The 93,667-nt window shown below is 65.4% G+C and carries 84 protein-coding genes and 2 pseudogenes (1 of these 86 running past the window's edge); 33 read left to right on the top strand and 53 right to left on the bottom strand.

The window, feature by feature from the left end:
• Positions 1-22 precede the first annotated feature (22 nt).
• From AC2YHJ_RS11680 to AC2YHJ_RS11665, 4 genes are all read right to left on the bottom strand, one after another.
• Positions 23-994 (bottom strand): NAD-dependent epimerase/dehydratase family protein, encoded by a 972-nt coding sequence (locus AC2YHJ_RS11680; protein ID WP_487396181.1) that lies wholly within the window; start codon positions 992-994, stop codon positions 23-25.
• Positions 991-1,575 carry a D-sedoheptulose-7-phosphate isomerase gene (locus AC2YHJ_RS11675; RefSeq protein ID WP_487396180.1) on the bottom strand — a complete coding sequence of 195 codons (585 nt, stop codon included), beginning with the start codon at positions 1,573-1,575 and terminating at the stop codon, positions 991-993. Before AC2YHJ_RS11675 ends, AC2YHJ_RS11680 begins: the two co-directional genes overlap by 4 nt.
• Before the next feature lies 1 nt (position 1,576).
• Entirely contained in the window at positions 1,577-2,545 is a 969-nt protein-coding gene (locus AC2YHJ_RS11670) for a tripartite tricarboxylate transporter substrate binding protein (RefSeq protein ID WP_487396178.1), read from the bottom strand.
• Positions 2,546-2,616: 71 nt separating this feature from the next.
• On the bottom strand, positions 2,617-3,501 hold the full coding sequence (locus tag AC2YHJ_RS11665) for a LysR family transcriptional regulator (RefSeq protein WP_487396177.1): 885 nt from the start codon (positions 3,499-3,501) through the stop codon (positions 2,617-2,619).
• 118 nt (positions 3,502-3,619) lie between these two features.
• Between AC2YHJ_RS11665 and AC2YHJ_RS11660 the strand changes: the two genes are divergently transcribed.
• On the top strand, positions 3,620-3,841 hold the full coding sequence (locus tag AC2YHJ_RS11660) for a YjiS-like domain-containing protein (protein ID WP_487396175.1): 222 nt from the start codon (positions 3,620-3,622) through the stop codon (positions 3,839-3,841).
• 7 nt (positions 3,842-3,848) lie between these two features.
• On the opposite strand, the gene cysE is transcribed toward AC2YHJ_RS11660, so the two are convergent.
• A complete protein-coding gene (gene cysE, locus AC2YHJ_RS11655) occupies positions 3,849-4,502 on the bottom strand; it encodes a serine O-acetyltransferase (RefSeq protein WP_487396174.1) in 654 nt (217 codons plus the stop codon).
• Between the two features lie 89 nt (positions 4,503-4,591).
• The gene (locus tag AC2YHJ_RS11650) at positions 4,592-5,614 is read right to left on the bottom strand and encodes a cysteine synthase A (protein ID WP_487396172.1); all 1,023 of its coding nucleotides are present in this window, start codon (positions 5,612-5,614) and stop codon (positions 4,592-4,594) included.
• A gap of 208 nt (positions 5,615-5,822) precedes the next feature.
• Here AC2YHJ_RS11650 and AC2YHJ_RS11645 point away from each other — a divergent pair, with 208 nt between their 5' ends.
• From AC2YHJ_RS11645 to AC2YHJ_RS11630, 4 genes are all read left to right on the top strand, one after another.
• Positions 5,823-6,566: an ImuA family protein gene (locus AC2YHJ_RS11645; protein ID WP_487396171.1), complete on the top strand. Its 744-nt coding sequence runs from the start codon at positions 5,823-5,825 to the stop codon at positions 6,564-6,566.
• 47 nt (positions 6,567-6,613) lie between these two features.
• The gene (locus AC2YHJ_RS11640) at positions 6,614-8,173 is read left to right on the top strand and encodes a Y-family DNA polymerase (protein ID WP_487396169.1); all 1,560 of its coding nucleotides are present in this window, start codon (positions 6,614-6,616) and stop codon (positions 8,171-8,173) included.
• Entirely contained in the window at positions 8,170-11,394 is a 3,225-nt protein-coding gene (locus tag AC2YHJ_RS11635) for an error-prone DNA polymerase (protein WP_487396168.1), read from the top strand. The genes AC2YHJ_RS11640 and AC2YHJ_RS11635 overlap by 4 nt, the downstream gene beginning before the upstream one ends.
• 66 nt (positions 11,395-11,460) lie before the next feature.
• On the top strand, positions 11,461-11,925 hold the full coding sequence (locus tag AC2YHJ_RS11630; RefSeq protein WP_487396167.1) for a hypothetical protein: 465 nt from the start codon (positions 11,461-11,463) through the stop codon (positions 11,923-11,925).
• On the opposite strand, the gene AC2YHJ_RS11625 is transcribed toward AC2YHJ_RS11630, so the two are convergent.
• The 11 genes from AC2YHJ_RS11625 to AC2YHJ_RS11575 all read right to left on the bottom strand — a co-directional run bounded on the left by AC2YHJ_RS11625 (position 11,885) and on the right by AC2YHJ_RS11575 (position 22,862).
• Positions 11,885-12,088 (bottom strand): acyl-CoA carboxylase biotin carboxyl carrier protein subunit, encoded by a 204-nt coding sequence (locus AC2YHJ_RS11625; protein ID WP_487396166.1) that lies wholly within the window; start codon positions 12,086-12,088, stop codon positions 11,885-11,887. The genes AC2YHJ_RS11630 and AC2YHJ_RS11625 overlap by 41 nt on opposite strands.
• Positions 12,089-12,199: 111 nt before the next feature.
• Complete coding sequence (locus AC2YHJ_RS11620) at positions 12,200-12,337, bottom strand: hypothetical protein (RefSeq protein ID WP_487396164.1); 138 nt, start codon at positions 12,335-12,337, stop codon at positions 12,200-12,202.
• On the bottom strand, positions 12,334-13,506 hold the full coding sequence (locus tag AC2YHJ_RS11615) for an isovaleryl-CoA dehydrogenase (protein ID WP_487396163.1): 1,173 nt from the start codon (positions 13,504-13,506) through the stop codon (positions 12,334-12,336). Before AC2YHJ_RS11615 ends, AC2YHJ_RS11620 begins: the two co-directional genes overlap by 4 nt.
• Positions 13,507-13,521: 15 nt before the next feature.
• Positions 13,522-15,174: an acyl-CoA synthetase gene (locus AC2YHJ_RS11610; RefSeq protein ID WP_487396161.1), complete on the bottom strand. Its 1,653-nt coding sequence runs from the start codon at positions 15,172-15,174 to the stop codon at positions 13,522-13,524.
• A complete protein-coding gene (locus AC2YHJ_RS11605) occupies positions 15,171-16,010 on the bottom strand; it encodes an ABC transporter ATP-binding protein (protein WP_487396160.1) in 840 nt (279 codons plus the stop codon). The genes AC2YHJ_RS11610 and AC2YHJ_RS11605 overlap by 4 nt, the downstream gene beginning before the upstream one ends.
• Positions 16,010-17,296: an ABC transporter substrate-binding protein gene (locus AC2YHJ_RS11600; protein ID WP_487396158.1), complete on the bottom strand. Its 1,287-nt coding sequence runs from the start codon at positions 17,294-17,296 to the stop codon at positions 16,010-16,012. The genes AC2YHJ_RS11605 and AC2YHJ_RS11600 overlap by 1 nt, the downstream gene beginning before the upstream one ends.
• Positions 17,297-17,337: 41 nt before the next feature.
• Positions 17,338-18,402 (bottom strand): branched-chain amino acid ABC transporter permease, encoded by a 1,065-nt coding sequence (locus AC2YHJ_RS11595; RefSeq protein WP_487396157.1) that lies wholly within the window; start codon positions 18,400-18,402, stop codon positions 17,338-17,340.
• 7 nt (positions 18,403-18,409) lie between these two features.
• The gene (locus AC2YHJ_RS11590; protein ID WP_487396155.1) at positions 18,410-19,303 is read right to left on the bottom strand and encodes a branched-chain amino acid ABC transporter permease; all 894 of its coding nucleotides are present in this window, start codon (positions 19,301-19,303) and stop codon (positions 18,410-18,412) included.
• Positions 19,304-21,220 (bottom strand): AMP-binding protein, encoded by a 1,917-nt coding sequence (locus tag AC2YHJ_RS11585; RefSeq protein ID WP_487396153.1) that lies wholly within the window; start codon positions 21,218-21,220, stop codon positions 19,304-19,306.
• A complete protein-coding gene (locus AC2YHJ_RS11580) occupies positions 21,217-22,032 on the bottom strand; it encodes an ABC transporter ATP-binding protein (protein WP_487396151.1) in 816 nt (271 codons plus the stop codon). The genes AC2YHJ_RS11585 and AC2YHJ_RS11580 overlap by 4 nt, the downstream gene beginning before the upstream one ends.
• 89 nt (positions 22,033-22,121) lie before the next feature.
• The gene (locus tag AC2YHJ_RS11575; protein ID WP_487396149.1) at positions 22,122-22,862 is read right to left on the bottom strand and encodes a glycerophosphodiester phosphodiesterase family protein; all 741 of its coding nucleotides are present in this window, start codon (positions 22,860-22,862) and stop codon (positions 22,122-22,124) included.
• Between the two features lie 170 nt (positions 22,863-23,032).
• Here AC2YHJ_RS11575 and AC2YHJ_RS11570 point away from each other — a divergent pair, with 170 nt between their 5' ends.
• From AC2YHJ_RS11570 to AC2YHJ_RS11555, 4 genes are all read left to right on the top strand, one after another.
• Complete coding sequence (locus AC2YHJ_RS11570; protein ID WP_487396148.1) at positions 23,033-24,073, top strand: TRAP transporter substrate-binding protein; 1,041 nt, start codon at positions 23,033-23,035, stop codon at positions 24,071-24,073.
• 2 nt (positions 24,074-24,075) lie between these two features.
• The gene (locus tag AC2YHJ_RS11565; RefSeq protein WP_487396146.1) at positions 24,076-26,982 is read left to right on the top strand and encodes an ATP-binding protein; all 2,907 of its coding nucleotides are present in this window, start codon (positions 24,076-24,078) and stop codon (positions 26,980-26,982) included.
• 68 nt (positions 26,983-27,050) lie between these two features.
• On the top strand, positions 27,051-27,929 hold the full coding sequence (locus AC2YHJ_RS11560; protein WP_487396145.1) for an alpha/beta fold hydrolase: 879 nt from the start codon (positions 27,051-27,053) through the stop codon (positions 27,927-27,929).
• Entirely contained in the window at positions 27,926-28,129 is a 204-nt protein-coding gene (locus AC2YHJ_RS11555) for a hypothetical protein (protein WP_487396144.1), read from the top strand. The genes AC2YHJ_RS11560 and AC2YHJ_RS11555 overlap by 4 nt, the downstream gene beginning before the upstream one ends.
• A gap of 280 nt (positions 28,130-28,409) precedes the next feature.
• On the opposite strand, the gene AC2YHJ_RS11550 is transcribed toward AC2YHJ_RS11555, so the two are convergent.
• Positions 28,410-28,985 carry a hypothetical protein gene (locus AC2YHJ_RS11550; protein ID WP_487396141.1) on the bottom strand — a complete coding sequence of 192 codons (576 nt, stop codon included), beginning with the start codon at positions 28,983-28,985 and terminating at the stop codon, positions 28,410-28,412.
• 256 nt (positions 28,986-29,241) lie between these two features.
• Here AC2YHJ_RS11550 and AC2YHJ_RS11545 point away from each other — a divergent pair, with 256 nt between their 5' ends.
• Positions 29,242-29,646: a hypothetical protein gene (locus tag AC2YHJ_RS11545; protein WP_487396140.1), complete on the top strand. Its 405-nt coding sequence runs from the start codon at positions 29,242-29,244 to the stop codon at positions 29,644-29,646.
• A gap of 731 nt (positions 29,647-30,377) precedes the next feature.
• The gene (locus AC2YHJ_RS11540; RefSeq protein ID WP_487396139.1) at positions 30,378-31,169 is read left to right on the top strand and encodes a hypothetical protein; all 792 of its coding nucleotides are present in this window, start codon (positions 30,378-30,380) and stop codon (positions 31,167-31,169) included.
• A 6-nt stretch (positions 31,170-31,175) separates the two neighbouring features.
• Here the strand turns inward: AC2YHJ_RS11540 and maoP are convergent, their stop codons facing one another.
• Both maoP and AC2YHJ_RS11530 read right to left on the bottom strand, forming a co-directional pair.
• Complete coding sequence (gene maoP, locus AC2YHJ_RS11535; protein ID WP_487396138.1) at positions 31,176-31,538, bottom strand: DUF413 domain-containing protein; 363 nt, start codon at positions 31,536-31,538, stop codon at positions 31,176-31,178.
• A 320-nt stretch (positions 31,539-31,858) separates the two neighbouring features.
• Positions 31,859-33,037, bottom strand: a complete 1,179-nt coding sequence (locus tag AC2YHJ_RS11530) for a hypothetical protein (protein ID WP_487396137.1) — start codon at positions 33,035-33,037, stop codon at positions 31,859-31,861.
• A gap of 136 nt (positions 33,038-33,173) precedes the next feature.
• Between AC2YHJ_RS11530 and AC2YHJ_RS11525 the strand changes: the two are divergent.
• The 6 genes and pseudogenes from AC2YHJ_RS11525 to AC2YHJ_RS11500 form a co-directional block, all read left to right on the top strand.
• Positions 33,174-33,386, top strand: a pseudogene (locus tag AC2YHJ_RS11525) (IS5/IS1182 family transposase); the annotation flags it as partial.
• A gap of 879 nt (positions 33,387-34,265) precedes the next feature.
• The gene (locus AC2YHJ_RS11520; protein WP_487396189.1) at positions 34,266-34,835 is read left to right on the top strand and encodes a recombinase family protein; all 570 of its coding nucleotides are present in this window, start codon (positions 34,266-34,268) and stop codon (positions 34,833-34,835) included.
• A gap of 960 nt (positions 34,836-35,795) precedes the next feature.
• On the top strand, positions 35,796-37,175 hold the full coding sequence (locus tag AC2YHJ_RS11515) for a S1 family peptidase (protein ID WP_487396136.1): 1,380 nt from the start codon (positions 35,796-35,798) through the stop codon (positions 37,173-37,175).
• A gap of 15 nt (positions 37,176-37,190) precedes the next feature.
• Positions 37,191-37,319, top strand: a complete 129-nt coding sequence (locus AC2YHJ_RS11510) for a recombinase family protein (RefSeq protein ID WP_487396135.1) — start codon at positions 37,191-37,193, stop codon at positions 37,317-37,319.
• An 11-nt stretch (positions 37,320-37,330) separates the two neighbouring features.
• The gene (locus tag AC2YHJ_RS11505; RefSeq protein WP_487396134.1) at positions 37,331-37,567 is read left to right on the top strand and encodes a helix-turn-helix domain-containing protein; all 237 of its coding nucleotides are present in this window, start codon (positions 37,331-37,333) and stop codon (positions 37,565-37,567) included.
• 147 nt (positions 37,568-37,714) lie between these two features.
• Positions 37,715-38,215, top strand: coding sequence for a helix-turn-helix domain-containing protein (locus AC2YHJ_RS11500; protein WP_487396133.1), 501 nt, complete (start codon positions 37,715-37,717; stop codon positions 38,213-38,215).
• A gap of 231 nt (positions 38,216-38,446) precedes the next feature.
• On the opposite strand, the gene AC2YHJ_RS11495 is transcribed toward AC2YHJ_RS11500, so the two are convergent.
• The 3 genes from AC2YHJ_RS11495 to AC2YHJ_RS11485 are packed head-to-tail and all read right to left on the bottom strand — an operon-like array spanning position 38,447 to position 41,492.
• Positions 38,447-38,962, bottom strand: a complete 516-nt coding sequence (locus tag AC2YHJ_RS11495; RefSeq protein ID WP_487396131.1) for a hypothetical protein — start codon at positions 38,960-38,962, stop codon at positions 38,447-38,449.
• 4 nt (positions 38,963-38,966) lie between these two features.
• On the bottom strand, positions 38,967-39,290 hold the full coding sequence (locus AC2YHJ_RS11490; RefSeq protein WP_487396130.1) for a hypothetical protein: 324 nt from the start codon (positions 39,288-39,290) through the stop codon (positions 38,967-38,969).
• Between the two features lie 3 nt (positions 39,291-39,293).
• Positions 39,294-41,492: a helix-turn-helix domain-containing protein gene (locus tag AC2YHJ_RS11485; protein ID WP_487396129.1), complete on the bottom strand. Its 2,199-nt coding sequence runs from the start codon at positions 41,490-41,492 to the stop codon at positions 39,294-39,296.
• Between the two features lie 999 nt (positions 41,493-42,491).
• Here AC2YHJ_RS11485 and AC2YHJ_RS11480 point away from each other — a divergent pair.
• Positions 42,492-42,656: a hypothetical protein gene (locus AC2YHJ_RS11480; RefSeq protein WP_487396128.1), complete on the top strand. Its 165-nt coding sequence runs from the start codon at positions 42,492-42,494 to the stop codon at positions 42,654-42,656.
• A gap of 628 nt (positions 42,657-43,284) precedes the next feature.
• On the opposite strand, the gene AC2YHJ_RS11475 is transcribed toward AC2YHJ_RS11480, so the two are convergent.
• The 7 genes from AC2YHJ_RS11475 to AC2YHJ_RS11445 all read right to left on the bottom strand — a co-directional run bounded on the left by AC2YHJ_RS11475 (position 43,285) and on the right by AC2YHJ_RS11445 (position 52,801).
• Complete coding sequence (locus AC2YHJ_RS11475) at positions 43,285-45,153, bottom strand: DUF262 domain-containing protein (RefSeq protein ID WP_487396127.1); 1,869 nt, start codon at positions 45,151-45,153, stop codon at positions 43,285-43,287.
• Positions 45,154-45,192: 39 nt separating this feature from the next.
• On the bottom strand, positions 45,193-45,312 hold the full coding sequence (locus tag AC2YHJ_RS11470; RefSeq protein ID WP_487396187.1) for a type I restriction enzyme endonuclease domain-containing protein: 120 nt from the start codon (positions 45,310-45,312) through the stop codon (positions 45,193-45,195).
• A gap of 1,023 nt (positions 45,313-46,335) precedes the next feature.
• Positions 46,336-47,607: an EVE domain-containing protein gene (locus tag AC2YHJ_RS11465; RefSeq protein ID WP_487396126.1), complete on the bottom strand. Its 1,272-nt coding sequence runs from the start codon at positions 47,605-47,607 to the stop codon at positions 46,336-46,338.
• Positions 47,608-47,881: 274 nt separating this feature from the next.
• Complete coding sequence (locus AC2YHJ_RS11460; RefSeq protein WP_487396124.1) at positions 47,882-48,253, bottom strand: hypothetical protein; 372 nt, start codon at positions 48,251-48,253, stop codon at positions 47,882-47,884.
• A 108-nt stretch (positions 48,254-48,361) separates the two neighbouring features.
• Positions 48,362-50,953, bottom strand: a complete 2,592-nt coding sequence (locus tag AC2YHJ_RS11455) for a UvrD-helicase domain-containing protein (protein ID WP_487396123.1) — start codon at positions 50,951-50,953, stop codon at positions 48,362-48,364.
• Positions 50,954-50,978: 25 nt separating this feature from the next.
• Positions 50,979-51,986, bottom strand: a complete 1,008-nt coding sequence (locus AC2YHJ_RS11450) for a type I restriction-modification system subunit M (protein ID WP_487396122.1) — start codon at positions 51,984-51,986, stop codon at positions 50,979-50,981.
• A gap of 173 nt (positions 51,987-52,159) precedes the next feature.
• Positions 52,160-52,801, bottom strand: coding sequence for a recombinase family protein (locus tag AC2YHJ_RS11445; RefSeq protein ID WP_487396185.1), 642 nt, complete (start codon positions 52,799-52,801; stop codon positions 52,160-52,162).
• A gap of 242 nt (positions 52,802-53,043) precedes the next feature.
• Here AC2YHJ_RS11445 and AC2YHJ_RS11440 point away from each other — a divergent pair, with 242 nt between their 5' ends.
• Positions 53,044-54,078 carry a hypothetical protein gene (locus AC2YHJ_RS11440; RefSeq protein WP_487396120.1) on the top strand — a complete coding sequence of 345 codons (1,035 nt, stop codon included), beginning with the start codon at positions 53,044-53,046 and terminating at the stop codon, positions 54,076-54,078.
• A 66-nt stretch (positions 54,079-54,144) separates the two neighbouring features.
• On the opposite strand, the gene AC2YHJ_RS11435 is transcribed toward AC2YHJ_RS11440, so the two are convergent.
• Positions 54,145-54,357, bottom strand: a complete 213-nt coding sequence (locus AC2YHJ_RS11435) for a hypothetical protein (protein ID WP_487396118.1) — start codon at positions 54,355-54,357, stop codon at positions 54,145-54,147.
• Between the two features lie 492 nt (positions 54,358-54,849).
• Between AC2YHJ_RS11435 and AC2YHJ_RS11430 the strand changes: the two genes are divergently transcribed.
• Together AC2YHJ_RS11430 and AC2YHJ_RS11425 are read left to right on the top strand one after the other, a co-directional pair.
• Complete coding sequence (locus AC2YHJ_RS11430) at positions 54,850-56,232, top strand: hypothetical protein (protein ID WP_487396117.1); 1,383 nt, start codon at positions 54,850-54,852, stop codon at positions 56,230-56,232.
• 6 nt (positions 56,233-56,238) lie between these two features.
• Entirely contained in the window at positions 56,239-56,802 is a 564-nt protein-coding gene (locus AC2YHJ_RS11425; protein WP_487396116.1) for a hypothetical protein, read from the top strand.
• A 1,011-nt stretch (positions 56,803-57,813) separates the two neighbouring features.
• Here AC2YHJ_RS11425 and AC2YHJ_RS11420 read toward each other — a convergent pair.
• Positions 57,814-58,194: a hypothetical protein gene (locus AC2YHJ_RS11420; protein WP_487396115.1), complete on the bottom strand. Its 381-nt coding sequence runs from the start codon at positions 58,192-58,194 to the stop codon at positions 57,814-57,816.
• A gap of 1,023 nt (positions 58,195-59,217) precedes the next feature.
• Here AC2YHJ_RS11420 and AC2YHJ_RS11415 point away from each other — a divergent pair.
• Positions 59,218-60,060, top strand: a complete 843-nt coding sequence (locus AC2YHJ_RS11415; RefSeq protein WP_487396114.1) for a hypothetical protein — start codon at positions 59,218-59,220, stop codon at positions 60,058-60,060.
• 14 nt (positions 60,061-60,074) lie between these two features.
• Complete coding sequence (locus AC2YHJ_RS11410) at positions 60,075-60,542, top strand: hypothetical protein (RefSeq protein ID WP_487396113.1); 468 nt, start codon at positions 60,075-60,077, stop codon at positions 60,540-60,542.
• Between the two features lie 3 nt (positions 60,543-60,545).
• Here AC2YHJ_RS11410 and AC2YHJ_RS11405 read toward each other — a convergent pair whose 3' ends face one another.
• Entirely contained in the window at positions 60,546-60,842 is a 297-nt protein-coding gene (locus tag AC2YHJ_RS11405) for a hypothetical protein (RefSeq protein ID WP_487396112.1), read from the bottom strand.
• 176 nt (positions 60,843-61,018) lie between these two features.
• Between AC2YHJ_RS11405 and AC2YHJ_RS11400 the strand changes: the two genes are divergently transcribed.
• Positions 61,019-61,498 (top strand): type VI secretion system-associated protein TagO, encoded by a 480-nt coding sequence (locus tag AC2YHJ_RS11400; protein WP_487396111.1) that lies wholly within the window; start codon positions 61,019-61,021, stop codon positions 61,496-61,498.
• 225 nt (positions 61,499-61,723) lie between these two features.
• Here the strand turns inward: AC2YHJ_RS11400 and AC2YHJ_RS11395 are convergent, their stop codons facing one another.
• Together AC2YHJ_RS11395 and AC2YHJ_RS11390 are read right to left on the bottom strand one after the other, a co-directional pair.
• On the bottom strand, positions 61,724-62,587 hold the full coding sequence (locus AC2YHJ_RS11395) for a DNA-methyltransferase (RefSeq protein WP_487396110.1): 864 nt from the start codon (positions 62,585-62,587) through the stop codon (positions 61,724-61,726).
• A gap of 108 nt (positions 62,588-62,695) precedes the next feature.
• On the bottom strand, positions 62,696-63,061 hold the full coding sequence (locus tag AC2YHJ_RS11390) for an H-NS histone family protein (protein ID WP_487396109.1): 366 nt from the start codon (positions 63,059-63,061) through the stop codon (positions 62,696-62,698).
• 161 nt (positions 63,062-63,222) lie between these two features.
• Between AC2YHJ_RS11390 and AC2YHJ_RS11385 the strand changes: the two genes are divergently transcribed.
• On the top strand, positions 63,223-63,405 hold the full coding sequence (locus AC2YHJ_RS11385) for a hypothetical protein (RefSeq protein WP_487396108.1): 183 nt from the start codon (positions 63,223-63,225) through the stop codon (positions 63,403-63,405).
• Here AC2YHJ_RS11385 and AC2YHJ_RS11380 read toward each other — a convergent pair.
• Positions 63,389-65,158: a recombinase family protein gene (locus AC2YHJ_RS11380; RefSeq protein WP_487396106.1), complete on the bottom strand. Its 1,770-nt coding sequence runs from the start codon at positions 65,156-65,158 to the stop codon at positions 63,389-63,391. The genes AC2YHJ_RS11385 and AC2YHJ_RS11380 overlap by 17 nt on opposite strands.
• 76 nt (positions 65,159-65,234) lie before the next feature.
• Between AC2YHJ_RS11380 and AC2YHJ_RS11375 the strand changes: the two are divergent.
• From AC2YHJ_RS11375 to AC2YHJ_RS11350, 6 genes and pseudogenes are all read left to right on the top strand, one after another.
• Positions 65,235-65,522: pseudogene (locus tag AC2YHJ_RS11375) on the top strand (EamA family transporter); the annotation flags it as partial.
• Positions 65,520-65,981, top strand: a complete 462-nt coding sequence (locus AC2YHJ_RS11370; RefSeq protein WP_487396184.1) for an EamA family transporter — start codon at positions 65,520-65,522, stop codon at positions 65,979-65,981. The pseudogene AC2YHJ_RS11375 and the gene AC2YHJ_RS11370, both read left to right, overlap by 3 nt.
• A gap of 75 nt (positions 65,982-66,056) precedes the next feature.
• The gene (locus AC2YHJ_RS11365; protein ID WP_487396105.1) at positions 66,057-67,061 is read left to right on the top strand and encodes a Bug family tripartite tricarboxylate transporter substrate binding protein; all 1,005 of its coding nucleotides are present in this window, start codon (positions 66,057-66,059) and stop codon (positions 67,059-67,061) included.
• 24 nt (positions 67,062-67,085) lie between these two features.
• Positions 67,086-67,970 (top strand): MBL fold metallo-hydrolase, encoded by an 885-nt coding sequence (locus tag AC2YHJ_RS11360; protein WP_487396104.1) that lies wholly within the window; start codon positions 67,086-67,088, stop codon positions 67,968-67,970.
• A gap of 68 nt (positions 67,971-68,038) precedes the next feature.
• The gene (locus AC2YHJ_RS11355) at positions 68,039-69,214 is read left to right on the top strand and encodes an acyl-CoA dehydrogenase family protein (RefSeq protein WP_487396103.1); all 1,176 of its coding nucleotides are present in this window, start codon (positions 68,039-68,041) and stop codon (positions 69,212-69,214) included.
• A gap of 11 nt (positions 69,215-69,225) precedes the next feature.
• Positions 69,226-70,440: a CaiB/BaiF CoA transferase family protein gene (locus AC2YHJ_RS11350; RefSeq protein WP_487396101.1), complete on the top strand. Its 1,215-nt coding sequence runs from the start codon at positions 69,226-69,228 to the stop codon at positions 70,438-70,440.
• Positions 70,441-70,443: 3 nt separating this feature from the next.
• Here AC2YHJ_RS11350 and AC2YHJ_RS11345 read toward each other — a convergent pair whose 3' ends face one another.
• The 10 genes from AC2YHJ_RS11345 to AC2YHJ_RS11300 form a co-directional block, all read right to left on the bottom strand.
• Entirely contained in the window at positions 70,444-71,289 is an 846-nt protein-coding gene (locus AC2YHJ_RS11345) for an SDR family oxidoreductase (protein ID WP_487396099.1), read from the bottom strand.
• Between the two features lies 1 nt (position 71,290).
• The gene (locus tag AC2YHJ_RS11340) at positions 71,291-72,091 is read right to left on the bottom strand and encodes a crotonase/enoyl-CoA hydratase family protein (protein WP_487396097.1); all 801 of its coding nucleotides are present in this window, start codon (positions 72,089-72,091) and stop codon (positions 71,291-71,293) included.
• 64 nt (positions 72,092-72,155) lie between these two features.
• A complete protein-coding gene (locus AC2YHJ_RS11335) occupies positions 72,156-73,139 on the bottom strand; it encodes a Bug family tripartite tricarboxylate transporter substrate binding protein (RefSeq protein WP_487396096.1) in 984 nt (327 codons plus the stop codon).
• 4 nt (positions 73,140-73,143) lie between these two features.
• A complete protein-coding gene (locus tag AC2YHJ_RS11330; RefSeq protein ID WP_487396095.1) occupies positions 73,144-73,650 on the bottom strand; it encodes a GAF domain-containing protein in 507 nt (168 codons plus the stop codon).
• A gap of 25 nt (positions 73,651-73,675) precedes the next feature.
• Positions 73,676-75,265 carry a DHA2 family efflux MFS transporter permease subunit gene (locus AC2YHJ_RS11325; protein ID WP_487396094.1) on the bottom strand — a complete coding sequence of 530 codons (1,590 nt, stop codon included), beginning with the start codon at positions 75,263-75,265 and terminating at the stop codon, positions 73,676-73,678.
• On the bottom strand, positions 75,258-76,406 hold the full coding sequence (locus AC2YHJ_RS11320; RefSeq protein WP_487396093.1) for an HlyD family secretion protein: 1,149 nt from the start codon (positions 76,404-76,406) through the stop codon (positions 75,258-75,260). Before AC2YHJ_RS11320 ends, AC2YHJ_RS11325 begins: the two co-directional genes overlap by 8 nt.
• Positions 76,387-76,869, bottom strand: a complete 483-nt coding sequence (locus AC2YHJ_RS11315; protein WP_487396092.1) for a MarR family transcriptional regulator — start codon at positions 76,867-76,869, stop codon at positions 76,387-76,389. Before AC2YHJ_RS11315 ends, AC2YHJ_RS11320 begins: the two co-directional genes overlap by 20 nt.
• Positions 76,870-77,044: 175 nt before the next feature.
• Entirely contained in the window at positions 77,045-77,257 is a 213-nt protein-coding gene (locus AC2YHJ_RS11310) for a dodecin (protein ID WP_487396091.1), read from the bottom strand.
• 141 nt (positions 77,258-77,398) lie between these two features.
• Entirely contained in the window at positions 77,399-79,342 is a 1,944-nt protein-coding gene (locus AC2YHJ_RS11305) for an oxidoreductase (protein WP_487396090.1), read from the bottom strand.
• Positions 79,343-80,320 carry a Bug family tripartite tricarboxylate transporter substrate binding protein gene (locus AC2YHJ_RS11300; protein WP_487396089.1) on the bottom strand — a complete coding sequence of 326 codons (978 nt, stop codon included), beginning with the start codon at positions 80,318-80,320 and terminating at the stop codon, positions 79,343-79,345.
• 226 nt (positions 80,321-80,546) lie between these two features.
• On the opposite strand from AC2YHJ_RS11300, the gene AC2YHJ_RS11295 reads away from it, so the two are divergent.
• The gene (locus AC2YHJ_RS11295; RefSeq protein ID WP_487396088.1) at positions 80,547-82,232 is read left to right on the top strand and encodes a dienelactone hydrolase family protein; all 1,686 of its coding nucleotides are present in this window, start codon (positions 80,547-80,549) and stop codon (positions 82,230-82,232) included.
• Here the strand turns inward: AC2YHJ_RS11295 and AC2YHJ_RS11290 are convergent.
• From AC2YHJ_RS11290 to AC2YHJ_RS11260, 7 genes are all read right to left on the bottom strand, one after another.
• Entirely contained in the window at positions 82,222-83,010 is a 789-nt protein-coding gene (locus tag AC2YHJ_RS11290) for a C1 family peptidase (protein ID WP_487396087.1), read from the bottom strand. The two genes, AC2YHJ_RS11295 and AC2YHJ_RS11290, sit on opposite strands and share 11 nt — an antisense overlap.
• The gene (locus AC2YHJ_RS11285) at positions 83,007-86,579 is read right to left on the bottom strand and encodes a caspase family protein (protein WP_487396086.1); all 3,573 of its coding nucleotides are present in this window, start codon (positions 86,577-86,579) and stop codon (positions 83,007-83,009) included. Before AC2YHJ_RS11285 ends, AC2YHJ_RS11290 begins: the two co-directional genes overlap by 4 nt.
• A 270-nt stretch (positions 86,580-86,849) precedes the next feature.
• Positions 86,850-87,620: an SDR family NAD(P)-dependent oxidoreductase gene (locus tag AC2YHJ_RS11280; RefSeq protein ID WP_487396084.1), complete on the bottom strand. Its 771-nt coding sequence runs from the start codon at positions 87,618-87,620 to the stop codon at positions 86,850-86,852.
• Entirely contained in the window at positions 87,617-88,738 is a 1,122-nt protein-coding gene (locus tag AC2YHJ_RS11275; RefSeq protein WP_487396082.1) for an ABC transporter ATP-binding protein, read from the bottom strand. Before AC2YHJ_RS11275 ends, AC2YHJ_RS11280 begins: the two co-directional genes overlap by 4 nt.
• A gap of 9 nt (positions 88,739-88,747) precedes the next feature.
• Positions 88,748-89,614 (bottom strand): carbohydrate ABC transporter permease, encoded by an 867-nt coding sequence (locus AC2YHJ_RS11270; RefSeq protein WP_487396080.1) that lies wholly within the window; start codon positions 89,612-89,614, stop codon positions 88,748-88,750.
• Positions 89,607-90,575 (bottom strand): carbohydrate ABC transporter permease, encoded by a 969-nt coding sequence (locus AC2YHJ_RS11265; protein ID WP_487396078.1) that lies wholly within the window; start codon positions 90,573-90,575, stop codon positions 89,607-89,609. The genes AC2YHJ_RS11270 and AC2YHJ_RS11265 overlap by 8 nt, the downstream gene beginning before the upstream one ends.
• A gap of 16 nt (positions 90,576-90,591) precedes the next feature.
• Positions 90,592-91,878, bottom strand: coding sequence for an ABC transporter substrate-binding protein (locus AC2YHJ_RS11260; protein ID WP_487396076.1), 1,287 nt, complete (start codon positions 91,876-91,878; stop codon positions 90,592-90,594).
• Between the two features lie 257 nt (positions 91,879-92,135).
• On the opposite strand from AC2YHJ_RS11260, the gene AC2YHJ_RS11255 reads away from it, so the two are divergent.
• Positions 92,136-93,667: the 5' portion of an NADH-ubiquinone oxidoreductase-F iron-sulfur binding region domain-containing protein gene (locus AC2YHJ_RS11255; RefSeq protein ID WP_487396073.1), read on the top strand. Its footprint extends 172 nt past the window's final position; the window shows 1,532 of its 1,704 coding nt (coding positions 1-1,532); the start codon lies at positions 92,136-92,138; its stop codon lies beyond the right edge, outside the window.

The following is a 93,667-nucleotide window of genomic DNA, read 5'->3' as shown; positions in this document are numbered from 1 at the left end:
CTATGCCCCTCAGCGGAACCGGTCAACCCCCCCTCCGCCACGAAAGATACCATTCTGCGAATTTCGGCACGCCGCGCTCGATCGACGTGCGTGGCTCATAGCCGCAGACCGCCCGGATGGCCTCGATATCGGCGAAGGTTTCCTCGACATCCGTCGGCGGCCGCGGCGTATCCACCACCACCGCGCGGCGGCCGAGCGCTTCCTCGAGCACCGCCACGAACCGCCGGACCTCCACACTGCGGTGGTTGCCGATGTTCAGAAGCCGCGGCGTCGCCCCCGGTGCCGGGCGATCCAGGCAGCCCACCACGCCGGCCACGATGTCCTCGACGAAGGTGAAGTCGCGTTTCAGCCGCCCGCCGTCGTACAGCGTGATCGGCCGCCCCCCGAGAATCGCCTCGGCGAACATCCATGGCGCCATGTCCGGCCGCCCCCAGGGCCCGTAGACCGTGAAAAACCGCAAGCCGGTCTGCGGCAGGCCGAACAGGTGGGCGTAGGATTCGCTGATGAGCTCCCCGGACCGCTTGGTCGCGGCATAGAGCGACACCGGATGGTCCACCCGATCCGTCTCGGCGAAGGGAAGGCTCCGATTCCCCCCATAGACCGAGGAGGACGAGGCATAGACCAGATGCTCAAGCCGCTTCAGGCGCCGGGCCAGTTCCAGCACCACCAGATGCCCCATCACATTGGCCTGGACGTAGGCATAGGGGTCCACCAGGGAATGCCGCACCCCCGGCTGAGCCGCGAGATGAACGATTCGCGTCACCTCGGCATGGCTCTCGGCGAGGCCCAGCATCGCCTCGCGATCCGACACATCGGCCTCGAGGAACCGGAAACCCGCCCGAGATTCGAGCCGCCCCAGCCGCGCCCTCTTCAGACCGACATCGTAATAGGCGTTGAGGCTGTCGACGCCGACCACCTGGTCTCCGCGGGCCAGTAACGCCTCGGCCACATGCATGCCGATGAAGCCGGCCGCGCCGGTCAGCAGGACGGTCATGCGCGCACCAGCCGGTCCTCGAGCAGGGTCATCACCGCATGTCCCAACGCGATATGCGCCTCCTGGATGCGGGCCGTCACGTCGCTTGGAACCACCAGGGCATGGTCGCATACGGCCCGCGCCGGCCCGCCATCGCCGCCGAGCAGCCCGACCGTGACGATGCCCATGTCGCGCGCCGTCTCCAGCGCGCGCAACACATTGGGCGACTTTCCGCTGGTGGTGATGCCGAACAGCACGTCCCCGGCGCGCCCGAGGCCGGAGAGCGGACGTGCAAAGACCTCCTCGAAGCCGTAGTCGTTGCCGCCCGCCGTCAGCGCCGTCGGATCGAGCGTCAGGGCGATGGCCGGCCAGGATGGCCGCTCGACGGCTGAGCGAAGGCGAATCAGCAATTCCGTCGCCAGATGCTGCGCATCGGCCGCGCTGCCACCATTGCCGCAGAAGAACAGCCGCCCCCCCCCGCGGATCGCCGTTTCGCAGGCATCCACCACGGCGATCACCTCGCCTGCGCTCTCGGCGGCGAGCCGGCGCCGCAGCACGGCGCCCTCCTCCATCATCGCCGCGAAATGCGCGGCCTCCTCCATCTCAGCTATCCGCCGTGATGCCGTTGGCACGGATCACACGCCCCCATTTCTCGATCTCCGTTGCGAGGAAGCGGCCGCAGACCTCGGGGGAGGAGGCCTGCACGTCGCATCCCTGCTCCTCGATCTTCGCTTTCACATCCGGATCGGTGATCGCGCGGGTCAGCGCTTCATGCATGCGGCGGATGATCGGCTCGGGCGTGCCGGCGCGGCCGAGGAAGGCCCACCAGGTCGGCGCCTCGAAATCCCCATAGCCCTGCTGCGCGAAAGATCGCACCCCGGGCACGTGCCGCGTCTCCCCGCGTGTCGTCACGGCAAGCGGCCGCAGCGCGCCGCTGCGGATGTGCTGGCTGATGATGACGACGTTCGACATGAAGAGCGGAACATTCCCGGCAAGCGCATCCTGCACGGCGGGCCCACCGCCGCGATAGGGCACATGGGTCAGTTCGATCCCGGCCTGGCTGGCCAGCAAGGTGGTCGAGACATGCGCGAGGCCGCCGGCGCCCGAGGTCGCATACCCGATCGAATCGGGCGCCCGCTTCGCGGCATCCACCACATCCTGGAAGGTCCGGTAGGGCGTGTCCTTGTGCGTCACCAGGGCGAGCGGCCCTGTCGCAACCAGGCTGACGGGCGCGAAGGCCTCCGTGGCGCGATAGGGCAGGCGCATCACGGTCTGGTTGGTCGCCTCATTGTCGTAGGCGAGCATCCAGGTGTAGCCGTCGGGCTGCGCGCGGGACATTTCGGTGCCGCCAATCGACCCTGACGCCCCGCCGCGATTGTCGATCACGACGGGCTTGCCGAGCCCCTCGGCCAGCTTGGCCTGGAACAGCCGGGCGATGGTGTCCACCGACCCACCAGGCGGAAAGGGCACGATCACGCGAACCGGCCGCTCCGGCCATGCGCCCTGGGCACCCGCGACTCGCGGCGCAGCAAGGCCTGCCGCTGCCAGGGTCAACACCGCGCGACGATCCATCAGACAGCCTCCCAGCCTTTTTCGCCCCACTCAGGGCGTCACCGGGCAGATGGCATGACAGCCTGATCCGCTCAAGCCTGGGTTACCGCCGCTTCGGCGAAGCCGGCGCGGATCGCCTCTGCGAGGGTCTCGACCACGGGGCCGCCTGCATCGCCCGTCACCAATATGATGGAGAAATCGGGCAGCGGCGGCATGGCGTCCTCCGGCCCCAGGAACCGCAACCCGGGTGGCAGTGGACCCGGCAACCCGACGGTGACCGCGAGGCCCGCCAGCGTCGGCGCGAGCGTCCCGGCCTGCGAGGTACTCTTATAGGCAACGCGCCAGGGCATGCCGGCCGCATCAAGGGCGCGCACCGCGGCGCGGTGCCAGACGCAGTTCGGCTGCGCGGTGGCGAGCGGCAGAGGCGAGCGCCGATGGGTGGCGTGGCCGGTTGAACCGATCCAGCGCAGCCCGGCCTGCCAGAGCGGCTGCCCGACCATGCCGGGGCGTTCATTGCCGCCCGACAGCAGGGTCAGGTCGATCTCGTCACGCAGGAGCCGGTCCACCAATTCGTTCGACGGCGCGCAGGTGACCTCCACCTCCACGGCGGGATGCACCTCGGCAAACCGCGCGAGAATCCCCGGCAGCCAGCGCAACGCATAGTCATCCGGCGTGCCGAGCCGCACCGTCCCCGAGACCGGCGGGGCGCGGAAGGTCGCGATGATCTCGTCATGCATAGCGAGCAGCCGCCGCGCGCGTTCCAGCAGCCAGGCGCCATGCGGCGTGGTCTCGACGCCACGTGGTCCGCGCAGCAGCAGCGATTGCCCGAGCGTCTCCTCGAGCCGGCGGATCTGCATAGACACCGCCGATTGGGTGCGGCCTACGGCATTGGCCGCACGGGTGAAGGACCCGCCCTCGGCGATCAGCACGAAGGCGCGGAGCAGGTCGGGATCGATGCCCGGGGGAATGGCCAGCATGACGGTGCCCTCCGGCCGCATGGATCAACGATATTGATGTTAAACGTCAAGCGATTTCGTTTTCCTGATGCCCCCTCCACCCCCATCTTCCGGGCAGGCGCTTTCAGGAGGACGCCACATGGCGATCAGCACCCTTCCCGTTTCCCACACCCTCCGGGCCGGAGCCGCGCGCGGCACCACCTGGCTCGGCTGGCTGAACCGCATCCTCCAGGCCGTCGAAAGCCGTCGTCACCTGGCAGAGATGGACCGCCGCATGCTGGCCGATATCGGGCTCAGCCGGGCCGAGGCACTGGAAGAAGCTGCCCGGGCGCCGTGGGATCTGACGCCCAGGCGGCGCTGATACCGGGTCAGCGGGTCGTTTCGGGCTGGCGCTCCAGCTCCGCGACCCGCGCCCGAAGCGCGGCGAGTTCCGCCCGCATCGCCGCGAGTTGTTCCCCCACAGGATCGTCCTCGGGATCGGTCAGCCCGTAGCCGACCATCGGGTCGGCACAGGGCGAACCCGCCGGCGGTCGCGCCGGGATGCCCACCACGGTGCAGCGCGCGGCCACATCCTTCGTCACCACGGCATTGGCCCCAATGCGCGCCCCGTCGCCGATCAGGATCGGCCCGAGCACCTGGGCCCCCGCCCCGATCGCCACGCCGTTGCCGATCGTCGGGTGCCGCTTGCCGGGGCTGCCCGACAGCCCGCCCAGCGTGACACCGTGGTAGATCAGCACGTCATCGCCGATCTCCGCCGTTTCCCCGATCACCACGCCCATGCCGTGGTCGATGAAGAACCGCTTGCCGATCTGCGCACCGGGATGGATCTCGATCCCGGTCAGGAAGCGGCCGATATGGGAGACAACGCGCGCCAGGCCCCGCAGCTTCATGCGCCACAGCCAATGCGCCATGCGGTGCCAGACCACGGCATGCAGCCCGGCATAACAAAGGATCGCCTCCGGCCAGGACGGGCGGGCGGGGTCGCGGCTGCGGATGGCGCGGGCGAGTTCGATCACTTCCATGGATGCCCCCGAAGGCTGCGCGCGCAGGGCAGGTGTGGCGGCTGCGCACGGAACACAAGGCAATGCGGGCGGCGACATGACCGCCCGCGTCAGGCGAGCCAGGGCGGCACGGGCAGGCCCTTGCCGCGCAGGAATTCCGGATTGAACAGCTTGGACTGGTACCGGGCGCCACCATCGCACAACAGCGTGACCACCCGGTGCCCCGGCCCGAGCGCCTTCGCCACCCTGATCGCCGCCGCGACATTGATGCCGGTCGAACCGCCGACCGACAGTCCTTCATGGATCTGCAGGTCGAAGATCTGCTCCAGCGCGTCCTCGTCCGTCACCTGCACGGCGTCGTCGATCAATGCGCGGTCGGGTTCGAGATTGCCGGGCACGCGGGCGGCCTGGCCGATGCCCTCGGTGATCGAATTCCCTTCCGGCTTCAGCGTGCCGGTCTTCACCCAGGAATAAAGCGAGCTGCCCATCGGGTCGGCGAGCACGATGCGCACGCCAGGCTTGCGCGCCTTCAGCGCCCGCGCCACGCCAGCGAGTGACCCGCCGGTGCCACAGGAACAGGTGAAGGCGTCCACGCGGCCATCCGTCTGGGTCCAGATCTCGGGGCCGGTCGTCGCCTCATGCGCCGCGCGGTTCGCCGTGTTGTCGAACTGGTTGGCGTGGACCGCGCCCATCTCCTCCGCCAAGCGGCGGCTGAAATGGACGTAGTTGCCGGGGTCGGCATAGGGCTTGGCCGGCACCAAGCGCAGATCGGCGCCGATCATGCGCAGGAAGTCGATCTTCTCCCGGCTCTGCGTCTCGGGAATGACGATCACGCTGCGATAGCCGCGGGCATTCGCGACCAGGGTGATGCCGATGCCGGTATTGCCCGCCGTGCCTTCCACAATAGTGCCCGGCTTGCCGGGCACGAGCAGGCCGCGCCGTTCCGCATCAAGGATGATGCCGAGTCCCGCGCGGTCCTTCACCGATCCGCCGGGATTCATGAATTCCGCCTTGCCGAGGATCTCGCAGCCCGTCGCCTCGCTGGCGCGGCGCAGGCGGATCAGCGGCGTGTTGCCGACCGCACCCTCGAAGCCGTCCACGATGCCACTGGCGGGGGGCGGGACTGCATCCATGATGAGGCGTTCCTTGCTCGTATGAGGAATGATGGTCGGGTGCCTCGGACAACCCGACAAGGGGCAAGAAACCGTTTCTCCTGAATGACTTGCCGGCAGAAATCCTTGGCCTGTGCGGTGCTTTCTGGGCGAAAGCCTCCACGGTCCTTGACCTCCGGAGCATCGATATTAGAACATAAAGCGAACATCAGCGGCCTTCCCCCTGGCCATGTCCGCCTCCCCGACCCACGCCCCGCTCGATCGTCCCGCCCTGATCTCCGCGTTGCGTGCCCGCATCGCGCGAATGGAGCGTGCCGGCGCGGCCGAGGCCTTGGCGGCGCGGGGGGAGGATGCCGTCTCCCTCGCCCCGGCCATCGACGCCGCGCTGCCCTGGGGTGGCCTGCCGCGCGCCGCGCTGCATGAGATCCTGGCGGCCGAACCCGGTGCGGCCGCCGGTTTTGCGGCCATGCTGCTGGCGCGCGCCGGTGGCACCGTGCTGTGGATCGCGCCCGAACCGGATGCCTGGCCGCCGGGCCTCGCCCGTTTCGGCCTATCCCCTGCCCGGCTCGTGCTGGTGCGTGCCCCGCGCGGGCAGGATGCGCTCTGGGCCATGGAGGAGACGCTGCGCTGCCCGGCCGTTGGCGCTGCGCTGTTGGTGACCGGCGAGCTCGACCTGACCGCCGCTCGGCGATTGCAACTCGCCGCCGAGGCCGGGGGCGTGCTGGGCCTGCTGCTGCGTTCGGGCGAGGACGGCGCCGCCCCAACCGCCGCCCTGACCCGCTGGCGGGTCGGTGCCGCGCCGACCGAAAGCCAGAGCCAGCATGAAATCGGCGACCCGGCCTGGAGCCTGGATCTGCTGCGCTGCCGGGGTGGGCGGGGCGGCGCCTGGCGCGCCATCTGGCATGAGGGAAAAGCCAGCCTGGTCACGGAAGACGGTGCCGCGCGCAGTGCCCCGGCCCGGAGGCGGGCATGAGACGGCGCTGCTGCCGCCCGCCCCGCATGACGATGCCGCCGGGTGACATGCCGACTTCCGATTCACTGATCGCGGGGTCCGGGGAGGCCGTTGCCTCCCCGGCGGGGGTCGAGGGGGCGGCGCCCCCTGGCGTCACTCCCCGCCGCATCCTCGCCCTCCTGCTCCCTCGCCTGCCCGTCGAACGCCTGCGTCTTCACGGCCCCGCCGCTGTCTGGGCACAGCGCGGGTCGCGACGCCTGCTGGTGTCGGTGAATGCCGAAGCCGAGGCCGCTGGTCTGCAAAAGAACCAAGCGGTCGCGGATGCACAGGCGATCCTGCCAGGGACGACCCTGGTGCCGGAGGATCCCGCCGAGGATGCCATGGCACTGGAACGGCTGGCGCTCTGGGCGCTGCGCTTCACGCCACTGGTCGGGCTGGAAGGCGGGAATGCGCTGGTACTCGACATCACGGGCGTGGAGCACCTGTTCGGCGGCGAGGCGGCCCTGCGGCAGGAGGTGTTGGACCGACTGGCACGCATGGGCCTGTGGGCCATTGGCGCGGTGGCGGGCACGGCCGGAACGGCGATGGCGCTGGTCCGCGCCGGTTGGGAAGGCCTGGTGCCGCCGGGCCGGGAGGAAGCCGCTGTTGCGCCGCTGTCTTTGGCGGCCCTCAACCTGGAGACGGCGATGATCAGCGCCCTGCAGAGCATTGGTCTGCGGGATGTCCGCACTGTGGCGGCGCAACCGCGAGCGGGGTTGGCGCGGCGGTTCGGTGCTGGGCTGGCGCGGGCGCTGGACCAGGCGCTGGGGCGTGCCACGCGCCCGATCACACCGATCCGCCCCCCACCGGAGATGGCCGTGGCGCAGGACTTCGCCGATCCGGTGGTGACGCGGGAGGGAATCGAGGCCGCGCTGATCGGCCTGTTGGATGAGTTGTGCCGTACGTTGCGTGAGGCCGGACGCGGCGCGCGACGGATGCTGTTGCGCGCGCACCGCGTGGATGGCGACGTGCAGGAGATCGCAATCGGCACGGGCCTCGCGACGCGCGACCCCAGGCACCTCGCGCGCCTGTTCCACGCGAAACTGGAACGCTTGGCACCGGAGTGTGGCTTCGAGCGGATCGCGCTGGAAGCCCCAGGCACGGACCCGCTGACCGGAATGCAGGAGGGGCTGGGCACGGCGGGACGCGCGGCGCGGCAGGAAGAACTGGCGCAACTGCTCGACCGGCTGTCGCAGCGCCTGCCGGTTTGGCGCTTGGCGCCGCGGGCAAGTCAATGGCCGGAAAGGGCCATGGTGCGAGTGAACGCGTTCGAGGCAGTGGAGGTACCGGAAGGCTGGGCGCCGCGACCATGGCCCGTGCGGCTACTGCGGCGGCCGCCTATCCTGCAGGTGATGGCGCAGGTGCCGGATGGCCCACCTTTCCGCCTTCGATTCGGCCGCATCTGGCATCGCGTGCTGCGCGCCGAGGAGGCCGAGCCGATCGAACCGGAGTGGTGGCGAGACAGGTCGGATCGCCTACCGCGTAACTATTATCCAGTGGAGTTGGACTCAGGTGCGCGGCTCTGGGTCTGCCGCGCCGGGCCGATGGGTCCTGAAGCGCGCTGGGTGCTGCATGGGCATCTGCCATGACCCTCTTCGCCGAACTGGGTGCATTGACGAATTTCACCTTCCTGGAAGGGGCCTCGCATCCGCACGAACTGGTCATGACCGCGAAGACGCTCGGACATGCGGCGATCGGTGTGGCGGACCGCAATTCCTTCGCCGGAGTGGTACGGGCGCATGTCACGGCAAAAGAACACGAGTTGCGCTTTGTGCCTGGTGTGCGGCTCTGCCTGACGGATGGCTGCGAATACCTGGCCTGGCCGACCGACCGCATCGCCTGGGGGCAGTTGACGCGACTGCTTTCGGAAGGGCGGATGGCCGCCCCGAAGGGCGAATGCCGCATCGGCCGGGAGGCGCTGATCGCGCATGCGCAGGGTAGCGTCATGGCAAGAATCGCGCCGGAGGATATCGGCACGGATTTCGCGGCCCGGCTGCGGGCCGATGCGGCGGTATTGCAGCCACATCTCGCCCTGCCGCTATTCTGTGCAGCGCCACGCCATTATCGCGGCGATGATCGCAAGCGTCGGGACAGGCTGGCACCGCTTGGCATTCCGCTGCTGGCAGCCGGCGGCGTGCGCTTCCATGTGTCAGCGCGGCGACGGCTCGCCGACGTTCTGACAGCAATCCGCCTACGGACCACGGTCGATGCGATCGGCTTCGCAGCAGAGGCGAATGCCGAAGCACGCCTGAAGCCTCCGGCGGAAATGCTGCGGCTATTCCAGGGACATGAAGAAGCGGTGACGAACACGCAGCGCGTGATCGAGGCCTGCCACTTCAGCCTCCACCAGTTACGCTACGAGTATCCGAAGGAAGTGCTCGACCCTGGCCGCACGGCGCAGGAAACGCTGGAAGCACGCATCGAGGAAGCACTGGCCAAACGTTGGCCGGAGGGCCCCTCGAAGAAGCTGCGCGGCCTGCTCGATGAGGAACTCGCGCTGATCGCGACACTTGGCTACGCACCCTACTTCCTGACGGTGCACGAGATCATCCGCTTTGCGGAGAGCGAGGAGATTCTTTTCCAGGGCCGCGGATCGGCCGCGAATTCGGCGGTCTGCTACGTGCTGGGCATCACTTCGGCGGACGTGGATGCCCATGACCTGCTCTTCGCCCGCTTCCTCTCGACCGCGCGCAACGAGCCACCCGACATCGACGTGGATTTCGAGCATGAACGCCGCGAGGAGGTGATCCAGCACATCTACGAACGCTATGGTCGCAAGCGTGCCGCGCTCTGCGCGACCCTCGCCTGTTACCGACCACGCAGCGCGATACGGGAAGTCGGCAAGGCGCTCGGCCTGACCGAAGACGTCACCGCCGGACTCGCCAAATCCGTCTGGGCGCCGCACGGGGATCGCGACATGGCGGACGTCGCAACCGAACAGGGACTGGACCCTACGGGTGACCCGCGCCTCGCCATGGCGCTCGAACTCGCGCAGGAGATCCAGGGCTTCCCACGCCACCTTTCCACCCATGTCGGCGGCTTCGTCATCACCGAGGGTCCGCTGGTTGAACTCGCCGTCGTGTCCAATGCAGCGATGGAAGACCGCACCACCCTCGAATGGGACAAGGATGACGTCGAGGCGCTCGGCATCCTGAAGGTGGATGTGCTCGGCCTTGGCATGCTCACCTGCCTGCGGCGCGGCTTCGAGCTGATCGAGAAGCATCACGGCAAGCGCATCGCACTACGCGACCTGAAGCCGACCGATCCGTGCGTCTACGACATGCTGCGCCAGGCCGACGCGATCGGTGTCTTCCAGGTGGAAAGCCGCGCGCAGATGAACATGCTGCCGCGTCTGAAGCCCCGGAAGTTCTACGACTTGGTGGTCGAGGTGGCGATCGTCCGGCCAGGGCCGATCCAGGGTGACATGGTGCATCCCTATCTACGGCGACGGGATGGGCTGGAGAAACCCGATATTCCGGGACCGCAAGGCGGCGATCCGGACGAGTTGAAAGTCATCCTGGAACACACCTACGGCGTGCCGCTGTTCCAGGAACAAGCGATGAAGATCGCCATCACCGCGGCAGGCTTCTCCCCGAGTGAGGCCGATGCGCTGCGTCGCTCCATGGCCAGCTTCCGCAACCAGGGGACCGTCGGCGGTTTCGCGGGGAAATTCATCGAAGGCATGGTCGGCCGCGGCTACCAGCGGGATTTCGCAGAACGCTGCTTCAATCAGATCAAAGGTTTCGGTGATTACGGCTTCCCTGAAAGCCACGCCGTGTCCTTCGCTCTGCTCGTCTATGCCAGCGCCTGGGTGAAATGCCACCACCCCGCAGTCTTCACCTGTGCCCTGCTCAACAGCCAACCCATGGGATTCTACGCCCCGGCGCAACTCGTGCGGGATGCTCGGAACCATGGCGTGCAGGTCAGGCCGGTCGACGCCAACCACAGTGACTGGGACTGCACGCTGGAAGCTGCGCCGGACAGCACGGATGGTCTGGCGCTGCGGCTCGGCCTGCGGATGGTCACGGGGCTGTCGGGGGATGCCGGCGCGCGCATCGCTGAGGAGCGCGCAGCCGCCGGGCCCTTCGCCTCGATCGCCGATCTGGCGCGCCGCGCATCCCTGGACCGCCATGCACTCGAAGCCTTGGCCAAGGCGGATGCCTTCCGCGGCCTTGGTCGCGACCGCCGCGCCGCCTTGTGGGACGCGGCGGCGCTGACTGCCTCCGCCCCGCCCCTCGCCGCGCATGAGGGCGCCGAGGTCGCACCCCGCCTGCCGCGCGCGACGGCCGGCGAACAGACTGTGCTCGATTATGCCGGCACGGGACTGACGCTGCGCGCCCACCCTATGAAGCTGCTGCGGCCGCAGTTGGATGCGCTTGGCCTGGCAGACACGCGCAGACTGGCCGCCGCACAGCAAGGGCGCCGGCTGCGCGTCCCCGGCCTGGTGCTGGTGCGGCAACGCCCCGGCAGTGCCAATGGCGTGGTGTTCTTCACCATCGAGGACGAGCACGGCATCGCCAACCTGATCATGTATCCCGACACAGCGGAACGCTTCCGCGCTGCGGTCGTCGCCGCCAAGCTCGTGATCGCGGAAGGAACGGTGGAGCGGCTCGAAACGGAAAACGTGCCGGTCATCCATCTGCTGATCCGCAGCATCAGCGACCGGACGGACCTGCTGGCGACGCTGCACCACCTGGACGATGCCCGATGGGAGAACGCCATGGCCCGGGCCGATGAGGTCCGGCATCCGGATTACCGCCGTGACACCCCGCCCCGGCTGCGTCTGCCGCCCAGCCGGGATTTCCACTGACGACGAAGTTATTGCGAATCATTCGCAACATCGCTAGCCTTGCGGAACGCAACGAGAGGATTCTGCATGGCGATCAGCGGACTCCCGGACTGGCCCTGGGCCGGGACCATGGCGGACGACCTGCCAGCGCAGGAAAAGCTGTTGCTGGACGCGGTCCGCGCCTGGCATGGCGCTGCCCGTGCCGGCCGGCCGCCGCTTCCCGCCGCCGCGATGATCCTTGCCACCGAGGATGCCGGACCGGCCGCCCCCCCACTCGACGCCCTCCTGCGCGCCGCGCCAATCCAGGCGGGCTGCCCGCTCTGCCAGAGGGTGGCGCCGCAGGAAGCCGCATTGCTACTTGCCTGCGCCCTCGCGCAGCGCGGTGCGCGCAGCGAGGCGCTGGCCGCCCTGCTTCGCCTGCTGCCGCTGCAGGCGGCCTATGCCGCCATGCCGGCGGCGATCCATCTCGGCTGTGCTTTTCGCCGGTCAGGACTGCTGCTGCGCCATCCGATCAGGGAAGCGATGCGTCCCCGTCCAGCGGCGCGAGGGTGACGATCCCCATCCCTTTCTCGACACTGTCGCCCGCCGCGCAGCCGACAGGGGCGACGATGCCATCCGCCGGTGCGGCGATGCGCGACTCCGTCTTCATCGCCTCAGGGATCGCAATGACCTGACCGTGCGAGACGCGGTGGCCGACATCGACCAGCGCCCGCACACGCGCCCCGGGAGCGGTGCCGACAGCCGGCCCTCCGCAGCGGCTTGCTCGCCAAGCGGCGCGTAGAGGTCGACCTGGTCCTCTCCGGCGAAGGTGAGGCTGACGACGCCATCATTCAGCGTGAAAGGCACCAAGCGCAGCATGCCGCGCACCATCCGTCAGCCGGCCGAGCAACCCGCGCATCGTCGCCGCATTCGCCCGGACCGCCTCCGAGCGCGGATCGATGGAGGAAGCGGGAACGCGAGTCACGCCGTCTCCTTGAACAATTCGCGCCCGATCAGCATGCGGCGGATCTCGCTGGTGCCCGCACCGATCTCGTACAGCTTCGCGTCCCGCAGCAACCGCCCCGTCGCATTGTCATTGATGTAGCCATTGCCGCCGAGGATCTGGATGGCATCCAGCGACGCCTTGGTTGCTGCTTCCGCCGCGAACAGGATCGCACCGGCGGCATCCTTGCGCGTGGTGCGCCCTTGGTCGCACGCGCGTGCCACGGCGTAGACATAGGCGCGACACGCGCTGAGCTGCGTGTACATGTCGGCGAGCTTCGCCTGGATCAGTTGGAATTCGCCGATCGCCTGCCCGAACTGCTTGCGTTCGTGGACATAGGGCACCACCAGGTCGAGGCATGCCTGCATGATCCCGAGCGGCCCTGCCGCCAGCACCGCGCGTTCGTAGTCGAGACCCGACATCAGCACCCGCACCCCGCCGCCGACCTCGCCGAGGACATTCTCCGCCGGCACCTCGCAATCCTCGAAGACGAGTTCCGAGGTCGGCGAGCCGCGCATGCCGAGCTTGTCGAGCTTCTGCGCCGGCCGGAATCCCTTGAAGTCGCGCTCGACGATGAAGGCGGTGATGCCCTTGGGTCCCGCCGCCGGATCAGTCTTGGCGTAAACGACCATGGTTTCGGCATAGTGCGCGTTGGTGATCCACATCTTGGTGCCGTTCAGCACGTAGCGGTCGCCGCGCTTGTCGGCGCGCAGCCGCATCGAAACGACATCGCTGCCCGCGCCGGGTTCGCTCATGGCCAGCGCGCCAAGGTGCTCGCCGGAGATCAGCTTCGGCAGATAGCGCCGCTTCTGCTCATCGCTACCATTGCGGCGGATCTGGTTGACGCAGAGGTTCGAATGCGCGCCGTAGGACAGGCCCACGGAGGCCGAAGCGCGGCTCACTTCCTCCATCGCGACGCAATGGGCGACATAGCCCATGTTCGCACCGCCATACTCTTCCTCGACCGTGATGCCATGCAGGCCGAGCGCGCCCATCTCCGGCCAGAGATGGCGCGGAAACTCGTCGGTCCGATCGATCTCGGCGGCGATCGGCGCGATGCGCTCGGCGGCGAAGGAGCGGACGCTGTCGCGCAGCATGTCCACCTCATCGCCGAGGTTGAAATCGAGGGTCGGGATCTGGTTCGCGGGCATTCGGTCACCTCGCCGTCAAGAATTGGGCGTGTTCAGGCCACTGCCAAGCATTTGCCGCAAGGTCACGCGCATCACCTTCCCGGTCGCGGTCAAAGGCAGGCTTTCGGCGAAGATGACCCGCCGGGGGTAGAGATGCGCGGCAAGGCGCGCCCGGACGAAGCTCTGGAGCTCATCCGCCAGCACTGGGTTGGGATCAATGCCAGGTCGCGGCACGACCACCGCTGTCACGGCCTCGGTGCGGATCACGTCAGGCAGCCCGATCACCGCCGCCATCGCCACGGATGGGTGCCGAAGCAGACAATCCTCGATCTCTCCTGGGCCGATCCGATAGCCCGATGAGGTAATGACGTCATCGGCGCGTCCGATGAAGCGGAAACAGCCATCCTCCTCCTGCACGCCGGCATCGCCGGTCAGCAGCCAGTCGCCGTTGAACTTCGCCGCCGTCGCCTCCGGGTTGTTCCAATAGCCGAGAAACATCACCGGATCGGGGCGGCGCACGGCGATCATGCCCGGTTCGCCCGGCTGCCGCGGCAAGCCCTCAGCATCGAGGATCGCTACCTCATGCCCCGGCACAGCGCGGCCCATCAGTCCCGGACGGACCGGCATCAAACCCGCGCAATTGGCGATGACCAGGTTGCATTCCGTCTGGCCGTAGAACTCATTGATCGTGATGCCGAAGGCGTTGCGCCCCCAGTCCAGCATCTCGGCACCCAGCGTCTCCCCACCGCTGCCGATGCTGCGGACGCGATGGCCGAAGCGCGCCGGTTCGCTGACCTGGCGCATCATGCGCAGCGCCGTCGGCGGCAGGAAGGCATTGCGGATCTCGTGTTCCGCCAGCAGTCGAAAGGCATGCTCGGGGTCGAACTTCGCCATCCGATGCGAGACCACGGAAACGCCGTGATAAAGCGAGGGCAGAAGCACATCGAGCAGGCCGCCGATCCAGGCCCAGTCCGCCGGCGTCCAGAACCGGTCTCCGGGACGTGGGAACAATTCCTGCGGCATCTCCACGCCCGGCAGGTGGCCGAGCAATACGCGATGGGCCAGCAATGCCCCCTTTGGTGCACCCGTGGTCCCCGAGGTGTAGATGATCAGCGCCGGATCATCGGCCGAGGTTTGCACGGGTGCGCCATCGCCGTGCGTACGCTGCATCTCCTCCCACAGTGACGATGCCCCGGGCCGCGCGCCGTCCGCGTTCAGGATCACCCGCAACTCGCCAAGATTGTCGCGGATACCGGAGAGCTTCGCGAGGCCGACATCGTCCGTGATCACGGCACGGGCGCCAGAATCCCGCAGCCGGAACTCCAGCGCATCGGGGCCGAAAAGCTGGAACAGCGGCACCGCGATCGCGCCGATCCGGTAGGCCGCGAGATGCGCAATCGCCGCCTCCGCGCCCTGCGGAAGAAGCACCGCGACGCGGTCGCCACGCTCGACGCCTTGTGCCTCCAGGACTGCCCCAAGCCGCGCCGAGGTCTCGCGCAGCGTGTCGAAGGTGATCCGTTCCGGCGCGGCGCCCGGTGTGACATTAGTCAGGGCGAGCCGGCCACTACCATCGGCCCATCGGTCGCAGCAGGCCTGCGCGACGTTGAAGCTCGGCGGGATGTCCCAGTGGAAGCGCGCGACGAGATCGTCGTAGCTCGCCGCATCCGGGAGCAGGGCCGTGTCTCTCACAGCCAGCGCTTCCGCCGCTTGTAGGATTTCAGGTTGCGGAAGGATTTCCGGTCGGCGCCATGGCCACCCAGGTAGAACTCCTTCACGTCCTCATTCTCCGCCAGGGCCGTTGCCTCGCCGTCCAGCACCACCTTGCCCTGCTCCATGATGTAGCCGTAGGAGGCGACGGACAGCGCCATCCGGGCATTCTGTTCCACGAGCAGGATCGTGATGCCGAGGTCGCGGTTGAGCCGCCGGATGATCCCGAAGACTTCCTTCACCAGGAGAGGGGACAGGCCCATCGAAGGCTCATCCATCAGGATCAGCCGCGGGCGCGCCATCAGCGCCCGCCCGATCGCCAGCATCTGCTGCTCCCCACCGGAGAGATAGCCCGCGAGCCCGGTCCGCTCGCGCAGCCGCGGGAAGTAGTCAAACACCATGTCGATGTCGCGCTTCACATCGGGGTCACTGCGAATGAAGGCGCCGAGGCGGAGATTCTCCACGCAGGTCATGTCCGCGATGATCCGGCGCCCCTCCATCACCTGGAAGATGCCGCGGCGCACGATGCGGTCGGGATCAGTGCCGTTGATGCGTTCGCCACCGAACAGGATGTCGCCGCGCGTGACCTCGCCTTCCTCGGTTCGCAGCAGACCCGAGATCGCCTTCAGTGTGGTCGACTTCCCCGCACCATTGGCGCCGAGCAGCGCGACGATCTGCCCCTTCGGGACGGAGAGCGACAGGCCGCGCAGCACGAGGATCACCTCGTTGTAGACCACCTCGATGTTCTTCACCTCGAGGAGAGACGGTGCGGAGGTCGCCCCCCGCACCTCCATCGCCGGCGCGCCCTGTCCGCTCATCACCAGCCGAGCCAGTCAGCGCGGCGCGGCAGGTCGATCGTCGCGACCGCCTGCAGGGCCATGGTGCCGGCCGCCATCAGTTCCTGCACCGACCCCTGCGACGTGTTCCCCGTCACAAGCGCGCGATAAAGCGCGACGCGCATCGTCCCGCGATGATCCGTTGCGGTGAAGTTCGATGGGGCACAGACGCCCTGGAATCCGTTCGGCACCCAGTTCTGCCGGGCGTAGAAGCCATCGCGGATCCGTTCGCCATTCACCTGGCCGCCATTGGCCGCGGCTGTCTCCATCGCCTCGACCATCAGCATGGCAGCGCAGGCGCCCGCCAGGTAGTGCACTGGACGGTAAGCATTGCCTGACGGATCGGAGGTGCGGCTGATGGCGCGGATCGTATCCATGCCCGGCCCGGTGCCGCCCCAGACGGCCTCCGTACGGACAGGGAAGACGACGCCGTTCGCCGCCGTACCGGCGGCCTTCATCGCATTCTCGTCCATGCCCCAGACATTGCCGAGGAACTGCACCTGGACGCCGACCGTCTGGCAGGCCCGCAGCACCGAGATGTTCGATCCCGCGGTATTGCCGAGATAGGCATAGTGCGCCCCCTGGTTCTTCAGCGTCAGGCATTGCGCCGTGTAGTCGCCCGGCGTCAGCGCGAACTGAATTGCCGGCAGCACTTCGAAGCCGAGCTCGCGGGCCAGGGCCTCACCGGCCTCCTTCGGGCTGTTCGGGTAGGGATGGTTGGCGCCCATGTGCACATAGCGCGGCCGGCCCTGCTGGCCCCGAGCACGCCAGTCATCCGCGGCCCATTGCAGCATGCCGCGCAGGGCATCCGAATAGGACGGGCCGTAGAAGAAATTGAACGGCGCGGCCTCCACCCCCTGTCGGCCCGAACGCCCGCCGGCATCGGTCAGCGCGGCTGAATACGACGCGGAGATGAAGGGAATGCGGTCGCGTGTGACGAAGCGGACCAGCGCCTCGGTGTCCGCGGTGCCCCATCCCTGGATCGCCACGACACGCTCGCGTTGCGCCCAGGACTGATACTGGCTGACGGCGCGCGGCGCCTGATAACCATAGTCGAAGCCTGAAACAGCGAGCCGGCGCCCGGCCACGCCGTTGCGGGTCTGGTTCACCCAGTTCAGCGTATCGCCGACGCCCTGCCCGTAGGGCACACCGACATCCGACGTCGCACCGGAATTGTCCATCAGGTGCCCGACCGGGATCGGCGCCTGGGCCAAGGCGGGGCCTGCGGCAATCAGCACGCCGGCAAGCAGGGGAAGCGAGAATCTCATCCGGTGGTTCCTCCTTGGATCATGCGGGCCGTTGGCCGGCCTCAATGCGAGAACGGGTAGAGTTTCCAATACGCCCTGATCATGCGCCAGCGATGCGCGAGCCCGTCCGGCTCAAAAATCAGGAACAGGATGATCGCCGCACCGATCGCCATCTCCCGCAGGAAGGAGATCGATGCGCCGAGGCGCAGGGCACGATCGATCGCGCCGCCGGCAAGCAGGTCCGCGCCGGACTGCACAACTTCCGGCAGCAGCACCATGAAGGCGGCGCCCATCATGCTGCCCATCACCGATCCCAGCCCGCCGATGATGATCATGGCGAGGAACTGGATCGAGTAGAGGATGTTGAAGGCCTCGACACTGACGAAGAGCAGGTAGTGCGCGTAGAGCGCCCCGGCGATGCCGGCATAGAAGGACGCGATGCCGAAGGACAGCGTGCGGTAATAGGCAAGATTGATGCCCATCATCTCGGCGGACAGGTAGTGATCCCGCACAGCGATCAGCGCCCGCCCGTCCCGCGTGCGCATCAGGTTCGCCGCAGCGACGAACATCACGACGACATGGGCTAGGACGATATAGAAGTAGGTCTCCTCCCGGTCGAAGCGCATTCCGAACAAGGCGTAGGGTTCGGTGACGCGCCCGGCCACGCCGCCGGAGAACCAGCGCGCGCGGGCGAAGAAGTCCTCGAGGATGAACTGCGCGGCCAGCGTCGCGATGGCGAGGTAGAGACCCTTCAGCCGCGCCGCGGGCGCGCCGAAGACCAGGCCCACCACGGCGGTCATCAGCCCCGCTCCCCAGATCGCCAGGGGCACCGGCACATGATGTTCCGCCAGCAGTGCCGAGGCGAAGGCGCCAAAGCCGAAGAAGGCGGCATGCCCGATCGAGATCTGGCCGGTGAACCCAACCAGGATATTCAGTCCCAGCGCGGCAATCGCGCTGTAGCCGATGGCGATCAGCAGCCCGAGTTCATACCGTCCGGCGACGAGCGGCGCTGCGCAGAGCACCGCAAGCCCCACCAGTATGGCAAAGCGAGCATTGCGCGCCGGGAAGATCGTGGTATCGGCGCGGTAGCTGCTGCGGAAATCCCCGGCCGGGGTCATGGTGGCCATGGCGCCGTCAGACCCGCTCGATATTGCGGGTGCCGAACAGGCCGTAGGGCTTGACCAGCAGGATCAGGATCAACGCGTAGAAGGGGGCAATTTGGTACATGTTCCCCCAGTTCAGCCATTGCGCATCGACGTATTGCGCGACGTTCTCGAGCACGCCGATGATCAGCCCGCCCAGCACCGCGCCGACGATGGAATCCAGCCCGCCCAGGATCACCGCGGGAAACACCTTGATGCCATAGAAGGACAGCGCCGAGGACACGCCGTTCACCACGCCCACCACCACCCCGGCGACAGCGGACACCACGGCCGAAATCGCCCAGGACATGGCGAAGACACGCGGGACGGAGACACCGAGCGACTGCGCCACCTGCTGGTCGAAAGCGGTCGCGCGCATGGCCAAGCCATGCTTCGAGTAGGTGAAGAACCACCAGAAGCCGAGCATGATCAGCGCCGAGACGCCGAGGCTTGCGAGATAAACCGACTGCACCTCGAGCCCCAGGACACGAACGCGTTCAACGGTGAAGATTGGCGGGAAGGGTTGGGCGAAGACGCCAAAGATCCATTTCATGAGCGCCTGGAAGAAGATCGACAGGCCGACCGTCGCCATGATGACGCTGATCACCGGCTCGCCGATCAGTGGCCGCAGCACGATCACCTGCAGCACGATGCCGAACATCGTCATGAAGGCGAGCGTGACCAGGAAGCCGGCCCATATCGGGAGTTGCCAATAGGTCAGCATCCACCAGCAGACCCAGGCGCCAACCAGCAGGAACTCGCCCTGGGCGAAGTTCACCACCTGCGACGCCTTGTAGATCAGCACGAAGGACATCGCGACGACGCCATACAACGCGCCGACGATCAGCCCGTTCAGCACCAATTGGAACAGCAGCGTCGTATCCATTCAGCCCCCCTCGGCCAAGGCGGACGCCGGCTCGCGCGCCGCCTCCATCCGCATGACCTGCAGCACGGTCCGGATCCGCTGCTTCGTGCCGTCCTGGAAGGCGATCGTCGTATCCACGGGAATCGCATCGGTGCCGTCGTAGATCGCCCCGATGATCTCGCCGTATTTCTGGTTTATGACGCCGCGGCGCACCTTGCGCGTGCGCGTCAACTCCTCGTCATCCGCGTCCAGTTCCTTGTAGAGCAGGATGAAGTTACGGATGCGCTGCGCCGGCGGTAGCGAAGCGTTCACCTTCGCCACCTCCTCGCGGATCTTGCCCAGAACCTCGGGCCGCGCAGACAGGTCGCTATAAGTGGTGAAGGCGATGCGGTTGCGCTCCGCCCATTTGCTGACAATCGGGAAGCGAATGCAGATCATGGCGGCCAGATACGGCCGCTGGTCGCCGAGAATCACCGCCTCCGCCACAAAGGGGCTGAATTTCAGCTTGTTCTCGATGAACTGTGGTGAGAACCGGTCTCCGCCGCTGGTCGTCGCGATATCCTTGATGCGATCAATGACAACAAGCTGCCCTCGCGCGTTGAAGTATCCCGCATCGCCGGTATGCAGCCAGCCGTCGTGCATGTCCGGCACGCCGTCGATACCGAGATAGCCGGAGAACATGTTCGGGTGGCGCGTCACGATCTCGCCCACGCCATTCGCATCCGGCTCGTGGATGCGCAGTTCGACCTCCGGCCCGAAGGCCACGCCGACCGTGTCGAAATCGACCGCCTCAGGCCGGTGCAGCGTATAGGCGCCAAGCAGTTCGGTCTGGCCGTAGAGCTGGCGCAATGGAACGCCCATCGCCTGGAAAAAGCGGAAGGTCTCCGGCCCCAACGCGGCGCCGCCAGTCGCCGCCGAGCGTAGCCGCGTGAAGCCCAACCGGTCACGCAGGGCGCGGAACAGCAGCGCATCGGCCGACATCGACCGGCCACCAGCCTCAAGGGCTGCAAGCCCCATGCGCATACCGGCCTCGAAGGCCCGCTGCTTGAGGCGGGAGGCATCCATGACCCGTGCACGTACCTCGGCGGCCAGGCCCTCCCACACGCGCGGCGCGAACAGCACGAAGGTTGGCGCAATCTCCCGGAAATCGGCCATCATCGTCTCAGGTTCCTCGACGAAATTGACCTTCATGCGGGCGATCAGGCCCCAGCCGAGCACATAGATCTGCTCCATGATCCAGGGCAGCGGCAGTACCGAGACGTATTCATCCTCCGGACCCTTCGGATCAGCGGCGAGATAGGCTTCACAATGGCGGATCAGCGCACGGCCCGTCAGTTGCGCAAGCTTCGGCCGCGCCGTGGTGCCAGAGGTCGTGCAGAGGATCGCGATATCCTCGCCGCGCGTCGCGTCCACCAGGGTATCCCATGCGGCGGGATCGGCCGCGGCCGCCTCCGCCCCGCGCTGTGTCAGCTCGGCCATCGGCAGCAGGCGTGGATCGGCGTGCTTGCGCATGCCGCGCGGATCGCAATAGACGATGCGCCGCAGGCTGGGCACCTGTTCCGAGACATTGAGCAGCTTGTCGACCTGCTCCTCATCTTCAGCGATGACGGCGACCACGCCGCTGAAGGCGAGCAGGTAGGCGACTTCGTCATCCAATGCGTCACGATAGATGCCGAGCGACCGGGCTCCGATCGCATGCGCGGCGATCTCGCCCATGACCCAGTCGGGACGGTTGTCACCGATCAGTGCGACCACCTCGCCCGTGCCCACGCCGATGGCCTGCAGGCCGAGCGCGATATCGCGCGTCCGGGCCGACACCTCGGACCAGCGCAGGGCGCGCCAGATACCGAACTCCTTCTCGCGCATCGCGATGTCGTCGCCATGCTCGCGGGCATTGCGACGAAGCAGGCGCGGTAGCGTGTCCTCGGCGCTGGTCATGCCGTGGCGGGCTCGTCCTCGTCCTGGAGCGCCTCATCGGCTTCGCCGAGATAAGCACGGCGGACATGCGGGTCGGCAAGCACGGCCTCCGGCACGCCTTCGGCGATTCTCCGGCCGAAATCGAGCACCATGACGCGGTGGCTGATATCCATCACCACGCCCATGTCATGTTCGATCATCAGCACGGTCATGCCCCATTCCTCGTTCAGGTCGACGATGAAGCGGGCCATGTCCTCCTTTTCCTCGAGGTTCATGCCCGCCATCGGCTCGTCGAGGAGGATGAGGCGCGGCTTCAGCGCAACGGCGCGTGCCAGCTCGACCCGCTTGCGCAAGCCGTAGGAGAGCGTGCCCGCGGTCGCCTTGCGGACGTGCTGGATCTCGAGGAAGTCGATGATCTCCTCGACCTCCCGCCGGTGCGCGAGTTCCTCCCGCTGGGCACCGCCGATCCAGTAGACCATGCCGCGCAGAAAGCCTGCGCCAAGCAGGGTGTGGCGGCCGACCATGATGTTGTCGAGCACGCTCATATGCCCGAACAGCGCCAGGTTCTGGAACGTCCGGCCGATGCCAAGCGCGGCGCGCCGGTTCGGCCGCAGGGAGGTGACGTCCCGCCCCTCAAACAGGATGCGGCCTTCGGTCGGCCGGTAGCGCCCCGAGATGCAGTTGACCATCGAGGTCTTGCCCGCGCCGTTCGGGCCAATGATGGAGAAGATCTCCCCGCGCTGGACCGCGAAGGAGACATCGGTCAGCGCCTTGACGCCACCAAAGCGCAAGCTGACCGCGTCCGCTTCCAGGATAGCCGGGTTCCCAGCCACCTCGCCGCGCCTCCCCTTGATCCTTCTGGGGACAGGTTAGGTGCGCGAACCACGTGCTGGCAACAAGGACCCGCGACTGGAACGATCCCTTATCCCCGCAGCGCGATGGCGAGCGGCGGATCATCCGTGGCCAGCAGGTCGACGCCGAGGCCCAGCATACGGCGGATGGAGCTTTCGTGGTTCGCGCCCCACACCGATATCCCGATGCCGGCGGCGCGCAGAGTCGCGCAGGCATCCGCGTCGAGCATGGCTTCGTGCACACCGACTTCAGGGAAGCCATAGGCCTTGGCAACGGCAATGGTCCCCGCCAGGCCAAGCGACATCCAGGTCTTCCGCTCGAGCAGCCAGGCGACTCCGGCCAGTCCGCCGGCGGCGGCAACCTCGGCCATGGTTGGCGCATCAAAGCCAATGATCCAGCTGTGCTGCCGCAGCCCCGCCCGATCGAGCTCGCCGAGCACACGTCCAGCCAGGCCGGGATAGGCCCGGCCATCGGCGCCCTCCTTGATCTCGACCCGCGGCGCGATGGGCGAATTGCGGTAGATCTCCAGCATGTCGGCAAGACGCGGCACGGTCTCGCCGGCGCCACCCTTCAGTCGCAACCCGGTGAGTTCATCCGCGCTCCGCGCCACGACGGTGCCCGAGCCATCCGTGGTCCGTTCAAGCGTCGCGTCATGAATCACGATTGCCTCACCGTCGGCCGAGGCGTGAACGTCGCATTCGACCTGGTCCAGGGCCAGAAGCGCCGTGGCGCGGAAGGCCGCCAGCCCGTTCTCCGGCCACAGGAAGGCCCCGCCCCGGTGGCTCGCGATGGCGCTTCGATGTGGTTTCATGGTGACGCTGCCAGGCTGACCCTCGGCCCTGCCGGCCGGCAATGCCCGAGTGTGTGTTTCTTTAATGGAGACTGTGACATTCTTCGCCTAAGAGTGGCAAATCCCCGCGGACCCTGCACGTCCAGGAGGCAGCTTTGTTGCGATCAGCGCTTCGCCGGCGTCTCCCGCTGATGCTCCTGCCCGTCCTTGCGGTGCTGGCTGCGATCGGCGCGGTCGCCCAGCCGGCACGACAGGAGCCCTTGCGCCTGAAGATCGTCGGAGGTCTGGCCGATGTCAGCCAGTACGTCCGCTACGAGGAACCCTTCTGGCGCCAGCGCATCCAGGAAGCTTCAGGTGGGCGCATCCAGGCGGAGATCGCGCCCTTCGACCGCAGCGGCATCAGGGCGCAGGAGATGCTGGCCCTGATGCGCCTGGGCGTCGTGCCCTTCGGCACGGCCCTGCTTGCGGTCGTGAGCACTGAGGAACCGGAGCTCAATGCCGTCGACCTGCCGACAGTCAACCCGGACATGGCGGCGCTGCGGCGGACCGTGGAACTGTATCGCCCCCATCTCGCCACCTTGCTGGCCGAGCGCTACGACGTCGAGCTCCTGGCGATGTACACCTATCCGGCGCAGGTCGTGTTCTGCCGCGAACGCTTCAACGGCCTGTCGGATCTGGCCGGCCGCCGCATCCGTACCTCCTCGGTCGGACAATCGGAGATGTTCGCGGCGCTTGGCGCCACGCCCGTGGTGATCCCCTTCGGAGAAACGCTGGCGGCGGTGCGCTCCGGCGTCGTCGAATGCGCGGTGACGGGCACGCTGTCCGCCAATGCGATAGGCCTGCATGAGGTCCTGACCTACATGCACAGCATGGCCATCACCTGGGGCCTTTCCGTATTCGCCGCCAATCGGGCCGCCTGGGCCGCGCTGCCGGACTGGGCACGCACGATGATCCGTCAGGAGATCGGCACGCTCGAACGCCAGATCTGGGATGCGGCGGAGGTGGAGACGGTGGAAGGCTTCGCCTGCAACGCCGGGTTGCCGGCCTGCACCAATGGGCGCCGCGGCCAGGCGACCATTGTCCCGGTATCGCAGGCTGATCAGGAACGGCGTATCCGCCTGCTGACCGAGACCGTCCTCCCTGGCTGGGTGCGGCGCTGCGGCGAACCTTGCGTCGACGCCTGGAATACGCGGCTCGCCCCAGCCCTGGGCGTGACCGCGCACCTCGAGTGACGATGCAGAACACCGTCTTCCTCCGCCGGACCATCTTCATCGGCGCCATCATCCTGTTGCTCGCACAAACAGCGGCGACGCTGATGATCATCGGCCGCGCGCGGGAGGCGCAGATCCGCGCGGCGGAGGACACGGTCGAACGTATCAGCCTGGCGAGCGAGACGTCGATCAACCGCGCCTTTGTCCAGGTCGATGCGATGCTGGCCGGCTTGCCGGCGATCCTCGCGCATTTCGCGCCGAACGGGCAGATGGACACCGCGGTGCTGAACCGCGTGCTGCGCCAGCTGAACAACCAGAACTTCACCTATCGCGATATCCTCCTGTTGGGCCCAAATGGCCTGCCCATGGCGACCGCGCTGCCTGTGTCGCGCCGTCGCCGGCTTCCGCTACCGGTCGAGACCGGCTTCTCCGAGCTGGTCGAACGCGGTGGTGGCGTATCCATCGGCGGCCCAATCCAGAATCCCTCAACGGGTGAATGGACGCTGTTCTTCGCCCGCAACGTGACCATCGTCGGCCTCGGGCCGGTCCTAGCGGTCGCCGAGGTTCCCGTGCCTGCGGTCCGCTCGCTGCTCACCGCCGCGGGTGAGAGCCCCGGACTGCGCACGACACTGGAACGCGACGACGGCATCCTGCTGACGTCGGTGCCGCACGATGAAACGCGGATCGGCCAGCGCCTCCAGCCCAATGCCCGCGCAATGGGTGTCGGCGCGCAGGCGGTGATGACGGTCAGCCGATTTACCGGCAGCGCCGTCTTCGCCTCGGTGCGGCCGACGCTGTACCCGACGCTTCTGATCACCACGACGATCGAGGCCGATGCCGCGCTGGCCGGCTGGTATCGCGACCGGGTGCGCGCCTTCGCGGTGTCCAGCGTGCTCGGCATGGTGATCATCTCGGTGGCGCTGGCCCTGATGGTCATGCTTCGGCAACGCGACCGGGCGGAAGCGGAGCGCGCGCGTGCGCGCTTGACCCTGGAGAACGCGCTGGAGGCGATGTCGGACGGCTTCGTGATGTTCGACGCCACGGATCGGCTCACCGTCTGCAACAGTCGCTACAAGGATTTCTATCGGCTTAGCGCACCCTTCATCCAACCCGGCGCCAGCTTCGACGAGATCATGCGGGAGGGGGCGAAGCGCGGTCAGTATCCTCAGGCGGGCAACGACATCGAGGCCTTCGTCACCGAGAGCAAAACCTTCCACCTTGGCGATCAGCCATCGATGGAACGTTTGCTGCCGGACGGGCGCTGGGTGCTCATCACGGAACGGCGCACGCCCGATGGCGGTACCGTGGGCATCCGCACCGACATCACCGCGCTGAAACGCGCCATGCAGGAGTTGGCCGCCGCGCGCGACGCGGCAGCTGCGGCCGGCGAGGCCAAGAGCCGCTTCCTCGCGCGTGTGTCGCACGAGTTGCGGACACCGCTGAACGGGGTGCTCGGGTTCGCCCAGGTGCTGCTCCAGGATCCGCGGCTCGAACCCGAGCAACGCGAACAGGTGAAAACACTGCACGAGGCCGGACGGCACCTGCTCGACCTGGTGAACGGCTTGCTCGATCTTTCGAAGATCGAGGCCGGCAAGCTCGATCTCGCGCCGTCCGCCGTCGCCTTGCGCCCCTTGCTCGACGGTTGCGCCACCCTTCTCGCACCTGAGATCGCGCGCAAGACATTGTCCTTCCACCTTGATATCGACCCGACCCTGCCCCAAGCCGCCGAGCTTGATCCCACGCGGCTTCGCCAGCTTCTGCTGAACCTTCTGTCCAACGCGGTGAAGTTCACGCCCGGCGGCGGGCGGGTGGATCTGCGGGCACATCGCCTCGAAAGCGATCGCCTGCGGATCGAGGTGCAGGATACCGGGCCCGGCATCCCCGCCGAGAAGCGACACCTCCTGTTCGAGGATTTCGTCCAGCTCACCCCGCAGGGCACGGCCGATGGTCAGGGCACCGGCCTTGGCCTTGCCATCTCGGCCCGGCTGGTGGCGCTGATGGAAGGCGAGATCGGGTGCCAGGACGCGTCCGGCGGCGGCGCACTCTTCTGGTTCGAGATCCCGCTGCGCGCCACTGCCATGCCCGTCGCCGAGAACGTCACGGCGGGCGGTGCCGCCGCAGCCCCGGCCGAGCACGCGCCGCAGCGGATCCTTGTGGTGGACGACGTGGCAGCCAATCGCCAGATCGCGCAGGCCATGTTGCGCAGCGCCGGCCACACCGTTGAGGTTGCGGAAGACGGCGCCGGCGCACTGCTTGCCCTATCGAACGGAACCTTCGACGCCGTGCTGATGGACCTGCAGATGCCTGGCATGGATGGTTTCGAGGTGACGCGGCGTATTCGGGCGCTGCCGCCTCCGTCCTGTGCTGTGCCGGTGATCGCGCTCACCGCCTCTGCTCTGCCTGACCAGATCGAGGCAACCCGGCGCGCCGGCATGGATGCGCATCTCGCCAAGCCGATCGACCGCCAGGCGCTGCTGCAGATCCTGAGGGAACTGCCCATGCGCCGTGCGGGCCCAGCTCCCACGCCAGCGGATGTCGCGCCGACCGCACCCTATATCGATGCCACGACACTCGATCTGCTCGAGCGCGAACTCGGCCACGCCGCTCATGGGATCCTCGCCGAATTCGTTGGCGAGGTGCGCCGCGCCCTGTCGCTGCTGACCAACGCATCGCCTGCCGAGAAGGCCGATGCCGGGCATGTCCAGCACGCCGCGCACCGATTGGTCGGCGCAGCCCGGACCCTCGGCGCCAGCCGTCTGGCCGAGGAGGCTGAGGCGCTGCAGCGCGCGGCACGCGGCGGTGATCCCTCGCCGGACCTCCAGGCATCGGTCATCGCGGTTGCGCGGGCAACACTGCCCGAACTGGAGCGACGCCTTGGCGTCGAAGGCGTGCTCGCCGGCTTCCCGATCCAGGCGATGCCTGCCGCCTGACCCGGCCGGGTGGACCGTTCCGCCGCCTGGCCTAGGATGCGGCCGGCCGGCAGGAGGAAGTGGGCAGCATGGGCTTCGGGGAGTGGGTCGCGAACGCAGCGCGGGATGAACCGCATGCCGAACTGCGTGCGGTCGCGGCACTGGCGCGCCGCGCGGAGACGCCATGCGGCGAAGGGACGATGGTCTGGCGCGCCTGGGGACAGGGCCGGCCCCTGGTGCTGCTGCATGGCGGGTCGGGGTCGTGGCGGCACTGGCTCCGCAACATCCCGGCCTTTGCCACGGATCGCCTCGTGATCTGCCCTGATCTTCCCGGCCTTGGCGACAGCGACATGCCGCCAATGCCGGCCGCGCCGGAGACGATCGCCCCGATCCTGGCCGAGGGGCTCCGCCTGGTCGTGCCGGATGGCGCTGGATACGACCTCGCAGGCTTCTCCTTCGGTGCGCTTTGCTCGGGGCATCTCGCGGCGCTGGACCGGGAACGGTGCCTGTCACTGACCGTGATCGGCGCGGGGGCGCTCGGCTTCGAACGCAGCCCGACGCAGCTGGTGAAGGTCCGTCACCTCGAAGGCACCGGGCGGGACGATGCGAACCGCCACAACCTCGCCGCACTGATGTTCGCCGATGCGTCCCGCATCGATGAAGCCGCCCTGGCCATGCAGGACCTCCATACCCGCCGCGCCCGCTTCAAGAGCCGCGGCTGGGCCAATACGGATTCGCTCAAGCAGGCGATCGAGCGAGGGCGGGCGCCGCTCGCTGCCATCTACGGCGAACTCGATGCCATCGCGCGCCCCTATGTCGGCCTGCGGCTCGACCTGATCCGCAGCATGCGCGCGGGCGCGACGGCCGAGAGCATTCCCGGCGCCGGCCATTGGGTGTCCTACGAGGCGCCGGAAGCCTTCAACGGCGCACTGCGCCGGGTGCTTGCGCGAGGGACGGCATCGACGTGACCGGCGCCCCCGCGCGGCCGACGCGCGCGGCCACCTTGCGCGGCATGGCGTGGATGGCGGCGGCTGGCTTTCTCTTCTGCCTTCTCAACACCATCGCTCGCCGTCTGGCGCAGGAACTCGACCCGTTCCAAACACACTCGGTTTACTCCATTGAATTTTCTCATTCTCGGATCGGTTTGACGTTCCCTAGCCGATCCTGAGCCGCAGGATGGATGACCCTCGAAATCCTCGGGACCTCCCGGCACCGGCCGCATCGAGGGCGCCTCAGCACGGCATCGGCATCAGCTTCCCATGCGCTGGTCTGCGCACGCGCGAGCCACTGCCGGTCGACGGTTGCGGTGTGCTGACAGTGGGGACACCGCAGCCGCCATGCTGCGTCGTAACGGAGGTCGATGAGGCGCACGGTGTAAGAACATTATAGGAACTTCCACGCGCTTCAACCATCCGCTTCCCCGACGGCCCGGCACGCCCAGAACGCTCTCAGAACAGGATCGGCATCGGCTCTCGAAACGCCGTTGCCCGCCGCCCTTCCGGCGCGCGCGCGACCGCCGGATCACGACCAGATCGGCCGCCGCCCTGCGGCCCAACCGCAACCAGCAACGGCTCCAACGCCCTTCCCCAGTCGAACAGCGTCGCGCCCACCAGAGCCCGCCACGGCATCGGCAGTCCGGCACCCGGCAGCAAGCTCAAGAAGGCATCCTCGCGATACGTCTCGACGCCGACGTCCCTGCCCGAGCCCAAGAACCAATCCCGCATGACCCGCTCGACACTGCTCCGAGGCACGCGCGGGTGATGCACGAGAAGGCACGCGACGGGCTGGACGAGAAACGCGCCGTGATCCCCGGCTGGCATCAGGTCCGCGAGCCCAGCGATCCGAACGTCACGCCACCATGGTCGCCTTTCGGCCTGAGCATCTCGAAGATCGCGCAGGCTCCGACGCATCCTCCGAACCTCGACCCGCACCGCCTCCATGTTCGCCGCGCAGGAACCCGTGATGGTCACAAGAGAGAGGTCACGGACATCGACGTCGTGGAAGCGGCCGAGGGTCTTCCTCATCGCCTTCCGCCACATGCTCGTGCCGCAACTCGGACAAGCGAGCGCCTTGCACCGATATCGATCAGCGGCTCTCGACGAGGCATCTGAAGATGACCGCCATCCGGCGCGGGCAATGGAGGCCGAATGGCATCGTTCGATGCAGTCGGCCAGAATGTCCCAGTTCCTTTGTCGGGCGCACCGGAGTTCCTCGACGAGTTGCTGGACTTCAGTGTCTCGGGCGAGGATCTCGGCACGCGTAGATCGATGATGCTGAGTCGTGGACGATGTCGGCGCGCTCATCGTGAACCAGAGTTCTTGGCGTCCGAATCTCTGCGACGACGGCGTCGATGACGCCGCGACGTCAGCCCCAGTCTTCCATGAGGTTCTTCACGGCGCGAGATGCGCAGGCGACGTGCGCTGTCCAGATGTCGGGCTCCGACTGATCGACGCCGAGCAGTTTCAGTTCATCGCGGTCGACGATCAGACGCTCCAAGTCACGCCATCGGACTGGATCGAAAGAGACTTCGGCTACGTGAGGGTGGCTGTGTGGTGGGACCTTGAAGTTCGAGGACATGGTTCTTCTCCGGAGGCATCGAGCACGATGCTCGGGTCTCCGTCGATTTATCGTCACGGCGAATGGTGTCCTTCAAAAGTGGCCGACGCGGAACCCTTCGCGATCTAGGTAGCGGTAGATCGCACGATGGACTTGCCGTGCAGTCCACACACCACCTCTTGGTGCAGCAATGCCGCGTTGGTTTAGGAGGTCCGCCAACTTCGTGAAGCTGACGTAGGTCGGGTAAAAGTAGGGCGCCGCCGGATACGGATGCTGCTCGCGCGCGAGTTCAACGACCTTCGCATCGAGATCGGCCGCGCGCGTTGAGCGAACTCGATTGGCTGCCGTCGTCGCGCCGGACCTACGGAGGAGGCGGCTCGAAAGACGCAGAATCTCGGCCCTTAGCGCATCCACTTCGTCTCGCTTGTCGCCGCCGGAACTCATTGCCCTCAGATGGGACATTTCGCACGAAATGTCCAAACTCGCCTAAACAAAGAAGTTGCCCCAGCGCTCGTCTCAAGCGACAACAATGACGTCGGCCGTGGCCGATTGTTTCTTTCTTGATGGCAAACCTTTCAGGAGGGACCAAGAATTTGGTCCCTCCTTTTTTTGTGGAATCTCAGAACAAAAGGAGAAAGTGATGAACGTACCAGTCGCCCGTGATGGCACCCATTTTGGCGAACACCTGCTTCGGAGCGGTTACTACCAAGTCGGCGACAAGGGTGAGGAAAGGAAGTTCACCACTTTCCACTCAGCGCTAGACTACCTGAAGTCCGTACCCACTGCTCATTGGCGTCGACCGAACGCGAAGGGAAACTGGGGGATCGTCGCTGCCGTCGAGTGGGCGGATCGATAAGCCCATGAGCATGGCAGCGAATCACGGGGCCTTCGAGCATGGCCCTACTCCGTGCCGATCCTGCTTCTCGAACACATCGGTCCCGTGGAACAGCGCGGAGAAGCAGGAGTTCGCGGTTGCCCAGACGCGCTGGCGCATTCGCGCCAACCCCGCGTACTGGGGCTCAGCGAATCCCGAGATCCTCGTCCTCGGCTTCTCGAAAGGGCCGGGTCAGAACCAGCGGCTCGATGCGGGCGAGCGGTTGGAGGGCATTCCGTTCAACGATGCTCAGGGCCGAATGCGCCCCAATCTCAAGCGTCTCCTCGTGGAGATCGGTCTCCTCGATCCCGGCGCGAGTCTCAGCGCGCTCTTCCTACCCACGGAGAGGCGCTTCGGGTTCGCATCCTTGGTCAGGTGCTCCGTTGAAATCCTCTCGCACGGAAAGTGGGTGGCGACTTCAGGTAGCATTCTCGGGAAGACGATCTCGGCCCGTCCCTCATTCGTGAGCAACTGCGCAAGCCAGCACGTGCTCGGGAGGCTTCCGGCTTCGGTCCGGCTGGTCGCGATGCTCGGTATTGATCGTACCTACGTCAGCGAGGTGATGGGCCTTCTCCATGGGGTGCCGTTGGAGCCGGGGCGCAACGTGAACTACGCCTATGGAGCCATGGGACGAATTGTGGTGCATCTTCCCCACCCGTCCGGAGGCAATAGCGGCAGCGTGGCCGTGTTCTGCGGAGACCGACAGCCGAACCTGAACGAGACGGGAGCGTTGGAGTGCCGGAATCAGGTCATGCGAGCGCTGGAAATGGCGCGGTAGGCGGGCTCAGCTTCGCGGCGGCCGCCCATTTGCCTTGTCGAGGGTTGACCCGAGACGCGACGGATACGAGCGCTGCCCCGGAGCATCCTCGATGTCTGTCGCGCTTCGTGCCGCCTCTGCCTCCTTCTGACGAGCGTGATCAGCCTCGCGGCGAGCCAACTCGATACGAAGGTACTTCGTGAAGGTAGACTCGTGCTCGGTCTCCGGCGGAAGCTGGCCCCGGCAGACCTGCACGAAGCGTTCTTGTTCCGGGGTTTCTGGCTTTCGGCGGCCGCCATTCAAGGCGCGATAGAAGTCTCCGTGCTTCTGGATCAACTCGCGCTCACGCTCCGAAAGCACCTCGCCCCTTTTCTCACCGGAACTCGTCATCGACGTCGCGCAGACATGCCCGACATCGAGCCGCCGCTCAGCACCGTGACCCGGCGCTTAGATCGAGGATTCACAGCGCGCCGCACCACCTGCATGAACGTGTACCATCGTTCATGACCTCGGGGGGCAATCGGCTTCGGCCGCTCCTGAGCGGGGGCCGAGTATTGGTGGTCCATCCAGACGGAGTGCGGTAACGCGAAGTCGAGGCGCCCTTTCGCCGAAAGCCGAAATGCCAGTTGCGCACTCGACAACGGCGCCTGCTCCGCAAGAATGATCTCGGGCGGACGATGCATATGCTGGCTAGTCCCTTCGCCCTACCTTCATCGCAGAGAGTTGGCCGCACAACGATGCCACTGCATCTGGTAGCCAGCCTCCCCCCGACGCCCGTAGCACCAGTTCAGGGCAGCCAGACGTCGTTGGAACGCCAGCCGTTCGGCGCATGCTTCCCACGTCAACGGATCGTCGCCCGACCCACCACGACAACGGCCATTGGCGGACATCTGCATCCCGACGAGGACCTGCGCGTTCGAATTCCCCCGGGCAATGGCGGCAGCATTGATGTAGGCGGGAGAACAGCGGTTCACGACGCCATCGCCGATCCAGTCGACCCCGGCCAGAACGAAGCGATCCACGACCGTCGAACCGGCACGAACTTCGAAGTTGCCGCTCCCGAGTTCCATGGTCTCGACGATGTCGCGAAAGCGAGAGATCCCGCTGCGATCCGACACAGCCGCCTCGTTCATCGTCCCCTCGTCACTGTCGGCCACGTGCTGCATCGGAAGCGGGTGCGCCTGCCTGCCGACGACGAGACTCACGGCACCCGGCTCGATCCGGGTCGGGAAGCCCACCGGGACGACGAGGCGGGCCTTCAGAGATCCGACGCTGCCCGACACGTCGCACTGGAAGCGCAGCACCACGCCGCGCTGGCCACGCACTTCGGCGGCGGCCATATCGTCCCGGTCGGACACCCGCTCCCATTGCCGGGATGCCGGACGTTGAACCGCCTCGGGCGGCCGAGCGGTCGCCTGCGGCGCTGAGACGGAGGCGCCGGGCGCAGCACCGACGGGCCGCCCACCTGCGGTCAGGCGCCCGCGCCCAAACGTGAACGCTTCGGTTCCGCGTCGTCCGATGTGCGGCATCGTCACGTGAAGAAGGCCCTCGCGAACTGAGCCAGCCGGAAGGTCGCTACACGTCCCGAATTCGGGCGAGACGACCGGGCTCGGACCTGACAGGTCGATGGCCCGGTACATCGCAGGGCACGCCGTCCCCCCCGAATTGAACTCGATCAGGGCAAACCGGGCGGCCCCGCTCATGACCACCTGCTTCACGCTCGCCGTGGCGGCCTCGGTGTCCGTGAAAACAACGACCCCATCCACCAAAACACGATGGGGGCCGTGGAACTCGCCAGCGACTTCGATGCGAGGAAGCGGTTGGGCGGCGGCTGGAGCCAGCATCGTACCCAAGAAGGTCGTCGCGGTGACGGCGATGAATACAGCCAACCTATTGGACAATCCCGATCTCATCTTCAGTGTTAGCCCTTGCGACGCAGGCTATTTCATACAGGACAGACGTCCAGCCCTCTTTTCTGAGCCCCAAAGAAACTCACCGCCCACGGCGGGCTTCTGTCTCAGTCGCTTCCGCGACTCCGTCATCGAGATCGTCCGGCGCACCGATAAGGAACACGGCTTCGAGACCATCCCGCGCCGCTGGGTGGCGCCGAGGGCCTTCGGCTGGATGGTCCGCTGGCGTTGTCTCGTCCGCGCCTATGAGCGCGACCTCGGCGCCTCCGAGGCGATGATCCACGTCGCGATGGGCGCGCCCCTCATCAGGCGCAGCGCTCATCCATAGGAACTGTCAAATGGGCTCTGAATGCTGTCAGATTGGCGCGTTCTGGTTCAATCTTGGGCTGTGTTTGCAAGGAAGAGGTGAGAATCGTGGGCATTCGCGGAGCGATCCGGGCGACGTGGAACGGCCCGTTTTATGTCGGAAAGCTTGAGAAACCAGTAAAGTCCGGCGAAGTACTCCTTAAGCTATTAGAGACAATATGGCGCGAGAGCATCCTGTGCGGTGTAGCATTCTTATTATTAATATCTGGAGCAGGAATCTACGAACTAACAAAAAACACGCAATACCAGCACAGAAACGCCGAATATGATCCATCCATTTCGTTCGACGGCAAAATGCGTATGGCCGTTGGTTACCCATCCGACCGCTGCGATTCAAGTAGACCGATCCTGATAACTATCACAAATCTCACCAACCAAAGCATACTAAGATATAGATGGTCTATTGCAGCGCATCGCGAAGGGCGCTCGACAAATATTATTTGGGGACTCCCTGATGCAGGAGAATCTTCCGATTATGTAATAACTCCAAGAGGTCACCAATCGTTTTGTATGGAGATTCCCCGTGTTGCGGCCGAAGCTATGCAAAGTGACCGAATCATCTTCACTCCAAACTACATAGAGGCGCGGTAGATATCTCGATAATTTGTAGTATCGTCAACAAATTCATCCGAATGTTCAATAACTCTGTGGAAGTACCATCGCGATGTAACAGGCGGATCTACGGCGCACAGATGGACACCGGTCAACAGGCCCGCGTCCAAGATGATCTTGCCCCTGCTGGACCTTCTCTGGTCGCCCCAATCTGTCCAGCATGAATTGTCTTGACGTTTTTGGACTTCATGCGATCAACGTCCAAGACCGCAACTGGACGGAGATGCCCTTGATCGTCGGATATGCTCGCACGTCTTCTTTCGACCAACAGGCGGGACTGGACGCCCAAATCCGGGATCTGGAAGCCGCCGGGTGCCAAAAGGTTTTCGCCGAGCAGGTCAGTGCCACCGGGAAGCGCGAGCAGCTTCGGCTGATGCTGGAGTTCCTCCGGGAGGGGGATCAGGCGGTCGTCACCAAGCCCGATAGGCTCGCCCGGTCGACGACGGACCTGCTGAGCATCATCGCCACCTTGGAAACCAAAGGGGTCGGCCTGCGGGTCCTGTCCATGGCGGGCAGCGAACTCGACACCCGGAGCCCGACCGGACGCCTGATGCTGACCGTGCTTGCGGCAATTGGCGAATTTGAAAAAAGCCTCATGCTCGAACGCCAGCGGGAGGGCATCGCGCGCTGTAAAGCGATGGGGGGCTATAAGGGACGCGCGCCGACGGCCCGGCGACAGGCCGATGTGGTACGCGGACTCAAGGCGGAGGGCCTCAAGCCCGTCGAGATCGCGGCTCGCCTTGGGATCTCGCGGTCGTCGGTCTATGCGATGCTGGCTCAGTCCGGAGTCGCGGCGTGAAGCGCTCGCTCCGCGCAGTTTACGACGACGCTTCTGGCGTCTTGTCAGACTCGGGTGATCTCAAACAAAAAGAGCACGATGCAGGCAAGCACTGGTTCGCTCTTAGTCTGCAACAATAAAACGCTTTGGGGAGATCGACTGTAGTGGCGAAAGTAAGTCGAAGGCAGCTTGAATCTGAGATCGAATCGGCGATTAAAATCAAAACGCGCCCTCGATCATCTACTATTTATAGCAATATTGTGGAAGTGTTCCAAGTAGAGATCGATAGCTCTCACAAATTGGTGAGAATATCCGGCCACGAGTCTTATACAAAGGATCGAGGAATCGGGGTTCAGGTTACGATTCCCCTAACCGCCATTACAAAGATGCTTTCTCTCATGGCGGAGGATTTGGAGAAGCCTACATGCCCCTTCGACGCCTCGTGATGATGCCGTCGCCAAGAAGCCTTCGCTCCAGATGACCGGCATCACCGAGGATGGATGGTTTCAGACACAGCCATCGCACGACCCAAAAACCTCGGAAGGCTTCGGGGCCTGCCGCCGCTCCGAAGAGGGGGATTTACGAACGGGGGGACATCCCAAGCGTACGCTGCCGCAGAGTCGCTCATCCGCAGCCCGTAACTCCGTCCATCAAGCCGACGCACCTCGACGCCGGGCGGCATCAGCGCCGAATTTCCCTCGCTCCGACATGCTAAGTAAAGTTGCGAGCCAGCGTCCACTTCCGCAAGCAGTGCCGCTATTGGTATCTATCTCGCAATAATCCGCCCCACCCGGGAGTTCAGGCGTGAAACGGACTGATTTTGCGACAGCCGCACGCATGGGTACCTTCGCATCGCGATGTGCCTGCTGGTGCCGACCGTCAGCGCTACTCCTGCTGCTCGTTGTGCTCATGCCATGCCAAAGCTCCGCACAGTCAGAGCGCGAATACGACCCGCGTAGCCTGACCCGGACCGAAATCCAGATGATGCAGGATGCGCTCATTTGGGCCAGCACATATGTCGGCCTTAAGGACGGCGGCTGGGGCCGGATGGCGGCTGAGGCGGCGCGCAACTGGCGCCGCGCTAACAACCTCCGAACATCCGAGACTTTCAATGAAATGGAACTGACGCTGCTATTCCGGCAGTCAATCCGAGCGCGGGAGGCGGTGGGTTGGACAATGTTCCAAGAGCCGCACACAGGGGTTTGGATGGGCTACCCGGCGCGTCTCGTGCAGCCCAACGAGCGGAGGACTCCGAGCCCCGGCGTGTTCGCCACGGACTTCAGGGGAGACCCTTCGATCACCCTGACGGCACTGCGCAACGGTATGGACCTGCCTGCCATGCGGGAGTTCCTCACCCAGATGTCTCGGGGGGATGGGGTGGCGAGTATCGCCTATCGTCTCGACCGCGAATTCCGGCAGGTACTCTCCCTAGACCTGCGAAACGGGACCACCATGTACGTGCGGTTCGACCGCATTGGGACTGAGTGGCACGGCTTCGTGGCAGGTGTCGACCGGGGGCGGACCGACGTATCGCGCGTCATCACGGCCGTCAGCGCCGAGTTCTCACCCACGGGCAGGTCCGTAATCGACGCCCCCTACGACGCCCCGGTGCTCGGCCCCGTTATTGGACGGCTCATGGCGTCACCACCTCCGCCCGCCGCCCCCGCGCCCGCACCTCAGCCGGTAACCGCTGCCCCCACGCGGCCCGTCGAGCCTCCGGCACCTCCGCGTGGCGAGGAGATCATCGGCTCGGGCACGGCCTTCGCGGTGCGCAGAGATGGCATCTTCCTAACTAATCAACATGTCATTGACGGCTGTCGCCGCATTGCGCTGGCAGATGGAACGCGCCTCGACATCTTGCGCGCCGACACCCGCCGCGACCTCGCCCTGCTTCGTGCTCCGGGTCGGTCCACTCCGACAGTCGTGCGCTTCCGGCGCGACCCCACCATCGACCTCGGCGAAGCAGTCAGCTTGTTCGGCTACCCGCTGTACGGAGCCATCTCGACAAGCCTCAATCTCACGAACGGCATTGTCACCTCGCTGGTTGGGCTCGGCGATGATCCGATGCATTTTCAGATCAACGCGGCCATGCAACCGGGTAATAGCGGCGGCCCGCTGCTCGACGAAGCAGGCCTTGCCATCGGTGTGGCCGTTGCGCGCATCAGCGACCGCGCGGTGATGCGTGCGACGGGCACGGTGCCGCAGACGATGAACTACGCGATCCGAGGGCAGGTGGCCGACGCTTTCCTATTGGAGAATGGTGTACTCACTGAGAAGGCCGCGCCAGCGGACCGCGCCGACTTGCGCGAGATTGCGCGGCAGATGCAAGCGGCCGTAACTCCAGTCTTATGCTTTAGATAAAGAACTTACCGGCAGTTGCGGACCATGACCGAGTTCGTTTGCGAGAACGACGTCGTGGTCGTGACCAAACCCTGTAGACTTGCGCGATCCGCCACGGCCCTGCTCGGCATAATCTCCGTCCTCGAAGCCAAGGGCGTCGCCTAAGGGTGTTGTCGATGGGAGACACCGAACTCGATACCCGCGCCCCGATGCTCGAACGCCAGCGCGAAGGCATCGCCAAGGCGAAGGCGGACGGTAAGTACCGTGGTCGAGCGCCGACCGCCCGGCGGCAAGCCGAGGCCGTGCGTGGGCTGAAAGCGGAAGGCTTGAAGCCGGTCGAAATCGCATCACGGCTCGGGATCTCGCGGTCGTCGGTCTATGCGGTGCTTGCCGAGGCAACTGCGCGAGACTGATCACGAACAGCTAGAACCGCTGCCAGCAACGTCACGAACGCCCCCTCTCCTTGTCCGTGATGGAGGTGGCGCCGACAAGCTGGCCCTGATGCGTCCGGCCACTTGTCCCCTCACTACGGCGCGGCCGAGACTGGTCGAGACAACCGGATGGTTTTCGACACGCTCAAGACGGCGCCAAGAATGGGCGCCGCGCTGGAACGTTGTAGGCGGATTGGACTTTTGGCGAGGAAGCGTGGAATGGGTCGAAAGAGCAATCCCGACACTACGACTGTTGGTGGCCGCATTGCCGCAGCGCGCCACAAGCAAGGCTGGACGCAGGAAGTGTTTTCAGAACTTCTAGGCGCCGGGCGCGAAGCGCTTGCACAATGGGAAACAAATAGACACTACCCTGATATGCACCTCATACACAGAATGGCCGAGTTGCTTGAGGTGAGTGTAGACTCTATCGATCCATATCGGTGCGTTGCGAATGACGATAGAGAAGCTACGATATTGCGCCTTTTTCGTGCTTGCAGAACGGAGAGTCAGGACTTGATCTTGGTTCTTGCCCGACAGCTTTGCCCAACCGCTGAGGTGCACCGTCTCCACGCAGATTCACCATTGGTCATGCCTCGAATCCGTAGGCCAAAGAGTTCTCAAGCCCTGTAGCCGTAGCTCGCTCGCCAAGATTTCCGGTGAAAATGGATGGTTTCCGACTCAGCCTCGACGGGACCGAGGAACGCCAGAAATCTGCGGCGCCTGCCGGTGCCTTGAAGAAAGGGTTTTACGAACGGGGCCGCGTTGAGCCCCTTCGAGTATCGCCGCACTGCCCAATGCGCCGCTTGATACCGTTCACTCGCGTCGTGCAGCCACCCAGACAGCCATGCCGCCCCAGCATTGTCATGCCCACGCAGTCCTGTTGTTCCGCGTCCGCGCGTCATCGGTGGCTGGGTCGTCACCGCCCTCCGCCAGTGTGCATGGCTCAAGGGCCGTGGTCATGATGTCCAAGACCTCGCCCGTCCGGATGCGCTGCACTTTGATGTAGTAAACCTCGTTCCGGTAAACCTTTCCGAGCGGCCGGAAGTAGTGCGGGTTTCCGGCAAGGCTGACGTAGCGAAAGCATTCGGCCTCGTTGAAGGTCTGAATCCAATGCTTCCGAGTTGCCCTCGGCTTGGCCTCGGTCGGCTTCTCCGCCTCCGCTTCGAGAGCGTGCTGGGCTACGAGAACCGACCAGTCGGCTCGAAGATCGCGAATGCCGCGCTCGATCTGCTCGACCTCCCGCCGGACGTCTCGCAGCCCGCTCGAAAGCTGAGCGGACGCCCGCCGGGAGCGCGCTGGGATCGGCCGTGGCTTTGGCCACACCGCAATCACAATCGCGACGAAAACAGCCAAGCCCAGAAGGACGATGAATGACATCGTGTCACGGCCTTCTGAGGCGATGCTGGCGGCGAGCAACGGTCACGACCACCCCATCATCGCCGAGAACTAGGAAGGTGTTCAGCATCGGCTCGATGAGACGAAGGCTTCGCTCGCCGCCGACCGCATCGCGAAGGCGCTTGCGCCCCTTCTTGTCGAGATAGAAGACATCGGCGCCCGCATGACGCACGGTGGTCCCGAATTCGAGGATCAATGATGTCACCAGCGAGGGGATCGCCCGCTGCTGGTGCCGCTCTGACGCGTGGCGCGTCATGCGCGGCAGTGCTACGGGAAAAGACTGCTCAACGTGGTTCTCGACGGTCGCCATGGTTCAGGCCCTCTTCGGAAACTGAAGAACGTTCGTCGGCACTGTCGCGTCTGGCGCAGGTGCATCTTGGTCGGCAAGCCGAAGCAATGGCGCCATCACCGTAGTCTCCCACAGCTTGCTCACGACCTCTTCGAGACGGTCCTTGAGATCGGCCCTCTTCTCGAACCAATCCTCCAGCCGTTGGGCAACTCGCGCCTTGTATCCGGGCCCCATGCCCCACTCGTTCGCGCACTCTGACCAAACGCGCGACCTCGTCAGCGGCACCTGATAGACTTCCATCCCGGCGCGCTGGACGGCCTCAAGGAACGTCACACGACTCGCTGCCGCACTCTTGCTGATCTGGTCGATTGTCTTTGAGGCCATCTTCAGGCCCCCGTCCTTCTTCATAGTCGCAAGATGATCGTCTAGGGAGGCGAACCAACGTGCGGTACGCACGGTCGCATCACGCGCTGCGCCGACGCCAATCTGGTGCATCAAGTTCAGACTCGAATAGTCGCCGTTCCGACGCGTGGATGCCCAGAGCGTCGAAGCATAGCGCACGTTACGAACAGTGCTCATCGCTTCTTCGTACGCGTGCCGCTCCCTCGCCCCGAGCTTCGAGAAGGCTTCAAGAAACGTTAGTAAACGGGCGGCGACCTCCTGCACCGCGAAGATCATGGACTGCGCCTTGTGGTTGGACAGGATCTCGTCCACGGCAGCGCTGAGTTCGAAAAGTCGATCCTCGGCCGCATCCCGCATTCCACTCAACTGGTTGAGCAACTGCTTGCGAACCTCGTTCGGAGCGTCGCTCTGGGCGTTGAAGAAGATGACGGGGATCTCGGGAAGGCCCGAGGTCCGAAGGTCATTCTCCACCTGCATGGCCTTGAACGAGTATCCTTCCTCGTCCGTCATGGCCGTCTCGCCCATGTCGTCTTTCATGGCTCGTGCCTCGTCGGGGCGAGGCAGCGCCAAGATGCTGACCTTTCCGGCCGTGAGAGGCTCGGTGAAGGTCTGGCGCATGTGCTGGAGTAGCGTTTTCGAACTGACGCCGGGCGCGTCGTTGAATTTCGAGCAGAAGACCACTGCCGTCCGGGGATCGCGCAGGCGCAGGTCGAGGTCCTCGCGGACGGCGACATCATCCACTCCCTTGGTATCGATCACCGTGATATCGAGTTCCCCGAACTCGTGACCGAAGTCCGGGATCAGAACGTCAATCGACTTCGGCAAGCTGACATCGGGCACGCGGCCGTTGTTGATCTCCCGGAAGGTCTTGGCCAGCCACTCCATGGGAAGGGCACTCAGCGACGGCTCGAACCACAGGTCCCGGCGTGTCCGTTCACCAAGACGCATCAGTTCGAACACGCGGGTGCGGAACTCTTCCTCCGTTCCGCTGTCACGGATCAAATCCTGAACCGGATCGTGATAGGTCGTCTTGGTGCCTTCACGCTGCGCCTTGCGTGTAAGGCCCGACATGTTGCGGATGGCGCGCTCGCCCTCGCGGCTAACCGCTGCGATCTCGCGCGCCACCTTGTCCTCGGTCTTCACGGCAATCCACTTTGCCGCGCAGAAATCCGCCACGAGGTCCCGCAGTTCCTTGTCGGACACCGGCTGGATCGAGAGGCCATAGTTCGGGCCACGACGGATATGCACTTCGCAGATCGTGGTGCCGCCCGCGCCCGTTTCCAGAACCGGGCGGTCCATGGGCTTTCCGCTCGGCGACGGCGGCACCAGCAGATCGAAGGCAAAGGCGAGCGCCGTCGACTTGCCGACACCGATATCCCCGATGAAGGCGAGGTTGTGAGACGTCCTGTTCAAGAACGTCGTACCACGCAACAGGGCGGCCTTGTGGCCCTCAAGGGCGCGGCGGAGCGGCCACGGATGCTTCTCGTCGGCGAGGAACGCCTCGATCTTGGCGAGCGTTTCCTCTGCCTCTTCGAGACCACCGCGCTGCGGGTTCCAGAAAGAGGGCGGCTCGATATGGACCCAATCGCGGGAGGCGAAATCCCGATAGGCCGCGACCTCTTCGGACCCGAGGGCGGACAGGGCGTCCATGACCTTCTCGATGTCGGCCGTATTGGTGACCTCGCCCTTCTCGATCCGGGAGACGCGGCTCTGGTCGATGCCCGCCTCCTTGGCGACAGCGGCCTGCGAGAGGTCGAGTTCCTTACGTATGCGGCCGATGACCGTGGAAAGACGCCGCGCTGAAGCCTGATCGTCGAGCATAATGCCGAAGCTCCGTGATTCGATGCTGCATATATGCAGCATACCATCACGCTTCGCAAGGGCAATTTACGCATAGCCACCGTTAAGCGCCCAGCCCGACATCGCGCGCGATCCAAGTGTGGGAGCCAGCCCCGTCGTTCCGCCACTTTCCGGGGTCAAAGGGCTACCGAACTCACCACCCGCCTCTAACGGGACGTCGCCATGAAGCTGCACACGCAGCCTCGAAAAGGCGCCTGTGGTGCCAAATTGAAACAGTACTCCACCTGATGATGATGCATACCGCGTAGCGGCGGCGCGCATTCCATTCCGACTGCGCATCCGTTGCATAACGGGATCGCAGAATTCAGCTTTGATCATCACGAAGCGCAACGACTAGACGCCGCCCTTGAAAGACAGCGAACAGGTCGCCCCCGATGAACACCTCCCCCGCCCCTTCAGAGCAGGCATCCTCCAAAGCCAAGCGATGGCTCTATGGCGGGTTGAGTCTCGTTGTGACCCTTGTGGTCGGGAGCATTGCGGGGGGAATCGGCCGAGAGACCACGCGAGCCGTCATGCAGCCACCTCGCCCACCGATAGAACAGGAACTCTTGGCGGCGATCAACGCGACCATCGACGCCCTGTGCAACTGACGATCCGCCCGGATCACGAAGCGATTGGCGGCCGCATTGTACATCACCCGGCCCCGAGGCCATTCCTCGTATTCGGACCAGATTGGCGCCGTCGGGAGGCCCTCTGCTCGAAGCCACGCCGCACCACGACGCGCGAGATCGGACCAGTAGTCGTAGTGGCCCGCCTCCACAGTCAGCATCTCGCCATACGGGACCGCTTCGGTGACCGGTACCGTCAGGGCGAGGACGGTGATCTGGTCCCGCTCAGAGACAACCCAGAACGGTCCGACTGATCCTGTCAGTGACGAACTCCATGCCGTCTCCGTGGCTTCATCCCCTATCGAATACGCTGCACAGGCAAGCGGTCGCTAACGCCTTCCACGATCATCTGATGGCTGCCCGCGCCCGAGATAATGGTGACGCGTGGCGAATACGCGTAGTGGTATCGATAGGCGTACCGCGCCTGCTGCCATATCTGGCCATTCTGAAGGCGGAATATGGTTTCCCCATCCCAACCCTCGAACTCACCATCGATCCGCGACTCAATGACTTCTGATGGCGATGGCGATATACCTGCGCTTCCTCCCCGTGGACCCGCCGCGATAGCGCGCACTCTGAGTGCCCGGGCGCCGATCTGGAGACGACCGCTACCGGGACAGATGATCACCGTCGGAAGGTACTCGTATAGATACTCATACTCGAACTGCACCTCCCAGAGTGATCCGTCAGCGAGACGGAATACCTCTCCGTGATTCCCAAGGAATGGTTGCGGCGACATTATCGTCGACTCAAAGCATGAGGCCGCTACCGTGCGTCGCGGAGTGTAGACAGGCGGCGGCGCCGGGGACGGGGCGCGAAGGGTTAACGGGGGCGCGGGCGCAGGCGGGGCACAAGCAGACGCTACGAGGCAGACAGCAAGGACAGTGACACTCCTGCCGAAGACGACATGCCATGACCGCCACGCGCTCAATGAGCGCTTAGCCAATGAGAGCATCGGCACCCTGCACGGGAAGGGAAATGTCGTCGCGAACCTCAAGATCACCGAGCGCCTCCACCCACGCGCCAGCACGGACCGCAATGCCGCGTCCTCCGTTCGGCCGACCACAACTGCGCGTCACCCGCCAATGGAGCCTCGTCTCGGTCAGGCCAGAATTCCGCCCTTCCGTCCGAAGCAGCCGTCGACATCAGCCCGCTTCCAAAAGACGTTCTATCGACCAAACCTTCTTGGCGAGCTTCCGTACAGCTTCCTGCCGGTCATCGAGATCGGCCTTCTTGAACGTGGGATATGATCTGAAGGCCCCGCCGAGTTCTGCGTTCAACGCGAGGAAGCCCGGGTTGTTGCTATACGCAGACGCCGTGAGGGCACGGACCAGCATGTTCTGGGCGGCGTAATGTTGAGACTTTTCCTCGAAGGGCAACGCGCCAAAACTGGCATTGAACGTCTTTGGCAGAAGAAGCAACCCACCGATCCGATTCCGATGTTCCTGAAACTCGGACGGGTTTGCGAACTCGTCGGAGTGCCGCTCAAACTTGTCGGCCCATATATGTTCGATCTCGAAAGCGCCTCGCCCCTTTCTCTTGAGGTAGTCAGGCAAATTGCTCGGATACCCGGACCGCTGCATCACCCAGTCGGTCAATTGCGCGAGCAGCAGATGCATCGGTCGGCGGTTTGACGGAGTGAGACGGAAGGTCGCGCTTCCAAAGGGGTCGACCGCCTCGAACGTGTCCTTGTCCGCCTCGAACGTGCCGTCCAACCGTCGCCGCAGAACTTCGGCGACGGCTCCAACTGGCTGGCGACGGATGTCCCTCATCACGAGAAACATCGCATAGACCAGCCGTGAGTAATCGATGCCTCGCCCTGCCCAGATACGACGGGCGAGCAGGATGTCGACGAAGGTGGCTACGAGCCGCACCTTTCGCCGACTGACATCTTCGGTCTCACCGGGAACCAGCGGCGCCAGCATCAGGGGAAACTGAAGGGTAAAGTAGCGCCTTGCGTTCGCGAAGATTGCCTCTAGACCCGGCCGAGACTCGACGCTCGCTTTTCGCAGTTCCTCATACCAGCGCGCGTAGAATGCAAATTCCCGCTTGATGAACGTGGCATAGTCACTACTCGTCCGGAGGCCAATCAATTCCTCCGCCCCTTCTCTCACCCAACGATGAAACTCGGTGCCAAGGCGGTCGAAGTCCTGCGGCTTAGCTCCGGGGCGTCGTTCCCGGATACTCTCAGCGTATTGGCTACGAAGCCACGCCTTGATGGCCTCCGCGTCCTCTTCCTTGCTTCCTTCTATCCGCTTGAGCGCCTCAACGCGCTCCCGCCAGACCTTGCCCGCATCGATCCGCTGCCCTTCGTCGCTGATCGAAGCGAGCAAATGCCCTTTGAGCATCTCTGTCGGGGTGAGAGACAAGCCGCGATCATTCACGGTTTCGAAGATCGTATAGGCGTCCTCGTCTGACGCGGCTGCCATCTCTACGAGATAGACTTTTTCGGACAACCAGTCGGCAAAGTACGGAACTACCGTGGGGCCGATCTCACCGGCAGGAAACTCTTGTTCAATGAACTCGTAGTTCTCGTTCAGCCGTTGAACTGCTTCCGTGGCGTTTGACGTATCGAAATCCTCGCCCGCCAGCAGCGCCAGCATGCAGTCGCGCCTGTCGGGGACGTCGAGGTTGAGCGTCCTCTGACCGTAGTGCGTAGAGGCAATCATCGGCTCCAGTGCCGGGTTGTCGATCCCCGCATCCTTCAGGCAGCGATGTAGGTAGATGAGCAGCAGGGTCAGGGTGGAGAGGCGCTGCTGCCCGTCAGCGAGATAGCGGATGCCATCCTTCTCGCTGGTGATGATCGATCCCAAAAAGTACCGTCCGTAACCAGCAACCTGCTGGCGTTCATGGCCGGGCTCGTAGTTTTCGAGGAATGCTTCCGTCAGGTCTTTCAGCAACTCCTCGACCTGCCGTTCACCCCATCGATACTCCCGCTGAAAGTAGTCGATCCCGTAGCGGCGATTCAGAAGAACCTCACGAACGGTGCGGGCAGCGGCGGTGATCTGCTGCATGGAGCTATGCCTTCCTAACCAAACTAACAAATCCGGAGTTCATGCCGCCCACATCGCCGACAGAGCCTCAGCCTGCTGGAGCACGTTCTGGACGGCCGCATCCTGCAAGTCCGGCGGATAGCCGAACTTCCGTAGGATGCGCTTCACCAGAACCCTGATCCACGCCCGAGCCCGTCATCGCACCCTCCTCGCCATAACTTCCTCTCGATCATCGATGTTGATGATTCGGTCGTCACAGGCGAGCACATCGGTGACTGGCAACCAGATGGAGGAGATCACGGTATCCACCGGGTCAACTCTCCAGACAGAGCCGTCGCTGAGGATCAGGACAGCGCCATTTGCCGCGACGCTATCTATCCACAACCCGTCTTCGCAATCGGACAGCCGTGGCCGACGCTGGGCGGGAGCGCGCACCGCCGGAGGCACGGATCCGGTGCGTGGAGCCGTCGGCGAGGCTCCTTGAGCCGCTGCGCGCTGCTCCGCGTTCACAACGCGACGTTGCTCATCCGGCGTTAGCAACGAACGTCGGCAGAGACTTGAATAGCGGCCATCGAGACAGACGGCCAGATTGTGCTGGCGTTCCGCCCCATCAACTACGCGCGCTTGTTCTGCGGTCAGGAGGTTGCGACGGCATAACGCAGGGGTCCGCCCGGTCTGGCAGACCTCGAAGTTCGCGCGCCTCTCCGCCGCATCAACCCGCTGCCGCTCGTCGGGCGAGAGTAGCGCATGACGACAGAGTGCGGGGTAGCGTCCATCGAGGCAGGTGTTGAGGTTGGCCCGACGCTCTGCCGCATCCGCAGTCTGCCGCTGTGTGGGAGTGAGGCGTGTTCGGTCACAGAGCGCGGGGTATCGCCCATCCGTGCAGGTTCGCAGGTTCTCCTCGGCCGAGACTTGCGCAACGGCCGGAACGACTGGCACGACGACGGCCGTGGCGGCAAGGACGAGCAATGCCCGTAACATGCGCCAGAGCGATTGGATGGGCTCGCCTTCGGCTGACCGAGCGAACGTGAAGCTAACTGGCATCGCTCGACTACGCCGAAGCATGCGCCACAGCAGCGGAATCGATGTCGAACCCGTTGGTGTTGCGGCGCTGCACAAGCTTCGGTCGCGAGCGCGCCTTCACCTTCGTGCCTATGGCGAGGGTTTGGATCACGTAGCGGCTGTAAGCGACTACCCTCGACGTCACGGCGAGAGCCTCCCCTCGCGCTCATGAAGCCCGGCACTCACCGATGTGCGGCCCTCCAGAGTGCCTATGGCCGCGCTTTGATGATCGGCGCGACGGAGATTCAACAAGCACTCCCTGATCTTCGTCGAATGGACCCCATGGTGAGCCTCGCGATGGTGCGCTGGGCAGACGCAGGCCGCATTCTCCGGTGTGTCGTCTCCTCCTGCGGCAAGCGGATCGATATGGTGGACCTCGCAATAGGGGCGGCCGTCGCGGTCAACGAACGTGGGGTGCGAGCAGTTGGTCACTTCGCAGCGAAACCCAGCCCGCACCTTTGCAATCGCCACGATCAGCGGGTCACGCTCGAACCTCTGGTTGGGAGCGGCGATCACCTTCGGCTTCGGTGGACGGCTCGCTGCGCGATGCCGGGCCATCAGCGAAGCCAGAGGCTCCGACGCCAGCCTCCTCGCTTCCCGCTCGACGGCCTCATCTTGCGCAATGGCCACGTCGGGAGGACCTGCCTCGGCGTCCGCCCATAGCCTCCGATACTCAGCATCAAGCGCATCGCCGTTTAGGGTCCCGCTTACCGGTTCAAAGAACCTCGTCCAGACCATGTCGTCCACGCCGCCACCGCCCGACAATCCCTTCCGAGTGTCACGCGGATCGAGATGACGGAAGTTCATAACCTTGTTGTAAACGCCGGGAACCGCTCGACCGATCCGCAGTGCCATGTCTGCCACGGGAGAGCCGGACAAGCCGGACACGGGGCCGCCGTAGGTCTCGTTGTAGACCCAGAGCGCGGCGACGGACTCGGCGTAAGTGAAGTTGCGCCCAGTTTTGGCCCACAGGGCGGAGAGCCGCGCTGCCTGCTCGGCGGTGAGCAGGAAGTTCGTAGCGTTAGGAGCCTTCAAGATCGTCATGTCGCGCAGCACTGGGTCCTCCAGTGCCCACTTCCGCTGTACGACCTCCTTCGCGACACCCGCGATGCGGACCGTCCGCAGGCTCACCCGAAGGCGTGACGCCGTCGGATCGCCAGTGCGCCAGAATGGTTGGGACGCGGCGTCATCGGGGCGTTCTGAGGGAAGGTCCGCGATCTCAGTCTCGCCGACCACGCCGCTGCGGGCCTCGTCCTCTCCCGCCACAGCGCGCCAGACAAACACCCGATCTCCGACGCGCATGCGGTCCCCGCTGCGCGTCACCAGCCAAGAAAACTCAGACGGTCGTGTCCCGAGGAAACCGTCGATGTCGAAGGTTTTCGGGTTCGCCTGAAATAGCCACGTCTGGGTCATACCAAAATCCTGACCTCGTTCCACGACAGCCTTACCGCCTCCGCTCGGGGTACACTGGCTTCAGGCATTCATGCGCCCTTTGTTCCTATGTTCATGCGCCCAAGAGCATTGGCCACCTCGTCTCGCATTCGCCACTGCCATTGGCCATCCTCTCTTTCGGGACCGGGACCTGCGCCCGTTGCCAGCGTCGTAGTCCACATCGTGGTTCCATAATTCCGCCTAGCGGGTCGGTAATCGAGATCCTCGGCAATCATCCTGCTGAGGAGGCCGAGTGCTAGTTCGCCGATGAGTAGCTGTCGTATCCGGCAGCCGCCGCGATCAGGGTGGCGGTGAGCGTCCTGCCCGACGCCTCATAGAGGGCCTTGAGCATCAACCAGTGATGTCTGCCGATCTGCCCATCGAGACGGCTGAACGCGTCGGCGAACTCATCGGCGGTCGGAATGGAGTTGTTCCTCGCGGCAAGCTGCTCGGCGCCGCGTCGGTTGAGCGCCACCTTCTTGCTCAGTACGGCTTCATCGTGCGCTCCACCTTTGGCGTCGGCCACAGCACATAGCCCCAAGAAGGCTCGGGCCTTCACCTTAGCGCCGACCACCAGCGTCCTGATCACATAACGGCCGTAGACGAGTTCCTTCGACCTCAAACTCATGGCGATCTACTTATCCCGATATCCGAGTTCCGTACCTTGGAGCCTGATACCCGCTTCAAATGGTGAGCGCCCATGCGCCGACAGCCATTTAAATCACTGACGTCGACATCAGAAACGGCCCTCAAAATTCTTTCGTAGCTCCTCCTGCACGCGTGGCCCGACGAGAAAGCGAGCGCGGGGGGAGAATTGAAGATCATGAGCGAGCGCGCGTACACTTTTCCACTTCACCGACTCTTTTCCACGTCGCAGTCCGACACCATCGACCACCTCTACGAGCTTAGCTAGAGCCTCAGCAGAAAGGCCGACGGCGTGCGGGGTATGTGTGTATTCCCATCCATTCATCAGACCAACATCATCATTGTCACCAAGCTCCGTTTGTGGAAGCTTGGACGGCGGGGGCAATAGGTACGCCTCATTCAAAGGCATTAGATCTTTTGCCTCGTCGAAATGCAGATCTCCCTTTGCATTTTCGAGCCACGGACTAACGCTGCCTGAACTAAACAGATAAAGCTCGTCACGCGCCCTTGTCATTGCCACATACAGCAGACAGCCATGCCTGAAAGACTCTTCCTCAGGCATATCTCTCGGCGGCAATACACCGTCACGGCAGTTCACAATAAGCATAATGTTGAATTCGTAGCCTTTGGTCTGCTCCAGATCTGACAATACAAGCCCCACTTCTGCCGGATCGTGGGTACCATCTAAGACGGGAATTCCAAGTTTTTCTGCATAGAATTGCACCTCCCGCAATGAGTATCCAGCCAACGCAATGCAGCATCGATGCTCGGGATGGTCTTCAAGGTCGACATCTACAAAGCTGCGGGCACGGGCTATCTCCTCCTCCAAACTCGATGCAGACAACACCATTGGAAGTGCACCCGAGCGGTTCGCGAGAACGGGGTCCAGAAGCTCCAAATCAGATGAATCAATCAAAGTCTCATCGAGATTCTTCATCAACACATTGAACGCCGCCTTCAGGATCTCTCTAGTGTTTCGGTAGTTTCTCGTGATTCGTCGAGACCTTCCATGCGTCAGGATACCAGCGTCACTTAAAGTACGATGCTTGGGAAGCACGTGCTGCGCTATGTCGCCGCACAAGAAGAGATCATTCCTTCCTTCCTTAACCAGCCTCCTGATGATCCCCAACTCAGTGGTTCCGAAATCTTGCGCCTCGTCGATGATTGCAGCATCGTATACGGGCAACAATGCAATCTCATGAGCGAGAACGGCTGTCGTTAATCCGAGATAGTCGATCACACCGACATCACGCATCTTCTTCTCCCACCCGGATAGACCCGCAAGTAGGAGAGTGCGCCAATCGGAAGTCAGTGGGAGTTTGCGTCCGATCCGCTCAAGCTGGTTATAATGCTCGCGCCCCCACGGCTTAACGGCCGTCCTGATCCAATCAAACTCCTCCCGAACATAGGTCTCCGCCCAAACGCCTCGCGCAGCGAGGCTTTGATGCACGGGCCATAGAACGCGCGCGTCGACGTTATTGTTCCAACACCGATAATATTCTCGAAAAACTTCATCCATGTGCTCTCCCAGCTTCCATGTAACATCATCGTAGAGACGCGCATTCTGCGGTTCTCTCTCATTTAGAATCTGCTGGCAAAGCTGGAAGAAAGACGTGACATGTATCCGTGAGCGACATTCCTCAGTCGGTGACGCCGCCTCAACCAAGCGTTCGATGAGTCCCGACAAACTCCTATTGAGCGTCACTACCAGTACTCGGCGCCCCTCCGCCTCACTCGCGAGCCTGACAGCACGGCGAACCGCAACGCAGGTCTTCCCGGAGCCACTAACACCCGACAACTGCGCAGGACCTTCAAAATCTGCCTTGACGGTGGCTTCTTGCTCGGGATGCATATGCAGGAGCCAGTCGAAGTATGGTGCCGAGCGCGAGAATCTATCCAGCCATTCTGCATGTTCTGGACTACCCACTCGAATGCGCCGCATTTCGGCGCCATCCGCAATCTCTAGAAGCTCCGCAGGGTCCAGATCGTCGAGAGGTCGGACATCCCCCTTAGCCAAGCCAATGCTCGACTCTGCTCCTTCCACATCTCCAGCAAGAAGTAGACACATTACGTCGTAGACTAGTCGCCCTTTTTCTACATCAGGGACTCGTTCACAGATATCCCGCACATCATCCGATATCGATGCCTCATCGAGGGCGTACAACTGCGCCACCAACCTTGGAGAAACTCCTTCGAGTAGGAAATCATGATGTTCTTCAGCGAGTCTATCCATGATCTTGCCGCGCGTTGGAACGGTTTCGCGGCGGATCATCTCGTCAGGCAGCTTGCCGCTTTCATAGACACGCTTCCAACGACCGTCCTTGTCTCGGGCGGGCTTCAGTCCCGAATTGGAGTTGATCCACTTGTCGGCATCTGAGTGTGTTCCCGCGTAACAAAAGAAACACGCCGAATCATTCTGAACGGTCACGAGGCGGTAACCATCCCCCAAGTCATACTTCACCGCATGATCGATTCGATTTTCGCCATGATTAGTTACAGGGACACCCCGAAACGGCTCTTCCTCGATGCCAAGCCTTCCGAGAATTCCATGAACTTTTTCTGCGCGCTTTTGGCCAAGGCCCCCACCATTAAAGAGCGCTGAAAGCGCGCGGTCGAAGTCCTTCAGGCGAATATAACTGATCTTACCGCTCGCCAAAGGCTCCGGTGATGTGCGTGCCGACATGGCAATCTGACTCCCGACTCAGCTTTCAGCTTTTTTCGACATTGCGTATGCCGTCGCCGACGACACTTTCGGACGCGTTCCGCATGCTGATTCTGCGATGCGGCTGCCCAAAAAGGACCGCCGACGTCATGTTCCAGTCCACGCCAAAGGGTGGGTTCGAGATGCAGTAGTCGACGGCGCGGCCCGAGTGGCCGTCCTCGGTGAAGGAGTTCCCAAAGGCGATGTTGCTCGCGTCCTGCCCCTTGATCAGGAGGTCCGATTTGCAGACCGCGAATGACTCTGGGTTCAACTCCTGCCCGAACGCGACCAGCCGCGCCTGTGGGTTCAGTTCTCGCAGATACTCCTCAGCGACCGAGAGCATCCCGCCAGTGCCACATGCGGGGTCGTAAATCGACCGGATCACGCCGGGCTGCGTAAGTGCGTCGGTGTCCTCCGTGAGCAGGAGGTTCACCATGAGGCGGATGACCTCGCGCGGTGTGAAATGCTCACCGGCCGTCTCATTCGACTGTTCGGCAAACCGCCGGATCAGTTCCTCGAAGACGTAACCCATCGCAAGGTTCGAGACGCGATCCGGGTGAAGATCGACATCGGCGAAGCGGGAGACGACGAGATACAGCAGGTTCGCCGCGTCCAGCCGTGCGATCTGTGCGGTGATGTCGAACCGCGCGAGGAAGACGTCACGAACCGTGGGGGAGAAGCCGTTGACGTAGTCGCGAATGTTGTCCGCGATCCCAGCCGGGTCGGACTTCAGAAGCGCAAACGTGAACTTCGAGGCGTTGTGGAAGGAATGCCCGGCTGCCCGGTTCAGGATGGCTTCACGCATCTCCTCGTCGGCTGCGGCCGGGATCGAGGCAGCCGCCTTGAGGATGGCGTCCTTCTTCGGCTCCAGCAGACAGTCGAGACGCCGAAGGACCGTGAAAGGCAGGATTACCTTCCCGCAGTCGGAAGCCTTGTAGTCCCCGCGCAGGAGTTCCGCGATGGACCAGATGAGCGCAGTCTGCTCGGTGTGCCTTGCCTGTTCGGCCCCGGTCATGTGTTCTGGCAGTCCTTTTCGTGCGCCGGACAGCCATGAACTGGGTCCCGAAACTCAAGACCCTGTGGGGCTTCCTTGCGCAGGTATTTCTTCGGACTGAAGGATCACCCGCCGAATCAGTATTGCGCAAGGGCTGAGAGGTTGAATACCGCCGCCACGGGCGTGAGGGACCATCAAGCCGAGGGCTGCGCATCCGGATGGGTTAGGCAGCCCGCGTCCGCGTCTGGCGAAGCCGCCCGCGCGATCCGCAGCGCCGACGCGGGCGACACTCCACCGATCCGGGCAGCGGCCCGGATTCCAGCCCCACCCGCGAGCGCCGCACGGACCTTCTGGACCCTGTCATCCGGCACCCGAGGACGCCCGATATGCTGCCCGGCTGCCACCACCTGAGCCTGCCCGTCCAGCGTCCGACGACGTCGTTCCGCCCGGCCGAGATCCGCCAAATGCGGCCCGGCCGCCAGAAGGGCCGCGCCCTCCGCTACGGCCCGCTGTGGGGCAACGTCATGGACCAGCAACCGGACGCCCGCGTCCCGGAGGCTCACGAGGAACTTCCCCAACGCGGTCGGCGACCCGCCGACGACAGGGAGCGACCAGATCGCGACCACGTCGATGTGCCCGGACCGGACCGCGTGCATCAAGGCAGACAGACCCTTCCGGGGCTCCCGGGCGCGGGCATGACGCGACGGGGCATCCCGAAAGACCCGAATGGGCTGATATCCGAGTTCGGTGGCGAGATGACGGAGAGCGACTTCCTGCTGGGAAGCCGAAGTCGAAAGCCGGTTTGTGTCCCGAGCGTAAATTGCCAGTCGCTTCACGGCGCTGAAGAGAATCAGAACTGCTTCGGCGTCAACCAATTTCCTTCTGAATGGGACGCCGAAACTTTCGCCAACGCGACCCGGACGGTCTGGGTGATACGCCAGAGACTTTTGAAACAGGTTCCGAGCAGTTCCGGATACCGACAACCGCCCGGAATCAAAATCGCCCCTACGGTCAGAATTCGAGGTTCCAAACGACAAATCGCATCGACGTTTTTCGAGATTCCTGATAAAAAGACTCAATGACCTCGACGGAGATGACTGCTGGGCACGAATGTGCGCCGATGTTGAATCGCGTTTGGGGGAGTCACCTCTCCCCCATCATCGCGAAATTGATCGTCGCAGAACCGACTCTCGGTCAACGGCTGGCCTTGGCATCGCCGCGTATCGTCCATGCCGTCGCGATCTATGTCGACCGGGCGATCAATGCAGGAACTCCGACTTCCGAGATCGCCCGAAATCTCAATGACGAAGATGTCCGGGATTTGCTGCCCCTCGTGATGCCGGACCCACATCCCCGACTTTTTGGTCTGCTGGGGCGTGCCGGGAACAGGGTTCGAGAAGGATCCTTCTATCTCCGCCTGAACGCAGCCTTGCATGGCCCGGCTTTGGATTTCGTCCTTCGGGCAGATCCTATTGATACGGCGGCCGTGGACCTTGCCGAGCAGTACGGACGCGACCCGGTCATGCTCGCCGCACAGCATGCCATCGGACGCGACCTGCTGCGTGGACGTGCCTTAGCTGGTGTTCTCGCCCTGCTGCGCGCCCTCGGCGTTGCACACGACATCGAAGCCCTGCCGCGCGGCTCGGGCTGGCGGGCCATCCACCGGAGGATCGAGACTGACTTCGGTCGAGTTCAGGGACCGCCCTTGCCGTTCGCGAGCCCGGACGGCTGGTACCACATCAACGATGTCGCGGACCTCAAGCGCGTCGGACGTCGCCTCAACAACTGCCTCGTCCAGTTCGCCGGGGGTGGCCTTGACCATTACCGCCGTATGATCGCCGGAGAGGTCGTGCTGCTGACTACCGAGATGCCGTTGCCGCTGATCGCGGAAGTCGAGCGCGTGGGGCCTGTCGCGTGGCGCATGGGCAGTTTCGTCGGCAGGCGGAACCGATACGCTGATGACGAACTTCGCTCCGACTTCTTCACCGCGCTGTCGAGCGCCATGTCGGCAGCAGGACATGTCCTTCTCGACGGTAACCCCTTCGTGGATCTCGATATCGTCGCGACCAAGGGCGGCATTGGCGGAAGCGACGCTCGTTGGCTTGAAGGCTGAGCCTCATGCCCGACCTCCCGGTTCACTCGTCTCCATCGAGGAAGGCCGAGGCCGTCGTCGACCGGTCTAGTGGATCGGGTGCAGGGCCACGAAGCGGCTTGCGCCCTTCCGCTTCGGCGGCTCGCCGGTCATGGCCACGATCCCGCGCTGGACGTCTGCGATGAGACGGACCAGTCCGGCGATCTCGGCTGGCGGAGCGTCGGATCGACGAAGGCATTCGGCTGCGTCATCGAGGCGGTCCACGGCCGCCAGCAGCTTGTCGTCCTCGGAATCGAGCATTGGGAAACTATAGACGGCTTTCAAAGGAGCTTGAACGTCGCCGCTCGCCCTGCCGAGCATGCAGTCGGGGACCGAGCAAAGCCAAGAGCGGCGACAACCTGCCAGAACCGGAATACCAGTCCTAGGTTCTCAAGCAAGATCGCGAGCGCCGATGCTCGTTTTTTTGGACACCTAGCTGCCTGCCAATCAACGCGCGAGCGAATTTTTTGGTTGTCACGCCACCGCTCGCTCGATAGCGTGAGCACATCCTGCTGCGTAACGAGCGCCTGCAGGGCAACAAAAAATCGTTCAACGCTAATCGATCATCATCAAGCATGCGTCGTAGCTAAGTACGAGCCGCGCAGATGATGTTTCGAGAATAGGAAGGATCAAGGGTTTCTCCCTACAGCCTGATCCGGCGCGCCGATCCTTCCAAGTGTATTTCTGGTGAGCGATCTCGCCATCGCCCGCAAGGGTGAGGATGCTTCAACGCGACATTAGGGAGAACGAACAATGGCTGACATCGAGACCCTCAATGCGATGATGATCAAGCTGCAACAGATCATCACCGGCCCAGCCGATGGTACGACTTTCGCCATGCCGGAAAACAGCTTTGTGTCGTTCTGCATGCCCGGTATCGCAATCTCGCAAGAGGACGTCGATTTTGGCTTCGTATCTCCGACTCCACAGCAGAATGAAGCCATGGCGGACTGGAGTGCGCTGGTGAACTCCGCCCCGCCTGTGCGGGGGCGCTTCACCGCCGGTACCGTCAAGCTATACGAAGCCTACGGGATGATGCTGCGCGATGCGATTCTTCCGCAAGTTCAACTCTCCATTCAGGAACAGAACTCCCTGAACGCTGCGCACAAGCTGCTGTATCGCGAAATCGACACTATCGGCCTTGACGGCGGAGCAACAACCCGGATCGCTGAGACGCCCTTGTTCGAAGCCTATTTGGAACGGCAAGTTGCATGGCAGCAGGCTTCCGAAGCCCTCAAGATGCTTCAGGCCGACACGCTTTATTCGGACGACCCCAAGGCGCAAGCCAAATGGGCGCTAGTCGGCCCTACGGTCCGCCAGAGGGTCACCGCCGCCAAGGCGAAGTTCATGATCGTCAAGCAGCAGGTCGAAGATGCTCTGAGCACTATCGCCACGGTAGGCGGGCGTGGACCCCAACGGTACTGGGCGCTCCTCAAAGACGCGTACGAAGACAACCAGAAGGAAACGGCTGGTGGCGGCACCTTTCTGCCGACCAAATACTTCCCGAACAAGTTCTGGGATGCGGCGAGCGCGGGGGGGTGGTCTGGGTTCAGCTACAATCACGAAGAAGAACACAAGATCAATGAATCGAGCCAGACCAGTGGCGGCCTGAGCGGCGGTTTTGGTGTTGGGCTCTGGAGTGTCAGCGCTGGAGGCAATTATGCCGAGCAGAAGACCTTCATGAAGACGGACACTAGCAAGGCGTGGGTCAAGGCCAAGCTCGTCAACGTCCCGCTTCGTCGGTCTTGGTTCGACGCCACCGTTTTCCGCAGCCGGGCGTGGAAGTTCGATAAGAACATCAACAACACCGTGTTCTCGGATGGCGGCGATCCGCCCGCCGGTGAGATGCCCGCCATCATCACGAGCGTCATCTTCGCCAAGGAGGTGAGCATCGGGGTCAACTGGTCAAGCACAGAGGACACGAGCTTCGCATCTCAACTGTCGGTCAACGCTTCGGTTGGGTGGGGACCCTTCTCGGTGCGGGGCAACTATTCCCGCAACACCAACCGCACCACGCATGACTTCGTGAAGACCGACGCTGGCATCGAGATCCCGGGCATGCAGATCATCGGTTTCGTCTGCGAGAAGCTGCCAAAGTGCCCCAATCCGGACCTCGACTTGAATTGGCCAGCGTGATCGATCATGCAGCACACGATCATGCAACGCTCCCTACTGGCCATCGCGCTTGTCGTGCTCGGCGGGTGCGATTGGGGAGAGCGCATTACGGCACTTGAGCAGAGGGCTGATCGAATGGATCGGACCGCCTCTGACCTTCGCGGTACCGTCGGGGCTCTCGACGATAACGTCGACATCCTCAGCGCGCAGGTCAACGGCCTTTCCCGTCTTGTGCGCGGCCGGAGCCGACTGGCCGCCACAGTGACGGATAATCAATGGCGGACCATCTACGGCAACAACACGGGCCGGAGTCAGATGGTTCGTATGACGCATCAAAGCGGCAATGGCGGGACGCTCGAATTGCGTTGGTCTCCAGTTGCGCAGAGACCACCAGCCACGGTTCCCGGTATGGACCCGCCGCCCGTTGTTGGGGCCAGTGAGCCGTTAGATCTCAGTCCAATCGGATCGCAGCGTATTCAGCGCCTGATGTGCGGCTACGAGATGCAGGCTCGGACGTCGGCCGGGAACACTCAGCGCATCGATATTCTCGTCATGGAAGACCCCAACCCGCGATCTTGCGACCGCATTTGAACATTGGTGAAGCGGGCATGCCCCGCTTCACCAATCCATGGCGGCGAGGTCGCGCCCTCACTAGGAGGCATGTATGTCTGGCGACAAAAATCGGTCGGCTGGTGACCCGAATGTCACCGCGCTCGGACTCACAAAAGATGGGCTTGCGGTAACTGGGGCAGTCTCGGCGCTTCTCGCACTTATGTCCAACAGCCTGAAGGGCAGCACACTCATCAGTTCGATCCCAATTTACGTGCCGTTCGTTGCCGTCGCGATCCTATCAATTGCACTATGCGTGATGTTGAACGCTCTAAGCAGGATAGACGCCCGATCCATCGCTCAGACTGTCGTTATTGTCTTCATCAGCCTCGTGACTTCGTTCCTCCCCATCGAGGCGATATGGGATCGGGCCAGAAGTGCGGCGCCACAGAGTACGGGAAACACCCAACCTGCCTCCGTCCCTGCGGGAGCCCAAACACCTCCGCGCCCGCCCACCGCACCGTTCCGACTGGAGATCAACTGATGCGAACGCTCGGCCTCGTTCCCTTCTCGCTAGTGCTTAGTCTATCGGCGAACGCGCAGTCTGCTGATGCTTCTGCTACGACGGAGACGGTTCACATCGAAGCCACCACTTCTAACTGTGTAGACCCGAACCGAACCTCGCGGGAGGTTTGTCCTCCGCCCGGATGGAGGATCACCCCGGTTGGACCGCCCGAGTATGGGTCTCTGAACGGGCCAAATAGCGGCATATCGATATCGCCGTTCACGCGTTCAGATGGCGCTCAATGTTATCGAATGATAGCCACTGCGAATCCTCACGGCGAGGACCAGCTTCTCTTTGGTATTCGGAACTGTCGAGGGCGGGGATGGGTTAACGGGCGCGTCACGTTCCGTGGTGAGCGTACAAACTAATGTCCTGCCCGCTCCGTTCGCCGGATTTCCAGCAAACGGAGCAGTTCAGCGGGCTACTGACAATATGAGCACGTGGCTTGAGAACGAAGTTCGTAGGACTGCGGAGTCGGGACACTAGGTTCAGATCTGGTATGGGAAGCGGGCTTGCCACGACCCGGCTTCCGCTTCCGTCTGGAAGCCATCCGCGTCGTCGACTTCATCGAGAAACGCGACAACCGACCGCATCAGCGAGTTGAACGCACGATCCCGAACCGCGACTTCGACGCCGGACGCCTCGACCTGAATTCGCGTAAAGTCGTGCTCGGAAAGCTGCACACCAAACACAACGTCCCCTTCCCATGCTGGAAGGCGACCTTCGATGCGGTCGCAAATCAGGTCCGGGAGTCCGTCACGTAGATCGTCGAGGCTCATCCATTCCACAAGCTCTGCCACCGCGACATCATCGTTGATCATCGCAGCAACCATGTCCCGACTCAGCGGGAGCAGCGCTTCATGAATCATCGTAGCTCAATACGAAATCATCCGGCTCTGTGATGGCACTGTCGAGGGGCTCTGGTCCCCGTATCAGCACGCCGGAAGTTCCGACTTTCTAGCACCTATGGCCGGTTCGCCCGAATTCATTCGACGCAGTTGGCGACGATTTTCACACCGGACCGAAGGACGGCGTGGTGAAGTGCAGAAGTTCACCGCGCGACTTCGCCGCCCATTTCAAACCCCAAAGCAGGTAAACGGGAAGGAAAGTAGCCGGGGCAATCCCGGGTAGTGATGAGGATCGATCCTCAGTACGCCCCTTGGATCGGCACTCGGGATCGACCTTCATAACGGGCATAGGATGGTCGTACAGGCCAGCCACGGGAATTTCGGTCTCGTTAGACCTGCGAACGGCAAAGCGACGTGTGCGGTCATCCTATGCTAACCTCTGCCCGACCAAACGAGATGACCAACCACGACGACGACCGAGAGCCGTAGCGGAGCGCAGCGAAGCGGAGGCGAAGGTCGACGTCCGGACGGGCGCGCAGCGCACGGCCGTCAAGATCGATCTAGTCGAGAACGGTCACGATGAGCGTACGTCTGCGTCGGCCAACTTGTCGGGTTGAAGACCCGTTACTCCTATTTCCTTCCCCGAGCAGGGGAAGTCCTTAGTAAGAGGAACTGGTCTCCGCCCTTCGTTACTAAGGACTTCCCCACTTCCCCGTCATTCCCGATCCATGTCGATGGATACCGAACGTACGCACAGCCTCACTTTTCGGACATCCCGTCGTTGCCCTGTCGTCAGGCCGGGGAAGTAGGGAAGCTGCGCACACCCGACTTCCCCACGTCCTGACCTCCCCACGGCTGGGGAAGTCGCCGACTAGATCGACGTCCCCACTTCCCCTCGAATGAATTCGGCGATTCCAGCCTTGGATGCTAAATACGGTCGCGACGGGATTGCCTCGTCGCATGTCTCGAACGGTTCCGTGGGGCGGCATTGCAAGGCCGCTCCACAACTACTCGAACCAGAGACATAACCGTTGGACATTTGAGATGAACATTCTTCCTCCGTTCGCAAGAACGGATTTCGCTGAAGTGCAGGTTTTCGACAACCGACATCAGACCACGACCAAGTCTCGCACCGGCAAGGCCGCGATGAAGGTCAAAATTTCCACCCTCACGGTCCCAGAACTGGATTTCAGCAAGGCTATCCGTGCCGTCAACGACGCTGCCATGCAGCCGCCAGCCGCGTTCGTGAAGTCGGTGCAGAAGCGGGTCTCGTCGATGACGCTGACGGCTGAACGGGCGGCTAAAGTTCGCTGCATCGCGAGCGACGCTAACCGGTTCTCCCTCGTCGGGCTGGTCAAGGAGAACGACATCTGCGTAGTTCTGCATCGCGATGATCGGCTCGCTCCCCAGAGCGTGACGCTTCACTATCCAGACGGCCATACGATCTTCGTCGAAGATGGCTTCGGCCGGGACGAGAACGCTTCACCGAACGCCGCCATCTGGCGTCAGTACTACGACCCGAACGGGTTCCACGGGAAGCATGGCAGCGGACCGATCCTCGCGGCACTGAACCGAAAGGTCTCGACTAGGCCGGAGACGCCCCTCGCGGCTGATGAAGTTCTCAACGGTCTTCTTGACATCGTGACGACGCTGACCACGCGGTTAGATGCGGCGGCTCGGTCCAACGCCGACCTGACGACGAAGCTCGCGGTCGTGTCCGCAGACAACACCGCGCTCGCGGAAGCTCTTGCAGTTCTTGAGCAGCAGTTCGAGGACCTATCTCGGCAGGTCAACTCCCTAACGTCGATGCGCGTCGTTCAGGAACCCGAACTGAGCGACGTTCCGCTCGTCAGGGCCGGGGATATCCTGTCTCGGCTTCCCGGCTGAAAAGGAGGGGCGGCATGACGGAGATGATTCATGTCCTCCGGACTGAGTTCGACGTCTACGGCCCAGTCAACATTACGCGCGACGGCCGCCGCATCCCGGCGCGAGACCTAATCGCTATGGCGTCGGTCTGCTTCGAGGCGTACGGCCGCACGACGTGGTTGCGTTTCGGACGCGAGCACCGGGAAGACGGACCGGCAGTCATCCCGGATGATGGAGGTACTGAGTGGTACCGGGACGGCGAACTGAATCGTGTGGACGGCCCGGCTGTCACGTGCAGCACCGGAGCCGAGGAATGGTGGATCAACGGTCAACCACATCGCGACTTCGGCCCTGCCTTCACCCACGAAGACGGAACCGAAATGTGGTTCCTCCACGGTCGTGAGCTTCGCGACGTCCCGAACTGGATCGTCGAGAACGGGCTTCCGCCATGGCGACTATGGCAGGACATCGACCGGGTGCATTTCAAGCTGCGATGGGGATGACCTTCACTGCACGCGCTCGATAATGACCTTCTTGCCTCGTGAGAGAAGTACGAACAGTCCTAGGATCACGTCACCGGCCGCCCAGATCATCAAGACGAAGCCCATGCCCATGGTAGTTCCTACCGCGTAACCCGCACGGCTTGCTTCGTCCGTCAGCCGTCCGTACTCAACGGCGTTACCAGCAAGCCCGGCAAAGAACGCATAGGCCATCAACAGATTGAAGCCGATAAACGCCAAGAGGAACAACCATCCGAAAAACCCACGCTGGCGCTTCTCGATCAACACACGTGTATTGCTCATCTTTTCCCCCAGCGTCCGTATTGCGAGTGATCGTAGGCTTCACAGGCGCGAGAGCCAAGATACAATGGGGCCTCGACGGCTCGCATTCCTCGAAACGGCAACTGATGTTCGCGCGTGAGTGGCTGTGGGTACGCTCCTGTGAGCCGCCGCCGTCTAGAGAGAAGTGGGGTCCGGGAATGAAGTTGCTACTCCTTCTTCAAGTACTTGGAATGATGGTGGCGACGCCTACGCTTGCTGCTTGGCGCGTAGACGAGGATCGTGACCGCATTACGGATCGGGTTTCCGTTTTTGCCTACACCCGCGCCATCGACAGCAATGTGCGCGCGACCGACGACCCCATGCTTATCCTGCGCTGCCGGGCTGGAAGGACTGAGGTCTATCTCGAAACCGGGACATACCTCGGCTTCGGTGACGTCATGACCACATACCGAATCGACAATCGCCCCTCCGTGCGGCGAGGGTTTCCCGTGGGATCAGGCGGGAAGTCCATATTCCTGCCCGACGCGATTCGAACCATCCGGTCGATGATGGACAGCAGCCGACTTCTGATGCGGCTTCAGCCGTACCACAGAGATGGCAGCATAGAACTTGAGTTCGACATCAGTGGCCTGAGGGAGGCGATTCCGCCCTTGCAACGGGCGTGTGGCTGGCGGTGATTGAGCCAAGATCGGGCTGCCGAACTGGCCGGAATCGTTCCTCGTAGACTGGAGCCACTCGAAACCGTTCGAGGACTACCATGAGCAAACGGTAGGAGGGCGGACTTCGTGAACGCAGGTGTCGTATGGTTCTGGATCGTCGTTGCCGTGATCCTGCTTCTCATCACTCAGTTCCTTGGTCCGCTCAGGGGAATTGGTTCGTTCTGATCCTCAGCGACGCCCCCTTCATTCGGCCGCCTGCTGGCCCTGCTTGAGTCCGAACGTTGGGTCCTTCTCGATCAGCGTCGAGCGGAAGCCATGCCGTCGCGCCGCTATGCCGGTCGTGCCCGATCCCGCAAACGGGTCCAGCACGTGCCCGCCCAGCGGCGTCAGAAGCCGTACGAGATCCTCCATAAGCCCAAGAGGCTTCTGGGTCGGATGAGCGCCGTACCGGACGCGTGGATGGGACAGGATAGGGTCTGGCCAGTCACCATTGCGGCGGATGGCGTCGATGTTCATGGCCCCGACACCATGGGCTCGGAGGTTGTCGATCATCCGCCCCTCGACTGGGCGCTGTGCGATGATGATTGGCTCAATGGTCGGCTTGATCGAGTTCTTCCCGTAAAACCAACCGCGCCACTGCTTTGCCTCGCGGCTGACATGCCGCTCATACTTAATCCGAAGGCCGGTTCCGTTTCGCCGCTGCTGCTCAAACCGCTGGTTGGCGGTGCAGATGCCCGACATCTTGGTCAGGCCGACGATCTTCCGATGCGTCAGGTTCTCCCGGTCGAACAGTTCCGAGACGTTGATCGGCCTCGGGATGCCATGATTTGCGCGCCAGTAGAGCGGCGGCAGGATCGTGAAGCCCGCGTCTTCGATGGCGGTCGTAACCCGATGCTGCATTCGAGGTGCAGCGAACGCGGCCACGTAGCCACCCGGCTTCAACGCGCCATGGAGAAGGCGCCAGAGGTCGACCGAGAACGCGATCTCATCGTCCCACTTGAGGCCGTACACCGAGATCCCATAAGGCGGGTCGGTGACAATGCTGTCGAACCGGGTTCCAGCATCGACTAGTTCCGGGATGACGTCCCGGCAGTCCCCTATCAGCATCGAATCCCCGGCTCAACCTAGACGCGGAACTCTATGCATCGCGATTCCGTGTGCCTAGACGCAAAACGGTGCCCGAAGGCGCCGTTCATGCCCAACGAAGATTCTTCGTCAGACTTTGAAGTCGTCCAAGGTCGCCCCCTTGTCGAGTGCCTCCTTGAGCCACGCCGGGCGGGGTCCGACACCCGGCCACGCGTTGCCGTGCTGGTCACGGTACTTCGCAGGGCGGCCCGCAGGAGCCACACCGGAAGCCTTTCGGGCGCCCTTCCGGCCCCGTCCGGTCGCTTCGACCAGCGAAAGACCCAACGAAGCGGCCCGTTCCTGAAACTCCAAGATCAGGGCTTGCTTCGCTTCGATCTTCTTCGAGTCGGCCATCTTCGACGCCTGTTCGGCGATCTTGAGAAGTTCGGCGTAGGACAACGCATCAAGTGCCGTCACCACGTTGTCGTAGACCGATTCCTTGGGCTCTTTGGCCATGTCGATATCCTTTCGATCTGGATAAGCTCGGCGAGGATAGATCTCCATCCATTTCGTGTGAACCGGAATGCGGAAACCGATTCGGTTGACCGACTTTAAACTTGCCGACTTCAAGTTCGAGATGGTCCTACTGGATAGCCGCCGCAACAACAAAGGCAGGCATGCACCGCACTACCGATCACATTCGAATCGCCCGCGACGCCTACGAGTGGTTCAAGATGCTCGAATGGATCGACGCACATGAGATGCCAGAAGACCCGGGCAACTGGTCCATCGAGGAACGGACCATGTTCACCATTCGCTGGTACCCGCTGACGTGGCGGGACGTCAGTCGTCGTTCTTGAGCCGTTCCGCGATCTCTCGCCCATGCTGGTCGCGGGCGAGGATGTCTTCGAGGGACCAGCGAGCTTCGTCGCGGATGCTCTTGGGCCACTTCGGATCGTCAACCATGGTCTTGTAGTGGTCGACCCGGTCGACGGCGGTTTGCCATCCGCCCGGACCCGACCACGTCTCTGCCCATCCATTGATCGTCTGCATTCGCCACGCGCCCGCCGGGATCGGACCGACGATGCCCTCGACGTGCTCGTCGTTCAGGACAATCGTGATGCGCTCGATGACCTGTCGGAGCGCACCATTGAGAAGACGTATCGCGCGGTCCCGCTCGGGACCGTTCTCGCCCTTGTAGGCGTTCAGAAGCATCGCGTACTCGGCCGGGCGGTCCTGCTTCGTGGTCAGTGCCTCGCGCTTCCGCTGTAGCTCGATGATCCCGGCATCGAGGTCGCGGATCATCGCCGAGAAGCGCCGGACCTGTGCGTCGAGACCGTCATCGTCATCGGCAAGCATCAGCCGGTCGATACGCGTCTGAAGCCTGTCGCGCTGCGCGCTCTGCTCGGCAATCTCGTTATCAAGCCGGTGCCGTTCCGGCGACGCGGAGGCAGCGACGATGTCGAACGCCTCGGACGCCTTCACGAGGATTTCGTCAACGATCCCCTCGGCACGGACACGGCCGCGACTTTCGCACTTGCCGATGATCGCGTTACCGCAATGCAGAATGCCACCGCGATCCAACGCGCTTCGACTCCAAAGTTGGATTCGGCCGCCGCACGCATGGCAGTAGACGACACCCTGCAACACATTCCGAAGTGCCCCGCGATTGCCGCCGCCCCGACGCCGTGACTGCGTCGCGTTCTGCGCGCGATCCCAAGTCGCCTTATCGACGACCGCCGCGTCCATGTAGTATTCGAGGATGATCCCGGTGTCCGCCTCTGCGGTATCGATCTTCACTCGGTACTCAGTGACGATGCCATCGGCAGTCTCGACCATCTCTTCCTTGAGGCCCTTCACGCAGGTCTTCGGCAGCCACGCGCCGTAGGCAGCATGCGAACGCAGGATCGATTGCACGACGGATGCCGTCCATGCCGCTTTGGCGCCCGCGCGTGGCGCTGCGTCGCGGTTGAGAATGGTTGCGATGGTCTTGTGGCCGTGCCCTTCGATGGCAAGGTCGAAGATACGCCGTACCGCAGCGGCATATTTGTTCAGAATCCACTTGCCGTTGACGTAGTCGATCCACAGCGGACCCCGGCTGTTCATCCGCGACCCATCCTCGGCGGCTGCCTTGCGAGCCGCAGCCCACGCCGACCGTCCCCGTAGTCGCTTGGTGTTCGATTCCTCGTGCGCCAAATGGACCCGAAGCAGCATGCCGACCGCACTCGTTAGGTCGTCACTCGACTTGGCATCAAGGACTTGATCGGATGCCACGACTCCGACCCTGATCCCCGCCTTCGTGAGGGTCTCGATGACCCGCCGGGCTTGGCTGATCGGCAGTCGGGAGATGCGGTCGAACTCCTCGACCACCAGCACCGACCCGGCGGGGATGCGTCCTAGCTCAACCTGTCGGATGAACTTGCCGAGTTCGCCCCTCGCCAGATGCGCCCCCGCGAAGCCCGACCTGCCACGATCCACGAGGACCCGCGACGGGCTGGTCTCAAACCCCTTGCGCTCGCACCACGCCATGATGTCGCGAAGCTGCCGGGTTTCTGAGTCGCCGTCTGACTGCTGTTCGGACGACCAGCGAACATAGATGTAGGCGAGCGACATCGGCCGAATCCTTGGTCTTTCGCAACCCTATGAGCGCAGCCAGATGTTGTAAACACAATGTGTTCCGTTCCAGACGCAGTTCCTGCGCTACCTGGCCGGCCTCATCGTGCTGCTGCCGTTCATGCTGCGCACCGGTCTGGCCGCGTGGCGGCCGCACGACCTGCGCGGACAGGGTTGGCGCGGCATGGTGCATACCGTCGGGCTGCTGCTGTGGTTCTGGGCGCTGCCGCACGTGCCCCTCGCCGACATGACGGCGATCGGTTTCACGGGACCGATCTTCATCATGGCCGGCGCGGTGGTGTTCCTGGGTGAACCCGTCGTGCGGGCCCGCTGGATCGCCGCCGGCTTCGGCTTCCTTGGCGTGCTGGTCGTGGTGGCGCCGCAGTTCACCGGCACCGGGGGCGGCTTCTGGTCCCTGGTGATGCTCTCCTCCGCCCCTCTCTTCGCGGCGTCCTTCCTGATCACCAAGGCGCTGACGAGGCGCGATCGGCCGGAGGTGATCGTCGCCTGGCAGGCCATCACCGTCGCGGCCTTCAGCCTGCCATTCGCGGTACCCGGCTGGATCTGGCCCACGGCCGAGCAATGGGGCTGGTTCCTGTTGACGGGCCTGCTCGGCAGCGCCGGGCACTGGTGCCTGACCGAGGCCTTCCGCATCGCCGACATGTCGGCGACGCAGCCGGTGAAGTTCATCGACATGGTCTGGGCCTCGGCGCTCGGCTGGCTGGTGTTCGCCGAGGTGCCGGCGACCACGACCTTCGCCGGCGCGGCGATCATCTTTGCCGCCACCACCTGGATCGCCCGGCGCGAGGTTGCGCGGCGCTGAGCGCGGCTTGCGCCCGCGCCGCGTCTGTCGGATCGTTCCGCCACGTCGCCGCCTGAACGGGGACAGGAGGAACGCATGAATGGCTCCGAACCGCGCCGCGCCGCGCGCTCGGCGGGGATCCTGCGGCGACGCGCCCTGCCGGCCCTGGCCTTCGGACTGGCGGCGACCCCAGCCGTCGCACAGGACGCGTGGCCGGCCCGTCCGATACGCCTGATCATCCCGTTCGCCCCGGGCGGCCCGATCGACACGGTCGGCCGGCTGATCGGGGAACGGCTGCGCGAGCGGCTCGGCCAGCCCTTCATCATCGACAACCGCGCCGGTGCCGGCGGGTCGATCGGGCTACGCGCGACGGTGCAGGCGCCGCCCGATGGTTACACCTTCGTCCTCACCTCCTCCTCCCTCGCGATTCTGCCGGCGATCTATGCCAATCTCGGCTTCGACCCCCGCACGGATCTCGCGCCCGTCAGCCTGGTGGCTGAAATCGCGACCACGATCGTGGTGCGCGCCGATCACCGCTTCGCGAACCTCCAGGCGCTGCTCACCGAGGCGCGCGCGAAGCCCGGCGGCATCACCTACGGCACCTCGGGCATCGGGTCCTCGAACCATCTGTCGGGCGCCATGCTGGCAGCGGTGGCGCAGATCGACCTCACCCACGTGCCCTATCGTGGCGCCGCACAGGCGACCAATGCGCTCTATGCCGGCGATATCGACGTGGTCTTCGCCAGCACGGTCGAGACGCTTGGCCAGGCCCGGGAAGGCAGGGCGCGCATCCTTGCCGTCACGACCGCGGCGCGCATCCCGGCGGTGCCCGATGTGCCGGCTGCGGTCGAGGTCGTGCCCGGTTACATCGCGCCGAACTGGTTCGCCATCGCCGCGCCGAAAGGCTTGCCGGACCCCATCCTCGCGCGCCTGTCGGCGGAGCTCGGCGCCCTGCGCAGCGACGCCGATTTCCGGGCCCGCTTCGCGACGCTCGGTGCGGAACCGCTGATGAGTGCGCCCGATATGCTCGCCCAGCGCCTTGCGGAGGACGTGCCCACCTGGCGCCGCGTGGCCGCCGAGGCCGGTATCCGCGCCGAATGATCCACTGACTGACTGGGACACGACATGCGAAAGCTGACAATCGGCGACGTCACCATCACCAGCATCGTCGAGCGCGACGGCCCCTGGCGCGCGCCCGAGGCGATGTTCCCCAAGGCCGCGGCGGCGCCGGATCTGCTTGCCGCGCGGCTGAAGGAGGTCGAGCCCGAGACCTATGACGCGGCCTCCGGCAAGATGGTCATCACCTACCAGACCTATGTGGTCCGCACGCCGCGCCACACCATCCTGGTCGATACCTGCACCGGCGATGACAAAGGCTACCCAGCGCCGATGGATTTCCCGAAGCAACCCTGGCTCGACGGGTTGAAGGCCGAGGGCCTGTCCTTCGCGGATATTGATTACGTCTTCTGCACCCATCTGCACATCGACCATTCGGGCTGGAACACCGTGCTGCGCGATGGCCGGTGGGTGCCGACCTTCCCCAATGCGAAATACGTCTTCCACAAGCGCGAATACGCGGCTTGGGAAGCAAGCACCAAGGCCGCGGAAGAACGCCCGGGCGGCGGCGGCGACGTCTTCCGCTTCAACTGCGAACCCGTCGTGGCTGCCGGCCAGGCCCTGCTGGTGGATGACGATTTCCAACTCGACGACAGGATCACGATCCAGCCGACTCCCGGCCATTCACCCTGCCATTGCTGTGTGCATATCCGCAGCGGCGGCCAGCACGCAGTCGTGACCGGGGACCTGATGCATCACGCCCTGCAGGTGCACCAGCCGGACTGGTCCACGGTGTTCTGCTGGGACCCGGCCGAGGCCGAAGCGAGCCGCCGCCGCTTCTTCGGCCAAGTGGCCGATACGGATGCGAAAATCCTGCCGATTCACTTTCCCGACCCATCGGTCGGCCGGGTGGAGGCGCAGGGCGACCGTTTCCGTTGGCGATACCTGCGCTGAGACGTTCCGCCGCTTGACGAAGGGTGCGCCCGGTGGTCCGTTCCGGACCATCGGAGGACCGTCGCACCATGGACCACAACCAGCCCTACGCCGCCAGCGAGGAGACCCGGATGCTGCGGGATCTGGTCGCGAAATTCGTGGAACGCGACCTGATGCCGCTGGAACCCGCCGTGCTGAAGCGGGAAGCCGAGGGCGGCGGTTTCAAGCTCTCGGCGGAGGAAGAGGCCAGCCTTCTCGCACGCTGCCGGGAACTCGGCCTGTGGGGTCTCGACGTGCCGGAGGAATTCGGTGGCGCCAACCTGCCGCTGATCTCGCTCGCCGCGGCGGAGGAGGAGATGGCGCGCGCCTGCATCCCCTTCACCATCCCGCCGGACAGCCCGAACCTGCACATGATGCTCTCGGTCGCGAGCCCGATGCAGCGGGTGAAATATCTCGATCCATATGCGCGCGGAGAGCAGCGCTCCGCCATGGCGATCAGCGAGCCCGGCGCCGGCGGCGACCCGGCGGGGATGACGACGCGCGCCGTGCGCGACGGCGACGACTGGGTGATCAACGGCCGCAAGATCTGGGTGTCCAACGTCCCACGCGCTGACTTCATCATCCTGATGGCGCGCACCGGTGATGGAAAGCGCCAGGAAGGCATCACTGCCTTCATCGTCGAGAAGGGCACGCCCGGCTTCATCATCGAGCGCGCCATCCCAATGATCGGCGGTCGCACCACCTACGAGCTCGTCTTCGAGGATTGCCGCGTCCCGCATGAGAATGTGCTCGGCGAACTCGGCCGCGGCTATGCGCCCATGCAGCTGCGGCTGAACGTGCGGCGCATGCAGATGGGCGCGCGCTGCATCGGCATGGCGCGCCGCGCTCTCGAGATGATGTCGGAGTACGCGCAGAACCGCGTGACCTGGGGCGTCCGCCTCGCGGACCGCCAGGCGATCCAGTGGTTCGCCGCCGAGGCGGTAATGGAAATGCATGCCTGCCGGCTGATGGTGAACGACCTCGCCGCCAAGCTCGATGCCGGCGCTGATGTGCGGATGGAAGCTTCCATCCTGAAGGTGCACGCGACGGAGATGGCGCAGTCGGTGCTCGACAATGCCATGCAGACCTTTGGTGCCATGGGCATGACGAAGGAACTGCCGCTGCAACTGATGCACCAGCAGGTGCGCGTGATGCGCGTCTATGAAGGCCCGTCGGAGGTGCATCGCAGCGCCATCGGCCGCCGCACCCTGGGTTCGAAGGTCTGACCGTGGAGGAGGTGCAACGGCCACTCGAAGGGCTGCTGGTCCTCGACCTCGGGCATATCTATCAGGCGCCCTATTGCGGGTTCCTGATGGCGATGGCGGGGGCGACCGTCATCAAGATCGAACCGCCACAGGGCGAGCCGCTGCGTCGGCGCGCCATGGTCGCCGGGGGCTCGGTGCCCCAGGCGATGCTGAATTCGAACAAGCTCGGCCTGTCGCTCGACCTCAAGAACCCGCAGGGGCAGGAGGTTTTCCTGCGGCTGGTCGATCGGGCCGACGTGGTGATCGAGAATTTCTCCCCGGGGGCGATGGACCGGCTCGGCCTGGGACAGGAGGTGCTGCGCAAGCGCAACCCGCGGCTGGTCTACGCTTGCGGGTCCGGCTACGGCCAGACGGGGCCGGATCGCAACCGGCTGGCGATGGACCTGACGGTGCAGGCCGCGGTTGGCATCATGCATACCACGGGCTTCCCCGATGGCCCGCCGACCAAGGCCGGGCCGACGGTTTGCGACTTCCTCGGCGGCACGCATCTCTACGGCGCGGTGATGACGGCGCTGTTCGCGCGGGAGCGCAGCGGCAAGGGCGGATACGTGGAAGTGGCGATGCAGGATGCAGCCTATTCCACGCTCGCTTCGGCCATCGGCATGCATTTCGGCGGCAAGACCGACGGCCTGCCGCCGCGGACGGGTAACAGCCATGCCGGCCTCGCCATGGCGCCCTACAATGTCTATCCGGCCTCTGATGGCTGGATCGCCATCATCGTCGTGACCGAGGAACACTGGGACCGGCTGCTGCGCGCGATGGGGCAGGATGCGCTGATTGGCGACGAGCGCTTCCGCAGCAACCCTGACCGCGTGAAGCACATGGCTGAGGTGGACGACATGGTCACCACCTGGACCTCCGCCCATACGCGCGCGGAGCTCGAAGCGCTGACGCGCAAGCATGGCGTTCCGGCGGCGCCGGTGCGCACGCTCGAAGAAGTGCTGGAAGACCCGGGCATGCATGAACGCGGCATGCTGCGCTGGGTGGATCATCCCGAGGTCGGTCGCGTGGTGCTGCCCGCCACGCCGCTGCGCATTGAAGGCGCACCGCCCCCCGACTTCGCCCCGAGCCCCTTCCTGAACCAGCATGAAGGCGAGGTGCTCGGAGGTATGCTCGGCCTGGCCGAGGCGGAGCGCGAGACACTGCGCGAGGCCGGGGCGCTGGGTCCGCGCTTCAGGCCGCGCTGACCTTCAGCGTGACGGCGTGCGGGCGCGCTGCTGCGCCCATTGCTCGTCGGTCCAGTCCAGCATCTCCTGCGCGCCGGCCCGCGCGCCGCCAAGCAAGCGTCGCCCGCCATCGGCCACCACGCATTCGCCGGTGATGTAACCGGCATGATCCGAAACGAGGAAGGCGGCGAGGTCCGTCAGTTCCTCATGCTTGCCGGCGCGGCGCAGGGGTACGCCGGCATGCTCGACGCCGCCGGGCCGCAGCCGCGCGACGGCGGCCTCGGTCGGGAAGGTGCCTGGCGCGATCGCGACCAGGCGGATCCCGTGCGGACCCCATTCGACCGCGAGGCTCTGCGTCATCGCCAGCAACCCGGCCTTGGCCATGGCCGAGGGCGCTGTGAAAGCCCCGCCCTGCAGGGCCGACAACGTCAGGATCGACAGCACCACGCCTGGCTGCCCGGCCTCGATCCAGCGTCGCCCGCAGCCGATGGTGCAATAGGCCGCGCCATGCAGCGTGGTACCCAGCACCGCATCGACCGCGCGCGCCGACAGGCGATGCGTCTGCGCCAGGAAATTCGCCGCGGCGTTGTTCACCAGAATGTCGGGCGCGCCGTGGCGCCAGACATCGTCGAGCATCGCCTCGACCGCCGCAGGATCACGAATGTCGCAGACATGCATCGTGACATCCGCACCCCGCACCTCGGCCCGGAAAGCCTCGGCTGCCGCATCCAGTACCGCACCGCGCCGCCCGCAGATCGCAAGCGACGCGCCAAGTTCCAGGAAGCGACGACCGATGCTCCGCCCCAGCCCCGTGCCGCCGCCGGTGATCAGCGCTCGCCCCCCAGCCAGCAGCCCCGGCGCGAAGGCCATCTCAGCTGCCCGTATAGGTCGGCTTGCGCTTCTCGCGCATCGCCGCCAGCGCCTCCTTGTGGTCGGCCGTGGTGTGCGCGACCGCCTGCATGGCCGACGACATCTCCAGGACGGTGTCGAGCTTGTTGTTCCATGCCTCGCGCAGCAGCCGCCGCGCCATGCGCACCGCCTGCGGCGGGTTCGCGGCGATGCGTGCCGCGAGCGCCTTGGCGGCCGGGATCAACTCGGCATCGGGCACCACGCGGGACACGAGACCTGCTTCCAGTGCTTCCTGTGCTGTCAGCGAATCACCCGTCAACGCCATTTCGGACGCCTTGGCGAAGCCGACGATGCGCGGCAACAGCCAGGCGCCGCCATCGCCAGGGATGATGCCGAGCTTCACGAAGCTTTCGGCGAAGCGCGCGCTCTCGGAAGCGATGCGCAGGTCGCACATGCAGGCGAGGTCACATCCCGCGCCCATCGCCGGGCCGTTCACCGCCGCGATCACCGGCAATTCCAGGGTCTCGAGCAGGCGGGGAATGCGCTGGATGCCCCAACGGTAGTAGCCACGGGCCTGGGCAGGCGTGCGTTCCTTGGGGCCGCTCGCGGCCTCGCCCATACGTCGGACATTGCCACCCGCGCAGAAGGCGGTGCCAGCGCCGGTCAGAATGGCGACGCGCACTTCCTGCCCGGCGTCGAGCTCGGACAGCGTATCGAGCAGCGCGTCCTGCATCTCCGGGTCGAGCGGGTTGCGCGTCTCGGCGCGGTTCATGGTGAGAAGGGCGATGCCCTCCTCGATCTCGATCTTGAGCGGCGCATCCATCGGTACTTCCCCCGTTTCGTCGGCGCGGAGGATGGAACGCGGCCGCCTGGGCGGCAAGCCGCGGTCAGGACGCCTCGATGCCGAGGCGGCGGATCAGCGCGCCCCACTTTTCGGCGTCCGAGCGCAGCCGCCGAGCGAAGGCATCGGTCGATTCCGGCGCCCATTCCACACCCATGCCACCCAGCCGTTCCTTGATGGCCGGCAGCGCCATGATGCGGTTCAACTCCGCGTTCAGCCGCTGCTGGAGTGCAGGGTCCATACCCTTCGGCCCGAAGGCACCGTACCAGACGGCCACCTCGTAACCCGGAACGGCTTCGGCAACGGTCGGCACCGCCGGTTGGCGGGACCAACGCGTACCCTCGGTCACCGCGAGCAGACGCAGTCGCCCGCCCTCGACATGCGGCATGGTCTGCGTGGCGGCACTGAACAGCAGTTGCGTCTGCCCGGCCACCGTATCGGTCACCGCCGGCTGGCCGCCGCGATAGGGCACATGCACCATCCTGATGCCGGTCATGCTCTCCAGCAGCGCAGCGGACAGATGGTTGGTCGAGCCCGGCCCCGCCGAGGCAAAAGCTATCTTCTCGGGATTCGCGCGGGCATAGGCGATGAACTCGGGCAATGTCTGCGCCGGCACGGACGGGTGCACGACCATGGTGTTCACCGCGAAACCAAGCATCGCGAGCGGCGTGAAGTCCGCCACGCCATCGAAGGGCATGCCGCGCATCAGCGCGTGGTTCATCGCATGCGTGGACATCGATCCAAACAGCAGCGTCTGCCCATCAGGCGCCGCCTTGGCCACGACATCGGAGCCGACGTTGCCGCTGGCGCCCGAGCGGTTCTCCACCAGTACCGGCTGGCCGAGCGCCTGGCCAAGCGGCTCGGCCACGATGCGGCCGAGAATGTCCGTCGTGCCGCCCGGCGCCCAGGGGATGATCAGGCGGATCGGCCGGGTGAATGGCGCCTGAGCCGCGAGCGGTGAAGCCGCGATCAGCGCGGGCGCTGCCAGCAGCAAGCTGCGACGAGGCAGAGTTCCGGTCAGTGACGTCATCGGTTCACTCCCCATCCACGGCGAGCAGCGCCGGCACGGCCAAGGCGGCGAACAAGGCTCCGCTCGCGGCGTCGGTCTCGGTGAAATGCCCTGCTCCGTGCAGCATGTTCACCGTGCCGAGGGTGCGGCCGTTCCACCGTACCGGCAGGTTCATCGCGCTGGCGAGGCCCATCGCAGCAATCTTCTCATGATCCGGATAGGCCCAGGCGATGTCGCCGGCGTCGCGCCCGATCCAGGGCTGCCCCTCCACCAGCACGCGGCGCGTCCAGGGATGGTCCCAGTTCACCGGCTTGAAACCCGAAGCCGGATAGGCGGCAGTGTCGCTCGTAAACGCGCGGCGGTTCCGGCCAGCAACCGGATCATGGCGCATCACGGTGAACAGGCGATGGCCTATCGCCTCCGCCATCGCGTGCTGCAGCGCGCTGAAGAAGGTCTCGGGCTGGCCGGCGGCGGCGAGCGCCGCGGCGGCCCGCTGAAGCGATGGCAAGGGATCGGGGCGGGTCATGGGCATGGCATAGCGCAGTCGCGTCGATACATCACCCCGCAGGCTTGCGGCGCATGATCGCCACCGGCACCAGCGCCACCAGGCACCCCAGCGCGACCAGCAGGAAGGTGTCGCGGAAAGCGAGCATGCTGGCCTGCGACAGCAGCATCTGCGCGAGGTAATCCTGCGCCGCGGCCTGTCGCGTTCCTTCGGCGATGCCATCCTGAGCAAGCAGGCGCTCCAACTCACGCAGCACTTCGCGCGTGGCGGGCCGGCCTTCCTGCGTCGCATTCATCGCCTGGGCGTAGAACTGGGTCGTTCGCTCGAGATGGATCGACAGAAGGTTCACGCCGAGCGCACCGCCGAACTGCCGCGCGAAGTTCACCGCCCCCGACCCCTGCCCCACCCAGCGCGGCGGCAGCGCGCGCAGCGCCCCCGCATTCATGCTCGGCATGGCGAGGCCGAAGCCAACGCGCCCGATCAGGATCCACAGCGCAAAGGTCCAGAACGGCGTGTCTGTTCCTACGCCCGTCATCAGCGCGGTCGAGAAGCCGAACAGCAGCAGCCCGGCCCCGATCGGTGCATAAGGTGGCAAGCGATCGGCCAGCCGCCCCGCGATCGGAAAAACGACCACCATCGCAAGGCCCGCCGGCATCAGCAGCAACCCTGCCCGCGTCGCCGTATAGCCCTGGATGGTCTGGACGAAGAGCGGCACCAGATAGGTCGAACCGAACAGCGCTGCGCCGTAGACAAGACCCACTGCTGCTGCGCAGGCGAAGCCACGCACGGCGAACAGGCGCGGATTCAGCATGGGCGCATCGGTGCGCAATTCCCACAGCACGAAAGCGACCCCCGCCACGGCCGCTATGCACAGTTCCAGCGTGACGCGATTCGATCCCCAGCCTTCCCGCTGGCCGCTCGCGAGCCCCGTCAGCAATGCAAGCAGTGCTGTCACCAGCAAGGCAAAACCCGGCCCATCAAAGCGCCGCCGGGGGCCCGCACCGGGCGTCGGCCCAGGAAGGAACACCAGTCCCAGCATCAGGCCGAGCAATGCGAAGGGCACGCCCATGAAGAACATCGCGCGCCAGCCGAAGCTGTCGACGATCACGCCACCCACGGTCGGCCCCAGCGCCGGCGCGAGCACGACCCCGACGGCATAAAGGCCCATGGCGGTGCCGCGGCGTTCCGCTGGGAAGACCTGGAAGATGATCTGCATGCCGAGCGGCTGGACCATGCCCGCCGCAGCGCCCTGCAACACCCGGCCGACGATCAGCACGCCTTCATTCGGCGCGGAGCCCGCGACGACAGAGCCGAGCACGAACATCACGATGGCCGCCGAATAGGTCAGGCGGCAGCCGAAGCTGTCCACCAGCCAGCCATTCAGCAACATGGTCGCCGTCACCGCAGCGAGGAACGCCGTCGAGATCAGCTGCGCATGGTCCTGACCGATGCCGAAGGCACCCATCACCTGCGGCAGCGCAACATTCACGATGGTGGCGGACAGGATGGTGGCGATGGTCCCGATCATCGCCGCGAAGGTCACCAGCAGCCGATAGGACGCCCCCCAGCGGGCCTGCAGCTCCGCGATGCCCGGTCCGGCCCAGCCGCTGCGATCAGCCGGTCCGAGCGTCGCGTCACTCACGTGCCTGCGCCTCGACCTCCACCATCATGCCGGGCCGTAGCACACCGTCTGCGGCGCCGGACTGCAAGGCGATGCGAATGGGCAGGCGCTGGGTGATCTTGGTGAAGTTGCCGGATGGGTTCGGACTCGGCAGCAAGGCGAATTCACTGGTGGCGGCGGCGCCGACACGCTCCACCTGACCGTGGAAGCTACGGCCCGGATAGGCATCGACGCGCAACCGCACCGGCGTGCCCGCCCGGAAGTAGCGAATGTCCGTCTCCTTGACATTGGCCTCGACGCGGACGCGGGCCGGATCATGCACCAGCATCAGCCGCTGGCCCGGCGTCACGTATTCTCCCGCATCGACGAAGACGCGGTCCACCACACCATCGAAGGGCATCAGGATGGTGCGGTCGCGGATCTCGAGGCGGATGCGCTCGCGTTGCGCGGCAAGCTCGCGCTGCAGGGGATCTATCGCGTCAAGCTGCCGCCGAAGCACCGTCAGTTCTTCCCGCGCCGCACCGGCATTGGCAAGCTGCGCCTCGACATTGCGAATCTCGGCGGCGACGGCGAGGACGCGCTGCGTGGCTGTCTCCAGTTGCGCGCGAGTCTGTTCATGGCGCTGGCGGGTGCCGCTGCCGGTGCCCATCAATTGCACCGCCCGCGCGAACTCGCCCTCGGCGAAATGGCGTTCCGCCTGGGCGGCGGGCAATTGCGCCCGCGCCGCCTCCAGCCGGGCGCGCTGCGCATCCTCCTGGCTGCCGGTCTGCCGATCCACCATGGACAACCGCGCATCAAGTTCCGCGCGCCGGGCGGTGAGGCCAGCGATCCGCGCCTCGATCTCGCGCAGCGTGAGTTCCGCCTCGCGACTGTCGATGCGCAGCAGGACCGCTTCAGCTGTGGCGGTGTCGCCGGCAATGACGCGGATCTCGGTCACCCATCCGGGCAGACGGCTCGCCAGCGTGACCATGTCCGCGGCGATGCGCGCATCATCGACGAAGACCGTCGTGACCTGACGATGGATCCAACCGCCCGCGGCGGCTGCAACAGCCAGAAGTGCCGTCACCGCGGCAGCGATGCGCAGCCGGCGGCGCGCACTCCGGCGTCCTGCCGGGGCGGCATGCGACGCGGTGGTCTGCGCGCTACCCGGGCCGATGTCCATCGCCCGGTCCCTCCTCCATCGCCGCCAGACCAGCGGCCACACGCCGCAGTACCGTCAGGCAGAGAGCGAGTTCCTCCTCCGGTATGCCCGCGAGGATCTCGGCCCGCACGGCGGCGGCCTCCGCCTCGATCCGGAGCACGACCGGCCGGGCGGTGTCCGTAAGGTGGATGGTCTTGGCGCGGCGATCATGCGCGATGGCGCGTCGCTCGACGAAACCCTGCTGCTCGAGCCAGTCGAGCGTGCGGACCAGGGTCGGCGCCTCGATCCGCAGCCGCCCGGCAAGCGCCTTCTGCGTGATGCCATCGCCACGCCGCGCGAGGTTAAGCAGGACAAGCCAACGGGCCTCAGTCAGGCCGAATGGCGCGATGCGCTGATCGAGCGTTGCCCGCCAGCGTCGCGCGATCTGGGCGATCGCGACGCCGAGTTCCCATCTGACCTGGGCGAGGCTCGACCCGTCGGGCATGGCGGGATGCTAATCCCACTTGATAGGTGGCGAATAGATAGATTGCTAAGCACTGGGCCGCGCAGCGCGCATGCTGGTAATGTTCCCAGCGTTGACCGCTGCTTTGCGTCGCGTCCCGCGACGGTTCGCGGGACGTCCCTTTCATCGACCGTGCCTTCCAGGCGCCAGCGTGGCGTCACTCCTCAACGCGGAAGCCGACCTTGATGCTGACCTGGTACTGAGCGACCTTTCCGTCCTGCACGCGGCCGCGGATTTCGCTGACCTCGAACCATTCAATGTGGCGCAGGGTCTTGGCCGCGCGGGAAATCGCGGTTTCGATGGCATCGCTGACGGACTGCCTGGAACTGCCGACCAGGTCGGTCCTTCGATAGACGGCTTCCTCCTGCATCGCTCGCTCCCTGTGTTGGCCCCAATCGGGGCGTGCCGAGGGTAGCATCACGGCGGCTGGGCTTGGTGCCGAATGGCTTGCTGCGCTGCACGATAAGCAATCGAGAATGCTGCGGTGCACAGTCGGCGCCTGAACATCTGCTCAGAGCAATTCCCCGACGCGCTGGCCGTCCCGCACCGCGGAAAGCATCAGCCGAGGCGCCACGGCATCCCCCACCCGCAGCGTCGCAATGCCACGTTCGACCAGGGCGGCCTCCAGGACCTCGCGCGGTCGGCGCGGCGTGGCGTAGGTGAAGAGAGAAACGTCCGACAGCACCGTCTCCGCCCGCGTCAGGGTATGACGTATGCGCAATGCCGTGCCATCCATCGCCACGGGTTCGCGATGGATCAGGAGTTCAAATCGCCCGCCCACAGCGGCCAGGCGTCGATGCACGCCCTGTGCATAGATTGCGGGCACGTCGCGCGCGATCGCGTCACGCGGCGTCAGCAGGATGAGCCTGTCGAAGCGCTCCAGCAGGAGTTCGGCTGCCGCATAGGTGGCCGCCGTGTGATCATGATCGAACAGCACCGCGAGGCCACCGCGCGGCCGCGCGTCATCCAGCAATGCGCGGGCGGCGCTACGCAGGTCCTGCCCGCCAGCCATCGCCTCGCGCGGCGGTATCATCGCCGCACCCGTCGCCAGCACCGCCACATCGGGTGCCAGGGCCATGACATCATCGGCACGGCGTTGCACCCGCCGCGTCACGCCTGCCGCCGCCACGCGACGATCGAGATACGTCAGGAAGCGCCCGATGTCGCCACAGCCCGGCAGGCTCGCATGCAGCCGCGCCGCACCGCCGACGGTCTCCCGGTTGCTCAGCAGCGTCACCTGGTGGCCGCGCTCCGCTGCGACCGCTGCCGCCTGCATGCCGGCGACACCGGCGCCCACGACCACGACGCGGCGCGGCTTGTTGGTCGGCGCGGGTGGCGGCTCGGCGTCGGCCGGCGTGCCGGCGCGCGGGTTCACGCTGCACGCCACGGTCGCAGCCCGGTCGATCTCGTTCCAGCAGGCATTGCAGTAGATGCAAGGACGAATGGCGTCGGTGTCGTCGGCAGCCGCCTTGGCCGGCCATTGCGGATCCGCCAGAAGCGGCCGCGCCAGCATCACCATGTCCGCATCGCCCGACGCCAGCAGCGCCTCCGCCATGTCCGGCGAGGCGATCCGCCCGATCGCCGCGACCGGCACCGCGCCCGCCGCCTGCCGCAACGTCGTCCAGGTGGCGCGGAAGGGCATCGGCGCCTCATGCATGTCGGGCGCGTGCATCCACAGGCTCGGCCCATGACTGCCCTGGCTGAAGCAGAGCCAGTCCGGCGGCGTGTCCGCGACGATCCTCTCGACCAGGCGTGCCGCCTCGGCGGTTCCGATCGAACCGGTTATGCCGTCATCCGCCGGCATCTTCAGCCCGACAATGAAGTCCGCCCCGCAGCGTGCCCGCACGGCCGAAAGGATGGCGCGGGTGAAGGCGCTGCGCCCGGCGGCGTCGCCACCCCAGCGGTCCTCCCGCAGGTTGGTGATGGGGGACAGGAACTGCAGCGGGAGAAAGCCGTGCGCGGCCGAGATCTCCACCCCCGAGAAACCCGCGCGCTGCAACCGGAAGGCGCTGTCGGCATACTCCTCGACCAGCCCTTCCACTTCTGCCGAGGTCAGTGCGCGCGGCACGGTCCAGGACGCGGCGTCCACCACCGCGGAAGGCCCGACGGCCGTCAGCGATCGCACGTCACGATGGGCGTTGCCGGCGTGCCAAAGCTGGCCGACCAGGGCCGCCCCACGACTTTCCACCGCCTCCGCCAAGCGCGACAGCCCCGGCATTTGCGCCTCGTCGAAGGCCGCCACGCGCGCCGGCACCGCTGCCGAACGGCAGGCCGCCAGCGCCTCAGTCACGATTACCCCAGCACCACCCGCAGCTCGCGCGGACAGGTGCGCGATCAGCGCCTCGGTCACCGCGCCATCGCGCGGCATGCGCGTGGTCATCGCGCCGTAGCCTATGCGGTTGCGCAGCTTGCGGCCCGCCAGCCGCAGCGGGCTGAAAAGGCGAGGGAAAGCCACTCAGCCCGCCGCGGCGCCGGAAGCCTCGACCGCCTGGCGCCACTTCGCCAGTTCCCGCTGGTGGATCGCCGCCGCTTCCTCCGGCGTCGTGCCCGTGACGGTCGCGCCGAGCTCCGTCAGCCTTGCGCGGATCGCCGGCTTGGCGAGGGAAATCCGTGCCTCTGCGGCCAGTCTTTCGACGGTCGCCCTCGGCGTACCCGCCGGCGCGAACAGCATGACCCACGCCCCGGCATCGAAGCCTGGCACCGTCTCGGCCACCGTGGGCACATCCGGCATCAGCGAGGAGCGTTCGGCCCCTGTCACCGCGATGGCGCGCAGCTTTCCCTCGGCCAGGAAGGACGGCAACGTCAGGATGCCTTCGATGCACAGCTGCACGTCGTTCGACAGGATGGCCTGCACCGTGACCAGACCGCCTCGGTACGGGACATGGGTGGCGTTCAGTCCGGTCGCGGCGCGCAGCATCTCCATCGCCAGATGGTTGGTCGCGCCAACGCCGGAGGAGGCGTAGTTCAACTGCCCCGGATGGGCCTTCGAATAGGCCACCAACTCGGCCAGGTTCCGCACCGGCAGTGCCGGCGAGACGACCAGCACCTGCGGGAAGGTGACCATGTGCACCACGGGCAGGAAGTCGCGCACGACATCGTAGGGCAGGTTCCGCGTCATCGCCGGACCGATCGCCATGTTGCCCGGCGATCCCACCAGGAATGTGCTGCCATCGGCGCGGGACCGGGCCGCCGCCTCGGTGCCGATGTTGCCGTTGCCGCCGGTACGGTTGTCCACGATGAAGGGCTGGCCGAGCCGATCGGCGAGATCCTGCGCGATCAGCCGGGCCACCACATCGACGGCGGATCCCGGGGTGTAGGGGAAGATGAAGCGCACCGGCCCGCTGGGCCAGGCTGGCTGCGCCTGCGCCCGAATTGCCGGCAGCAGAGCCGCGGCTGCCAGCATGCCACGCCGTCCGAGAGTAGATCCCGTCATGGTATCGTTTCTCCCTGTGGCCGCTTCATCGACAGCCACTCACCCCGGGGGGCGCTGGCAAGTAGAAGCGGGTTCGCGATCATGGGCAAGATGACTGCGCCACGCCGCCGGCGTCACAGCCCGGGCGGTGCTGCAGCCCGTTCGGTTGGCTCGCATGGTGACGCGTGGATCGGTTAGGCTCGGCGTCTTGCAGCGCCCGGCCGCGCTGCCAGCCCCCGAGTGTGCCATGCACCGCTGCGCCGCCGCCCTTCTGGTCCTGCTCTGCACCATGATCGCGCCGCGAAGCGCTGCCGCCGACGACGCATGGGTTCTCTCGCCCGATATTCCGCTGGTCAGTCGCTGGCCGCTGGCGGGCGTGCTGCGCGAGGATCGCGTCACCGCCGACCTCTATCGCCCGCGCGCCGCCGAGGGGCGCGCCCCCGCCGCCGTCATCATCAATTCGAGCGGCGGCGTGCAACCCCACACAGAGCCGTACTACGCCCGCGTTCTCGCTAACGCCGGCATGGCCGCGCTGGTCGTCGACAGCTTCACGCCGCGCGGCGTGCGACGCACCGGCGACGACCAGACGCGCGTGCGGCAATTGCAGTCGGATGCTGATGCGGTGGCCGGCTTCCGCTGGCTGGCGGCGCAGCCCTGGATCGACCCGGCCCGCATCATCGTGCTCGGCATGTCCCGCGGCGGCGCCGCAGCGCTGCACGTGGCATTGGAACAATTTCGGGGGCCGCTCCGCGCGACGGATATTCGCTTCGCCGCCCATGTCGCCATCGCGACGGGCGGCTGCAACATCCCGGCGCGCGATGCGCGGACCACGGGCGCGCCGATCTTTTTCATGCTGGCGGAGCTGGACAACGGCACCCCGGTGATGCCCTGCCTCGACTATGCGCAGCGCATGCGCGCCGCGGGCAATGCAGCGGTTCGGATCGCTGTTTATCCGGGCGTCTATCACGCCTATGAGGGCACCGGCGGTATCAGCCAGGCGAGTGACGACGAGACCGCCAGGGCCTGCTCTGGGCGATATGTGCTTGATGCCGGGCGGCGCCTGCTCGATCGCATGACCCTGCGCCCTGTCGCCGTGGGACGCGAGCGAGCGTTCCTGCTCGAGACCTGCCTCGAGCGCGGCTACACCGTCGGCGGCGATGCCCGCGTGAAGGCACAGGCGACCGCCGACCTCCTGCAGTTCCTCCACGATGCCGAAGTGCTGTTCGATGCCGAAGCGCGGGCAGTTGTGCCGGATTGCACGACCATTCCGGACGGCCCGCAGCGGCGCAATTGCGTGCGCGCACGCAATGGCTGGACGGGCGACCTCGTCGCGCTCGGGCGCGCCTATCGCTACGCGGGCGGGCCGCGGCGCGACGATGCGCTGGCCGTGCGGCTGTTCGAACTCGCCGCATCCCGCGGCAACGATCAGGCGCGCTGGGAACTGGCGATCGCCCTGCGCCAGGGCGCGGGTGTGGCGCGGGACCTGCCGCGCGCCCTGTCGCTCGCACGCATCGCGGCTGAGAGCGGCGACGCAGCAGGGATGAACGTCTATGCCGTGATGCTGCGCGACGGCATCGGTACGCCGCGCGACGATACGGCGGCGGTGTCCTGGCTGCAGCGCAGCGCGGCGCTGCGCAACCGCTTCGCCGTCGCCAATCTCGGGCGGATGATGTGGGACGGCCGTGGTGGCTTGCCTCGCGACCGCGCCGCTGCGGTCGCGCTTTGGCAGCGCGCGGCCTTCGTCGATCATCCCTGGGCGCATCTCTATCTCGGCGAGGCGTATGAGACCGGTGATGGCGTCGCGCAGGACCGCGCTGCGGCTCTGCGTCACTACCGTGCCGCGGCGGCGGCGCCGGGGGATGAGCCGGCGGTCCGCCAGCGCGCCACGGACGCGATCTCGCGGCTGGAGGCCGCACTGCGCGTCACTCGATGACGAAGGCCGGTCCCACCTGCGCTTCCCACACGGCATAGGCCATCCAGGCGAAGCCGCCCTCACCCCAGGCCGCACCCCAGGAATTGACGATGCGGAAGGCCTGACGTTCGTCGTCATAGCCGACCGCCAGCATGGCGTGGCCGGTGGTTCGGGGGCCGGTCTCGACGACGGTGAAGGTGCCGGCTCCGCGATGGCGACGCAGCGCGTCACCGACCTGCATGTTGAAGATGACTGGCCTTCCCGCCGCGATCTGGCCCTTCACGGCCGTGATCTCCCGACCGCTGACCACGCCCCATCCGCTGATGCGGAATGATGCGGCGCGAGCGCGTTCGGCCTCGGTCGGGTGGCGGCCGCACCAACCGCCATCGAAGGAGAATTCCTCGATCGGCAGCGTGCCCATGGTGCGCAGGAGTTCCAGCGTCGCGGAGATACGAGTGCCAGTGCGGCAGTTCGGATCGCCCGCGACGAGCCCATAGGTGAAGCCAGGGCTGAGCGCGACAGGCCTGTCACTCGAACCGCGCCGGGCGCGCAGTGCGAAGGATGCGGCATAGTAGGCTGTCGCCCAAGACACGCAGCTATCAGTCCAACCTTGGTCGCGCACCGGCGGAAGGCCGGCGGAAAGATCCGCACGCGGCGGCAGCACGCCACGGAAGGCAGGGGCCGGCGCGGCGGTCGCGAGCGTCGCGGCGGTCTCAGCCGCCACGCCCTGCGCGTTCACGGTGGGAAGGTGCGGCAGGCTGATCGCGGCAAGCAAGGCCAGCGCGGCGGCACGGCTCATGGCGCCGGGGCTTCCGTCAGCCGCTGGCCCAACACGACGCGGTTCCCCCGCGCATAGAGGACGCAGGGAATGGGCGGGTTTGGCTCATTGCAGGCCGTGAGTGCCTGGGCATCCGCCACCGTTTGGCTTGCTGCCCCGCTGACCACGCGGACGCGGCCATTGACATGGATCGCCATGGCTTTGGGTTCGGGCAGTCCAGCATAGCGCTCCACGTCACGTGGCAGGTTGGGAAGCTGGAAGGGCACCTGGCCGGCGCTGTAGGGCCCCGCATATCGCAGACGCGGCATGTCGCGCGCGGGGGCGGCGGCCGGGTCCGGCGCCCGCAACTCAGTGCCCACGGCAAGCAGGATGCAGGGCGAGCCATAGGCCTGCTGGCAGCCTTCCAGTGCCAGTTGCTCAGCGACCTCGGCGCTCGGCGCGCTGGACCAGCGGAAATAACGGCGCGACGGCAGATGCAGCGCAAGCGCGTGGTGCTCGCGTGGTGCGGGCGTGTAGAAGGCCGGGATTCGATCCCGCAGCACCGGATCGACCAGCGCCGCGGCCGCGGCGATGCGCCGGATGGGGTCCACAGGCGCAGCTGCGGCAGCGACCGGCGCGGCTGCGGTGACCGCACGCGCCGTCCCGCGTCGTTCCGCCAGCACCACGCGGTTGCCGGAAGCGTAGAGGAAGCAGGGGCCGTCCGCGCCGGCACGGTCGCCGTCGTTGTTGCAGGCCGAAAGCGCGGCGGACTCGGCGGCCTCCTGGCTCGCCGCGCCGGTCACCACGAAGATGCGCCCCCAGGGGTGCAACGCGATCGCCTTGGGCTCGGGCGCGGTGCTGTAGTTCGCGATATGCGGCTGACGGCGTCGCGTCTCTGGCACCAAGGGGATGCGCTCCGGATCGTAGGTGGCGTCGGTTTCCCCGAGGCGCGGCATGTCACGCCGCGCCCAGTCCGCGCCGGGCGCGGGCCGGCGGATTTCGTCATCCACAGCGAACAACAGGCAGGGGACACCGTAGCGCAACTGGCAGCCTTCCAGCGCCTGCTGCTCGGCTGCGGCCACTGTCGGCATGCCGGTGGCCCGCCAGTAGGACGTACGCTCGGGGGCCACGGCAAGACCGCGATGCGGGCGGTCCGAGAGGTAGGTCGCGATCGCGGTTTCCGCAGCCGCGCGCGGCAGGAACGGTATCGATGCGACCATCGCCGTTGCCAATGCCGCTCGGCCTTCCGCCGTCGACGGCGTAGCCGCGACCGGAGTGGGCGTCGCCTGCGTCCGCCGGGCCGCCAGCACCACGCGGTTGCCCACGGCGTAGAGCAGGCACGGCCCGTCCCGGCCATTGCGGTCGGCATCGCCGTTGCAGGCTGCCAGCGCGGCGGCTTCAGCGACCTCTTGGCTGGAGGCGCCGGTTGAGACGAAGAAACGCCCCCAGGGGTGGATTGCCAGGGCCTTCGGCTCGGGCGCGGCGGCGTAGCCCGTGGCGAGCGGATGGGCGCGCGTCGTGGCGGAGAGGACGGGGATGCGCTGGACGTCGAAGGTCTCGGACCCGGCGACGCGCGGCATATCGCGCCGGGGCCATTCGGCGCCGGGTGCGGGCCGGCGGATCTCATCATTGACTGCGAAAAGGATGCAGGCAACGCCGTAGCGGATCTGGCAGGCCTCGAGCGCACGCTCCTCCGCCAAGGCGGCGGAACCCAGCCCGCCGACGCGCCAGTAGCCGCCGGAGGAGGGTGCGATGGCGAAGGCGCGGTTAGTGCGATCGGCGAGGTAGTCCCGCAACCCGGTCTCGGCCAGTGGCCGGGACAGGAAGGGCACCGCTGCCAGCATCTCCGCATGCAGTGCGGCGCGCGGGTCGGGCTGCGCTGGCGCGAGCGGGGCTGTTTGCGCCGCCGGGGTCGGGGCCGGGGGAGGTGTCGGCGCCGGGGCCGGAGCAGGAACCGAGGCCGTCGCCTGCTGGACCGATGGCCCGGCTGGTGGGGCCGGATCCGGGGCCAGCGGTTCGGCATGGCGCCCGGTAAGCACCACCCTGTTGCCGGCGGCGTAGAGGAAGCAGGGGCCGCCCGACCCGGCGCGCACCGGATCCTCGTTGCATTGGCGCAGCGCCTCCGTTTCCGCTGCGAAGGGGTTGCGTGCACCCGTCACGATGAAGACCCGGCCGAGCGGGTGTATCGCCATGGCCTTCGGCTCGCGTGCGCGGCCATAGGCCGCGATGTCGGCTTCCCGCCGGCGCTCCGGCGTGAGGGCAGGTATCCGGTCGGGGCGGTAAGCGCCTTCGTAGCGCAGCCGCTCCATCTCCCGCCGCGGCCATTCGGCACCGGGTGGGGGCGCGCGTATCGTGTCGTTCAACGCGAACAGGATGCAGGGCTCGCCGTTGCGCAGCTGGCAGCGTTCCAGCACCAGTTCCTCGGCGATGGCGGCGGAGGGCGCGCTCGCCACGCGGAAGGTGTTCTGCCGGCCCGGCGCAATGGCGAAGGCACGATGCTGCTGGCTGTCCCGGTAGCCGCGCAGGCTCTGCACCTGTGTATCGAGCCGCCCCTGGGAGACGGGCTGCACCAAGGCGAGCGCACGTTGCAGCAATGCCTCCCGCCCTTCCGGGGTCGCCGGATCCAGGACCACGTTGGGGTCGGGCTGGCGCGTCGCAGGCGAGGGGCGTCGCCCTTCCAGTTCCTCCAGCCGATTGCGCGCCAGGGAGGCGAAGACCCCATCCGGGAACCGCGCGAGATAGGCGCGGAAATCGGCCGCGCTGCGGCTGGCGCGCATGCTTTCCCAGAAGACCGTCTCGGCGGCCGGCGCCGCTGCGGCGGCGGGCGGGACGGCCGCCACGACCGGCGTTGGGGGCGGCGGCGCGGCGCGGAAGTAGAAGCTGCCTTCCAGGGCCGAATTCTCCCAGGGTACCTGGCGGCCCTGCGTCGCCTCCCTCACCTCTCGCCGGACCTCGGCCATGAGTTGCCGGACCTCGATGCCCGGCGTCTCGATCCGGCGCAGCAGCGCCGTGGTGAAGGGGCTGTTCCGGCCCCGGCCGTCATCCGCCACGGTGCCCGGCGCGGTGGCAAAAGCGAGAAGCGTGCCCACCGCCGGATTCACCTGGCCGAGCCCAGGTGCCGTGCCGACAGTGCGTGACGTGGTCTGCAGTCGCCGGCGGAAGGGGTTGTCGCGACAGGCGTCGAGAATAAGGATCGACAGCCGCGCCGCGCCCTCCAGTTGCTCGAGCACGCCATCGAGGTCCAGCGTCTCAAAGCGCAGGTCGCGGTCGCTGCGGATGTCGGCAGGGGCCGGAACCAGCCAGTTCCGCCCGCCGGCCTCCAGCGCATGACCGGCATAGAAGAACAGCGCGGCATCGGCGCCGCGGGCGCGTTGGCCGAGGCGCCGCGCGCCGGCTTCCAGCGCCAGACGGTCGGGATCGATCAGCGTCTCCGTCTCGAAGCCGAGACGCCCGAGGGCAGCAGCGATGTCACGCGCATCATTGGGCGGGTTGGTCAGGGCGGGCACGTTGCGGTAGCCGCCGACGCCGACCACCAGCGCCACGCGGCGTTCCTGCGCGACGGCGGCGGGAGCAATGACGAACCATAGGAGGATGAACAGGGGCAGCAGCATCCATGGCCGGTGCCCATCGCCTGCACACCCACGCCGCCCTGCCTGCACACCGTCGAAACGCATGCCGTGACCCCAGCCACCAGGCAGCCTATTCGATACTCCCTGACCACTTTGGCCCGCCACATCGAAGTGCGGCGACCGGCCAGATGGGGTGAAGCCGAGCACCCGGCGATACGCCAGCCGGTCGCGCATTCAACGTGCAGAGGATCTCCGGGGTCCCGTCCTCACCGGGTAGCCATCGAGGTCGTGCCATCCAGGGGCAGCGCTGCCTCAGCGCGAGCCTCCGCTGACGATGAAGCATTGCTTGGTCACCATGGCGCTGTCGTCGGCGGCAAGGAACAGGCCGAGCCGCGCAATGTCCGCCGGTGTGATCGGATCCGGCAGGCATTGCCGCGCGAGGCCCGCGGCAATCTTGCTCTCATCCTGGTACCAGAGCTGGCGCTGCCGTTCCGTGATCACCATGGCCGGCGCGATAGCGTTGACGCGGATCCGGTCCGGCCCAAGCTGGCGCGCCAGTGAGTTGGTGAAGCCGACGATCGCTGCCTTCGCGGCGCTGTAGGCCGGCAGTTCTGCCGCCCCGTTCATCCAGGCGACGGAGGACATGTTGATGATCGAACCGTGGCCAAGCTCGCGCATCTGCGGCACCACCGCCTGGGCGGCGAAGAAGACATGCCGGAAATTGACGGCCATGGACCAGTCAAACTGGTCCGGCGTGACGTCGTCGAAGCGTTGGCGTTGGTCGTTCGCCGCGTTGTTCACCAGAACCGCAGCGGGACCGAGCGCGCTGCGCGCCTCGGCAAAGGCCGCTCGCAACGCGGCGGTATCGGTCAGGTCGCAGCGCAGGAACAGCGGAGCCGCGCCATGGTCACGCGCGATGGTCTCCACCAGCGCTTCGCTCGCCATCGCATCGATGTCGAGGAAGGCGACACGCGCGCCAGTGGCGGCGAAGGCGCGGACGAAGGCTTCCCCGATACCGCTGCCGCCGCCCGTGATGATGACTGTTCGTCCTTCAAGGCTCGCGTAGCGCGTGAAGCCGATCATGCGATCAGTCGCTCCGTCGCAGGGTCGAACAGGCAGAGCTTCCGCGCATCCACCGCGAAACGGGCGTTGCCGCCAACCGGAAGCCGCACATCCGGCGAGACCCGGCCGAGCAGTTGCTCGCCACCGAGACGCATGAGAACGATGGTCTCCGCGCCGGTTGGCTCGGTCATCTCGACCGGGGCCTCGACGGCAATCGAACCACGTTCATCCGCACCGAAGCGACGGTCGACCTCGGCGATGCATTCCGGGCGGATGCCCAGCACAATCTCGCGATCCTTGAAGGCACCCGCCTGTGCATTGGCCTCACGAGGAATGGGCAGCTGAATCGCGTCGGGCCGGCCCGCGCCGATCACGGCAGCGAGTCCGTCCCCCGCGCCGACCAACCGGGCTGCCACGGTGTTCATTGGTGGCGCGCCCATGAAACGGGCGACGAAGAGGTTAGCTGGGCGGCTGTAGATCGTCTCCGGGTCGGCGAATTGCTGGACCTCGCCCTGATGCATGACGGCGATGCGCGTGGCCATGGTCATCGCCTCGATCTGATCGTGCGTGACATAGACGATGGTTGCGGCGATGCGTCGGTGCAGTTGCTTGATCTCCAGCCGCATCTCGACCCGCAGCTTGGCGTCGAGATTGGAGAGCGGCTCGTCGAACAGGAACAGCGTCGGATCTCGCACCAGGGCGCGACCCATCGCAACGCGCTGCCGCTGCCCGCCCGAGAGCTGTGCCGGCCGGCGGTCCAACAGTTGATCGATCTGAAGCAGGCGGGAAACGCGTTCCACTGCCTCGTCCTGCGCGCGTCGCGGAACGTTGCGGCATTCCATCCCGAAGGTGATGTTCTGCCGCACTGTCATGGTGGGGTAGAGCGCGTAAGACTGGAACACCATGGCGATGTCTCGGTCCTTCGGCGCGACATCGTTCACCAGGCGCCCGCCGATCTCGATGGTGCCCTCGCCCGGCGCTTCCAGCCCGGCGATGATGTTGAGCAGCGTCGATTTGCCGCAGCCCGAGGGGCCGACCAGCACGAGGAACTCCCCGCTGTCCACCTCGAGGTCGATGCCCTTCAGCACCTCCTGCGCGCCGAAACGCTTGCGGACGCCTGCGATGCGGAGTGCCGACATGAATGCCCCCTATTTCACCGCGCCGGCCGTGAGGCCACGCAGGAAGTATTTTCCCCCGAAGAGATAGACGAGCAGCGTCGGCAGCGCGGCGATCAGCACCGCGGCACTCTGCACGCCGTATTGCGGCGCCTCGGACACAGACACCGAGAGCGCGATCAGCGCCGCCGTTACCGGCTGCTGCGCGCCGGTCGTGAACGTCACGCCGTAAAGAAATTCATTCCAGATATGCGTGAACTGCCAGATCACCGTGACGATCAGGATCGGCGGCGACAGCGGCAGCACGATGCGCCAGAAGATGCGGAAGAAGCCGGCGCCGTCGATCTTCGCCGCCTTCAGCAGTTCCGGCGGGATGGCGACGTAGTAGTTGCGACAGAACAGTGTGGTGAAGCTGATCCCCTGTACGACATGGATTAGCACCAGAGCAGAAAGCGTGTTGCTGAGCCCGAGGTCCCGCAGCACCAGCGTCCACGGCACCAGCTTCATCTGTTCCGGCAGGAAGACGCCAAGGGTGATGATGCCGAAGACCCAATTGTCACCGCGGAAGCGCCACAGCGCGATCGAGTATCCGTTCAGCGCGCCGAGCAGTGTCGAGAGGACCGTGGCTGGCACCACCATCAGGACCGAATTCCACATATAGGGCGAGATGCCCTCGCAGCGCCTGGCGATGCAGTAGCGGCCCCAGGCTTGTTCGAAATTGCCGAGCGCCAGGTCCCGTGGCCATCCGACAACGGAGGTCGCACCGATATCCTGCGCCGTCCGCACGGAATTCAACACGACCACCACGAGGGGCACGAGGTAGAAGACGCAGAAGGCAAGCAGCACGGCGTAGATCACCCAGCGACCGAGCGGCAGTGGGCGGCGGGCGAGTTCAGCCATCGCGGGAGGCCCTCCGCTTGCGCCATTGGATGAAAGCGAAGTAGGGCAGCAGCACGGCCAGCAGGTATAGCAGCATCAGCACCGCCGCAGCCGAGCCTCGCCCGAGCAGGCCGCGCTGGAACATCAGGTCGTAGACGACCAGGGTGGGCAGTTGGGTCGATATCCCCGGCCCACCGCCCGTGAGTGCGCGCACCAGATCGAAGGTCTTGATGGTGTACTGCAGCAGAATGACCATCACGGCGATGAAGATCGGCCAGATCGCAGGCAGGACCACGCGCCGGTAGATCCGCCAGGGACCCGCGCCATCGATCTGCGCGGCCTTGTAGAGATCGGCATCCACCGACCGGATGCCGGCGAGGAACAGCGCCATGGCGAAGCCGGAGGCCTGCCAGGCGCCGGCGATGACAATGGTGTAGATCGCCATGTCGCGATCCACGAGCCAATCGAAGCGGAAATTCTCCCAGCCGAGATTGCGCACCAGACGCTGGATGCCGATGGAAGGATTGAGCAGCCAGGCCCAGACGGTGCCGGTGACGACGAAGGACACGGCCATCGGATAGAGAAAGATGGTCCGGAACAGGTTCTCGGCCCGGATGCGCTGGTCGATGAGGATCGCCAGCAGCAGGCCGATCGCCGTGGTCAGTGCGACGAAACCCGCCCCGAAGATGAACAGGTTGTCGGTGGCGATCGCCCAGTTCCGCGATGCCAGGACCGAGCTGTAGTTGCGCAGCCCCGCCCATTCATTGTCCGGCAGCAGGGTCGAGGCCGTGAAGGAGATCCACGTCGTGTAGCCTGTGAAACCGATGACATGCACCACGCTGATGAGGAGCGGCGGCCACAGGACCAAGTGAACCAGCCAGGGCCCCAGCATGGCGCGCCAGCGCGGGCCCGCCACGTCGAAGCGTTCCCGGCTGATCGTTGCCGACGGTGCGGTTACCGCCGGCGGGCCCTGGACGTTCATGCCCTCGCCTCCGCGATCAGCGCGCCGCTTCCACGGCGTCCGCGAGGCGCGTCGCCGCCTGTTCCGGCCGGATCGACCGGTTGTGCACGAACTCCGTCAGCACATCGATCATGGCCGCGGTCATCGCGTTGTTCTGCGCCATGTTGTGCGCCAGGCTGAGTACGGATTGTTCGCCCCGGACCGCCGCGGCGAGGGACGCCGCCGCTTCGCGTTGCCCGGCGGACCAGCCAGCGCCGGAGAGGTCCATGTCCGTCCGCACCGGGATCGAGCCGGTCGTCTGCGAGTACATTTCCTGGATGCGCTTGCTCATCACCAGGCTCGCCATGAGCATCTGCCCGGCCTGGAATTCCGGCTCGCGGCGGCGCCAGAAGATGAAGGCATCGGCATTGAGCACGAAGCAGGGGCGTCCGTTGTCTACCGGCGCCTGGCCGACCAGGTAGTCCTCGTCCGAGAAGCCGTTGTGGCGGATCACGCCCTGCGCCCAGCCACCCATGATCAGCATGCCCATCTCGCCGCGGACGAAGCGCGGCAGGAAGGTGCTGTAGTGCTGGCCGGAGGCAGCGGGATCCATCCATTCCGACATCTGGCGCGTCTGCCGGAAGGCGGCGAGCACCTCCGGCCCGCGCAACGCCCGGTCATCGAGCTCCATGAGCGCGCGACGGTAGGCGGTGGGGTTGAGGCCGGCGAGCGCCACCTCGAACTTCTGGGCATCATCCCAGCGGATGCCGCCATTGGCGATCGGCGTGATGCCGGCGTCCTTCATCTTCGCTGCGAGCTGATTGAATTCCGCCCAGGTCTTCGGCAGCGCCGTCGCCCCCACGCGTTCCATCGCCCGGCGGGAGGCGAAGAGCGTGTTGGTGCGATAGACCTGTAATGGCAGCGCGATCCAGCGGCCCTGCGGCTTGTGCAGCCGCGCAAGGTCCGGAGCGACGACCTGTTCGTACCCCGCCTCGGCAACCGCGGCGGTGAGGTCCACGGTGGGGGCGATCCGCGACCAGGCCGCGATCTCAGGCCCCTTGAGTTGCGACGCGGCCGGTGGGTTCCCGGCCAGGATGTCGGCCCGGAGCTTGTTCATCATCTCGGTCGTGAAGCCGGGAACCGGATTGTGCTCCCAGGTCCCGCCCGCCGCCTCGAAAGCCTGACCGAGCTTGGTGATGGCGGCGCCGTCGCTCCCCGCGCTCCATTGCGAGATGACGGTGATGCGTGGCCTGGTGCCCGCGGCCTGCGCACGCGCAAGCGAGGGTGCTGCGATCAGGCCGGCCGATGCCGCGAGCAGCCCGCGACGACGGACATATGAATCCATTGCTTCCTCCTTGCGTCGGGCGCTGGTTTCGCCCTGTCGTTCTTGCTGCAGTGCAACCGATGCCGTGGCGCATGCCTATCCTGGCTGGACTTTGCGCCCGGGCGACGCGCGCTCAGCATAACAAGATCGAGCATGCACGCAGGAGACGGCTGGGATCAAACGTCGGTTTGACATCGAGCAATCCAGCGTGTTCCCGCTGACATCCGCTCTCATTCGGGCTGTAATGCCGGAAGAGGAAACGGAGTGCGCCCGGGAAGATGGCACAAGCACGGCCGGCAGCCGGCGCGGAACGGACCGCGCGGCGCCCGAGGACCGGCCCGCGAGGCAGGACGCCGACAGAAGCCGCGCGGGCGGCAACCACCACGGCGCTCGGCGAGTTGCCGCTGCGCCGTGATCTGTTGATCGAGCATCTCCACGCGCTGCAGGATCATTTTGGCGCGCTGCATCCGGACCACCTGGTCGCCCTGGCCGAGATGCTGCACCTCGCGCCCGTGGAGGTCTTCGAGGTCGCGACCTTCTATGCGCATTTCGACGTGCTCGCGGATGGCGAGGCCGCGCCGCCGCCGGTGACCATTCGTGTCTGCGAGGGCCTGCCCTGCGCTATGGCCGGCGGCCACGACCTGCTTGCCGCATTGCGATCGAACCCGCCGGGCGGCGCGCGGGTGATCGCCGCGCCCTGCATGGGCGCCTGCCACGAGGCCCCTACCTGCTGGGCTGTGCAAGGCCGGACGCAGGATTGCGTCGCTCACGCAACACCGCAACGGGTCGCCGCGGCCTGGTCGGCCGGGCTGGGCGTGCGGCCGCATAGCCCGCCTCATCCTGCGCCACGCTGGCCCGATGGGTGGCCGACGCTCGCGGCCGCGCGTGGCGGACGCCTGACGACTGCAACAATGCTCGCCGCGCTCGAGGAGGCCGCCCTGCGCGGTCTCGGTGGTGCAGGCTTTCCGGTGGCGCGGAAATGGCGCGCGGTGCTGGAACAACCGGGTCCGCGCCACCTGGTCGTGAATGCGGATGAGGGCGAGCCTGGCACCTTCAAGGACGCGTGGTGCCTGGAACGCCAAACCTATCGCTTCCTCGAGGGCATGCTTCTCGCGGCCCATGCGATCGGCGCCGAGGCATGCTGGGTCTACATCCGCGACGAGTACCCGAAGGCTCGGCAGGACGTGGCGACCGCGCTCACGATGCTGCGGGACGCCGGCGTGCCGATGCCGACAGTCCATCTCCGCCGCGGCGCGGGCGCCTATATCTGCGGCGAGGAGACGGCGTTGCTCGAAAGCCTTGAAGGCCGGCGGGGCTATCCGCGCCATAAGCCGCCCTTTCCGGGCGAGCATGGGCTCTTCGGCGCGCCGACGCTGATCCACAATGTCGAGACGCTGTGGTGGCTGCCGACGCTTTTCGGCGCGCCCGACGCCGCGGCGCAGTTCGCCGCATCAGGCCGCCGCGGGCACAAGGGACGCCGGTTGTTCAGCCTGTCGGGCCGCGTGCGGCGCCCCGGTGTCTACGAAGCGCCACTCGGCATCACGGTGCGCGAGTTGATCGAGGAGCATGGTGGCGGCATGCAGGACGGCCATGAATTCGCTGCCTATCTGCCAGGCGGGGCCTCCGGCGGCATCCTGCCGGCCTCGATGGGTGACCTGCCGCTCGCCTTCGGTGCGCTGGAACATCTGGGCTGCTTCGTCGGTTCCGGTGCGGTGGTGGTGCTGTCGGACCAGGACGATCTCCCCGAGTCCGTTCGCAACCTGGTGCGCTTCTTCCGTGACGAATCCTGCGGGCAATGCACGCCCTGCCG

Source organism: Roseomonas sp. SRI_022 (assembly GCF_057586215.1).
This window is presented reverse-complemented; position numbering and strand designations above follow the sequence as displayed.

Coding starts and splice junctions, on each gene's coding strand:
- AC2YHJ_RS11595 (WP_487396157.1), bottom strand. CDS start 18,402: ATGGCCACCATGACCCCGGCCGGGGATTTCCGCAGCAGCTACCGCGCC.
- AC2YHJ_RS11570 (WP_487396148.1), top strand. CDS start 23,033: ATGCTCCTGCCCGTCCTTGCGGTGCTGGCTGCGATCGGCGCGGTCGCC.
- AC2YHJ_RS11450 (WP_487396122.1), bottom strand. CDS start 51,986: ATGACCGGGGCCGAACAGGCAAGGCACACCGAGCAGACTGCGCTCATC.
- AC2YHJ_RS11500 (WP_487396133.1), top strand. CDS start 37,715: ATGGTTTTCGACACGCTCAAGACGGCGCCAAGAATGGGCGCCGCGCTG.
- AC2YHJ_RS11330 (WP_487396095.1), bottom strand. CDS start 73,650: ATGCCCATGACCCGCCCCGATCCCTTGCCATCGCTTCAGCGGGCCGCC.
- AC2YHJ_RS11465 (WP_487396126.1), bottom strand. CDS start 47,607: ATGACCCAGACGTGGCTATTTCAGGCGAACCCGAAAACCTTCGACATC.
- AC2YHJ_RS11635 (WP_487396168.1), top strand. CDS start 8,170: ATGACCCTCTTCGCCGAACTGGGTGCATTGACGAATTTCACCTTCCTG.
- AC2YHJ_RS11265 (WP_487396078.1), bottom strand. CDS start 90,575: ATGAACGTCCAGGGCCCGCCGGCGGTAACCGCACCGTCGGCAACGATC.
- cysE (WP_487396174.1), bottom strand. CDS start 4,502: ATGGAAGTGATCGAACTCGCCCGCGCCATCCGCAGCCGCGACCCCGCC.
- AC2YHJ_RS11675 (WP_487396180.1), bottom strand. CDS start 1,575: ATGGAGGAGGCCGCGCATTTCGCGGCGATGATGGAGGAGGGCGCCGTG.
- AC2YHJ_RS11515 (WP_487396136.1), top strand. CDS start 35,796: ATGATGCAGGATGCGCTCATTTGGGCCAGCACATATGTCGGCCTTAAG.
- AC2YHJ_RS11460 (WP_487396124.1), bottom strand. CDS start 48,253: ATGAGTTTGAGGTCGAAGGAACTCGTCTACGGCCGTTATGTGATCAGG.
- AC2YHJ_RS11585 (WP_487396153.1), bottom strand. CDS start 21,220: ATGACCAGCGCCGAGGACACGCTACCGCGCCTGCTTCGTCGCAATGCC.
- AC2YHJ_RS11670 (WP_487396178.1), bottom strand. CDS start 2,545: ATGGATCGTCGCGCGGTGTTGACCCTGGCAGCGGCAGGCCTTGCTGCG.
- AC2YHJ_RS11290 (WP_487396087.1), bottom strand. CDS start 83,010: ATGAGCCGTGCCGCCGCGCTGGCCTTGCTTGCCGCGATCAGCCTGCCG.
- AC2YHJ_RS11405 (WP_487396112.1), bottom strand. CDS start 60,842: ATGAGCAATACACGTGTGTTGATCGAGAAGCGCCAGCGTGGGTTTTTC.
- AC2YHJ_RS11380 (WP_487396106.1), bottom strand. CDS start 65,158: ATGTCGCTCGCCTACATCTATGTTCGCTGGTCGTCCGAACAGCAGTCA.
- AC2YHJ_RS11550 (WP_487396141.1), bottom strand. CDS start 28,985: ATGAGGAAGACCCTCGGCCGCTTCCACGACGTCGATGTCCGTGACCTC.
- AC2YHJ_RS11640 (WP_487396169.1), top strand. CDS start 6,614: ATGCCGACTTCCGATTCACTGATCGCGGGGTCCGGGGAGGCCGTTGCC.
- AC2YHJ_RS11455 (WP_487396123.1), bottom strand. CDS start 50,953: ATGTCGGCACGCACATCACCGGAGCCTTTGGCGAGCGGTAAGATCAGT.
- AC2YHJ_RS11505 (WP_487396134.1), top strand. CDS start 37,331: ATGGGAGACACCGAACTCGATACCCGCGCCCCGATGCTCGAACGCCAG.
- AC2YHJ_RS11480 (WP_487396128.1), top strand. CDS start 42,492: ATGGCTGCCCGCGCCCGAGATAATGGTGACGCGTGGCGAATACGCGTA.
- AC2YHJ_RS11355 (WP_487396103.1), top strand. CDS start 68,039: ATGGACCACAACCAGCCCTACGCCGCCAGCGAGGAGACCCGGATGCTG.
- AC2YHJ_RS11340 (WP_487396097.1), bottom strand. CDS start 72,091: ATGGATGCGCCGCTCAAGATCGAGATCGAGGAGGGCATCGCCCTTCTC.
- AC2YHJ_RS11440 (WP_487396120.1), top strand. CDS start 53,044: ATGACCTCGACGGAGATGACTGCTGGGCACGAATGTGCGCCGATGTTG.
- AC2YHJ_RS11650 (WP_487396172.1), bottom strand. CDS start 5,614: ATGGATGCAGTCCCGCCCCCCGCCAGTGGCATCGTGGACGGCTTCGAG.
- AC2YHJ_RS11645 (WP_487396171.1), top strand. CDS start 5,823: ATGTCCGCCTCCCCGACCCACGCCCCGCTCGATCGTCCCGCCCTGATC.
- AC2YHJ_RS11300 (WP_487396089.1), bottom strand. CDS start 80,320: ATGACGGGATCTACTCTCGGACGGCGTGGCATGCTGGCAGCCGCGGCT.
- AC2YHJ_RS11400 (WP_487396111.1), top strand. CDS start 61,019: ATGAAGTTGCTACTCCTTCTTCAAGTACTTGGAATGATGGTGGCGACG.
- AC2YHJ_RS11615 (WP_487396163.1), bottom strand. CDS start 13,506: ATGCCCGCGAACCAGATCCCGACCCTCGATTTCAACCTCGGCGATGAG.
- AC2YHJ_RS11540 (WP_487396139.1), top strand. CDS start 30,378: ATGAGCATGGCAGCGAATCACGGGGCCTTCGAGCATGGCCCTACTCCG.
- AC2YHJ_RS11315 (WP_487396092.1), bottom strand. CDS start 76,869: ATGCCCGACGGGTCGAGCCTCGCCCAGGTCAGATGGGAACTCGGCGTC.
- AC2YHJ_RS11600 (WP_487396158.1), bottom strand. CDS start 17,296: ATGAGATTCTCGCTTCCCCTGCTTGCCGGCGTGCTGATTGCCGCAGGC.
- AC2YHJ_RS11590 (WP_487396155.1), bottom strand. CDS start 19,303: ATGGATACGACGCTGCTGTTCCAATTGGTGCTGAACGGGCTGATCGTC.
- AC2YHJ_RS11320 (WP_487396093.1), bottom strand. CDS start 76,406: ATGGACATCGGCCCGGGTAGCGCGCAGACCACCGCGTCGCATGCCGCC.
- AC2YHJ_RS11575 (WP_487396149.1), bottom strand. CDS start 22,862: ATGAAACCACATCGAAGCGCCATCGCGAGCCACCGGGGCGGGGCCTTC.
- AC2YHJ_RS11660 (WP_487396175.1), top strand. CDS start 3,620: ATGGCGATCAGCACCCTTCCCGTTTCCCACACCCTCCGGGCCGGAGCC.
- AC2YHJ_RS11435 (WP_487396118.1), bottom strand. CDS start 54,357: ATGCTCGATTCCGAGGACGACAAGCTGCTGGCGGCCGTGGACCGCCTC.
- AC2YHJ_RS11485 (WP_487396129.1), bottom strand. CDS start 41,492: ATGCTCGACGATCAGGCTTCAGCGCGGCGTCTTTCCACGGTCATCGGC.
- AC2YHJ_RS11565 (WP_487396146.1), top strand. CDS start 24,076: ATGCAGAACACCGTCTTCCTCCGCCGGACCATCTTCATCGGCGCCATC.
- AC2YHJ_RS11335 (WP_487396096.1), bottom strand. CDS start 73,139: ATGACGTCACTGACCGGAACTCTGCCTCGTCGCAGCTTGCTGCTGGCA.
- AC2YHJ_RS11345 (WP_487396099.1), bottom strand. CDS start 71,289: ATGGCCTTCGCGCCGGGGCTGCTGGCTGGGGGGCGAGCGCTGATCACC.
- AC2YHJ_RS11295 (WP_487396088.1), top strand. CDS start 80,547: ATGCACCGCTGCGCCGCCGCCCTTCTGGTCCTGCTCTGCACCATGATC.
- AC2YHJ_RS11630 (WP_487396167.1), top strand. CDS start 11,461: ATGGCGATCAGCGGACTCCCGGACTGGCCCTGGGCCGGGACCATGGCG.
- AC2YHJ_RS11285 (WP_487396086.1), bottom strand. CDS start 86,579: ATGCTGCTGCCCCTGTTCATCCTCCTATGGTTCGTCATTGCTCCCGCC.
- AC2YHJ_RS11260 (WP_487396076.1), bottom strand. CDS start 91,878: ATGGATTCATATGTCCGTCGTCGCGGGCTGCTCGCGGCATCGGCCGGC.
- AC2YHJ_RS11665 (WP_487396177.1), bottom strand. CDS start 3,501: ATGCTGGCCATTCCCCCGGGCATCGATCCCGACCTGCTCCGCGCCTTC.
- AC2YHJ_RS11395 (WP_487396110.1), bottom strand. CDS start 62,587: ATGCTGATAGGGGACTGCCGGGACGTCATCCCGGAACTAGTCGATGCT.
- maoP (WP_487396138.1), bottom strand. CDS start 31,538: ATGACGAGTTCCGGTGAGAAAAGGGGCGAGGTGCTTTCGGAGCGTGAG.
- AC2YHJ_RS11490 (WP_487396130.1), bottom strand. CDS start 39,290: ATGGCGACCGTCGAGAACCACGTTGAGCAGTCTTTTCCCGTAGCACTG.
- AC2YHJ_RS11310 (WP_487396091.1), bottom strand. CDS start 77,257: ATGCAGGAGGAAGCCGTCTATCGAAGGACCGACCTGGTCGGCAGTTCC.
- AC2YHJ_RS11385 (WP_487396108.1), top strand. CDS start 63,223: ATGCACCGCACTACCGATCACATTCGAATCGCCCGCGACGCCTACGAG.
- AC2YHJ_RS11360 (WP_487396104.1), top strand. CDS start 67,086: ATGCGAAAGCTGACAATCGGCGACGTCACCATCACCAGCATCGTCGAG.
- AC2YHJ_RS11365 (WP_487396105.1), top strand. CDS start 66,057: ATGAATGGCTCCGAACCGCGCCGCGCCGCGCGCTCGGCGGGGATCCTG.
- AC2YHJ_RS11420 (WP_487396115.1), bottom strand. CDS start 58,194: ATGATTCATGAAGCGCTGCTCCCGCTGAGTCGGGACATGGTTGCTGCG.
- AC2YHJ_RS11430 (WP_487396117.1), top strand. CDS start 54,850: ATGGCTGACATCGAGACCCTCAATGCGATGATGATCAAGCTGCAACAG.
- AC2YHJ_RS11280 (WP_487396084.1), bottom strand. CDS start 87,620: ATGATCGGCTTCACGCGCTACGCGAGCCTTGAAGGACGAACAGTCATC.
- AC2YHJ_RS11560 (WP_487396145.1), top strand. CDS start 27,051: ATGGGCTTCGGGGAGTGGGTCGCGAACGCAGCGCGGGATGAACCGCAT.
- AC2YHJ_RS11390 (WP_487396109.1), bottom strand. CDS start 63,061: ATGGCCAAAGAGCCCAAGGAATCGGTCTACGACAACGTGGTGACGGCA.
- AC2YHJ_RS11680 (WP_487396181.1), bottom strand. CDS start 994: ATGACCGTCCTGCTGACCGGCGCGGCCGGCTTCATCGGCATGCATGTG.
- AC2YHJ_RS11270 (WP_487396080.1), bottom strand. CDS start 89,614: ATGGCTGAACTCGCCCGCCGCCCACTGCCGCTCGGTCGCTGGGTGATC.
- AC2YHJ_RS11495 (WP_487396131.1), bottom strand. CDS start 38,962: ATGTCATTCATCGTCCTTCTGGGCTTGGCTGTTTTCGTCGCGATTGTG.
- AC2YHJ_RS11425 (WP_487396116.1), top strand. CDS start 56,239: ATGCAGCACACGATCATGCAACGCTCCCTACTGGCCATCGCGCTTGTC.
- AC2YHJ_RS11605 (WP_487396160.1), bottom strand. CDS start 16,010: ATGAGCGGACAGGGCGCGCCGGCGATGGAGGTGCGGGGGGCGACCTCC.
- AC2YHJ_RS11475 (WP_487396127.1), bottom strand. CDS start 45,153: ATGCAGCAGATCACCGCCGCTGCCCGCACCGTTCGTGAGGTTCTTCTG.
- AC2YHJ_RS11415 (WP_487396114.1), top strand. CDS start 59,218: ATGAACATTCTTCCTCCGTTCGCAAGAACGGATTTCGCTGAAGTGCAG.
- AC2YHJ_RS11410 (WP_487396113.1), top strand. CDS start 60,075: ATGACGGAGATGATTCATGTCCTCCGGACTGAGTTCGACGTCTACGGC.
- AC2YHJ_RS11275 (WP_487396082.1), bottom strand. CDS start 88,738: ATGTCGGCACTCCGCATCGCAGGCGTCCGCAAGCGTTTCGGCGCGCAG.